The organism is Variovorax paradoxus (assembly GCF_040544635.1).
Taxonomy (GTDB): Bacteria; Pseudomonadota; Gammaproteobacteria; order Burkholderiales; family Burkholderiaceae_C; genus Variovorax; species Variovorax paradoxus_R.
In genome coordinates this window covers 1-110,631 of record NZ_JBEPKJ010000001.1, presented here as the reverse complement: position 1 = coordinate 110,631, position 110,631 = coordinate 1, and the positions used below count along the sequence as shown (strand labels likewise).

General features: G+C 66.8%; 106 protein-coding genes (1 of these 106 only partly in view). 58 read left to right on the top strand and 48 right to left on the bottom strand.

Annotated elements, in window-relative coordinates:
- Window positions 1-1,337: the 3' portion of a membrane-bound PQQ-dependent dehydrogenase, glucose/quinate/shikimate family gene (locus tag ABIC94_RS00530; RefSeq protein WP_354370591.1), read on the top strand. The gene continues 1,153 nt to the left of window position 1, outside the view; only the last 1,337 of its 2,490 coding nucleotides appear in the window; the start codon falls outside the window, past its left edge; the stop codon is at window positions 1,335-1,337.
- A 12-nt stretch (window positions 1,338-1,349) separates the two neighbouring features.
- Here the strand turns inward: ABIC94_RS00530 and ABIC94_RS00525 are convergent, their stop codons facing one another.
- Window positions 1,350-2,642 carry a helix-turn-helix domain-containing protein gene (locus tag ABIC94_RS00525; RefSeq protein WP_354370589.1) on the bottom strand — a complete coding sequence of 431 codons (1,293 nt, stop codon included), beginning with the start codon at window positions 2,640-2,642 and terminating at the stop codon, window positions 1,350-1,352.
- 151 nt (window positions 2,643-2,793) lie between these two features.
- Here ABIC94_RS00525 and ABIC94_RS00520 point away from each other — a divergent pair, with 151 nt between their 5' ends.
- On the top strand, window positions 2,794-4,911 hold the full coding sequence (locus ABIC94_RS00520) for a PQQ-dependent dehydrogenase, methanol/ethanol family (protein WP_354370588.1): 2,118 nt from the start codon (window positions 2,794-2,796) through the stop codon (window positions 4,909-4,911).
- Window positions 4,912-4,922: 11 nt separating this feature from the next.
- Here the strand turns inward: ABIC94_RS00520 and ABIC94_RS00515 are convergent, their stop codons facing one another.
- From ABIC94_RS00515 to ABIC94_RS00505, 3 genes are all read right to left on the bottom strand, one after another.
- Window positions 4,923-7,340 carry a hypothetical protein gene (locus tag ABIC94_RS00515; protein ID WP_354370587.1) on the bottom strand — a complete coding sequence of 806 codons (2,418 nt, stop codon included), beginning with the start codon at window positions 7,338-7,340 and terminating at the stop codon, window positions 4,923-4,925.
- Window positions 7,337-8,110 carry a hypothetical protein gene (locus tag ABIC94_RS00510; RefSeq protein WP_354370585.1) on the bottom strand — a complete coding sequence of 258 codons (774 nt, stop codon included), beginning with the start codon at window positions 8,108-8,110 and terminating at the stop codon, window positions 7,337-7,339. The genes ABIC94_RS00515 and ABIC94_RS00510 overlap by 4 nt, the downstream gene beginning before the upstream one ends.
- Window positions 8,111-8,217: 107 nt before the next feature.
- Window positions 8,218-9,195 (bottom strand): tripartite tricarboxylate transporter substrate-binding protein, encoded by a 978-nt coding sequence (locus ABIC94_RS00505; RefSeq protein ID WP_354370583.1) that lies wholly within the window; start codon window positions 9,193-9,195, stop codon window positions 8,218-8,220.
- Window positions 9,196-9,398: 203 nt separating this feature from the next.
- Here ABIC94_RS00505 and ABIC94_RS00500 point away from each other — a divergent pair, with 203 nt between their 5' ends.
- Together ABIC94_RS00500 and ABIC94_RS00495 are read left to right on the top strand one after the other, a co-directional pair.
- Entirely contained in the window at window positions 9,399-10,583 is a 1,185-nt protein-coding gene (locus ABIC94_RS00500) for a M48 family metalloprotease (protein WP_354370581.1), read from the top strand.
- A 191-nt stretch (window positions 10,584-10,774) separates the two neighbouring features.
- Window positions 10,775-11,344, top strand: coding sequence for a type 1 glutamine amidotransferase domain-containing protein (locus tag ABIC94_RS00495; RefSeq protein ID WP_354370579.1), 570 nt, complete (start codon window positions 10,775-10,777; stop codon window positions 11,342-11,344).
- 24 nt (window positions 11,345-11,368) lie between these two features.
- Here the strand turns inward: ABIC94_RS00495 and ABIC94_RS00490 are convergent, their stop codons facing one another.
- The gene (locus ABIC94_RS00490) at window positions 11,369-12,538 is read right to left on the bottom strand and encodes a citrate synthase (protein WP_354370577.1); all 1,170 of its coding nucleotides are present in this window, start codon (window positions 12,536-12,538) and stop codon (window positions 11,369-11,371) included.
- Window positions 12,539-12,622: 84 nt separating this feature from the next.
- Here ABIC94_RS00490 and ABIC94_RS00485 point away from each other — a divergent pair, with 84 nt between their 5' ends.
- Together ABIC94_RS00485 and ABIC94_RS00480 are read left to right on the top strand one after the other, a co-directional pair.
- Window positions 12,623-13,738, top strand: a complete 1,116-nt coding sequence (locus tag ABIC94_RS00485) for a citrate synthase/methylcitrate synthase (protein ID WP_354370575.1) — start codon at window positions 12,623-12,625, stop codon at window positions 13,736-13,738.
- 122 nt (window positions 13,739-13,860) lie between these two features.
- Window positions 13,861-14,886, top strand: coding sequence for a hypothetical protein (locus ABIC94_RS00480; protein ID WP_354370573.1), 1,026 nt, complete (start codon window positions 13,861-13,863; stop codon window positions 14,884-14,886).
- On the opposite strand, the gene ABIC94_RS00475 is transcribed toward ABIC94_RS00480, so the two are convergent.
- The 7 genes from ABIC94_RS00475 to ABIC94_RS00445 form a co-directional block, all read right to left on the bottom strand.
- Window positions 14,877-16,124, bottom strand: coding sequence for a phenylacetate--CoA ligase family protein (locus tag ABIC94_RS00475; protein WP_354371394.1), 1,248 nt, complete (start codon window positions 16,122-16,124; stop codon window positions 14,877-14,879). The two genes, ABIC94_RS00480 and ABIC94_RS00475, sit on opposite strands and share 10 nt — an antisense overlap.
- Window positions 16,125-16,293: 169 nt before the next feature.
- On the bottom strand, window positions 16,294-17,106 hold the full coding sequence (locus tag ABIC94_RS00470) for an ABC transporter ATP-binding protein (RefSeq protein ID WP_354370572.1): 813 nt from the start codon (window positions 17,104-17,106) through the stop codon (window positions 16,294-16,296).
- A gap of 36 nt (window positions 17,107-17,142) precedes the next feature.
- Window positions 17,143-18,468 carry an ABC transporter substrate-binding protein gene (locus ABIC94_RS00465; RefSeq protein WP_354370570.1) on the bottom strand — a complete coding sequence of 442 codons (1,326 nt, stop codon included), beginning with the start codon at window positions 18,466-18,468 and terminating at the stop codon, window positions 17,143-17,145.
- Window positions 18,469-18,523: 55 nt separating this feature from the next.
- Window positions 18,524-19,600, bottom strand: coding sequence for a branched-chain amino acid ABC transporter permease (locus tag ABIC94_RS00460; RefSeq protein ID WP_354370568.1), 1,077 nt, complete (start codon window positions 19,598-19,600; stop codon window positions 18,524-18,526).
- A 2-nt stretch (window positions 19,601-19,602) separates the two neighbouring features.
- Complete coding sequence (locus ABIC94_RS00455) at window positions 19,603-20,532, bottom strand: branched-chain amino acid ABC transporter permease (RefSeq protein WP_354370567.1); 930 nt, start codon at window positions 20,530-20,532, stop codon at window positions 19,603-19,605.
- Complete coding sequence (locus tag ABIC94_RS00450; RefSeq protein WP_354370565.1) at window positions 20,532-21,317, bottom strand: ABC transporter ATP-binding protein; 786 nt, start codon at window positions 21,315-21,317, stop codon at window positions 20,532-20,534. The genes ABIC94_RS00455 and ABIC94_RS00450 overlap by 1 nt, the downstream gene beginning before the upstream one ends.
- Window positions 21,314-23,269, bottom strand: coding sequence for an AMP-dependent synthetase/ligase (locus tag ABIC94_RS00445; protein WP_354370564.1), 1,956 nt, complete (start codon window positions 23,267-23,269; stop codon window positions 21,314-21,316). The genes ABIC94_RS00450 and ABIC94_RS00445 overlap by 4 nt, the downstream gene beginning before the upstream one ends.
- A gap of 84 nt (window positions 23,270-23,353) precedes the next feature.
- On the opposite strand from ABIC94_RS00445, the gene ABIC94_RS00440 reads away from it, so the two are divergent.
- The 4 genes from ABIC94_RS00440 to ABIC94_RS00425 all read left to right on the top strand — a co-directional run bounded on the left by ABIC94_RS00440 (window position 23,354) and on the right by ABIC94_RS00425 (window position 25,701).
- On the top strand, window positions 23,354-24,124 hold the full coding sequence (locus tag ABIC94_RS00440) for a Crp/Fnr family transcriptional regulator (protein WP_354370563.1): 771 nt from the start codon (window positions 23,354-23,356) through the stop codon (window positions 24,122-24,124).
- Window positions 24,121-24,591 (top strand): hypothetical protein, encoded by a 471-nt coding sequence (locus ABIC94_RS00435; RefSeq protein WP_354370562.1) that lies wholly within the window; start codon window positions 24,121-24,123, stop codon window positions 24,589-24,591. The genes ABIC94_RS00440 and ABIC94_RS00435 overlap by 4 nt, the downstream gene beginning before the upstream one ends.
- Before the next feature lie 70 nt (window positions 24,592-24,661).
- The gene (locus ABIC94_RS00430) at window positions 24,662-25,426 is read left to right on the top strand and encodes an SDR family NAD(P)-dependent oxidoreductase (protein ID WP_354370560.1); all 765 of its coding nucleotides are present in this window, start codon (window positions 24,662-24,664) and stop codon (window positions 25,424-25,426) included.
- A 17-nt stretch (window positions 25,427-25,443) separates the two neighbouring features.
- Window positions 25,444-25,701 carry a hypothetical protein gene (locus ABIC94_RS00425; protein ID WP_055802363.1) on the top strand — a complete coding sequence of 86 codons (258 nt, stop codon included), beginning with the start codon at window positions 25,444-25,446 and terminating at the stop codon, window positions 25,699-25,701.
- Window positions 25,702-25,708: 7 nt separating this feature from the next.
- Here ABIC94_RS00425 and ABIC94_RS00420 read toward each other — a convergent pair whose 3' ends face one another.
- Entirely contained in the window at window positions 25,709-26,752 is a 1,044-nt protein-coding gene (locus ABIC94_RS00420; protein WP_354370558.1) for an MBL fold metallo-hydrolase, read from the bottom strand.
- 61 nt (window positions 26,753-26,813) lie between these two features.
- Complete coding sequence (locus tag ABIC94_RS00415; RefSeq protein ID WP_354370557.1) at window positions 26,814-27,806, bottom strand: tripartite tricarboxylate transporter substrate binding protein; 993 nt, start codon at window positions 27,804-27,806, stop codon at window positions 26,814-26,816.
- Between the two features lie 199 nt (window positions 27,807-28,005).
- Between ABIC94_RS00415 and ABIC94_RS00410 the strand changes: the two genes are divergently transcribed.
- Complete coding sequence (locus tag ABIC94_RS00410; RefSeq protein ID WP_354370556.1) at window positions 28,006-28,383, top strand: VOC family protein; 378 nt, start codon at window positions 28,006-28,008, stop codon at window positions 28,381-28,383.
- 30 nt (window positions 28,384-28,413) lie between these two features.
- On the opposite strand, the gene ABIC94_RS00405 is transcribed toward ABIC94_RS00410, so the two are convergent.
- Complete coding sequence (locus ABIC94_RS00405; RefSeq protein ID WP_307577355.1) at window positions 28,414-28,995, bottom strand: superoxide dismutase; 582 nt, start codon at window positions 28,993-28,995, stop codon at window positions 28,414-28,416.
- Window positions 28,996-29,032: 37 nt separating this feature from the next.
- On the bottom strand, window positions 29,033-29,701 hold the full coding sequence (locus tag ABIC94_RS00400; protein ID WP_354370554.1) for a helix-turn-helix transcriptional regulator: 669 nt from the start codon (window positions 29,699-29,701) through the stop codon (window positions 29,033-29,035).
- A gap of 182 nt (window positions 29,702-29,883) precedes the next feature.
- On the opposite strand from ABIC94_RS00400, the gene ABIC94_RS00395 reads away from it, so the two are divergent.
- The 8 genes from ABIC94_RS00395 to kdpE are packed head-to-tail and all read left to right on the top strand — an operon-like array spanning window position 29,884 to window position 38,110.
- On the top strand, window positions 29,884-30,006 hold the full coding sequence (locus tag ABIC94_RS00395; protein ID WP_354370552.1) for a hypothetical protein: 123 nt from the start codon (window positions 29,884-29,886) through the stop codon (window positions 30,004-30,006).
- Window positions 30,003-30,101 carry a K(+)-transporting ATPase subunit F gene (gene kdpF / locus ABIC94_RS00390; protein ID WP_041943086.1) on the top strand — a complete coding sequence of 33 codons (99 nt, stop codon included), beginning with the start codon at window positions 30,003-30,005 and terminating at the stop codon, window positions 30,099-30,101. The genes ABIC94_RS00395 and kdpF overlap by 4 nt, the downstream gene beginning before the upstream one ends.
- 1 nt (window position 30,102) lies before the next feature.
- Complete coding sequence (gene kdpA / locus ABIC94_RS00385; protein ID WP_354370551.1) at window positions 30,103-31,833, top strand: potassium-transporting ATPase subunit KdpA; 1,731 nt, start codon at window positions 30,103-30,105, stop codon at window positions 31,831-31,833.
- A gap of 11 nt (window positions 31,834-31,844) precedes the next feature.
- Complete coding sequence (kdpB, locus tag ABIC94_RS00380; RefSeq protein ID WP_354370549.1) at window positions 31,845-33,944, top strand: potassium-transporting ATPase subunit KdpB; 2,100 nt, start codon at window positions 31,845-31,847, stop codon at window positions 33,942-33,944.
- Window positions 33,945-33,957: 13 nt separating this feature from the next.
- Window positions 33,958-34,530 carry a potassium-transporting ATPase subunit KdpC gene (kdpC, locus tag ABIC94_RS00375; RefSeq protein WP_354370547.1) on the top strand — a complete coding sequence of 191 codons (573 nt, stop codon included), beginning with the start codon at window positions 33,958-33,960 and terminating at the stop codon, window positions 34,528-34,530.
- Window positions 34,520-34,651, top strand: a complete 132-nt coding sequence (locus ABIC94_RS00370) for a hypothetical protein (protein WP_354370546.1) — start codon at window positions 34,520-34,522, stop codon at window positions 34,649-34,651. Before kdpC ends, ABIC94_RS00370 begins: the two co-directional genes overlap by 11 nt.
- A gap of 17 nt (window positions 34,652-34,668) precedes the next feature.
- Window positions 34,669-37,413, top strand: coding sequence for a DUF4118 domain-containing protein (locus ABIC94_RS00365; RefSeq protein WP_354370544.1), 2,745 nt, complete (start codon window positions 34,669-34,671; stop codon window positions 37,411-37,413).
- A 4-nt stretch (window positions 37,414-37,417) separates the two neighbouring features.
- Window positions 37,418-38,110, top strand: a complete 693-nt coding sequence (gene kdpE, locus ABIC94_RS00360; RefSeq protein WP_354370543.1) for a two-component system response regulator KdpE — start codon at window positions 37,418-37,420, stop codon at window positions 38,108-38,110.
- Between the two features lie 177 nt (window positions 38,111-38,287).
- Here the strand turns inward: kdpE and ABIC94_RS00355 are convergent, their stop codons facing one another.
- The 4 genes from ABIC94_RS00355 to ABIC94_RS00340 all read right to left on the bottom strand — a co-directional run bounded on the left by ABIC94_RS00355 (window position 38,288) and on the right by ABIC94_RS00340 (window position 41,708).
- Entirely contained in the window at window positions 38,288-39,418 is a 1,131-nt protein-coding gene (locus ABIC94_RS00355) for a zinc-binding dehydrogenase (protein ID WP_354370542.1), read from the bottom strand.
- A gap of 90 nt (window positions 39,419-39,508) precedes the next feature.
- Complete coding sequence (locus ABIC94_RS00350) at window positions 39,509-40,069, bottom strand: dual specificity protein phosphatase family protein (protein WP_354370541.1); 561 nt, start codon at window positions 40,067-40,069, stop codon at window positions 39,509-39,511.
- 2 nt (window positions 40,070-40,071) lie between these two features.
- Window positions 40,072-40,572, bottom strand: coding sequence for a hypothetical protein (locus tag ABIC94_RS00345; protein ID WP_354370540.1), 501 nt, complete (start codon window positions 40,570-40,572; stop codon window positions 40,072-40,074).
- A complete protein-coding gene (locus ABIC94_RS00340) occupies window positions 40,569-41,708 on the bottom strand; it encodes an MGDG synthase family glycosyltransferase (protein ID WP_354370538.1) in 1,140 nt (379 codons plus the stop codon). Before ABIC94_RS00340 ends, ABIC94_RS00345 begins: the two co-directional genes overlap by 4 nt.
- Before the next feature lie 146 nt (window positions 41,709-41,854).
- On the opposite strand from ABIC94_RS00340, the gene ABIC94_RS00335 reads away from it, so the two are divergent.
- The 5 genes from ABIC94_RS00335 (at window position 41,855) to ABIC94_RS00315 (ending at window position 46,493) form a co-directional block, all read left to right on the top strand.
- Window positions 41,855-42,679, top strand: coding sequence for a pseudouridine synthase (locus tag ABIC94_RS00335; RefSeq protein ID WP_354370536.1), 825 nt, complete (start codon window positions 41,855-41,857; stop codon window positions 42,677-42,679).
- Window positions 42,680-42,692: 13 nt separating this feature from the next.
- Window positions 42,693-43,793: a winged helix DNA-binding domain-containing protein gene (locus ABIC94_RS00330; RefSeq protein WP_354370535.1), complete on the top strand. Its 1,101-nt coding sequence runs from the start codon at window positions 42,693-42,695 to the stop codon at window positions 43,791-43,793.
- A gap of 121 nt (window positions 43,794-43,914) precedes the next feature.
- Window positions 43,915-44,571, top strand: coding sequence for a response regulator transcription factor (locus ABIC94_RS00325; RefSeq protein WP_354370533.1), 657 nt, complete (start codon window positions 43,915-43,917; stop codon window positions 44,569-44,571).
- Between the two features lie 61 nt (window positions 44,572-44,632).
- The gene (locus tag ABIC94_RS00320) at window positions 44,633-46,036 is read left to right on the top strand and encodes a sensor histidine kinase (protein WP_354370532.1); all 1,404 of its coding nucleotides are present in this window, start codon (window positions 44,633-44,635) and stop codon (window positions 46,034-46,036) included.
- Between the two features lie 118 nt (window positions 46,037-46,154).
- Complete coding sequence (locus ABIC94_RS00315) at window positions 46,155-46,493, top strand: hypothetical protein (protein ID WP_354370531.1); 339 nt, start codon at window positions 46,155-46,157, stop codon at window positions 46,491-46,493.
- A gap of 7 nt (window positions 46,494-46,500) precedes the next feature.
- On the opposite strand, the gene aqpZ is transcribed toward ABIC94_RS00315, so the two are convergent.
- Together aqpZ and ABIC94_RS00305 are read right to left on the bottom strand one after the other, a co-directional pair.
- Window positions 46,501-47,205: an aquaporin Z gene (aqpZ, locus tag ABIC94_RS00310; RefSeq protein ID WP_354370529.1), complete on the bottom strand. Its 705-nt coding sequence runs from the start codon at window positions 47,203-47,205 to the stop codon at window positions 46,501-46,503.
- A gap of 176 nt (window positions 47,206-47,381) precedes the next feature.
- On the bottom strand, window positions 47,382-48,392 hold the full coding sequence (locus tag ABIC94_RS00305) for a zinc-dependent alcohol dehydrogenase family protein (RefSeq protein WP_354370527.1): 1,011 nt from the start codon (window positions 48,390-48,392) through the stop codon (window positions 47,382-47,384).
- A gap of 100 nt (window positions 48,393-48,492) precedes the next feature.
- On the opposite strand from ABIC94_RS00305, the gene ABIC94_RS00300 reads away from it, so the two are divergent.
- The 5 genes from ABIC94_RS00300 (at window position 48,493) to ABIC94_RS00280 (ending at window position 54,246) form a co-directional block, all read left to right on the top strand.
- Window positions 48,493-49,410 carry a LysR family transcriptional regulator gene (locus ABIC94_RS00300; RefSeq protein WP_354370526.1) on the top strand — a complete coding sequence of 306 codons (918 nt, stop codon included), beginning with the start codon at window positions 48,493-48,495 and terminating at the stop codon, window positions 49,408-49,410.
- Window positions 49,411-49,469: 59 nt separating this feature from the next.
- Entirely contained in the window at window positions 49,470-50,510 is a 1,041-nt protein-coding gene (locus ABIC94_RS00295; protein WP_354370525.1) for an ABC transporter substrate-binding protein, read from the top strand.
- 147 nt (window positions 50,511-50,657) lie between these two features.
- A complete protein-coding gene (htpG, locus tag ABIC94_RS00290; protein ID WP_354370524.1) occupies window positions 50,658-52,703 on the top strand; it encodes a molecular chaperone HtpG in 2,046 nt (681 codons plus the stop codon).
- A complete protein-coding gene (locus ABIC94_RS00285) occupies window positions 52,700-53,266 on the top strand; it encodes a hypothetical protein (RefSeq protein WP_354370523.1) in 567 nt (188 codons plus the stop codon). The genes htpG and ABIC94_RS00285 overlap by 4 nt, the downstream gene beginning before the upstream one ends.
- A gap of 68 nt (window positions 53,267-53,334) precedes the next feature.
- Window positions 53,335-54,246: a LysR family transcriptional regulator gene (locus ABIC94_RS00280; RefSeq protein ID WP_354370522.1), complete on the top strand. Its 912-nt coding sequence runs from the start codon at window positions 53,335-53,337 to the stop codon at window positions 54,244-54,246.
- 43 nt (window positions 54,247-54,289) lie between these two features.
- On the opposite strand, the gene ABIC94_RS00275 is transcribed toward ABIC94_RS00280, so the two are convergent.
- The 7 genes from ABIC94_RS00275 to ABIC94_RS00245 form a co-directional block, all read right to left on the bottom strand.
- The gene (locus ABIC94_RS00275; RefSeq protein WP_354370520.1) at window positions 54,290-55,324 is read right to left on the bottom strand and encodes a serine/threonine protein kinase; all 1,035 of its coding nucleotides are present in this window, start codon (window positions 55,322-55,324) and stop codon (window positions 54,290-54,292) included.
- A 33-nt stretch (window positions 55,325-55,357) separates the two neighbouring features.
- Window positions 55,358-56,473 (bottom strand): DUF2855 family protein, encoded by a 1,116-nt coding sequence (locus tag ABIC94_RS00270; RefSeq protein ID WP_354370518.1) that lies wholly within the window; start codon window positions 56,471-56,473, stop codon window positions 55,358-55,360.
- Between the two features lie 178 nt (window positions 56,474-56,651).
- A complete protein-coding gene (locus ABIC94_RS00265) occupies window positions 56,652-57,077 on the bottom strand; it encodes an organic hydroperoxide resistance protein (RefSeq protein WP_126750043.1) in 426 nt (141 codons plus the stop codon).
- A gap of 96 nt (window positions 57,078-57,173) precedes the next feature.
- Entirely contained in the window at window positions 57,174-57,629 is a 456-nt protein-coding gene (locus tag ABIC94_RS00260) for a MarR family winged helix-turn-helix transcriptional regulator (protein WP_354370517.1), read from the bottom strand.
- Window positions 57,630-58,016: 387 nt separating this feature from the next.
- The gene (locus ABIC94_RS00255; RefSeq protein ID WP_354370516.1) at window positions 58,017-58,859 is read right to left on the bottom strand and encodes an ABC transporter permease; all 843 of its coding nucleotides are present in this window, start codon (window positions 58,857-58,859) and stop codon (window positions 58,017-58,019) included.
- Window positions 58,860-58,862: 3 nt separating this feature from the next.
- Window positions 58,863-59,843, bottom strand: coding sequence for an ATP-binding cassette domain-containing protein (locus tag ABIC94_RS00250; protein ID WP_436317905.1), 981 nt, complete (start codon window positions 59,841-59,843; stop codon window positions 58,863-58,865).
- Between the two features lie 48 nt (window positions 59,844-59,891).
- Entirely contained in the window at window positions 59,892-60,782 is an 891-nt protein-coding gene (locus tag ABIC94_RS00245) for a LysR family transcriptional regulator (protein WP_354370514.1), read from the bottom strand.
- Between the two features lie 113 nt (window positions 60,783-60,895).
- On the opposite strand from ABIC94_RS00245, the gene ABIC94_RS00240 reads away from it, so the two are divergent.
- Window positions 60,896-61,561, top strand: coding sequence for a glutathione S-transferase family protein (locus ABIC94_RS00240; RefSeq protein ID WP_354370512.1), 666 nt, complete (start codon window positions 60,896-60,898; stop codon window positions 61,559-61,561).
- A complete protein-coding gene (locus ABIC94_RS00235; RefSeq protein WP_354370510.1) occupies window positions 61,558-62,544 on the top strand; it encodes a pyridoxamine 5'-phosphate oxidase family protein in 987 nt (328 codons plus the stop codon). The genes ABIC94_RS00240 and ABIC94_RS00235 overlap by 4 nt, the downstream gene beginning before the upstream one ends.
- Window positions 62,545-62,557: 13 nt before the next feature.
- Here the strand turns inward: ABIC94_RS00235 and ABIC94_RS00230 are convergent, their stop codons facing one another.
- Window positions 62,558-63,733, bottom strand: coding sequence for a cytochrome P450 (locus ABIC94_RS00230; protein WP_354370508.1), 1,176 nt, complete (start codon window positions 63,731-63,733; stop codon window positions 62,558-62,560).
- 83 nt (window positions 63,734-63,816) lie between these two features.
- Here ABIC94_RS00230 and ABIC94_RS00225 point away from each other — a divergent pair, with 83 nt between their 5' ends.
- Window positions 63,817-64,545 carry an ArsR/SmtB family transcription factor gene (locus ABIC94_RS00225; RefSeq protein WP_354370506.1) on the top strand — a complete coding sequence of 243 codons (729 nt, stop codon included), beginning with the start codon at window positions 63,817-63,819 and terminating at the stop codon, window positions 64,543-64,545.
- A gap of 9 nt (window positions 64,546-64,554) precedes the next feature.
- Here ABIC94_RS00225 and ABIC94_RS00220 read toward each other — a convergent pair whose 3' ends face one another.
- From ABIC94_RS00220 to ABIC94_RS00205, 4 genes are all read right to left on the bottom strand, one after another.
- Window positions 64,555-65,565, bottom strand: a complete 1,011-nt coding sequence (locus ABIC94_RS00220; protein ID WP_354370505.1) for a Bug family tripartite tricarboxylate transporter substrate binding protein — start codon at window positions 65,563-65,565, stop codon at window positions 64,555-64,557.
- A 99-nt stretch (window positions 65,566-65,664) separates the two neighbouring features.
- On the bottom strand, window positions 65,665-67,182 hold the full coding sequence (locus tag ABIC94_RS00215; RefSeq protein WP_354370504.1) for an AMP nucleosidase: 1,518 nt from the start codon (window positions 67,180-67,182) through the stop codon (window positions 65,665-65,667).
- A gap of 31 nt (window positions 67,183-67,213) precedes the next feature.
- On the bottom strand, window positions 67,214-68,113 hold the full coding sequence (locus ABIC94_RS00210) for a hypothetical protein (protein WP_354370503.1): 900 nt from the start codon (window positions 68,111-68,113) through the stop codon (window positions 67,214-67,216).
- A gap of 19 nt (window positions 68,114-68,132) precedes the next feature.
- Window positions 68,133-69,164 carry a hypothetical protein gene (locus ABIC94_RS00205; RefSeq protein WP_354370502.1) on the bottom strand — a complete coding sequence of 344 codons (1,032 nt, stop codon included), beginning with the start codon at window positions 69,162-69,164 and terminating at the stop codon, window positions 68,133-68,135.
- A gap of 111 nt (window positions 69,165-69,275) precedes the next feature.
- On the opposite strand from ABIC94_RS00205, the gene ABIC94_RS00200 reads away from it, so the two are divergent.
- Window positions 69,276-70,193 (top strand): ketopantoate reductase family protein, encoded by a 918-nt coding sequence (locus ABIC94_RS00200; protein WP_354370500.1) that lies wholly within the window; start codon window positions 69,276-69,278, stop codon window positions 70,191-70,193.
- On the opposite strand, the gene gorA is transcribed toward ABIC94_RS00200, so the two are convergent.
- Together gorA and ABIC94_RS00190 are read right to left on the bottom strand one after the other, a co-directional pair.
- On the bottom strand, window positions 70,190-71,548 hold the full coding sequence (gene gorA / locus ABIC94_RS00195) for a glutathione-disulfide reductase (RefSeq protein ID WP_354370499.1): 1,359 nt from the start codon (window positions 71,546-71,548) through the stop codon (window positions 70,190-70,192). The genes ABIC94_RS00200 and gorA overlap by 4 nt on opposite strands.
- A gap of 97 nt (window positions 71,549-71,645) precedes the next feature.
- A complete protein-coding gene (locus tag ABIC94_RS00190; protein WP_354370498.1) occupies window positions 71,646-73,625 on the bottom strand; it encodes a DUF6600 domain-containing protein in 1,980 nt (659 codons plus the stop codon).
- A 138-nt stretch (window positions 73,626-73,763) separates the two neighbouring features.
- On the opposite strand from ABIC94_RS00190, the gene ABIC94_RS00185 reads away from it, so the two are divergent.
- On the top strand, window positions 73,764-75,836 hold the full coding sequence (locus ABIC94_RS00185; RefSeq protein WP_354370497.1) for a PEP/pyruvate-binding domain-containing protein: 2,073 nt from the start codon (window positions 73,764-73,766) through the stop codon (window positions 75,834-75,836).
- A gap of 19 nt (window positions 75,837-75,855) precedes the next feature.
- Here the strand turns inward: ABIC94_RS00185 and ABIC94_RS00180 are convergent, their stop codons facing one another.
- The 3 genes from ABIC94_RS00180 to ABIC94_RS00170 all read right to left on the bottom strand — a co-directional run bounded on the left by ABIC94_RS00180 (window position 75,856) and on the right by ABIC94_RS00170 (window position 79,695).
- Complete coding sequence (locus ABIC94_RS00180; RefSeq protein ID WP_354370495.1) at window positions 75,856-77,856, bottom strand: TRAP transporter large permease; 2,001 nt, start codon at window positions 77,854-77,856, stop codon at window positions 75,856-75,858.
- Window positions 77,853-78,473 carry a TRAP transporter small permease subunit gene (locus ABIC94_RS00175; protein WP_354370493.1) on the bottom strand — a complete coding sequence of 207 codons (621 nt, stop codon included), beginning with the start codon at window positions 78,471-78,473 and terminating at the stop codon, window positions 77,853-77,855. Before ABIC94_RS00175 ends, ABIC94_RS00180 begins: the two co-directional genes overlap by 4 nt.
- A gap of 106 nt (window positions 78,474-78,579) precedes the next feature.
- The gene (locus ABIC94_RS00170; protein ID WP_354370492.1) at window positions 78,580-79,695 is read right to left on the bottom strand and encodes a TRAP transporter substrate-binding protein; all 1,116 of its coding nucleotides are present in this window, start codon (window positions 79,693-79,695) and stop codon (window positions 78,580-78,582) included.
- A gap of 217 nt (window positions 79,696-79,912) precedes the next feature.
- On the opposite strand from ABIC94_RS00170, the gene ABIC94_RS00165 reads away from it, so the two are divergent.
- A complete protein-coding gene (locus ABIC94_RS00165) occupies window positions 79,913-80,326 on the top strand; it encodes a rhodanese-like domain-containing protein (RefSeq protein ID WP_354370491.1) in 414 nt (137 codons plus the stop codon).
- Window positions 80,327-80,502: 176 nt separating this feature from the next.
- Here the strand turns inward: ABIC94_RS00165 and lysM are convergent, their stop codons facing one another.
- Entirely contained in the window at window positions 80,503-80,964 is a 462-nt protein-coding gene (gene lysM, locus ABIC94_RS00160; protein ID WP_354370489.1) for a peptidoglycan-binding protein LysM, read from the bottom strand.
- A gap of 126 nt (window positions 80,965-81,090) precedes the next feature.
- Between lysM and ABIC94_RS00155 the strand changes: the two genes are divergently transcribed.
- On the top strand, window positions 81,091-81,867 hold the full coding sequence (locus ABIC94_RS00155) for a type III pantothenate kinase (RefSeq protein WP_354370488.1): 777 nt from the start codon (window positions 81,091-81,093) through the stop codon (window positions 81,865-81,867).
- 15 nt (window positions 81,868-81,882) lie between these two features.
- Here the strand turns inward: ABIC94_RS00155 and ABIC94_RS00150 are convergent, their stop codons facing one another.
- The 3 genes from ABIC94_RS00150 to ABIC94_RS00140 are packed head-to-tail and all read right to left on the bottom strand — an operon-like array spanning window position 81,883 to window position 84,946.
- Complete coding sequence (locus ABIC94_RS00150; RefSeq protein WP_354370486.1) at window positions 81,883-83,208, bottom strand: serine hydrolase domain-containing protein; 1,326 nt, start codon at window positions 83,206-83,208, stop codon at window positions 81,883-81,885.
- A 30-nt stretch (window positions 83,209-83,238) separates the two neighbouring features.
- Window positions 83,239-84,063, bottom strand: a complete 825-nt coding sequence (locus ABIC94_RS00145; protein ID WP_354370484.1) for a crotonase/enoyl-CoA hydratase family protein — start codon at window positions 84,061-84,063, stop codon at window positions 83,239-83,241.
- Between the two features lie 34 nt (window positions 84,064-84,097).
- Window positions 84,098-84,946 (bottom strand): 3-hydroxybutyryl-CoA dehydrogenase, encoded by an 849-nt coding sequence (locus ABIC94_RS00140; protein ID WP_354370483.1) that lies wholly within the window; start codon window positions 84,944-84,946, stop codon window positions 84,098-84,100.
- Between the two features lie 186 nt (window positions 84,947-85,132).
- On the opposite strand from ABIC94_RS00140, the gene purT reads away from it, so the two are divergent.
- The 10 genes from purT (at window position 85,133) to ABIC94_RS00090 (ending at window position 95,996) form a co-directional block, all read left to right on the top strand.
- Entirely contained in the window at window positions 85,133-86,335 is a 1,203-nt protein-coding gene (purT, locus tag ABIC94_RS00135) for a formate-dependent phosphoribosylglycinamide formyltransferase (protein ID WP_354370481.1), read from the top strand.
- 121 nt (window positions 86,336-86,456) lie between these two features.
- Window positions 86,457-87,401 (top strand): alpha/beta hydrolase, encoded by a 945-nt coding sequence (locus ABIC94_RS00130; RefSeq protein WP_354370479.1) that lies wholly within the window; start codon window positions 86,457-86,459, stop codon window positions 87,399-87,401.
- Window positions 87,402-87,511: 110 nt separating this feature from the next.
- Window positions 87,512-88,339 carry a helix-turn-helix transcriptional regulator gene (locus ABIC94_RS00125; protein ID WP_354370477.1) on the top strand — a complete coding sequence of 276 codons (828 nt, stop codon included), beginning with the start codon at window positions 87,512-87,514 and terminating at the stop codon, window positions 88,337-88,339.
- A 24-nt stretch (window positions 88,340-88,363) separates the two neighbouring features.
- Window positions 88,364-89,239: a branched-chain amino acid ABC transporter permease gene (locus tag ABIC94_RS00120; RefSeq protein WP_354370476.1), complete on the top strand. Its 876-nt coding sequence runs from the start codon at window positions 88,364-88,366 to the stop codon at window positions 89,237-89,239.
- Window positions 89,240-89,245: 6 nt separating this feature from the next.
- Entirely contained in the window at window positions 89,246-90,322 is a 1,077-nt protein-coding gene (locus ABIC94_RS00115) for a branched-chain amino acid ABC transporter permease (protein WP_354370475.1), read from the top strand.
- Window positions 90,319-91,137: an ABC transporter ATP-binding protein gene (locus ABIC94_RS00110; RefSeq protein WP_354370474.1), complete on the top strand. Its 819-nt coding sequence runs from the start codon at window positions 90,319-90,321 to the stop codon at window positions 91,135-91,137. Before ABIC94_RS00115 ends, ABIC94_RS00110 begins: the two co-directional genes overlap by 4 nt.
- Window positions 91,138-91,600: 463 nt before the next feature.
- Complete coding sequence (locus tag ABIC94_RS00105; RefSeq protein WP_258502731.1) at window positions 91,601-92,374, top strand: ABC transporter ATP-binding protein; 774 nt, start codon at window positions 91,601-91,603, stop codon at window positions 92,372-92,374.
- Window positions 92,375-92,379: 5 nt separating this feature from the next.
- Complete coding sequence (locus ABIC94_RS00100; RefSeq protein ID WP_354370473.1) at window positions 92,380-94,260, top strand: AMP-dependent synthetase/ligase; 1,881 nt, start codon at window positions 92,380-92,382, stop codon at window positions 94,258-94,260.
- Between the two features lie 45 nt (window positions 94,261-94,305).
- Window positions 94,306-95,469 (top strand): ABC transporter substrate-binding protein, encoded by a 1,164-nt coding sequence (locus ABIC94_RS00095; RefSeq protein WP_354370472.1) that lies wholly within the window; start codon window positions 94,306-94,308, stop codon window positions 95,467-95,469.
- 65 nt (window positions 95,470-95,534) lie between these two features.
- Complete coding sequence (locus tag ABIC94_RS00090; RefSeq protein WP_354370471.1) at window positions 95,535-95,996, top strand: EVE domain-containing protein; 462 nt, start codon at window positions 95,535-95,537, stop codon at window positions 95,994-95,996.
- 5 nt (window positions 95,997-96,001) lie between these two features.
- On the opposite strand, the gene ABIC94_RS00085 is transcribed toward ABIC94_RS00090, so the two are convergent.
- On the bottom strand, window positions 96,002-96,655 hold the full coding sequence (locus ABIC94_RS00085) for a MarC family protein (protein WP_354370470.1): 654 nt from the start codon (window positions 96,653-96,655) through the stop codon (window positions 96,002-96,004).
- A 60-nt stretch (window positions 96,656-96,715) separates the two neighbouring features.
- Window positions 96,716-97,462: an SDR family oxidoreductase gene (locus tag ABIC94_RS00080; RefSeq protein WP_354370469.1), complete on the bottom strand. Its 747-nt coding sequence runs from the start codon at window positions 97,460-97,462 to the stop codon at window positions 96,716-96,718.
- Between the two features lie 136 nt (window positions 97,463-97,598).
- Here ABIC94_RS00080 and ABIC94_RS00075 point away from each other — a divergent pair, with 136 nt between their 5' ends.
- Window positions 97,599-98,204, top strand: a complete 606-nt coding sequence (locus ABIC94_RS00075) for a 2-hydroxychromene-2-carboxylate isomerase (protein ID WP_354370467.1) — start codon at window positions 97,599-97,601, stop codon at window positions 98,202-98,204.
- A 66-nt stretch (window positions 98,205-98,270) separates the two neighbouring features.
- Window positions 98,271-98,954, top strand: a complete 684-nt coding sequence (locus ABIC94_RS00070; protein ID WP_354370466.1) for a dienelactone hydrolase family protein — start codon at window positions 98,271-98,273, stop codon at window positions 98,952-98,954.
- Window positions 98,955-98,996: 42 nt separating this feature from the next.
- Here ABIC94_RS00070 and ABIC94_RS00065 read toward each other — a convergent pair whose 3' ends face one another.
- Window positions 98,997-99,905, bottom strand: a complete 909-nt coding sequence (locus tag ABIC94_RS00065; protein WP_354370464.1) for a LysR family transcriptional regulator — start codon at window positions 99,903-99,905, stop codon at window positions 98,997-98,999.
- Window positions 99,906-100,131: 226 nt separating this feature from the next.
- Here ABIC94_RS00065 and ABIC94_RS00060 point away from each other — a divergent pair, with 226 nt between their 5' ends.
- Window positions 100,132-100,500 (top strand): DUF4148 domain-containing protein, encoded by a 369-nt coding sequence (locus ABIC94_RS00060; protein WP_354370462.1) that lies wholly within the window; start codon window positions 100,132-100,134, stop codon window positions 100,498-100,500.
- 82 nt (window positions 100,501-100,582) lie between these two features.
- On the opposite strand, the gene ABIC94_RS00055 is transcribed toward ABIC94_RS00060, so the two are convergent.
- Together ABIC94_RS00055 and hemB are read right to left on the bottom strand one after the other, a co-directional pair.
- The gene (locus ABIC94_RS00055) at window positions 100,583-101,743 is read right to left on the bottom strand and encodes a magnesium transporter CorA family protein (protein WP_354370460.1); all 1,161 of its coding nucleotides are present in this window, start codon (window positions 101,741-101,743) and stop codon (window positions 100,583-100,585) included.
- Between the two features lie 68 nt (window positions 101,744-101,811).
- Entirely contained in the window at window positions 101,812-102,828 is a 1,017-nt protein-coding gene (gene hemB, locus ABIC94_RS00050; RefSeq protein ID WP_354370458.1) for a porphobilinogen synthase, read from the bottom strand.
- A 341-nt stretch (window positions 102,829-103,169) separates the two neighbouring features.
- On the opposite strand from hemB, the gene ABIC94_RS00045 reads away from it, so the two are divergent.
- The 9 genes from ABIC94_RS00045 to ABIC94_RS00005 all read left to right on the top strand — a co-directional run.
- Complete coding sequence (locus ABIC94_RS00045) at window positions 103,170-103,598, top strand: CopD family protein (protein WP_354370457.1); 429 nt, start codon at window positions 103,170-103,172, stop codon at window positions 103,596-103,598.
- 14 nt (window positions 103,599-103,612) lie between these two features.
- Window positions 103,613-104,728: a VanZ family protein gene (locus ABIC94_RS00040; protein WP_354370456.1), complete on the top strand. Its 1,116-nt coding sequence runs from the start codon at window positions 103,613-103,615 to the stop codon at window positions 104,726-104,728.
- Window positions 104,729-104,759: 31 nt separating this feature from the next.
- On the top strand, window positions 104,760-105,113 hold the full coding sequence (locus tag ABIC94_RS00035; RefSeq protein WP_354370455.1) for a (2Fe-2S) ferredoxin domain-containing protein: 354 nt from the start codon (window positions 104,760-104,762) through the stop codon (window positions 105,111-105,113).
- 72 nt (window positions 105,114-105,185) lie between these two features.
- A complete protein-coding gene (locus tag ABIC94_RS00030; RefSeq protein ID WP_354370454.1) occupies window positions 105,186-105,818 on the top strand; it encodes an alpha/beta hydrolase in 633 nt (210 codons plus the stop codon).
- Between the two features lie 41 nt (window positions 105,819-105,859).
- Window positions 105,860-107,029 carry a D-alanyl-D-alanine carboxypeptidase family protein gene (locus ABIC94_RS00025; protein ID WP_354370453.1) on the top strand — a complete coding sequence of 390 codons (1,170 nt, stop codon included), beginning with the start codon at window positions 105,860-105,862 and terminating at the stop codon, window positions 107,027-107,029.
- Window positions 107,030-107,202: 173 nt separating this feature from the next.
- Window positions 107,203-107,580, top strand: coding sequence for a 30S ribosomal protein S12 (gene rpsL / locus ABIC94_RS00020; RefSeq protein WP_013543948.1), 378 nt, complete (start codon window positions 107,203-107,205; stop codon window positions 107,578-107,580).
- A 150-nt stretch (window positions 107,581-107,730) separates the two neighbouring features.
- Window positions 107,731-108,204: a 30S ribosomal protein S7 gene (gene rpsG, locus ABIC94_RS00015; RefSeq protein WP_013543947.1), complete on the top strand. Its 474-nt coding sequence runs from the start codon at window positions 107,731-107,733 to the stop codon at window positions 108,202-108,204.
- A gap of 96 nt (window positions 108,205-108,300) precedes the next feature.
- Window positions 108,301-110,400 carry an elongation factor G gene (fusA, locus tag ABIC94_RS00010; RefSeq protein ID WP_354370452.1) on the top strand — a complete coding sequence of 700 codons (2,100 nt, stop codon included), beginning with the start codon at window positions 108,301-108,303 and terminating at the stop codon, window positions 110,398-110,400.
- Between the two features lie 141 nt (window positions 110,401-110,541).
- A partial coding sequence (locus tag ABIC94_RS00005) for a GTP-binding protein (RefSeq protein WP_038111923.1) occupies window positions 110,542-110,631 on the top strand: 90 nt, incomplete at its 3' end.

Sequence of the window (110,631 nt, the reverse complement as noted above, 5' to 3'; positions counted from 1 at the left end):
TCATCGTCGGCGGCACGGTGCTGGACAACGTCTCGACCAAGGAGACCTCGGGCGTGATCCGCGCCTTCGACATCGACACCGGCGCGCTGGTGTGGAACTGGGACTCGGGCAACCCGGAGGAAACAGCGCCCATCGCGGCCGACCGCACGTACACGGCGAACTCGCCGAACAGCTGGTCGATCTCCAGCGTCGACGAAGCGCTGGGCATGGTCTACGTGCCCACCGGCAACCAGCCGCCCGACCAGTGGGGCGGAAAGCGCACCGAAGGGGCCGAGCGCTACTCGTCCTCGGTGGTGGCGCTCGACCTTGCCACCGGCCGCGTGCGCTGGAGTTTCCAGACCGTGCACCACGACCTGTGGGACTACGACGTGCCCTCGCAACCCAGCCTTGTCGACCTGCGCATTGGCAACGAAACGGTGCCCGCGCTGGTGCAGCCCACCAAGCAGGGCGAGCTGTTCGTGCTCGACCGCCGCGACGGCAAGCCCGTCACCAAGGTTCACGAGCGGCCCGCGCCGCAGGGCGCAGCCGAAGGCGACCACACCTCGCTGACGCAGCCCGTGTCGGAGCTGTCTTTCGATCCGCCCCCGCTCACGCCGGCCGACATGTGGGGCGGCACCGTGTTCGACCAGCTGGCCTGCCGCATCGCGTTTCACCGGCTGCGCTATGAAGGCCGCTACACACCGCCGTCGACCGAAGGCTCGCTGATCTACCCGGGCAACTTCGGGGTCTTCAACTGGGGCGGTATCGCGGTCGATCCCGAGCGGCAGCTGGCCTTCACCACGCCGGCCTCGCTGGCCTTCGTGTCCAAGCTCATTCCGCGCAAGGACGACACCTCGCTTTACGTGCAGGGCAAGAGCCGCCCCAACGACAGCCTGCCCGCGCTCAACGAGAACTTCGGCGCGCCGTTCGCGGTGCAGCTCAGCGCCTTCACTTCGGTGTTGGGCCTGCCGTGCCAGGCGCCGCCCTGGGGCCACGTGGCGGGGGCCGACCTGCGTACCGGCAGGGTGGTGTGGAAGCACAAGAACGGCACGGTGCGCGACAGCTCCCCGTTGCCGCTGCCTTTTGCCATGGGCGTGCCCAGCCTCGGCGGCCCAGTCATGACTGCCGGCGGCGTGGCCTTTCTTTCAGGCACGCTCGACTACTACATGCGCGCCTACGACGTTGCCAACGGCAAGGAGCTCTGGCGCAGCCGGCTGCCGGCAGGCGGGCAGGCCACGCCGATGACTTACAGCGGCAGCGACGGGCGCCAGTACGTGGTGGTGGCCGCGGGCGGCCATGGCTCGCTCGGCACGCGCACGGGCGACCATGTCATCGCCTACGCGCTGCCAAAGCGCTGAGCCGCTGAGCGGTCAGTCCGGCGCGGGCGGTGAGCCGTTGCTGTTGTCTTCTTCGCGCCAGCCGCGCAGCCGCCGGTACAGCGTGCCGCGCGACACGCCCAGCTGCCGGGCGGCCTGCGACACGTTGCCGCCTTGCGCCGCGAGCGTTTCCTCGATCAGCTTGCGGCTGTGCTCGCGCAGGGTTTCGCCGTGCGGCGTTTCCGCTTGCATGGAGCCGGAGGCGGCCGGTTCCATGCGGGCGACTGCCGCGGCCGGCTCCAGCGCCGTTGCAGGCTCGATGGGCAGCACCGTCCCGGGCTCGCCCGGTATCGGTATCGCCACCGCATGCCTGAAGTCCGCGCCGTCCGCTGCTTTGAGCCGCGCCTGCACCCAAACCCCGAGGCCGCTCGCCAGGCGCAGCGGCTGCGCGGCTTCGCGCCGTCCCAGCCGCAGCAGGCTCGCCAGATCGTGGCCCAGCATCGATTCGACATCGCGCTCGCAAGCGTCTTCGGGCAAGCGGCCGATCAGCCGCGCACCGGCGCCGTTGAGCCAGGCGACGGTGCCGTCGGGCGCCACGCCGGCCAGCGCTTCCATGGGCGTGCCCAGCAAGGTGGGGCTGGCCTGGAAGCGCAGGATCAGGTGGTCGCGCGACTGCGCCTGCAGCAGCCGGTTCTCGATCGTCGTGGCGTAGAGCGCCACCATCGAGGCTGCATCGAAACCGAAGCGCCGCGCTTCCATCGTGATGTCGAGCACGCCGGCGAGCCGGCCCGCCACGTCGCGGATGGGGGCCGCGGCGCATTGCATCTGCGAGAGCACGTCGAAGTAGTGCTCCGCCCCGTCGACAGTGCAGGCCTGCCCGGTGGTCGCCACGATGCCCGGCGCCGTGGTGCCGACGATGCGCTCTGAAATGTTCACGCCCACGCGCGCGGTCTTGCGCAGCACGGGCTGGTGCGCCCCGGCCGGCTGCTGCGTGACATGCACCACCACGCCTTCGCCGTCCGTCAGGATCACGCGGCAATCGGTGCCCGCGAGCGCGCTTTCCATGCTCGCGAGTTCCTGCCGCGCCACCTCGAGCAGCTCGCGGTTGCGTGCCAGCGTGGCGTGCAGCCGGCTCGGCGTGACCGCATCGAAAGGCACGATGCGCTGCCGGTCGCTGTGGTTTCGGGTGCAGCGCAGCCACGACTGGATCACCGCTTCGCCGACCAGGCCCGAAGGCCGCACGCCCTCCTCGAAGAACTGCTGCCGCGCGAGCGCCACCCGCTGCGCCGGCGTACTGGAAAAGAGTTGGCGCGGCGCGCTGGCCGTGCCCGGCCTTTCGAAAGCCATGCTGTTCGCTGCTCCTCGAAATCGGGAAATCGGAGGGGATTGCTGACCCCTTCGAATGTGTTCCGCAATGGAACAGCACCGGACTGGGGAAATCCCGAAGGTGAACGCGAGGGCGGCGCAAACGATCCTTGCGACACAAAGGAGACTCACGATGACAAAGATCCACTCCGGGCTGCTGATGCTCGCCGGCGCATGGCTGTGCCTGGGCGCGTCGACGGCCGCGGCGCAGGGCTCCGCCAGCGCGCAGGAACGCGCCGGTGCAGCCGTCAAGCGGGTGAACGGCAGCTTCATTCGCGCCAACACGGCCCAGAAGACGCCCGACTGGCCGAGCTACGGCCTCGACTACGCCGAGACGCGCTTCAGCAAGCTCGACCACGTGAACGCCGGCAACGTGAAGCAGCTGGGCCTGGTGTGGTCCTACAACCTGGAGTCCACGCGCGGCGTGGAAGCCACGCCGCTGGTGGTCGACGGCGTCATGTACGTCACGGCTTCATGGAGCGTGGTGCATGCCATCGACACGCGCACCGGGCAGAAGCTCTGGAGCTTCGATCCGCAGGTCGACAAATCGAAAGGCTTCAGGGGCTGCTGCGACGTGGTGAACCGCGGCGTGGCGCTGCACGAGGGCAAGGTCTACGTGGCGGCCTACGACGGCCGCCTGATCGCGCTCGACGCGGCCACGGGCAAGATGGTCTGGGAGAAGAACACCATCGAGGGGCAGAAGGGCAGCTACACCATCACCGGCGCCCCGCGCGTCTTCAAGGGCAAGGTCATCATCGGCAACGGTGGGGCCGAGTACGGCGTGCGCGGCTACGTCACGGCCTATGACGCCAGCACCGGCGAACAGAAGTGGCGCTGGTTCGTGGTGCCGGGCGATCCCAGCAAGCCCTTCGAGGACGAATCGATGGCGCGCGCCGCCAAGACCTGGGACCCGAGCGGCAAATACTGGGAGGCGGGCGGCGGCGGCACCGCATGGGACAGCTTCGCGTTCGACCCCGAGCTCAACCTGATGTACGTGGGCACCGGCAACGGCTCGCCCTGGGCGCACAGCAAGCGCAGCCCCAAGGGCGGCGACAACCTCTACCTCGGCTCGGTGGTGGCGCTCGACCCCGACACCGGCAAGTACGTGTGGCACTACCAGGAGACGCCCGGCGACAACTGGGACTACACCTCCACGCAGTCGATGATCCTCGCCGACGTCAAGCTGGGCGGCAAGGCGCGCAAGGTGCTGTTGCACGCACCGAAGAACGGCTTCTTCTTTGTCATCGACCGCACCAGCGGCAAGTTCATCTCCGCGAAGAATTTCGTCGACGTGAACTGGGCCACCGGCTACGACAAGAACGGCCGGCCCATCGAGATTGCCGCCGCGCGCCAGAACGAGAAGCCCGGCGACAGCATTCCCGGCCCCTTCGGCGCGCACAACTGGCACCCGATGTCGTTCAACCCGCAGACGGGCCTGGCCTACCTGCCCGCGCAGAACGTGCCGCTCAACCTCATGGACGACAAGGACTGGAAGTTCGACCAGAACGCGCCGGGCCGTCCGCATGCGGCCCTGGGCTGGAACACCGGCATGTTCGCCAACGCCGAGCCGCCCAAGAGCAAACCCTTCGGCCGCCTCGTCGCCTGGGACCCGGTGGCGCAGAAGGAGGCCTGGCGCGTGGACTACGCCTCGCCGTGGAACGGCGGCACGCTCACCACTGCGGGCAACCTCGTGTTCCAGGGCACGGCGGACGGCCGCCTGGTGGCCTACAACGCGAAGACCGGCGAGAAGCTCTGGGAAACGCCCACCGGCACCGGCGTGGTCGCGGCGCCTGCCACCTACATGGTCGACGGCAAGCAGTACGTGTCGGTCGCGGTGGGCTGGGGCGGCGTCTACGGTCTCGCACAGCGCGCCACCGAACGGCAGGGGCCGGGCACCGTGTACACCTTCGCGGTCGGCGGCACGGCCAAGATGCCGGAGTTCGTGCAGTACCGCATGGACAAGCTGGTGCAAGGCGTGAAGTACGACCCCGCCAAGGTCCAGGCCGGCACCATGCTGTACGTGAGCAACTGCGTGTTCTGCCACGGCGTGCCGGGCGTGGACCGCGGCGGCAACATTCCGAACCTCGGCTACATGGATGCGGCGTACATCGAGAACCTCGACAAGTTCATCCTCAAGGGCCCGGCCATGGCGCGCGGCATGCCCGACTTCACGGGCAAGCTTTCAACCGACGACATCGAGAGCATCAAGGCCTTCATCCAGGGCACGGCGGACGCGATCCGGCCGAAGTAGGAGCGGGTGCCTCAGCGGCCGCCGTACCAGTAGGACGTGCTGGCCGCCCAACCTGACTGGGGATAGCTGGCGTGCAGGGCTTGCAAGCCTTTGCGCGACCAGTCGCCCACGGTCTTGTCCTGGCAGGTGTAGCGGGCCATCTTCACCGCGACCGAGAGCGCCTGCGGTACCAGCGGATCGTTGCGGCTGCGCTGCATGAGCGCCAGGCTTTCCTGCGTGAAGTAGACCGAGTCGGGCGGCATGGCGCGCAGCTTCTCGACCAGCCTGGCCTGCCGCGCGCGTTCGTCCTGCGGCAGGAACGACGGCGATTCGAAGTTCGCTGCGCTGGGGGCCTCCGCGTCGAGCGGGCGGCACCACTTGCCGTAGCTGTTGACCGCAGGACTTCCGACATCGTCCGGCGCGCGCCCGGGCAACAGGGGCGTAGGCCGCACGCTCCAGCCGGAGCCGGGCCAGTGCGGAGAGGCCAGTACTTCGGTGGTGCTGGCCATGCGCTCCAGCAGCAGCCTTCGCCATGCGGCGGCATCGGTGCCCGGCAGCGCGGCCGAGCGGCGCAGGCCGGCGATCGGGTCGGCGCCCTTCGCGGGGGCCGGCGGCGCCGATGCAATGCGCTGGCCGGCCGCGCGGCGCGCCAGCGCGTAGTCCCCCGCCAGCACGGCCCGCGTCCACGCGGTTTCCAGGAGCGCGTCGCGCAGGGCCGGCGAAAGACCGGGGTCGGCGGCCAGGCGCAGCCACATCGGCAGCGGCGCGCGCGTGTTGAGAAAGCGAATCACGTCGTCGTCGAAAGCCGTGGCCAGCGCCGGTCGCCCTGCCTGCGGCGCGGCGGTGGACTTGGCCTCCAGTGCTTCGGGGTCGCGGCGCGCGACCACCGGGCGAATGGCCAGGCGCCGCCATTCCTCTTCCGACGCGGCCGTGGGCAGCAGCAACGCCTTCACGAGGTTCTGCCCCGAGAGGCTGTGCGCGATGAGCGGCGAATCGGCCGCGCCGGCGATGACTGCGCGGGCCTCCTGGTAGCGGCCCTGTGCGAACAAGCGCTGGGCGCGAAGCTGGGTGGCGGCGAAGCGCGCGGGATGGTTTTCGGGCACCGCCGACAGCGCGGCTTGCAGTTCGGACTCGCGGCTGTCGCCGGCCTTGGCCGGCACCAGGCTCGCGGCGGCCATCAGCCAAGCCAGATCGCGGGTGCGCTGGTACTTGTCCCAGCTCAGGGTTTCGCGCCACTTGCCGGGCGGCGTGCCGCTGCCGCCGGGGCCTTCGAAGTTACGCACCGCGCTGAGCCATTGCACGAGATCGGAGCCGTGCGCGGGCCCGACATATGAGCAGCCTGTGATTGCGCAGTTGCGGAACTCGTGGTTCAACAGCAGCAGCTTGGCAGCGGCCACGTCGGGCGGGCCCATGGTCGCAAGGCTGTCCGCCAGGCGCTGCACGCGTGTGCCGGGCGTGAGATAGCGGATGCGCAGCGCTTCGGCGAGGCGGTGCACCGACGGATGCAGTGCCTGCAAGCGCGGATTCTTCAGCAGCGGCTGCGCGATGGCGTCGACTTCCCGGGTGAGCGCGGCCTGCTGTTTCAGTGCCTCGGCGGTTTCCTTGCCCGGGTCGTCGCGGTCCGAATAGGAGGGCTCGCCGCCCGGATGGCGGCGCGCCAGCACGCGCAGTCGCATATAGGCCGAGAGGTCGCGCCAGCCGCTGGTCTTGCCGGCCGCGATTTCCGCGAATGCCGTGTCGGCGCCGTCGAGGTCGCCCGCGTAGAAGCGCTGCGCGGCCATCTGGTAAGCGTTGTCGGCCTTGAGCCATGGGGGCGCGTCGGACGGCAGTGCGGAGGCGGTGGTCGCGGCGTTGCCGTCGCAGGTGCCGAAGACGGCGTCCTGCGTCCGCAGCCAGTGCAGCACATGGTGGGGCGTGGTGGCCTTGTCGGCGGCCGCGCGTGCCATGCGCTGGGCCAGTGTCTTCGCGGCATGGCGGAAGGCATCGCCGTAGAAGCAGTTCGGGCCGGCCTGCAGGCTCTCGGCATTCCACTGCGGCGCCTGTTGCGACGATGCGGCGGCATCCGGGGCTGCAATCGGATGCCCCAGCTTGGCGTAGGCGCCGCTGCGCGCCTGCCGCCATTCGGTCCAGGCCTTGTCGGTCTCGTCCATGCCGGCGTCTTCGCGCGGCAGCTTCTCGAGCAGGTCGGAAAACGCGCTCACCGCCTCGGGCGGAAAGGGTTGGCCGTGCAGCCGCCAGTACCAGAGCACCTGGTAGGGCACGAGGTAGTCGGTGTAGTAGCCCGCGGGACGCTCGACGAACTCGCGCACCGGTTGATCGGGCCGGGTCGTCGCGAAGAACAGGTCCTCGGGCTCATAGCCGCCGCTGGCGTGCGCCGCCGCGGCACCGAGCAGGCCGGCCAGCGCGAGCAGCTTCAAGCCGCCGCGCATTGCGTGGGTAGAAAAAATCATCCTGGCGTGTTCCTCGTTGCCCTGGTTCCGGTGCCGTCGATCCGTTCGAAGTCTTCGCTCTTCCATGTGCCGGCGTGGAACACGTAGCGCCGGCGCAATCCTTCGAGCGTGGGCCAGTCTTCGCCGAGCAGCAGGCCCGCCGTGCCGCGGCAGGCCGGCACGGCGGCCGAGCCGGTTGCAGCGAGCCGCTGGCGGATGCGCGCGGATTCCGCGCCCATTCGAAAGTACATCGGCACCACCTCGTCGATCAGGCCGGCGGGCAGCCAGGGGTCGCCCATGCACCACGAGGCGAGCGCCGTGGCCGAGAGCCGCACGTTGCCGCGCAGCGGCTGCAGGCGCTGCAGCAGCGCGACGTAGGCGCCGCGCTGGCTGCGGCGGGCCTCGAAGTCGAGCTGCACCCAGCCCGAGCGGTTGTGCTTCACGGCATGTTCGATGGCAGCGGCAATGGCGGCCTGCTGCGCCTCGTTGACCGGCGAAGGCGCGAGATTGTCGAACGCGACGTGGACCACGGGAATGACGGTCACGCGCGGCGCGATGCGCAGGGGCCACTGGCGCCAGGTCGTGCGGCTCTGTTCGCCGCTCAGCCGCACGGTGGCATGCAGGTAGGCCACGCCGACACCCTCCGGCAGCGCACTGAAGCGCTGGGGCCGGTCCCACATCCAGAGCAGCGTCTGCGGCTGCACGGACTGCATCGGCTGCGGGAGGGCCGCGCCGCCATGCGTCGACAGTGCAAGAAGAACCAGCACCGGCAGCGTGCCGTGAAAACGCATGGGAAATGGGCGCAAGGCCGGAAGAAAAGTCCGGCCAGCATAACGAAAAAGCCGCCTGGCCCGGACGGGCTCAGGCGGCCTTGCGGCTGCTTTTTCTCGGGTTCGGATCAGTCGGCGTACACGCCGGCGGCCTTGATGATCGGGCCCCACTTGGCGATTTCAGCCGAGACGAACTTCTTGTGCTCGGCCGGCTCGATACGCTTGTCGGTGGTGATCACCGCGCCAAGGCCTTCCTGGCGCTTGATGAAGCCCGGGTCCTTCATGGCGGCCTTGATGGCTTCGTTGAGCTTCTTCACCACCGGCGCCGGCGTGCCCTTGGGCGCGTACACGCCGTGCCAGATGGTGACTTCGAAGTCCTTCAGGCCCGATTCGGCGAGCGTGGGCAGGTCTTTCAGGACCGCCGGCGTGCTCAGGCGCTTGGACGTGGTCACGGCATAGGCCTTGACCTTCTTGGCTTCGATCTGCGACGTGGTGTTGGTGGTCTGGTCGCACAGAAGGTCGATCTGGCCGCCCAGTAGGTCGGCGATGGCCGGCGCGGTGCCCTTGTAGGGAACCGGCGTCATCTCGGTCTTGAGCGCGCTCTGGAACAGCAGGCCGCACAGGTGCGAGGCAGCACCCAGGCCGGCGTTGCCGAGGTTGATCTTGCCCTTGTTGGCCTCGATCCAGCTCGTCAGTTCCTTGTAGTTGTTGGCCGGCAGGCCCGGCTTGCCGATGAGCGTCATCGGCACTTCATTGACCATGCCGAGGTATTCGAAGTCGTTCTCGACGTTGAACGGCAGCTTGCGGTACAGCGCTGGCATGGTCGACATGGCAATGTGGTTCAGCAGCAGCGTATGGCCGTCCGGTGCGGCGCGGGCCACCTTGGCGGTGCCGATGGAGCTGCCGGCGCCGGCGGTGTTGTCCACCACGATGGTCGCGCCGAGGGTCTTCTGCAGGGATTCGGCCAGGTCGCGGGCCACCCGGTCGGTCGGGCCGCCGGCGGTGAACGGCACCACGATGGTGACGGTCTTGCCTGCGGGGAAATCCTGGGCGTGGACGCCGACGGCGGCAGCGGCAAGCGCCGTGAGTGCAAGCAGTTTCTTCATGGTGTCTCCGGAGACGGTGAAATTGAAAATGGCCGCGATCATAAGGGCTGACCGCCACCTGACATCTAGCGAATAGCCCTTAGGGCGGTCCCGAAATACGCCCTTTCCTGGGGCATGATGCGCGCTCGCATACCGCGCCTGAGGGGGCGCGAAAAATAACCACAACACTGCAGGCCCCAAGGCCGCATCGAGGAGGAATTTCAATGGATCCCTGGGTTTATCCGCGCGAGCGCTGGCTCGGCAACATCACGCTCGGGCTCGGCCTTCTGGTCTGGGCGCTTCTGGTGCTCGGCACTTTCGGCATCGCGCTCATCTACGTGCTGCTCGGCTTCATCGGCTATGTGTTCGCGCAGTCGGCCGTCATTGCCTGGATCAAGGGCACGGCCGTGAAGCTTTCGCCCACCCAGTTGCCCGAACTGCATGCACGCTTCCAGGCCTGCTGCGGCTATCTCGGCATCGAGGAGCCGCCCGAGGCCTACCTGCTGCACGGCGACGGCATCTTCAATGCCTTTGCCACGCGCTTCTTCGGCCGCAATTTCGTCGTGCTGCTGTCCGACGTGGTCGACGCCATGGAAGCGCAGCCCGACGGCATCAACTTCTACATCGGCCACGAGCTCGGCCACATCCGCCGCGGCCACCTCACGGGCCACATCTGGCGCGCTCCGGTGCTCTGGATCCCGCTGCTCGGCGCCGCCTATTCGCGGGCCCAGGAATACACCTGCGACCTGCACGGCGCCGCCTGCTGCGAGCAGGCCGACTCCCCGCCCCGCGCGCTCGTGGCACTGGCCGCCGGCGCGCAGCAATGGCGCAACGTCGATCTGCAGCGCTACGCCAACCAGTCGGCCGGCAACAGCGGCTTCTGGGCCTCGTTCCATGAACTGATCGCCGGCTACCCGTGGCTCACCAAGCGCGTGGCACGCGCCATCGACCCGGCCGCGAAACTGCCGAGCCGCAATCCGCTGGCCTACGTGCTCGCGATCTTCGTGCCCTACACCGGCCGTGCCGGCGGCGGCGCCCTGGCGTTGCTGGTGGTGGTGGCCGTTATCGGCGTACTGGCCGCGGTGGCTCTTCCGGCCTACAAGGACTACCAGTCGCGCGCGGCCGTGTCGCAGGCCTGGTCGGAAGCCGCGCCGGTGCGCGAAGCGGTCGGCAACTACTACAAGGAGAAGGAAGAGATTCCCGATTCCCTGGAGGCCGCGGGCGCGCCCCAGATCCTGCCCAACGGCGCGGTGGTGAAGCTCGACGCCTCCACCATGGTGGTGGAGGTGGAGACGGGCAAGGGCACGCTGCTCATGGAGCCTTCGGCCACCGAAGACGGAGTTGCCTGGAACTGCGTGGCCGGCGAAGACCTGACGGAAAAAGCCCTGCCGGTCTCCTGCCGGAAATAGCGGCGGCACCCGAGCCCACAGCCCGCCCGTGCGGGCCTGGGTGCTCGGCAGGTAAAGCGTCGTAAAAGAAGGTTGCCGGCCGTCGACCTGTCCGACAGCCGGACCCGGCGCACGCCGATGCGTGCCGCCTGCATGGGCCCTAGGGTGAAGTTTCATTGCCATTGCAAATCACCCCAAGGAGTACTTCAACCATGCCCATCACCTCATCTTCGCTGGACGGAATGAACGTCGCCATCCTCGTGTCGGACGGCTTCGAGCAAGCCGAGATGACCGAGCCGCGCAAGGCGCTCGAAAGCGCCGGCGCGCAGACGCACATCGTTTCGCCGCTCGACGGCAGCGTGCGCGGCTGGAAGCACCTGGACCCGGCCGACACCTTCGAAGTCGACGTGCCGCTGAAAAACGCCAACGCCGATGACTTCGATGCATTGCTGTTGCCCGGCGGTGTCGTCAACCCCGATGCGCTGCGCATCAACCAGAAGGCCGTGGCCTTTGTGCGCGCTTTCGTCGAATCGGGCAAGCCCATTGCCGCGATCTGCCATGGCCCGTGGACGCTTATCAACGCCGATGGCGCCAAGGGCCGGAAGATGACGTCGTGGCCTTCGCTGCGCGCCGACCTGCAGAACGCCGGCGCGAAGTGGCTCGACCAGGAAGTGGTGGTCGATCGCAACCTGGTGACCAGCCGCAAACCCGATGACCTGCCCGCGTTCAACCGCGAGATGACGAAGCTGTTCGAGCTTGCGTACGAAGACGCCATTCATTGAGGCGGATCCGACCCCGGCCAGGGTTCAGCGCGTGAGCTCCGGGCCCGAGTAGCGCGCACGCGGCCGTATCAGCTGCCCCGTGGCCTGCTGCTCGAGCACGTGGGCCGTCCAGCCGACCGTGCGCGCCAGCGCGAAAAGCATCAGCGGCGCATCGGCTGGCAGCTTGTGAACGGCAGCCAGCGCCACCAATGCGAAGTCGATGTTCACCGCTTCGCCCAGCAGCCGTTCGCCGGCGGCGCGCAAGGCCGCGAATGCGGGCGGAAGTTCGATACCCGCAAGCAGCGCTGCACAGCGTGCATCGCCGTGCGGATAGAGCGGATGGCCGAAAGCCGCGAGCGGGCGGTCGTGCGCGAGCCACTCGCGCACCGCGGCTTCGCTGCCCGATGCGGCGGCGCGGCGCACCAAGGCCCCAACCGCCGCCGCGGCACCGCCGTGCAATGGGCCTGTGAGCGTCGAGAGGCCCGTGAGCAGGCACGCCGCCACCGAAGCGCCGGTCGATGCCGTCACGCGCGCCGCGAAGGTCGATGCGTTGAGCTCGTGGTCGGCCATCAGCACCAGTGCGCGGCGCAATGCGTCGGCCGCGCGCGGCCGTCGCCACGCCGCGGCAAGCCGCGCGTGCAAGGGCAAGACGGTGGAAGAAGAAGACGGGCTGAGCAATGCATCGGCCAGCGTGCCGATGGCTTCCGCTGCCTCAGCCTGCAGCACCGCGCGTGAACGGCCGCGCGAAGGCGGATCGACCGCGGCCCGCGCCGCGAGTGCGAGCAAGCCTGCCTGCAGCGGCGTTGCTTGCCCGGCCGCGTGCATCGGCGCGGCGGCGGTGCACGCAAAGCGCGGCGGTGCGCTCTCCCACAGCAGTCCCGCCACGTCTTCCAGCGTCGCATGCTCCGCGAGCAGGCGGGCGTCCTGCCCGCGGTACCAGAGCCGTCCCTCGGCCACCGTGGACACGGCGGACGCCAGCACCGGCTCGCCCCATTGAATGGCTTCGCTTGCCACCGCCTCGCTGCTGCGCCGCCCGCGCGTGCGCGCGGCGATGCGCTGCACGTCGTCGCGGTGGTAGAGGCTGCGGCGCGGGTCCGCCGCATCGGGCTTGGCGCGGATGCGGCCGCGGCTCACGCTCGCGTAGAGCGTTTGCGGCCGCACTCGCATCAGTTCGAGCGCTTCGGCAGCGGGCAACCAGAGAGATGGCTTCGTCATGTTGATGCAATAAATCAAGATTGACGTCAATGTTAGTGCCGACAGAATGAATGTCATCTCATCAAGCACCCAGGAGTACAAGGAATGAACGACGATGACGGCCTCGAAGGCGTGGTGGCTGCGCACACGGTGTTGTCCGAGGTGGACGGCGCCGCCGGCCGGTTGGTGATTCGCGGCCACGAGCTCGATGAAATTGCGCAGCACTGGCGCTACGAAGATGCGGTGGCGCTGCTGTTCCAGGGCTTCTTCGACACGCTGCCGAATGCGGCCGGCCTGCGCGCTGCACTGGGCCGTGCACGCCGCGAGGCCTTCGAGCGCCTGCCGCCTGGCGGCGATGCCCTGCTGCGCAAGCTGCCGCCCATCGAAGCGGTTCGCGCCTTGCTGGCGCGCCTGGCCGATGGCGACGACCTGGCCACCGCGCTGCGCCTGGTGGCGGCGCCCGCGGTCTATACGGCGGCAGTGATGCGTTGGCGGCTGGGCGTGCAGGCTCTCGCACCCGACGAGACGCTGCCGCAGGCCGCCGACATGCTTCGCATGCTGCACGGCCGCACGCCCACCGAAGCGCAGGTTGCCGCGCTGGACACCTACCTGGTCACCGTGTGCGACCACGGCCTGAATGCATCGACCTTTGCCGCGCGCGTCGTGGCCTCGACGGGCGCGGGCCTGGCGTCGGCCGTGCTGGCCGGCATCAGCGCGCTCAAGGGCCCGCTGCATGGCGGCGCGCCCGGCCCGGTGCTCGATGCGCTCGATGCCATCGGAACCGCGGCCAATGCGCGTGTGTGGCTCGAAGGGGCCGTCGCCAGCGGCCAGCGGCTGATGGGTTTCGGCCACCGCATCTACCGCGTGCGCGATCCGCGCGCCGATGCGCTCAAGGGGGCGCTCGGCCGGTTGAGCGCCGAGGGCAGCGTCAATACCGCGCGCTTCGAATTGGCCGAAGCCGCGGAGCGGGCCGCGCTCGCCATCCTGCGCGAGAAGAAGCCCGGCCGCGCGCTGGAAACCAATGTGGAGTTCTATACCGCGCTGCTGCTCGAAGCCCTGGGCTTCGGCCGCGAGAGCTTCACCTGCGTGTTTGCCGCCGGCCGCGTGAGCGGATGGGTCGCGCATGCGCGCGAGCAGGTGAAGAGGGGGCGGCTGATCCGGCCGCAATCGGTGTATGTGGGGCCTGCGCCCGAAATGGCCGAAGCTGCGCTCACGCACTGAACGCAGCCGCATCGCCCGGTCTTCGGATCGCCGCCGCATTCCGGTACGCTCGCCGCTTTGGCATCGCCCCGCACCACGCGTGCCGGGCGGTGGAGCCAGCAAGGCGAAAGTATTCCCATCTCATGACGGCATCCCCTTCGTTCGAGCGCGCGCAGCGCCTGCCCAGACATTTCGCATGGATCGCGGTGGCGGTCGATGTGGTGCTGTTCGTTGCGAGCATGACGGTGCAGCTGCTGCCTTCCACGGCGCACAGCGAGCAGATGCGCGGCGTGTACGCGCAGCCGGGCGTATGGGTTCCGCTGCTGTCCCGTGTCCTCACGGTGTGGCTGCTGGCTGCCACGCTGGCGTGGTGCCATGCGCGCAAGGCGCTCGACGAGCGCGGCGCGCCCCGCATCGCGCAGCTTCGCAGCCCTGGCAGCCGCTTTGCCGCCGTGTACCTTGCGGCGATGGTCGTCAACATTCTTGCATTGACGCCGCTGTTCTACCAGGCGCAGGTGCTCTTCATGCCGGGCGGCCCGCTGCACGAGCGCGTCGACACGTACGGCCTGCGCGCGCTCATGGCCACGTCGATGCTGGTTCAGTCGCTCATCCAGGTGCTCGTCCTCGTCGCGAGCGTGTGGCTTGCAGCCCGGTTCGCGCTGCGCGAGCGCGGTACCGCATCCGCGGATGCAGTGCCCGGCGCGACCGACGCCGGCGCGGGCATGGCGCGGCCTCGCGGTGCGGTGGCACTCGTGGTCGCCGCGATGTTCGTCTCGCTGCAGATGTGGATCGGCAATGTCGCGAGCGGCTGGGTCGACACCGCGAGGGATACGGGCGTGGTGCCGCTTCTTCTGGGCTGGTTCGTGGTGCCGCTGGGGGTCTATGCGCTGGCGTTCTGGGGCGGGTGGCTCGGCGCTGCGCCGGGGCTCACGCAAGCGCGTCCCTTCCGGGCCGTGGCGGCCTCGGTGTCGGCCTTCGTGCTGCTGCAGGCGGTCTGCGTCGTCGTTGCGATCGGCGGGCTGCTGTGGATTGCGAGCGCGAGCGTTTCGGGCAGCAGCAGCTACGACCGCGTCGTGGCGCTCGCCGTCGTGATGGCGGCGATCTACCTCGTGCTGCTGGTGGTGCTGGTGCGCGCGATCACGCGCCGGTTCTACCGCCGCTACTTGTAGCTGCGCGCGTCCTCGATCACCTTGCCGTCGTTCGGCAATGTGCCCGGCGCCACCAGTTCGATGGTGCCGCGCAGCTTGGTTACTTCGCGCACCGCATCGGCAACGCGCGCATCGAGCCCGGCGGGTGCGCCGGCGCACTCGAGCCTGAAGGTCATCTGGTCGTCGCCCATCTCGCCCGACACCACGAGGCGCGCGCGCACGATCTCCGGAAAACGCCGCGCGATTTCCGCCACCTGCGAGGGGTGCACAAACATGCCGCGCACCTTGGTGGTCTGGTCGGCGCGGCCGAGCCAGCCCTTGATGCGCTTGTTGGTGCGGCCGCTGGGGCAGGTGCCCGCCAGCACGGCCGAGAGATCGCCGGTGCCGAAGCGCACCAGCGGATAGTCGGAGTTGAAGGTGGTCACCACGATCTCGCCCACCTCGCCGTCGGGCACGGGGTCTCCGGTGCCGGGGCGCACGATTTCCACCAGCACGCCTTCATCGATCACCAAGCCTTCGCGCGCGCTGGTTTCGTAGGCGATGAGGCCCAGGTCGGCAGTGGCATAGCACTGCGTGCCCTTCACGCCATGCGCGGCAATCCAGTCGTGCAGGCTGGGTGGAAAGGCTTCGCCGGAAACGAGGGCCTTGGTGAGCGAGGGGAGTTTCAGGTCTTTTTCTTCGGCTTTCTCCAGCAAGATTTTCAGGAAGCTCGGTGTTCCCGCATAGCCTTCGGGCTTGAGGTCGACCATGGCTTCGAGTTGCTGCTCGGTCTGGCCGGTGCCGCCCGCGAACACGGTGCAACCCATGGCGCGCGCGCCGCTCTCCATGATGGAGCCGGCCGGCGTCATGTGGTAGCTGAAGCTGTTGTGAATGAGTTCGCCGGGACGAAAGCCGGCCGCATGCAGCGCGCGTGCCGTGCGCCAGTAGTCGCGGGCTTCGCCTTCGGGTTCGTAGATGGTGCCGGGGCTTGCGAACACGCGCGGCATGCGGGTGCCGCGGCCGATGGTGGAGAAGCCGCCGAAGGGGTCGTCGGTGCGGCGTTGTTTCTGCAGCTCGAGCAGCTCGGTCTTGCGCGTGACGGGCAGCTTGGCGAGTGCTTCGCGGGTCGTGATGTCGGCGGGTTTCACACCGTCGAGGATCTTTGCAAATGCGGGCGCGGCGGTCTGCGCTTGCGCAATCTGCTTCGGCAGTGCGGCCAGCAGGTCGCGTTCGCGTTCGGCGGGGTCACGGATTTCGAGCTTGTCGTAGTGGTCGGTCATGTCCGTACCCTTCATCTTTCAATTCTGTTTTTCCATTGCGCTGGCACGTGGGCACAGTGCAATGCGGGAGCCTTCAGGGCGGGTGCAAAGGCCACCGGGTACTCCCCTCCGCGAATGTCCCCCGTCGGCGTGAGCGGGCCTCGAACAACGGCAACGGCACACCAACGTTTCAAGCCAGCCACCTCTTGCGCCGCTTGTAGCTCTTCACATCGCGAAAACTCTTTCGGTCCGCGCCGCCGACGCCGAGGTAGAACTCCTTCACGTCCTCGTTCTCGCGCAGGCTCTTGGCCTCGCCGTCCATCACGATGCGGCCGTTCTCCAGGATGTAGCCGTAGTCGGCATAGCGCAGCGCCATGTTGGTGTTCTGCTCTGCCAGCAGAAAGGTCACGCGTTCCTTGGTGTTGAGGTCTTTCACGATCTCGAACACCTCCTCGACGATCTGCGGCGCGAGGCCCATCGAGGGCTCGTCGAGCAGCACCATGTTCGGGTTGGCCATCAGCGCGCGGCCGATGGCGCACATCTGCTGCTCGCCGCCCGAGGTGTAGGCCGCCTGCGATGTGCGCCGCGTCTTCAGCCGCGGGAAGTACGCATACACCTTCTCCAGCGTCTCGGCGATTGCCGCCTTGCCGTCCTTGCGCGTGTAGGCGCCGGTCATCAGGTTCTCTTCGATGGTCAGGTGCGCGAAGCAATGCCGGCCTTCCATCACCTGGATCAGCCCGCGCTTGACCAATTCGGAAGGCGACAGCGCCTCGATGCGTTCGCCGCGCAGCTCGATGCTGCCCTTGGTCACCGCGCCGCGCTCGCCCGCGAGCAGGTTGCTCACGGCGCGCAGCGTGGTTGTCTTGCCGGCACCGTTGCCACCCAGCAGCGCCACGATGCCGCCCTCGGGCACCACGAGCGAGACGCCCTTGAGCACGAGGATCACGTGGTTGTAGATGACCTCGATGCCGTTGACGTTGAGAACGATGCTGGGTGAACTCATGGTGCTTCCAGGAACTGGCGAAGACGGTAGGTGGGCCTAGCTCTGGCAATCGGCGGGCGTGCGCGCCGTGAGCTTCTTCTCGGCCGCGTACTTGGCGGCGGTCGACTTCACGAGCGGCTTGATGATCTGCTCGTCGGCCTGCAGCCAGTCGGACGTGAACTTCCATGCCTTGCCGTCCCAGGTGTGGATGCGCGCCCAGGCCGCACCCATGTGGTCGGTGCACGAGGTGCTGATCGGGCGCATCACGCCGGCAAAACCCAGGCCGTCGAGCTTGGCTTGTGTGAGGCTGAGGTTCTCCAGCCCCCAGCGCACCTGTTCGCCCGTCATGACCTTGCCTTTGCCGAAGCGTTCCTGCGCAGAGCGGATGCCCTCCACGCCGAGCATCGCGCTCATGGCGCCGCGCATGTAGAGCACCTGCCCCACTTCTTCCTTCGGGCCCGTGCCCTGGTTCTTGTCGTGCAGCATCGAGACCACGTCCTTCGCGAGCTTCGATTGCGGCTCGGCGCCGTGCTGCATGGTCACGGCGTTGTAGCCCTTGGCACCGTCGCCCACGTCCTTCACGTCGGGTTCTGCGCCGGCCCACCACACGCCGTACATCTTTTCGCGGGCGAAGCCGGTGGCCTGTGCTTCCTTGAGTGCGGTCGAATTCATCACGCCCCAGCCCCACAGCAGCACGAAGTCGGGCCGTGCCTGGCGCACCTGCAGCCAGGTGGCCTTCTGCTCGACGCCGGGCGCCGTCACCGGCAGCAGCTGCAGGTCGAAGCCGTGCATCTTCGCGCGCTCCTGCAGCAGCGGGATCGGCTCCTTGCCATATGGGCTGTCGTGATAGATCAGGGCAATTTTCTTGCCCTTGAGCTTGTCGAGCCCGCCTTCCTTCAGGGCAATGGCCTGGATGATCGCGTCGGCCGCCACCCAGTAGGTGCCGGCGATCGGGAAGTTCCACTTGAACACCGTGCCGTCGGCGCTTTCGCTGCGGCCGTAGCCCACGGTCACCACGGGAATCTTGTCGACCGGGGCCTTCTCGGTGATGGCGAAGGTGGCGCCGGTGGACAGCGGCTGCACCAGGGAGGCGCCGCCGTTCTTGCCCTTCAGGCGCTCGTAGCATTCCACGCTGCGGGCCGTGTCGTAGCCGGTTTCGCATTCCTCGAAGGAGAGCTTCACGCCGTTGATGCCGCCGCGCGCGTTCACCAGCTTGAGATAGTCGACATAGCCGTTGGCCCAGGGCGTTCCGTTCGGCGCGTAGGCGCCGGTGCGGTACGACAGCACGGGAATGAACTGCTCCTTGGCCTGCGCGAACGCAGGGGCCGCGCCCGCCAGCGCAGATACGGTGGCCACGGCAAGTGCGAGTGATTTCAGCTTCATGGTTGTCTCCTGGTTTTGTATGGGAAAGTCACGCTCGAAAAAAGCATTGCTGTCTTCAATGAGGGAAGGGCCACAGGCGCAGCTTCTGCTTGCCCGTCGACCACAGCTTGGCCAGCCCGTGCGGCTCGACGATCAGGAACCACACGATAAGGCCGCCGAAGATCATCAGCTCCGCATGCGCGATGCCGACGGTCGAGATCTGCGCGCCGAACCAGCCGGCAATGACCGGCAGCGTCTGGTTCAGAACGATCGGCAGCACGGTGATGAAGGCCGCACCGAAGAAGGCCCCCGTGATCGAGCCGAGCCCGCCGATGATCACCATGAAGAGCAGCCGGAACGACTGGTCGACCGAGAACGCCGCCGGTTCCCAGGCGCCGAGGTAGACAAAGGCCCACAGCGCGCCGGCCACGCCGATGATGAACGAGCTGACCGCGAAGGCGCTGAGCTTGGCGTACATCGGACGGATGCCGATCACCGCGGCCGCCACGTCCATGTCGCGGATGGCCATCCATTCGCGGCCGATGGCGCCGCGCACCAGGTTCTTGGTCAGCACAGCGATCACCACCAGCATCGCGAGGCAGAACAGGTACTTGCTCGCGGCGCTTTCGATGGGCCAGCCGAAGACCTGCAGGTTCGACACCGACACCGAGCCCGAGGGCGTGTCGAGCGTGAACCACTTGATGCGCAGGAACATCCAGTCGCTGAAGAACTGCGCGGCCAGCGTGGCCACTGCGAGGTAGAGGCCCTTGACGCGCAGGCTGGGCAGTCCGAACAGAATGCCGAACAGCGTCGCGCACAGGCCGCCCAGAATCAGCGCGGGAATCAGCGGCAGCCCCGGGAAGCGCACGAAGAAGTTGTAGGCCCCGTAGGCGCCCACCGCCATGAAGGCGCCCGAGCCCAGCGAGATCTGCCCGCAATAGCCCACCAGCACGTTCACGCCGAGCGCCGCCAGCGAGATGATCACGAAGGGAATCAAGATCGCCCGCATCAGGTAGTCGCTGGCCAGCAAGGGCACGACGGCGAACGCGAAGATCAGCACCAGGCCGATCGCCACGCGGTCCTGCAAGATGGGGAAGACCTGCTGGTCGGCGCGGTAGCTGGTCTTGAACTGCCCGTTTTCTCTGTAGAACATGTTCAGACCCGATCAATTATTTTTTCGCCAAACAGCCCCTGCGGCCGGAACAGCAGGAACACCAGTGCCAGCACATAGGCGAACCAGATCTCGATGCCGCCGCCCACGTACGGGCCCAGGTACACCTCCGACAGCTTCTCGCCCACGCCGATGATCAGCCCGCCGATGATGGCGCCCGGCACCGAAGTAAGGCCCCCGAGAATCACCACCGGCAGCGCACGCAGCGCCACCGTGGTGAGCGAGAACTGCACGCCCAGCTTGCTGCCCCAGATCATTCCGGCCACCAGCGCCACCACGCCGGCCACGCACCACACGATGACCCAGATGCGCGTGAGCGGAATGCCGATCGACTGCGCGGCCTGGTGGTCGTCGGCCACCGCGCGCAGCGCGCGCCCGGTGCCGGTCTTCTGGAAGAACAGCGAGAGCAGCGCCACCAGCGCGGCCGCAATCGCGGCGGCGTACAGGTCTTCCTTGTTGATCAGGATGCCGCCCTCGAACACCGAGCCGAGCAGGAAGATCGGGTCCTTCGGCATGCCGATGTCGATCTTGTAGATGTTGCTGCCGAACAGGGTCTGGCCCGCGCCGTCGAGGAAGTAGGCAATGCCTAGCGTGGCCATCAGCAGCGTCGCGCCTTCCTGGTTGACCAGGTGGCGCAGCACCAGCCGCTCGATCAGCCATGCCACCGCGAACATCACCAGGCCCGCCACGACAAAGGCCGCGCCGTTGGCGAACCAGCGGTTGTCGATGCCGGTCCACATGGGGATCCATTCGGCGAAGCGCGCCATGGCGAGCGCCGCGAACAGCACCATCGCGCCCTGCGCGAAATTGAACACGCCCGAGGCTTTGAAGATCAGCACGAAGCCGAGCGCCACCAGCGAATACAGCATGCCCACCATGAGGCCGCCGAAGAGGGTTTCGAGAAAGAAGGCCATCAGTGTTCGACCCCAAGGTAGGCGCGGATCACGTTCTCGTTGCTGCGCACTTCGCCCGGCGTGCCGTCGCCGATCTTCTTGCCGTAGTCGAGCACCACCACGCGGTCCGAGATGTCCATGACCACGCCCATGTCGTGCTCGATCAGCACGATGGTGCTGCCGAATTCGTCGTTCACGTCGAGGATGAAGCGGCTCATGTCCTGCTTCTCTTCCACGTTCATGCCGGCCATCGGCTCGTCGAGCAGCAGCACCTGCGGCTCCATCGCGAGCGCGCGGCCCAGGTCGACGCGTTTCTGCAGGCCGTAGGGAAGCTGGCCCACCGGCGTCTTGCGATGCGCCTGGATCTCCAGGAAATCGATGATCTGTTCGACGAACTCGCGGTGCTTCGTTTCCTCGCGTTCCGCCGCGCCCCAGCGGATCGCCTGCTGGAAGAGGTTCGACTTCATGCGCAGGTTGCGCCCCGTCATGATGTTGTCGAGCACGCTCATGCCCTTGAAGAGCGCGAGGTTCTGGAAGGTGCGCGCCACGCCCATTTCGGCCACCTGGCGCGAGTTCATGTGCTTGAAGGTCTGGCCGCGGAAGGTGATGGAGCCCTGCTGCGGCCAGTACACGCCGTTGATGCAGTTCAGCATCGAGCTCTTGCCCGCACCGTTGGGGCCGATGATGGCCCGCACCTCGTGCTCGCGCACGTCGAAGCTGATGTCGGTGAGCGCCTTCACGCCGCCGAAGCTCAAGGAGATGTTCTGCACGTCGAGGATGACGTCGCCGATTTTTCTGTTGCTCATGCCGCCGCCTTCACGATGGGGAAGGTCCTGGCCTCGACGATCTTCAGCGTGGCATTCACCACGCCGGTGCGCCCGTCCTCGAACTTGACCTGGGTCTCGATGTACTGCTCGGTCTTGCCGCCGTAGAGCGCATCGACCAGCACTGCGTACTTCTCGGCGATGAAGCCGCGCCGCACCTTGCGTGTGCGCGTCAGCTCGTCGTCGTCGGGGTCGAGCTCTTTATGCAGCACCAGGAAGCGCGCAATCTGCGTCTCGCCCATGCCGTCTTCGCTCGCGAGGTCGGCATTGACCTTGCCGATGCATTCGGCAATGAGTTCCAGCACCTCGGGCTTTCCGGCCAGGTCGACATAGCCGCCGTAGGCCAGGCCGCGCCGTTCGGCCCAGTTGCCCACCGCCTCGAAGTCGATGTTGATGGCCGCGCAGACCTCGCCCCGCCCGTTGCCGAAGCACACGGCTTCCTTGATCTGCGGGAAGAACTTGAGCTTGTTCTCGATGTAGTTGGGCGCAAAGATCGCACCGCTCACGAGCCGGCCCACGTCCTTCGCGCGGTCGATGATGCGCAGGTGGCCTTCGCTGTCGAGCACGCCCGCGTCGCCGGTGTGGAAGTAGCCGTCGGCATCGAGCACCTCGGCCGTGGCATCGGGCCGCTTGTAGTACTCCTTGAGCACCGACACGCCGCGCACCAGCACCTCGCCGTCCTCCGCGATCTTCAGTTCGATGCCCGGCGCCGCGGTGCCCACGGTCTGCAGCTTGACCTTGCCGTCCTGCTGCAGGCACACGTAGGCGCAGGTTTCGGTCTGGCCGTAGAACTGCTTCAGGTTCACGCCGATGGAGCGGTAGAAGCGGAACAGGTCGGGCCCGATGGCCGCACCGGCCGTGTAGGCCACGCGGATGCGGCTCATGCCCAGCACGTTGCGCAGCGGTCCGTAGATCAGCAGGTTGCCCAGGCCGTACATCAGCCGGTCGCCCGCGCTCACCGGGGCGCCGTTGAGGATGTCGGCCCCCACGCGCTGCGCGAGCGCCATGAACTTTGCATAGAGCCAGCGCTTGGGCGCGGCTGCGTCTTCCATGCGGATCGACACGGCGGTGAGCAAGCCTTCGAAGGTGCGCGGCGGGCCGAAGTAATAGCTCGGACCGATCTCGCGCATGTCGTTCATCACCGTCTCGCTCGACTCGGGGCAGTTGAGCGTGAAGCCGCCCACCAGCCATTGCGCCACCGAGAACAGGTGGTCGCCCACCCACGCCATCGGCAGGTAGCTCATGATGTTGTCGCCGGGGCCGAGCTTGTCGGTCTCCACGCCGCCGCGGCCCGCCGCGATGAAGCTCGCGTGCGTCTGGCACACGCCCTTGGGGCGGCCGGTGGTGCCCGAGGTGTAGAGGATCACGCCGACATCGGTTGCTTCGCCGCTCGCCACCGCGCGGTCGTAGTAGCCGACGTTCGTCTTGTCGAATTCGCGGCCCAGTTCGCGCAGCTGCTCGTAGCTCATGAGCCCGGGCTGGTCGTAGTGGCGCAGGCCCTTGGGGTCGTCGTAGATGATGTGGCGGATGCCGTGCTGCTGGTCCTTCTGCAGTTCGCGGCACTCGAGCAGCTTGTCGACCTGCTCCTGGTCTTCGACGATCACGAACTCGATGCTCGCGTCCTGCAGCATGAAGACCATCTCGCCGGCCACCGCATCCTGGTAGAGCGGCACCGGCACGCCGCGCAGGCTCTGCGCCGCGACCACCGCCATGTACAGGTGCGGCCGGTTGGCGCCCACGATGGCCAGGTTGTCGAAGGCCTTGAAGCCGAGGCTCGCGAGGCCGCAAGCCGCCTCGCGCACCTCTTGCGCCACGGCGCTCCAGGTCCAGGTTTGCCAGATGCCGAGATCTTTCTCGCGCACGGCGGGCGACTCGGGCTGGGCCTGGGCGTGCGCGAGCAGCAGACGGGGGAAGGTAGGGGCGGTGGTTTGCACAGTGGGCGGATCGTAGGCCCCACTTTGACGCTGGGTTGTCGTTCCAACGACAATCCTAGGGACACTACTCCCCGGAGTTTCCCGATGCCTCACGGCGATTCACACCACAGCGTGCTCGGCGGTTCGATCAAGGACCGCGCGCGCTCCGCCACCGCCGCCGAGCTCGACGGCATTCCCTGGCTGCTCACGCTCACGCCGGCCGAGCGCCGCCGCGCCGAAGCCGCGGTGGTGGTCGGCGAAGCCGAGGTCGGCGACCTGGTCTGCCGCGTCGGCCGCTCGCCCACCTACTGGTTCGGCGTGGTCGAGGGCCTGCTCAAGATGAGCAACGACAACGCCGACGGCGGCTCGGTCACTTACGCCGGCATACCGCCCGGCGGCTGGTTCGGCGAAGGCACGGTGATGAAGCGCGAGCCCTACCGCTACAACATCCAGGCGCTGCGGCGCAGCGTGGTGGCGGGGCTGCCGATCGAGAGCTTTCACTGGCTGCTGGACCATTCCATCGGCTTCAACCGCTTCGTGATGAACCAGCTCAACGAGCGGCTCGGCCAGTTCATTGCGGCACTGGAAATCGACCGGCTCAACAACCCCGACGCGCGCGTGGCGCGCAACCTGGTGTCGCTGTTCAACCCGGTGCTGTACCCCGGCGTGGGCGAAGTCCTGCGCATCACGCAGCAGGAGCTGGCCTACCTGGTCGGCCTTTCGCGCCAGCGCGTGAACGAGGCGCTCAACGGCCTGTCGGCGCAAGGGTTGATCCGCGTGGAGTACGGTGGGCTGCGCGTGCTCGACCTGCCGGGACTGCGCGCGACCGCGATGTCGAACAAGAAGAACGCCTCACGGGAAACGGAAACCTCATGACCCTCAAAGACCAGATCCAGATCGTTCCCGCGAACGCGGAAGCGGCTTTCGTTCCGCCGCCCGAGGCGCCCAAGGCAAAGACCGAAGCGGCCGGGCCGACACTCGAAGAAGCCATCGAGCGCAACGAGGCGCTCACCGAGAAGATCGACGCCCTCAACGCCGTGTTGGCCAAGCCGCTCAGCGAGATTCTTGCCGACCGCGAGAAGGCCGACGAGGCCGCCCTGGCGTGGGACCGCTTCGGCGCCATGTGGATGCTCTCGCAGCGCGCCATGCGGCGCGTGGCGCTCGACCTTGCGGCGCAACTCGGCGTGAGCGAGGAAGAAGTCGTGGCACGCGCAATGACCCATGCGAACGCGGTGCTCAACGGCGCGGACGAGGTCGACCTCGGCGGCACCATCGCGCCGGCGCAGTTGCAGCACATCGCGCGCCACCGGGCCTTCCTGCGCAAGCAGTTCCGCGCGGGCTGAGCGCGCTGCGCATGATGTATTCCCCACCACCCCTTACTCTCCCTGCCTTCGCTTCAGAAAGACTTTTTCGATGACCGCTTCCCACCTCACTCTGATCACCGGCGCGTCGCGCGGACTGGGCCGTGCCATGGCCCAGCAGCTGCTGCAGGCCGGCCACACGGTGCTCGGCATTTCGCGCAGGCAAGATCCGCAGCTGGCCGAGCTGGCAAAGAAAGCCGGCGCCGAACTCATCCAGTGGGAGCAGGACCTGTCCGACCCCGGCTCCGCATCGGCCCGCGTGTCGGCATGGCTCGCGTCGCTCGACGGCCAGCGCTTCGACAGCGTGACCCTGATCAACAACGCAGGCACCGTGGGCAACCCCGCGCCGCTGGCGAGTGCCGTCGGGGCCCAACTGTCGCAGGCCCTGCGCATCGGCCTGGAGGCGCCGATGCTGCTGACCGCCGCCTTCCTCGGCGCCACCCGCGAATGGCGCGGCGCGCGCAAGGTGCTGAACATTTCGTCGGGCCTGGGCCGCAACGCCATGGGCAGCCAGGCGCCTTATTGCGCGGCCAAGGCCGGCATGGACCACTTCTCGCGCGCCGTGGCGCTCGAGGAGGCCGCGGCACCGAACGGCGCGCGCATCGTCTCGCTCGCCCCCGGCGTGATCGACACCGACATGCAGGTGCAGCTGCGCGGCGCATCGGCCGAGAATTTTCCGGACCGCACGCGCTTCGAAAAGCTGAAGAACGACGGCATGCTCGACAGCCCCGAAATTGCCGCGGCCAAGGTGCTCAAGTACCTGGCGCGCGCGGATTTCGGCAGCAACCCCGTGGCCGACGTGCGCGACCCCGCCTGAACACGAGCACAACGAACATGGCCACCGCAAAGTCGATCGACACCAGCGACTACAAGCTCTTTCCTTCACCGAGGAACGTGCACCGCGTCATCTTCGAGCATCAGGTCTTCGTGCCGTACCCGTACGCGCTGATCGTGATGGAAGAGTTCTACTTCAAGGGCCGCTACAGCCTGTTCGCCGCCTGCCGCCTCAGCGACGGGAAGATGGGGCAGGTGGCGACCTTCGAGCTGGCATCGGACGTGGACATCTTCAACAAGAAGTTCACGCCGGACTGAGTTCGGCCTACTGCAGCAAGAACCGGTCGCGCTGCGCCTCTGCGCACCCGCCCATCACCGCCAGCGCCCGCTCCACCGTCGGCGTGCCGAGCACAAAGGGGTTCGTTGCCGGAGCAGGCTGCTGCCGCAGCGCGGCGAGCTTGGCCTGCGAGCCGTCGATGTTCGAGTGGTTCGACAGCAGTACGTCGATGCGCTGGGTCTGGACGATGGCGCCCATACGCTGCGTGGCGCCGATGTAGCTGTCGAGCCGCGGCACGTCCTTGCCGAAATTGAAACCCGTGCCGCCCCAGAGCATGGCGCGGTGTTTCTGGCCGTTCGAAGTGACGTCGAACACCGGAGAGATCGTGCCCATGGTGTGGCCCGGCGTGAGGTACAGCGTCACGCTGGTGTCGCCGAGCGTGACGCGGTCGCCGTCCTTCGCGGAAATATCGCCCGCGCCGCGTTTGGGGGGCGCGCCCCAGATCGGCGTCGCAAACTCGAGCTTGGTCTCGGTCATGGTCCAGTCGGCCTCGCTCATCACCACGCGCGCACGGTACTTCTCTGCAAGGTAGGGCGCACCGCCGTAGTGGTCGCCATGGCCGTGCGTGACGATCACGTACTTGATCTGCGCCGGGTCGAGGCCGAGCTTGCGCATGCCGCCTTCGATGAGCGCCGCGGCCTCGGCCTGGGTGTTGAGCGCATCGATGAGGATGATGCCGTCAGAGGTCTTGATCGCCCAGGCGCTGACCCAGTCGGCGCCCACGAAGTACAGGTTGTCGAACGCCTGGCCGGGCGGCGGTGCGGGCCTGGCGATGAATGCCGCAAGGCCCTTGTCCAGCTCGGCCTGGGGCGGCCGCGCCGCGGGAGCTGGTTTGCAGAGGGTCAGCAACGCCGTCAGGTCGGAACGAGCGGCGCGGGTGGCGCCCGCCACATGTGCGGCCACGGTGGCTTCCGATGGCGCCTGTTGCTGCGGTGTCCGCGCGCAGCCCTGCGCCAGGACGATGGCAACCGCTGCCAGGGCTGCTGTCTTCAGCGGAAAGGCTTGTCCGGAATTCTTGCGCTGTGTTGCCATCGCTGTCTCCGTGCCGTCGATGCGGCCTGTGGTGGAGACGCCATTCTGCGACGGCGCGTGCTTATTCGATGGTCGCGCCCGAGGCTTGCACGATGCCCTTCCACTTCTCGTAGTCGGTCTTCAGCAGCGTCTCGAACTGCTCGGGCGTCATGGCCTGCGGCTCGGCGCCCTGGGCAATGATGGCGGCCTTCATCTCCGGCGTGGCCAGCAGCTTGTTGACTTCGGTATTCAGCGTGGCGATCACGTCCTTCGGCGTCTTGGCGGGCACGAAGAGGCCGTACCAGGTGGACACGTCGAAGCCCTTGTAGCCGAGCTCGGCCACGGTGGGCGTGTCGGGCAGCGAGGTGCTGCGCTTGGCCGAGGTCACGGCCAGCGGGCGCAGCTTGCCCGCCTTGATCTGCGCCAGCGCCGAAGGCACCGACGACACCATCAGGTCGACGTTGCCCGCGAGCACGTCCATCATGGCCGCGTTGGAACCCTTGTAGGGCACGTGGCGCATCTTGATCTGGGCGGCGCCGTTGAAGATTTCGCCGGCCAGGTGAATGGTGGTGCCGTTGCCGGGCGAGCCGTAGGTGACGGTGTCGGGCGCTGCGCGCGCGGCGGTGACCACGTCGTTCAGCGTCTTGAACTTCGAGTTGGCCTGCGTGACGATCACCACCGGCGTGTAGGCCACGTGGGCGACGGCGGTGAGGTCTTTCACCGGGTTGTAGCTCAGGTTCTTGTAGAGCCAGGGCGCAACGACCATGTTGTCCTTCTGGCCCATCACGATGTCGTAGCCCGTGGGTGCGGCGCGCGCGGCCTCGGCGATGCCGATGGTGCCGCCGGCGCCGCCGCGGTTGTCGGGCACCACGGTCCAGTGGTTGGTTTCGGTGAGTTTCTGGGCGACCAGGCGCGCCAGGATGTCGGTGCCGCCGCCGGGCGGGAAGGGCACGACCATGCGAATGGGCTTGGCGGGGTAGGTCTGCGCCTGCGCGGCAGCGGTGGCGAACGTGAGGGAAAGGGCCAGGGGAAGTGCCAGCGCAAGGGCCAGCGAGCGGGGGAGTTTGCGGATCATGGGTTTTGTCTCTGTATCGGGGGACGAATCGAGGGGCAGATTTTCAGGCCTCGTCGGAGCACTGCACCAAGGGTGCAGTGTGCCGGAACCCGGGCTGTGCGGTTTTCTTCGTTCGAGATGGGCCCCGTATCGGGTAGCGGCGGCTTGACATGCCCACTGCGGCGCAGAAGATGGGTGTCTATCCACACAGGAGACAGCCATGCTCGGAAATATCAATGCTGTGGCCAACCTCGCGGTCAAAGACCTTGCCGCAGGCCGCCGCTTCTACGAAGACACGCTGGGCCTGACGCCGGCCGACACGGATTGCGAGGGCATGATCGCCTACCGCAGCGGTAACACCCGTATCAATGTCTACGAGTCCTCATTCGCCGGCACCAATCAGGCCACGGCCGTGACCTGGGCGGTCGGGAACGACATCGAGCGGCTCGTGGCGGCGCTCAAGGCCAAGGGCGTGCGCTTCGAGCACTACGACATGCCCAACACAACGCTCGCGGGCGACGTCCACATCATGGACAAGATGAAGGTCGCCTGGTTCAAGGACCCGGACGGCAACATCCTCAACCTGGTCAATGAGTGAGGATGCCGCCGGCGGGAACTTCGGCTGGCGTCAGCCGAAGTTCTTGGCCGCGAAGTCCCAGTTCACCAGCTTGGCCAGGAAGGTCTCGACGAACTTCGGGCGCAGGTTGCGGTAGTCGATGTAGTAGGCGTGCTCCCAGACGTCCACCGTCAGCACCGGGGTGTCCCCGGTGGTCAGCGGCGTGCCCGCGGCGCCCATGTTCACGATGTCCACCGAGCCGTCGGCCTTCTTCACCAGCCAGGTCCAGCCCGAGCCGAAGTTGCCCACGGCCGACTTCACGAACGCTTCCTTGAAGGCGTCGTAGCTGCCCCACTTGGCATCGATGGCCTTGGCCAGCGCGCCACTGGGTGCACCGCCGCCCTGGGGCTTCATGCAGTTCCAGAAGAAGGTGTGGTTCCAGATCTGGGCGGCGTTGTTGTAGATGCCGCCGCTGGACTTCTTGACGATGTCTTCGAGGGGCATCGATTCGAACTCGGTGCCCTTTTGCAGGTTGTTGAGGTTCACCACGTAGGCATTGTGGTGCTTGCCGTAGTGGTACTCGAGGGTTTCCTTCGAGTACTCGGGTGCCAGCGCGTCGAGGGCGTACGGCAGGGGTGGGAGGGTGTGTTCCATGGTGGGTTTTTCCTTTCGGGTTTTGAAAACAATGAAATCAAGGCGCGTTCTTGGGGCTCACCTGGTAGGCGCAGCGCCGCGCGCCCGCAAGCACATGCTCGACGCGGCTCACGCTCGCGTCGGGTCCGAGCACTTCTTCGAAGAGCTGTAGTTCGCTGCGGCAAAAGCCGGTGCAGGCCTGCGCCGCGGTGCAGATCGGGCAGTGGTTCTCGATGAAGAGAAAACCGTCGCCCTCGGGCCGGAACTCGGCCATGTAGCCCTCGCGGCTGCGGATGTCGGCCAGCCGTTCGAGCTTCGTCTTCAGGCTGCGCGCACCCTGCATCGCCTCGCGATAGTTGGCGCGCATGTTTTCCTCGCGCACGCCGATGAGCTGGTCCATGCCCTTCTCGCCGAACACGGTGATCACGGCGCTGATCATCTGCACCGTCATCTCGGCATGCGTGTCGGGAAAGCGCGCGTGCCCGGTGCCGGTCAGCCGCCATATCTGCGTCGGCCTGCCGCGGCCCGCCGGCCGGCTCTCGGCGTCGACCAGTCCCTCGGACTGCAGCTTGACCATCTGCTGGCGCACCGCCTCCACCGTGACGTCGAGCACCTTGGCAATGTCGGGAATGCCGAGCGCGCCGCGCGTCTTCAGCGTGGACAGGATGCGGTCTGCCGGCTGGTGCGGCATCCAGGCGGGCTTCAGGTCGAGGGGGCGGGTGGTCATCCTTTTCTTTATTTCAAAGAAATAACTTTGATTATTAAATGACAGCGAAGGTGCTGTCGAGGGCTTTGATAAAGAGGGGGGCGTCTTTACGGTTTCTTTATGCGGTCCCGCCGACTCTGTTCCCTGTTTTTACGCACGCCTGCCGAGACTCAAGGCCTTGTGTTTCGCTGCAGGAGCAATGAATGGATTTCGTCTGGATGGGCGCCTTGCTGGCGCTGTGGGCCGCGGTGGCGGCCATGGTGGTCGGGCTGAACCGGCTCGACGCACCGAACCCGTCAAGAGCACCCGGGGGAGACGCATCGTGATCAGCCTTGAAGCTCTCTACGGCTTCGGCGCATTGATTGCCGTCGTCCTGTTCGCGTACCTGGTGTTCGCGCTGATCTGCGCCGAGGAGTTCTGAAATGACCGCCTCCGCCTGGTCCTTGCTGGCCTTCTTCCTCATTGCGCTTGTGCTGCTGGCATGGCCGGTCGGCAAGTTTCTTGCCGCGTTGTGCAACGAGCGCGTGCCGCGCTGGATGCAGCGCATCGAAGCGCCGCTCTACAAGCTCGCGGGCACGAAGCCCGAGCAGTCGATGCACTGGCTGGGCTATGCGCTCGCGCTGCTCGCCTTCAATGCCGTTGGCGCGCTCTTTCTCTATGCGCTGCAGCGCCTGCAGGGCTGGCTGCCGCTCAACCCCGCCGGCATGGGGGCGGTGTCGCCCGACTCGGCCTTCAACACCTCGGTGAGCTTCGTCTCCAACACCAACTGGCAAGGCTATGCCGGTGAGTCGACGATGAGCTATCTCACGCAGATGCTCGGGCTCACGGTGCAGAACTTCTTCTCCGCCGCCACGGGCATTGCCGTGGCCTTCGCGCTCGTGCGCGGCTTTGCGCGCCGGGGCGACGGCAAGAGCCGCGGGCTGGTCGGCAACTTCTGGGCCGACATCACGCGCATCACGTTGTGGCTGCTGGTGCCGTTGTCGTTCGTGCTTGCGGTGGTCTTTGCGGGGCAGGGCGTGATCCAGAACTTCGACGCCTACAAGACCGTGCAAACGGTCGAGGCCGCCGCGAGCCCGCAGACACAGACGCTTGCCATGGGCCCTGTCGCTTCGCAGGAGGCCATCAAGATGATCGGCACCAACGGCGGCGGCTTCTTCAACGCCAACTCGGCGCATCCGTACGAAAACCCGACCGCCCTCAGCAACCTGCTGCAGATGATCGCGATTTTCCTGATTCCGGCGGGCCTGTGCTTCGCCTTCGGCCGCGTGGTCGGCGACATGCGGCAAGGGTGGGCCGTGCTTGCGGCAATGACGGTGATGTTCGTCATTGCCGTGGTGGCCATCATCCCCGCCGAGCACGCCGGCAATCCGCTGCTCGGTTCGCTGGGCATCGACCAGGCGGCGAGCGCGCTGCAAAGCGGCGGCAACATGGAAGGCAAGGAAGTGCGCTTCGGCATCGACGCGTCGGCGCTCTTCGCCGCCATTACCACCGCCGCCTCGTGCGGCGCGGTGAATGCCATGCACGACTCGTTCACCCCCATCGGCGGCATGGTGCCCATGGTGCTGATGCAGTTGGGCGAGGTGGTGTTCGGCGGCGTCGGCAGCGGCCTCTACGGCATGCTGATTTTCGCGATGCTCGCGGTGTTCATCGCGGGCCTGATGATCGGCCGCACGCCCGAGTACCTCGGCAAGAAGATCGAGGTGCGCGAGATGAAGCTGATTTCCATCGCCATTTTGGTCACGCCCATCCTGGTGCTGGCCGGCACCGCGGTGGCGGTGATCGCGGGCGCCGGCAAGGCCGGCATCGCGAACCCGGGTGCGCATGGGTTTTCTGAAATTCTCTATGCGCTGAGCTCGGCCGCCAACAACAACGGCAGCGCCTTCGCGGGCCTGTCGGCCAACACGCCGTTCTACAACGGCCTGCTGGGTCTTGCCATGTGGCTGGGCCGCTTCGCGATGATCGTTCCGGTGCTGGCCATTGCCGGCTCGCTGGCCGCGAAGAAGCGCCTGCCGGTCACCGGCGGCACGCTGCCCACGCACGGGCCGCTGTTCGTCTCGCTGCTGATCGGCACCGTGCTGCTGGTCGGCCTGCTCAACTATGTGCCGGCATTGGCTCTCGGGCCCGTCGTCGAACACCTCGTGCTCTGGAAGTGAGGGCGCGCACCATGACTGCCCATACAAAAACCTCTCTCTCGCTGCTCGACGCGGCGCTGGTCAAGCCCGCGCTGTGGGGCGCCTTCGCCAAGCTGGACCCGCGCACGCAGTGGCGCAACCCGGTGATGTTCATCGTGTACATCGGGAGCATCCTCACGACGCTGCTCTGGGTGCATTCGCTGAGCTTTCCGGGCGACACCGGCATGAAGCCCGCCTTTGTGCTGGCCATCACGGTGTGGCTGTGGTTCACCGTGCTGTTCGCGAACTTTGCCGAAGCCCTGGCCGAGGGCCGCAGCAAGGCGCAGGCCGCCTCGCTGCGCGGCCTGCGCAAGGACACCTGGGCCAAGAAGCTCAAGGAGCCCCACCACGGCGCGGCATTCCTGCCGGAGCAGGCGCCCAACCTGCGCAAGGGCGACGTGGTGCTGGTCGAGACCGGCGACGTCATTCCGCTCGACGGCGAAGTGATCGAAGGCGTGGCCTCGGTCGACGAGAGTGCCATCACCGGCGAATCGGCCCCCGTGGTGCGCGAATCGGGCGGCGACTTCTCCGCCGTGACCGGCGGCACCCGCGTGCTGTCCGACTGGTTGGTGGTGCGCATCTCGGTCAACCCCGGCGAGTCGTTCCTCGACCGCATGATCGGCATGGTCGAGGCGGCCAAGCGGCACAAGACGCCCAACGAAATCGCGCTCACCATCCTGCTGGTTGCGTTGACCCTCGTGTTCCTGATGGTCACCGTCACGCTGCTGCCGTTCTCGGTGTTCAGCGTGGAGGCCGCGGGTGCGGGCACTGTGGTGTCGCTCACCGCGCTGGTGGCGCTGCTCGTGTGCCTGATTCCCACCACCATCGGCGGCCTGCTTTCGGCCGTGGGCGTGGCCGGCATGAGCCGCATGATGCAGGCCAACGTCATCGCCACCTCGGGCCGCGCCGTGGAAGCGGCCGGCGACGTCGATGTGCTGCTGCTCGACAAGACCGGCACCATCACGCACGGCAATCGCCAGGCGAGTGCCTTCCTGCCTGCGCCCGGCGTGCCGAAGGGCCGCCTCGCACGCGCCGCCATGCTCGCATCGCTGGCCGACGAGACGCCTGAAGGCCGCAGCATCGTCGAACTGGCACGCCGCGATGGCCTGGAGGCCGCATCTGTCGACGGTGCGCGCTTCGTTCCCTTCACTGCGCAGACCCGCATGAGCGGCGTCGACATGCCGGCCGCGCCGAACAGCCTCGACACCGACGCGGTGCTGCTGCGCAAGGGCGCGGTCGATGCGATTCGCCGGCATGTCGAATCGCTGGGCGGCAGCGTGCCGGCCGAGGTGCTGCGCGCGTCCGAGGAAACGGCGCGCCGCGGCAGCACGCCGCTGGCCGTGGCCGAGGGCAACCGCGTGCTCGGCGTGGTCGAGCTCAAGGACATCGTCAAGACCGGCATCAAGGAGCGTTTTGCCGAGTTGCGCCGCATGGGCATCAAGACCGTGATGATCACCGGCGACAACAAGCTCACCGCCGCGGCCATCGCGGCCGAGGCCGGCGTCGACGACTTCCTGGCCGAAGCTACGCCCGAGGACAAGCTGGCGCTGATCCGCAAGTACCAGTCCGAAGGCCGGCTCGTCGCGATGACCGGCGACGGCACCAACGATGCGCCCGCACTCGCCCAGGCCGACGTGGCCGTGGCCATGGGCAGCGGCACGCAGGCCGCGAAGGAGGCCGGCAACATGGTCGACCTGGATTCGAACCCGACCAAGCTGCTCGAAGTGGTGGAAACCGGCAAGGCGCTGCTCATGACGCGCGGCTCGCTCACCACCTTCTCGATTGCGAACGACGTGGCGAAGTACTTCGCGATCATTCCGGCGATTTTTGTCTCGACCTATCCACAGCTCGGCGCGCTCAACGTGATGCAGCTCGCGAGCCCGTCGTCGGCCATTTTGTCGGCGGTGATCTTCAATGCGCTGGTCATCGTGTTCCTGATTCCGCTGGCGCTCAAGGGCGTGCGCTACCGGCCGGTGGGCGCGGCCGCGCTGCTGCGCCGCAACCTGGCCATCTATGGCCTGGGTGGTCTGCTCGTTCCCTTCATCGGCATCAAGCTGATCGACTGGCTGCTCGTGGCCGTCCATCTTGTTTGAGGAGAAATTCACCATGAACAACAACATCTTTCGCCCTGCGCTCGTGCTCTTCGCGCTGCTGAGCGTGCTCACCGGCCTGATCTATCCGATGGCCGTCACCGGCGCCGCGAAGGCGATCTTTCCGTCGCAGGCGGCCGGCAGCCTGATCGTGCGCAACGGCGCCACCGTGGGCTCCAGGCTCATCGGCCAGAACTTCAGCGACCCGAAGCATTTCTGGGGCCGTCCGTCCGCCACCGCGCCGCAGCCCTACAACGCGAGTGCTTCGGGCGGCTCGAACCTCGGTCCGCTCAATCCGGCGCTGGCCGACGCGGTCAAGATCCGTATCGAAGCCCTTCGCGCCGCGGACCCGGGAAACAGCGCGCCGGTGCCGGTCGACCTGGTCACGGCCTCGGCCAGCGGGCTCGACCCCGACATCAGCCCTGCCGCCGCCCGGTACCAAGCCGCACGCGTCGCGCGGGTGCGTGGCGTGCCCGTCGAACAAGTGAATGCGTTGATTGCCGGCAACACGCAGGCGCCGCTCTGGGGCTTTCTGGGCGAGCCGCGCGTCAACGTGCTGGCGCTGAATCTTGCGCTCGATGGTCACTGATCTTTTCCACGTGCTGCTGGCGCTCGCGGCACTCTTCGTGCCGCTGATCTTTGCCTGGTGGGTGCTCTCGCGCACCGCGCGGCGGCACGCCAAGCGCCGCAAGGGAGGCCCCATGCGCTAATCTGCGCGGTCACCGCCATGCTCGACGCCCGCCCCGACCCCGACGCCCTGCTTGCGCAACTGCGCAACGACGAGGCGCGCGCGCAGCGCGGCAAGCTGCGCATCTATTTCGGCGCCAGCGCGGGCGTGGGCAAGACCTGGGCCATGCTCAGTGCCGCGCAACGCGAGCGCGCGGCGGGGCGCGACGTGCTCATCGGCGTGGTCGAAACGCATGGCCGCAGCGAAACCGCCGCGCTGCTCGCGGGGCTCGATACGCTGCCCCTGCGCGAGCTGGACTACCGCGGCCGTACGCTGGCCGAGTTCGACCTTGACGCGGCGCTGGCGCGCAAGCCCGCCGTGCTGCTGGTCGACGAACTGGCCCACACCAATGCGCCCGGCTCCCGCCATGCCAAGCGCTGGCAGGATGTGCAGGAACTGCTGGCTGCGGGCATCGAGGTGTGGTCGGCCCTCAACGTGCAGCATCTCGAGAGCCTCAACGGCACGGTGGGCGCCATCACCGGCGTGCGCGTGCATGAGACGGTTCCCGACACCGTGCTCGACGAGGCTGACGAGGTGGTGCTGGTCGACGTCACGCCCGATGAGCTCACCGCGCGGCTCGCGGCCGGCAAGGTGTACCTGCCCCAGCAGGCCGAGCGCGCCGCGCAGAATTTCTTTCGCAAGGGCAACCTGATTGCGCTGCGCGAAATTGCGCTGCGGCGCACGGCCGAGCATGTGGAAGACGATGTGCGCGGCTGGCGGGTCGAGCAATCTGGCGCCGCCGGCAACGGACAAGGCAGCGCGCTGCAGGCCTGGAACACCTCGGGCGCCATCCTCGCTTGCGTGGGGCCGCACGAGGGCGCGGCGCAGACCGTGCGCACCGCGGCGCGTCTTGCGAGCCAGCTCAATGTGCGCTGGCATGCGGCCTATGTCGAGACGCCGCGGCTGCAACGGCTCGCCGCCCAGGAGCGCGACCGCATCCTTGCGGTGCTCAAGCTGGCCGAGGAACTCGGCGCCGCCACTGCGGTGCTCACGGGCTCCGACGTGGCGGAGCAACTGGCCGAACAGGCGCGCCGGCTCAACTGCGCCACGCTGGTGCTGGGACGGTCGCAGCTTGTCATCGGCTGGCGCCGCTGGTGGCCCGCGCGCCCGGTGCCGCTGCCGCGCGCGCTGGCGCAACGCGCGCCCGCGCTCGACATCCTGGAAGTCGGCCATGCCGACAGTTCGCGGCGCCTGTCGCGCGCACCCATCAACGGCCTGCGCGCCGACGAGGGCGACCACGAAAAAGCACCTGTCCATTGGCCCGGCTACGCCTGGGCAACGGCCACCAGCGTGGCGCTCACCCTGCTTTGCACACCCCTGGCCGGCGTGCTCGAACTCGCGAACATCGTGATGCTGTTCCTGCTGGGCGTGGTCGGCGTCGCAATGCGCTTCGGCCGCGGGCCCTCGGCGCTCGCGGCGCTGCTCAACGTCGCGGCCTTCGACTATTTCTTCGTGCCGCCGCAGCTTTCGTTCGCGGTGAGCGACGTGCAGTACGTGCTGACCTTCGCAATCATGCTCGGCGTCGGCCTGCTGGTGGGGCAACTCACGGCCGGCCTGCGCTTCGCGGCCGGCGTGTCGACCAGCCGGGAGCGGCGCGCGCGCTCGCTGTTCGAGCTCACGCGCGAACTCTCGGCGGCACTGGAGAGTACGCAGGTCGTCGCGCTGGGCGCTGCCGCGGTGCAGGGCCACTTCGGCGGCCATGCGCTGGTGCTGGTGACCGATACGAACGACCAGCTCGTGTTCCCCAAGACTCCGCCCGAGGGCTTCGATGCGCAAGTGGCCGACTGGGCCTTCCGACATGGCCAGCCAGCCGGCCTGGCCACTGCCACGCTCGCGGCGCAGACTTGGCACTACGTGCCGCTGCAGGCACCGATGCGCGTGCGCGGCGTGCTCGCGCTCTCACCGGCGCAGCCGCGCTGGCTGCTGATTCCGGAACAGGCTCAGCAGCTCGACACGCTGGCGCGGCAAATCGCGATCGCGCTGGAGCGCGTGCACTACGTCGAAGTGGCGCAGCAGGCCGTGGTCGAAATGGAGTCGGAGCGTTTGCGAAATGCCCTGCTCGGCGCAATATCGCACGACGTACGCACGCCGCTCACCGCATTGATCGCTCTGGCCGAATCGCTACAGACCCTGCCGCCTGAAGAACACGGCAACGCGGCGCGCGCCATCGTCGCGCAGGCGCATGAGCTGCATGCGCTGGTCAACAACCTGCTGGACATGGCGCGGCTCGAAAGCGGCATCGCGGGCGGCGCGGTGAACCTGCGGCGCGACTGGCAATCGGTCGAGGAGGTCGTGGGTTCGTCGATCCGCGCGGCGCGCACGTCGTTGGGCGACACCGTCGTGCAGACCGCGCTCGCTGCGGACCTGCCGCTGGTCGAATTCGATGCGGTGCTGATCGAGCGCGTGCTCGTCAACCTGCTGGAGAACGCGACCAAATACGGCGCGCCGCCCATCGTCGTGGGCGCGCGTGCCGAGCCTGGCACGCTGGTGCTTACGGTGCGCGACCACGGCCCCGGCCTGCCTGCCGCGTTGCTGGGCCGGGAGCAGAAGCTGTTCGACAAGTTCACGCGCGGAGAGGCTGAATCGGCCACGCCGGGCGTCGGGTTGGGCCTTGCGATCTGCCGCGCGGTGGTGAGTGCGCATGGCGGCGAGATCACGGCGGCCAATGCGCAGGGCGGCGGTGCAGAATTCGCCGTCACCCTGCCACGCCGCGAGCCGCCCGAACCGGCCGAAGCCCAACTCTGAAGCCATGCCATCTCCCACCGCCATCGTGATCGAGGACGAGCCTCAGATTCGCCGCTTCGTGCGCGGCGCATTGGAGGCCGAAGGCTGGGTGGTGCACGAGGCCGGCACGCTGCGGGATGGCCTTGCGGCAGCCGGCACGCGCCAGCCCGATCTGCTGGTGCTCGACCTCGGCCTGCCTGATGGCGACGGCGTGTCGTTGATTCGCGATGTGCGGGGCTGGTCGGCCGTGCCGATCATCGTGCTGTCCGCGCGCAGCGACGAGGCCGACAAGATCGCCGCGCTCGATGCCGGCGCCGATGACTACCTGACCAAGCCCTTCGGCACCGGCGAGCTGCTGGCGCGCGTGCGCGCCAATCTGCGCCGCCCGCGCGCAGCCAACGGCGACGATACGGCGGAAGCGCTGTTCCGTTTCGGAGAGGTCGAGCTGGACCGCGCCGCGCGCATCGTGCGCCGCGCTGGCGCCGAGGTGCACCTGACGCCGACCGAATACCGGCTGCTCTGCGTGCTGGTCGCCAACGCCGGCCGCGTGCTCACGCAACGCCAGTTGCTGCGCGAAGTGTGGGGCCCGTCGCACACGGACCAGAGCCATTACCTGCGCATCTACATGGGGCATCTGCGGCAGAAGCTCGAGGCCGATCCGGCGCAGCCGCGGCATCTGTTGACGGAGACTGCGGTGGGGTATCGGTTGGTGGTTTAGCTGGTGGGGGCCGCGCTTTGTCGAAGGCACAGTGCCCTCACCCCAGCCCTCTCCCAGAGGGAGAGGGAGCAATACTCAACCCAGATGCCTCGTCGCCCCGTCTTGTTCCCTCTCCCTCCGGGAGAGGGTTAGGGTGAGGGCCGCGGCATTCACGCCACCGCCGACCGCAAGAAGAGATCAGGCAGCGATGCCCTTGTTCGGATTCAGCAAGAACTTCTCCCCCGTCGCCTGCTTCCCGTACACCCCAATGGCATCCAGCTGCAGCGCCTCGAGAAGAGAGACTTCCCGCGTGTAGTGGCTCGCAAACGTCGTCTTCAATTCAGCGACGACCCGCGCCCGCAACCGCTGCGTGCCTTCATTCCCGAGCTTCTGCAAAAACGGGAACAGCAGCCACCCGCCCATGCCCCACGCCATGCCGAAGTTGCGCACGAACTCCGTCGGCGAGCGGTCGAGGCCGCCGTAGATGTAGACCTGCTTGTGTGTGGTCGAACCGTAGCGGCTGTATTCCTTGGCGGTGCGGTTCAGCGCCGCCTCCATGCAGCCGAGGATCTGCCCCGCGAGCTTGCCGCCGCCGGTGGCGTCGAAGGCCAGCGTGGCACCGGTCTCGACCAGGGCCTGCGTCAGGTCTTCAAGAAAGGTGGGCGACGTCGCGTTGCACACATACTTTGCACCGATGCCGCGCAAGAGCGCTTCCTGCTCGGGCTTGCGCACGATGTTGACCAGGTCGATGCCGTCCTTCTGGCAGATCTTGTTGAGCATCTGGCCCAGGTTGGATGCGGCGGCCGTGTGCACCAGCGCCTTGTGGCCTTCCATTCGCATGGTCTCGACCATGCTCAGCGAGGTCAGCGGGTTGACAAAGCAAGAGGCGCCATCGGCCGGGGTGGCGTCCGCAGGCAGTTCCAGGCACTGTGCAGCGGCGAGGCAGCGGTACTGCGAGTACATCGCCCCGCCGATGGCCGCCACGGTCTTGCCGAGCAGCGCCTGCGCGGCCGGCGACGAACCGGCCTTGACCACCACGCCCGCGCCTTCGTTGCCGACCGGCATCGATTGGTCGAGACGCCCCGCCATGGCGGGCATGCCGCGCTCGGGCACCGTGGCCGTCACGATGGGGCGCTCCGGCGTGCCGGAGAGCTTGGCGGTGCTCATGTCGGCGGCGCCGAACAGCAGGCCAAGGTCCGACGGATTCATTGGCGACGCCTCGATGCGCACGATCACTTCATCGGCCTTGGGCTCGGGCATCGGCTCGTCGTGCAGCGAGAGTTCGAGTTCGCCGTTCGAGCGGACGAGGGAGCGGAGTTGGAGTGCCATGGGAGAGGCCCCTGTGAAAGGTGGTTCGGAGATGGCCATCGGCCACGGGGCGGCCAGTATAGGAGCGAGGTACGAAAGCTGCTGGCGCCTTCAGGACACCACGGGAATCACCGGCGCATGGTCCAGCGTGTGGCGCATCTTCTCTGGATCGAGCCGGTCGATGTAGCGCGGAATGTTGCGCCACAGCGTGTGGTAGCCATAGCCCCCGCGCAGCATCTCGAGCCGCGCGCTTTCCTTGTCCCAGCCCTGCACCGCCATGCGGTAGACCGCCGCGACCACGCCCGTGCGGTCGGCACCGTGCATGCAGTGGATCAGCACCGGGCCCTGCTTTTCGGCGTCGCGAATGGCCACCAGCGCGCGCAGCACCTTGGCGTCGTCGATCGACCAGGTGTTGATCGGCACGCGCACCAGGCGGATGCCGCTGCCCGCAAACACCTTCCTGTCGTCGTTGAAGGAACGCAGGCTCACGATGGTGCGGATGCCGAGCGCCTTCAGCGCCGCCACGTTCGCGGTGCGCGGCTGCGCGCTGCGATACAGCGTGGGCGTGATGCGATGCAGGTTCTCGACCCCGAGCGTGTCGAGCGCATCGGCCCAGTGCCCGGGGCGCGGCACGGCGTGCGCCGCGGCATTGCTGTTTCTGCGTTTGCTCATGCTCATTTCGCGCGCCGCCAGTGCCGGGTCACCAGGATCAGCAGGGCCACCGCCAGGCCGCCCCAATAGTCGACCGGCGCGCCCCAGATCCAGTGCTTGTGCCAGAACGCGTCGGCCGGATTGAAGCGGTCCCAGCCGAAGGCCGGGTTGATGATGAACCACAGGAAGTCTTCGCAGACCCAGAACACGATCAACCCCGCAACGGCCAGGCCCGCGTCGCGCCACGTCCAGCGGCCGTTGAAGGCCAGCGGCGCAAAGAACACCAGCGCCATGAAGGTGAAGACCCAGGCGTGATAGCCCGTCATCGCGCGCCCGCCCCAGAAGATGTCGAGCCAGACGTTGTTCTCGATGCGCCACGTGGGCAGCGACGTGGCCCAGCCGGCGCCGCCTTCGATCTGGATTTCGGCATTCGCGAAAAAGAAAGCCATCACCACCACCCAGGCCAGGTAGCCGATGGTGCGGGCCACGCCCGCCATGTCCCTTTTCTCGGTGGCGCCGGTCATGCCGCTTCGCCCAACACGCGCTGCAGCACCGCGGCCGCCGCACGCGGCTTGCCGAGTGCACGGCTGCGCCGGGCCATGTCCGCCAGCTTGGCGGGGTCGGCCATCAGGCGCGCCACCTTGTAGTCGAGGCCGATCGCGTCGTAGGCGAGCCAAGCCGCGCCTTCCTCCATGAGGAAGCCGGCGTTGTGCTCTTCCTGCCCCGGAATCGGCGAGATCAGCAGCATCGGCTTGCCGAGCGCCAGGCATTCCGACACCGTGAGCCCGCCGGGCTTGGTTACCACCAGGTCGGCCGCGGCCATGAGCTTGTGCATCTCGTTCGTGAAGCCGATGGCCACCACGCGGCCGGGGTGGCGGGCGGCCACCGCCTGGAGCCTGACGTGCGCCTCGGCATTGCGGCCCGCCACGGCTATGACCTGAAAGCCGCTGTCGCCGCCGAGCGAAAGCACGCGCTCGACCATGCTCGGCAAGTCGCCGACGCCCGCGCCGCCCGAGGCCATCAGCAGCACGGGCCGCGCCGGGTCGAGGCCCAGTTCCGCTGCGCAGGCATTGCGCGCGAGGGCCGGTGCATCGGGTTCGGAGAAAGCCGGCATCACCGGAATGCCCGTCACGTGGATGCGCTCCGCCGGGATGCCGCGCGCCCGCAGCCTGAAGGCCACTTCTTCCGTCGCGGCCAGGTAGCCTGCCATGCCCGGCACCAGCCACATGTTGTGCAGGTCGTAGTCGGTGATCTGCAGCCACACCGGATAGTCGATGCGGCCGCGGTTGCGTTCGCGCATCAGCAGCTCGGCCGGCAGAAAGTGGGTGCAGATGACGGCGTCGGGCTTTTCGCGGCGTATTTCGCGCACCAGGGCACCGGTGCTCAGTCGCTCGATGCCGCGGCGCAGCCGCTGCGAAGGCGCATGGTGCGGCGTGGCGTCGGCGCGCTGGTGCAGGTAAGACCAGAGTTCGGGCGCGCGGTTCACGAGCTGGATGTACCAGTCGGTGTACACCTTGCGGAAACCGCCGGCCACATGGACCATGGCATCGATATGGACTGCCGTGTGCGGCGGGGTCGACTGGACGGCGGTTTGCAGGGCTTGCGCTGCGCGCACATGGCCGTTGCCGGCGCTCACACTGAGGATCAGGATTTTTTTCATTCGGGTCCGGGGCCGTCGGCGGGCCATTGGCGCGCATTATCGCCATGCAGTACGACACATTCCGCAGACCCCGGGGCATGGGGGAAAATGCCCCTGCGCACCGACCCACCGGGCGTGACCCGCCCCCAACCGACCGCGCCCACCGCATGACTGACGCTCCTCTCGCACCGATTCGCCTCAACAAACGCATGGCCGAGCTCGGCCTCTGCTCGCGCCGCGAGGCCGATGAGTGGATCGCCAACGGCTGGGTGAAGGTGAACGGCAAGCCGGCCGAAATGGGCGTGAAGGTCACGCCGTCCGACCGCATCGAGGTCGACAAGGCCGCCAAGGGCCAGCAGGCGAACCAGGTCACCATCCTGATCAACAAGCCCATCGGCTACGTGAGCGCGCAAGCCGAAGACGGGCACGAGCCGGCGGTGACGCTCTTCACGCCGCAGAACCGCTGGGCCGAAGACAACGCGCGCTTCTTCTTCAACCCCCAGCAACTGCGCGGCCTTGCGCCGTGCGGCCGGCTCGACATCGACTCCATCGGCCTCCTGGTGATGACGCAGGACGGCCGCATCGCGCGCCAGCTGATCGGCGAAGACTCGGTGATGGAGAAGGAGTACCTGGTGCGCGTGGCGTATCACGGCCTGGGCCAGCCCGCGCCTACCGGGCAGCTGGTGCGCATGGACGACGACGATCCCGTCACCACGAATGTGCAGGCGGTCTTTCCGCCGGCGATGCTCGCCAAGCTGCGCCACGGCCTGAGCCTGGACGGCCAGCCGCTCAAGCCGGCGCGGGTCGAATGGCAGAACCCCGAGCAGCTGCGTTTCGTGCTCACCGAAGGCAAGAAGCGCCAGATCCGCCGCATGTGCGAGCTGGTCGGCCTGAAGGTGGTGGGCCTGAAGCGCGTGCGCATCGGCAAGGTGATGCTCGGCAACCTGCCCGTCGGGCAGTGGCGCTACCTCGGTCCGCACGAGAAGTTCTGAGGAGTCTTCGCCGATGGCCGTGGTGCTGAGCCAACGCGCGTTGAACCGGGCCACGCTGGCGCGGCAGATGCTGCTGGAGCGGCGCAAGGCGACAGTCACGCAGGCCATCGAAAAGCTGGCGGGGTTGCAGGCGCAGGCACCGAACCCGCCCTACATCGGCCTGTGGAGCCGGCTCGAGGGCTTTCGCCGCGAGCAGTTGACCGAAGCCCTGAAGAAGCGCCGCGTCGTGCGCATGTCGACGATGCGCGCGACCCTGCACCTGATGGCCGCAACGGATGCGCTGGCCTGGCGGCCGCTGCTCGAGCCCGTGCATCAGCGGGGATTGCAGGGCAGCAGCCACGCACGGGCGCTCGAAGGCATCGACCGCGCGGCGGTGGTGCAGGCGGGACGGGCGTTGCTGCGCGAAGGCCCGCTCACCAGTTCCGAACTCGGCCAGGCGCTCGCGGTGGGCTGGAAAGACCGCGCGCCCGCCTCGCTCGCCGCGCTCATCCGCAACAACGTGCCGCTGGTGCACCTGCCGCCCGCGGGCAGCTGGAACTCGCACGCGAGCGCACGGCTGCAGCCCATCGAGCACTGGCTCGGCGAATCCGATGCCGCGGCCGCCACGCAGGACGACTTGCTGCTGCGCTACCTGGCGGCCTTCGGCCCCGCCACGCTCGCCGATGCGGGTGCGTGGTCGGGCCTCACGGGCTGGAAGGCCGTGGCCGAGTGCCTGCGGCCGCAGCTGCGCGTGTTCACCGGCGAGCGGGGCCAGGAGCTGTTCGACCTGCCCCGCGCGCCACGCCCCGACCCCGACACGCCCGCGCCGCCGCGCCTCGTCGCCGAATGGGACAACCTGCTGCTCTCGCATGCCGACCGCAGCCGCGTGATGAGCGAGGCGCACCGCGCCCGGGTGTTCACCGTCAACGGCATCGTGCGCGGCACGGTGCTGCTCGACGGTTTCGTCGCGGGCGTCTGGAAGATCGAGCGCGCGAAGAACACGGCCGCCGTGGTGCTGGAGCCCTTTGCCCGCTGGTCGAAGGCCGACCGGCTCAGCGTGCAGGAAGAGGCCATGCGCCTGCTGGCCTTTGCATCGGACGGCGAGGGCGAGCGGCACGACGTCCGCGTGCTGTGACCCTTGCGCCCGCACGGCGGCTAAGCCCCGCCTAAGACTTTGCCTATACGCTGCGCCGCGGCGCAGGGCACTATCGATCATCCCGATCGCGTGCTACCTTGCGGCCCAAGGAGTCGCCGCAATGCGCGTGCTTTTGGTGGAAGACGACGAAATGATCGGGCGCAGCCTGAAGCAGGCGCTCGAGGGCGCGGGTTGGTCCGCTGACTGGGTGCGCGACGGCGAACTGGCGCAAAGCGCGCTCGGCGATGGCGGCTACACCTGCGTGCTGCTCGACCTGGGCCTGCCCCGCCAGGACGGCACCGAGGTGTTGCGGCGCGCGCGCGAACGCGGCGATGCCACACCGGTGCTGGTGCTCACCGCACGCGACGGGCTCGACGACCGCATCCACAGCCTCGACCTCGGCGCCGACGACTATCTGCTCAAGCCTTTCGAATTCCGCGAGCTGCTCGCGCGCATGCGGGCCGTGGTGCGCCGGCGCGACGGCGCCGCGCATTCGCTGATCGGCGGCAGCACGATGCAGCTTGACCTCACCACGCGCGAGGTGGTGGTCGGCGGCGCGCGCGAGGCGCTCACGGCGCGAGAATTTGCGCTGCTGCACGCACTGCTGGAGCGGCCCGGCGCCATCCTCTCGCGCGAGCAGCTCGAGAACCGCATCTACGGCTGGGGAGAGGAAGTGACGAGCAACGCCGTCGACGTGCTGATCCATGGCATGCGCCGCAAGCTCGGCGCCGAATCGATCCGCAACGTGCGCGGGTTGGGATGGCGCGTCGTCGCATGAGCGCTGCGCCGGGCCGCCCCAAGCAAGCTCGCGCCGGAGTGCAAAGCACGGAGGTACTCCGATGACCGCAATGCCGAGCCGCTGGTGGCGCCCGCGCTCGCTGCGCACGCAGCTGCTGTTCTGGCTCGTCACGCTGCACCTGGTGGCGGCGGCGCTCACGGCGTGGTTCACCTTCGTGGCGTATGGCGACCTGGTGCACAACGCGCTCGACGAGCAGATGCGGCTCGTGGCCGATTCCCATGCGGGCACCGATCCGCCCCGCGCTCCGCGCCCGCTCGACGGCGAAGCCGCCTTTGCACGCGGCGCCTTCGTGGTGCAGATATGGAGCGCCGATGGCCGCACGCTGCTTGCGAGTTCGTGGCCGCCGCTGGCCGTGGTGCCCTTGCAACCGCGGCCAGGTTTCAGCGATGCGAGCACCGGCGCGCACACGCATTCACGCTGGCGCGTGTTCACCGCCGAACCCGGACCGCGCGCCGACCAGCCGCGCGTGCAGGTCTTGCAGAACGAAGACTACCGGCGGCGCCGCGCGCTGCGGCGCGCACTGCTCGAAGGCCTGCCCATCGCGCTGCTGCTGCCGCTGGCCTTGCTGATCCTGTGGCTCATCGTGTCGGCGGCCTCCCGCTCGCTGCGCGCGGTGGCGCGCGACGTGGCCTCGCAGGACGAGCGCAGCCCTACCGATCTGTCGCTGGCGCATGTGCCCGACGAGATCGCGCCGCTGGTCCAGGCCTTCAACCAGCTGCTGTCGCGCGTGCGCAATGCCTTCGCTACGCAGCGCCGCTTCGTGCAGGACGCAGCCCACGAACTGCGCACGCCCATGGCCGCCATCGGCCTGCAGATCGAGAACCTGCGCGCCCACGTGCCCGCGGGCGAGGCCACCGAGCGCTTCAACCAGCTCGAAGCCGGCGTCACGCGCGCGCAGCACCTGATCGAGCAGTTGCTGAGCCTCTCGCGGCAAGACGCGCCGGGGCGTCCCATGCCGGGCGAACCGGTCGACATCGAGACCCTGTTGCGCGAAAGCGTGAGCCAGCTGATGGTGCTGGCCGACGCACGGCGCGTGGACATCGGCTTCGAAGGATCGATTGCGCCCGTGGTGCGGGCACCGGCCGCAGAGCTGCGCAGCGTGTTCGACAACCTGATCGACAACGCGCTGCGCTATGCGCCCGAAGGCGGCGTGGTCGACGTGCGGCTGCATGAGGTTGGCGGCCATGCGGTGGTCGACGTGCTCGACAACGGGCCGGGTATTCCGGCGGCGTCGATCGGCCGCGTGTTCGACCGCTTCTTTCGCGTGCCGGGCGCCCCGGCCGGCGGCAGCGGGCTCGGGCTGGCCATTGCGCGCACTGCGGCCGAGCGGCACGGCCTGCGCATCGAGTTGCGCAACCGCGATGAAGAAGAAGGAGGAGGTGGTTCGGGACTGATGGCGCGGGTGCACCTTCCGACGGTGTCGACGCCGCTCATTCCAGGCTAATTTCTTGCTCATGGCCAACTCAGCGCGGCTGCCTAGAGTGCATCCAGGCCCTGCCACGCGCAGTTCGCGCGGCGGCACACGGCCGGAGACAACAACCCGCCATTCAGGAGCACACACCATGCGCACTTCCTTCAAGCTTCTTGCCCTTGGTTCTTTTGCCGCGTTCGCGGCGCTGGGTGCCGTCCATGCGTCGGCCGAGACGACCGACGGCTCGGACTACCATCCGTTGCAGATGAATTCGCCAGAGAACCCCGACGTGCAGGTGGGCGCGATGGCTGCCGCACGGCCCAGCGGCACCGAGTCCATCGGCCAGTCGACCAGCGCGCCGGCGATGAACTCGACCATCTCGGTGTCCGATGTGCAGGCCGGCGCCTATGCGGCGTCGCATGCGACCGGAACCGAGTCGATCGGGCAATCGACCTCGCTGCCGCTGGTGCAGTCGGCCAGCGGCAGCTGACCGGGGGTCAGTCGTCGTTGTTGCTGAGCAGCGCGCGGTAAATGACCGCGCCGATGATGGCGCCCGCAATAGGGGCGACCCAGAACAGCCACAGTTCCGACACCGCGTAAGACGGGCCGAACAGCGCCGGGCCCGTGCTGCGCGCCGGGTTGACCGAGGTGTTGGTCACCGGAATGGAGATCAGGTGAATCAGCGTGAGGCACAGGCCGATGGCCAGGCCCGCGAAACCGCCGGCTGCGCGCTTGGCGGTGGAGCCGAGGATCACGATCAGGAACACGGCGGTCATCACCACTTCGCACACCAGCGCGGCCGTCATGCCGTACTTGCCGGGCGAGTGTTCGCCGAAGCCGTTGGTGGCAAAGCCGCCGATGTCGGCGCCGGGCTTGCCGGTGGCAATCAGGTAGAGCACGCCGGCCGCCGCAATGGCACCCAGCACTTGCGCAACGATGTAGCCCGCGAGTTGCGAAGCCTTGAAGCGGCCCGCGGCCGCAAGGCCGATCGATACGGCAGGGTTGAAGTGACCGCCCGAGATGGGACCGAGTGCATAAGCGCCGGTCACCACCGTGAGGCCGAACGCCAGCGAGACGCCCAGAAAGCCGATGCCAAGACCCGGAAAGGCCGCGGCCAGAACAGCGCTACCGCAGCCGCCGAGCGTGAGCCAAAAAGTACCTATGAACTCGGCCGACCACTTTTTGTAGGTGCTATGTTCCATGTTGTTCCATCCTGAAGTTGAGAGAAAAAAATGCGTGGCCTGGGCCATGGCGCGGGCGGATTCTAGGAATGGAAACAACAAGCGTCACGCATGTTGTTGCATCTATCGGAACCTGTTCACAAATCAGCGATCTTTTGTTTCTGACACGCGCTGTGCAACAAGCCAATGAGGCTCTTTCAGAGCGTGACGACGATCTTGCCGAAGGCGCCGCGCGCGAGGTGGTCGAGCGCATCGGGCAATGCATCGAACGCGTAGCGCGCCGCAATCACGGGCTTGAGCGCGTTCACATCGACGGCACGCACCAGGTCTTCGAGCGCGCGGCGATGGCCCACGCCAATGCCCTGCACCGTGACGCGGCCGAGCACCATGGCATAGAACGAAGCGCTCAGCGTCTCGCCGCCGAGCATGCCGATGATCGATACGCGTCCGCCTTGTGACACCGCTTGCAGCGAACGATCGAGGTTCGGCCCGCTCGAGAGTTCGAGCACGTGGTCGGCGCCGCGGCCCTGCGTGAGGCGTCGCACTTCGGCGGGCCAGTCGCTGTCGCGCATCAGCACGTGGGAGGCGCCGAGTGCAAGCGTCTGCGCCCGCTTGTCTTCGCTGCCCGAGATCACGATGGCGCGCGCGCCATGCAGCCGCGCGATCTGCAAACCGAACAGCGCCACGCCGCCCGTGCCGTGGATCAGCACGGTCTGGCCGGGCCGCAGCGCGCCGGTCTCGGCCAGTGCGAACCATGCGGTGAGGCCGGCGCAGGGGAGCGTGCTGGCTTCGGCGAAGTCCAGCGTGGCCGGCCCTGCCACAGCCCAGGCCGCATCGAGAACAACGTGCGAAGCCAGCATGCCCGGTCCGGGCCCGCCGGCCAGCGCGGCGTCGGCCGTCCACTGGCCGTCGATCCAGCCGCCCCAGAAGGTGTTGACCACGCGGTCGCCAATGGCAAACCGCCGCACGTCCGTGCCCGCGGCCACCACGGTGCCGGCCATGTCGGAGGCGGGCGTGAAAGGCATGTCGAACTTCATCCCCATGCCGTCGCGCACCATCAGGAGGTCGCGGTAGTTGAGCGACACCGCACCCACCCGCACGAGGATCTGGCCCGGCCCGGGCGTGGGGAGCGGCCGCTCGACCTGTTCGAGGTGCTCGTTGCCAAAAGAAGAGAGTTGCCAGCGGCGAAGCGCTTGAGGTTCCTGCATGAAAAGACTCCACATAAAACACAGAGCTGTTCATGCTATTGGCGAGTTGATCTATCCAGTGGTGGATAATTTTCCACTCCATGGCGCCTGAAAATCTCCAATGAGTCAACGTCTCCAAGGCATAGAAGAATTTGTCGCGGCGGTGGAGGCCGGCAGCTTCGCGCTCGCGGCGCAGCGGCTGCACGTCACGCGCTCGGCGGTGGCCAAGAGCATTGCGCGGCTCGAGGCGCGGCTGGGCACGCGGCTCTTTCTGCGCACCACGCGCAGCCAGAGCCTCACCGAAGAAGGCCACGGCTATTACGAGCGCTGCCGCCGCGCGCTGGGCGAACTCGACGCCGCCGAAGCCATGACTGATGCCGCGCGCTGCACCGCGACAGGGGTGGTGCGCCTCAGCATGCCCGCGATGCTCGGGCGCCTGAAGGTCGGACCACTGCTGCTCGCGCTCGCGCGCCGGCATCCGGGGCTTTCGCTGGAGCTTTCCTTCAACGACCGGCGCGTGGATCTGGTCGAAGAGGGCCTCGACCTCGCCATCCGCAGCGGCGGGCTGCCCGACACCGCCGACCTGGTCGCCCGGCCGGTCGGCGTGCAGTGGATGGTGCTGTGCGCCGCGCCCGCCTATCTGGCGGCGCACGAGCGGCCGGCAAGCGTGGCCGAGCTGGCCGCTTCGTCGTCGCACGAGGCGGTGTTCTATGCCCGCGACGGGCAGATCTCGCCCTGGCGCTTTCACGATGCCGAAGGCCGGCTTGTCGAGGTGGTGCTGCCTTCGCGGCTGCGCTGCGACAGTGCCGAGGTGCTGCTCGAAGCCGCCATTGGCGGCATGGGCCTGTCGCGGCTGCCGGCCTGGCTTGCCGCCGAAGCATTGGCGTCCGGCACGCTGGTGCGGGTGTTCGAGGAGCCGCGGCCTTTCGGCTTCGAGCTCAACGTCATCCGTCACAAAAGCCGCTACCTGCCGCACAAGACCCGGGTGGTGATCGACTGGCTCGCGGAGCATCTGCCGCCGCTCCTGGCAGCCCGTTGAGCGGCTTTGCCCGCTATCCTGCGGCTTTGTTGCCATTCCATTCATTTGCCGGAGAACGCATGCGCCCTTTTGCCATCAGGAACGTCGCGACCCTTGCCGCATGCGCGGGTTTCCTGGCTTTGTTTACGACGGGCGCTGCGGCGCAGGGCACGGTGAACGCGCTCTGCAGCACCGACGCGGGCTGGTGCGAGGCGGCCGCCGCGGCCTTCACGCGCGAGACGGGCATCAAAGTGCAGCAGGCGCACAAGGGCACCGGAGAAATCGGCGCGCAGCTGCGCGCCGAAGCGGCCAACCCCAAGACCGACATCTGGTGGGGCGGCACGGGCGACCCGTTCCTGCAGGCGGCTGAACAGGGCTTGCTCGAGCCCTACCGGCCGGCCTACATCAACGACCTGCACGACTGGGCGGTGCGCCAGTACGCCATGTCGCAGAACATGGTGGGCGGCTTCTACACCAGCGCCATCGGCTTCGGCTTCAACACCGACCTGCTCAAGAAAAAGAAGCTGGGCGAGCCCAAGTGCTGGGCCGACCTGGTCAAGCCCGAGTACAGGGGCGAGATCGAAATTTCGCACCCGGCCTCGAGCGGCACGGCCTACACGATCATCGCGGGCCTGGTGCAGCAAATGGGTGAGGACGCGGCCTTCGACTACCTCAAGAAGCTGCACCGCAACGTGACCAGCTACACCCGCAGCGGCCAGGCGCAGGCGCCCAACGTGGCCAAGGGCGAAGTGGCCATCGGCGTGAGTTTCATCTTCGGTTTCGAGCGCTGGCGGTATGACAAATTTCCGGTGAAAACCGCCGCGCCCTGCGAAGGTACGGGCTACGAGGTAGGCGGCATCGCGCTGGTCAAGGGCGCGCGCAACAAGGAGAATGCAAAGCGCTACTACGACTGGCTCATGAGCCCGGTGGGCCAGGCGATCGGCGGGCAGGCCGGCAGCCTGCAGTCGCCAGCCAACAAGACCTTCAAGCCAGACCCGCGCATTCCATCGATGAGCGACGTGAAGCTCATCAAGTACGACTTCGAGAAATACGGCAAGGCCGCCGAGCGAAAGCGGCTGATCGACCGCTGGACCCGAGAAGTGGAATCCCAAGCCAGATAAAGCCCGTCCGGGGCTTCATGCCGCCGCAAGAAACGAGGCCTATTGTTTTTCGGGGCGCAAGCCCCAACTCGCAGAGTTGGCGAGTCGGGCGTGCGGTCAATGCCGCCCGGCTTAGAATTTTTTGGTTTCGATATTTCTTCTTTCTCCATGGCTGATTCTTCCAATACGAAACTACCGTTCCAGGCTGAAGTCGCGCAACTGCTGCATCTCGTCACGCATGCGCTGTACTCCAACAAGGAAATCTTCCTGCGCGAGCTGATCTCGAACGCATCGGACGCCTGCGACAAGCTGCGCTTCGAGGCCATCGACCACCCCGAGCTGTATGAAGACCAGCCCAACCTGGACGTGCGCCTTTCCTTCGACAAGGCCGCGCGCACCCTCACCATCACCGACAAGGGCATCGGCCTGTCGCGCCAGGAAGCCATCGACAACCTCGGCACCATCGCGAAAAGTGGTACCAAGGACTTCATGAGCAAGCTCAGCGGCGACCAGAAGGCCGACGCGCAACTCATCGGCCAGTTCGGCGTGGGCTTCTACTCGGGCTTCATCGTGGCCGACAAGATCACGGTCGAGTCGCGCCGCGCCGGCCTGCCGGCCGAGCAGGGCGTGCGCTGGACGAGCGGCGGCGCGGGCGACTTCGAAGTGGCCGACATCACGCGCGCCGAACGCGGCACCAGCATCACGCTGCACTTGCGCGACGACGCCGACGAATACCTCAACGCCTGGAAGCTCAAGCAGATCGTCGGCAAGTATTCCGACCACATCTCGCTGCCCATCCTCATGGAAAAAGAGGAATGGAAGGACGGCGAGAACGACCAGCCCGGCGACATGGTGAAGACCGGCGAATGGGAAACGGTCAACAAGGCCAACGCGCTCTGGAGCCGTCCCAAGAAGGACATCACGCCCGAACAGTACGAAGAGTTCTACAAGGCCGTGAGCCACGACTACGAGGCGCCGCTCGCCTGGAGCCACAACCGCGTGGAGGGCAGCACCGAGTACACGCAGCTGCTCTACATCCCGTCCAAGGCGCCGTTCGACTTGTGGAACCGCGACAAGAGCGCGGGCGTCAAGCTCTATGTGAAGCGCGTCTTCATCATGGACGACGCCGAGGCGCTGCTGCCCAGCTACCTGCGCTTCGTGAAGGGCGTGATCGACTCTTCCGACCTGCCGCTCAATGTGAGCCGCGAACTGCTGCAGGAAAGCCGCGATGTGAAGGCCATTCGCGAGGGCAGCACCAAGCGCGTGCTCTCCATGCTCGAAGACCTGGCGAAAAAGCAGAAGACCGCGCCCGAAAGCGCCGAAGGCAAGATCGACGTGGGCTCCGGCGAATCGGTGCCCGCACCCGACCCGACCGAGGGCACGGCCGATGTGACCGACGTGGTCGACAAGAAAGCCACGCCGGCCGCCGAGGCAGCCGCCGAATACGCCGACGAATCGGGCAAGTACGCCAAGTTCTACGCCGAGTTCGGCGCCGTGCTGAAAGAAGGCCTGGGCGAGGACATGGGCAACCGCGACCGCATCGCCAAGCTGCTGCGCTTTGCCTCCACCACGAGCGATGCGCTGAGCGTGAGCTTCGCCGACTACAAGGCGCGCATGAAGGAAGGCCAGGACGCGATTTACTACATCACGGCCGACACGCTCGCCGCCGCCAAGAACAGCCCGCAGCTCGAGGTCTTCAAGAAGAAGGGCATCGAGGTGCTGCTCATGACCGACCGCGTCGACGAGTGGGCGCTCAACTACCTCACCGAGTTCGACGGCACGCCGCTGCAGAGCGTGGCCAAGGGCGCGGTCGATCTCGGCAAGCTGCAGGACGAGGCCGAGAAGAAGGCCGCCGAGGAAGCCGCCGAATCGTTCAAGCCGCTGCTCGAGAAGCTCAAGGCGGCGCTCAAGGACAAGGCCGAGGACGTGCGCGTGACCACGCGCCTGGTCGACTCGCCCGCCTGCCTGGTGGTGCAGGACGGCGGCATGAGCACGCAGCTCGCGCGCATGCTCAAGCAGGCCGGCCAGCCCGCGCCCGACCTCAAGCCCGTGCTCGAAGTGAACGCCGAGCATGCGCTGGTGAAGAAGCTCGAAGGCTCGGCGCATTTCGACGACCTTGCCAACATCCTGTTCGACCAGGCGCTCCTGGCCGAAGGCGGCCTGCCGGCCGACCCCGCGGCCTACGTGAGGCGCGTGAACGCGCTGCTGGTGTGAACGCCCGGCCGCGCATCGTGCTTCGTGCAGCAGCCGCCGTTCCGGCGGTGCTGCTGCTGGTTCTGATGAGCGGCTGTTCGCACTACCGCATCGGCATTCCGCTGGTGCCCGGGCTCTCGCTCGGCCTGGGTGCCTCGAAGGACGGCAATTTTTCGGTCGGCCTGAACACCGGCTGGGGTCCGCTCGGCGCGGGCGTGGCGGTCAACAACGGCGGCTTGGTGGCCGGCTCCGTCGGCCTGGGTGTGGGCGTCGGGGTCGGGCCGGTCGGCACCGGTGTAGGCGTCAGCAAGAGCGTGGTGCTGCACGATCCCAATGCCGGGAAAGAGGTGCCTGTCGTACCTGTGGCGCCAATTGCGGCCGCCGCGCCCGCCACACCGGTGGCGGCATCCGCTGCACCGGTCACGATCACCAAGGGCGGCATGACCAAGCCGGTCACCGCCGCCTCCGCACCACTGGCGCCACCGCAGCAGCCTTCTGCGGTGCGCGTCTCCTACCGCCAGCCTGCCGCAGCCGCTGTTCCGGCCGGCGGCATCGGCACGCCCGGCAATCCCGTCGCGCCCTGACTGCCGCTCGGGGTCGTGTGGCGCGAAGTCGCCATCGGTTGGCTGAATAACTGAACGGAGATCGGTTCTTGGAACTCAAGCAATGGCGGTGCTTCGTCACGCTCGCGGAGATCGGCAACATCCGTCGCGCCGCGTCTCTGCTCGCGGTCTCTCAGCCTGCGCTCAGCGTGCGCATCCAGCGGCTCGAAGAAGATCTTGGCTTCGCACTTTTCGATCGCCAGGCGCGCGGCGTTCGTCTCACGGAACAGGGCGCTCGCCTGCTGCCGCACGCCAGGCGCCTGCTGTCGCGCGCCGCGGAAACCGACGAAGCCGCGCGCGCCATCGGGCGCGGCGCCTTCGACCGGCTCGAGATCGGCGTCACGCCCATCGCGGCGCTGTCGTTCTTTCCCGATGCGATGCGCGCCTTTTCGGCCGCCCATCCGGGCGTGGTGCTGGCGCTCACCGAAGGCCTGTCGGACGAACTCGAAGAAGCCGTGGCGCATCGCAGGCTCGACTTGGCGGTGGTGCATCCGCCGTCTTCACGCGACGACCTCGTTGTGCGCGAGGTGGCCCGCGACCGCTTCGTGGCCGTGGTGCCGGCCGCCCATCCGCTCGCGGGCGCCGAGCGCATTGCGGCGGCGGACCTGCGCCAGCAGACGCTGGTCGGCGTCCGGCGAGACATCGGGCCGGTGGTGTTCGACCGCATCGCCGCCTACCTTGCGCGCGCCGGCGTCACCACGCAGGTCAACCAGTGCGCAAGCTCGTCGATCTCGCTCGTGGGGTTGGTGGCGGCCGGTGCGGGCATCGGGCTGGTGGTGGAGTCGCTGGCCTGCATTGCGCGGTCGGACATCCGCTTCGTGCCGCTGTCCGACGACCCGCCGAGCCTCGGCTATGCGATGTGCCATCGGCCCGACCTGCCGGGTGAGTTGCAGGGCGCCTTCATTCACGCCTTCAATGCGCCGAAGTCGGCGGCTGCCGGCGCGTGGCCGGGCCTCTTGTGAGCGTGTGAGCGTGTGAGCGCGCGACTCCCGCCGCCGGCGAGGCTCAGGCGTAGAGCGGCTCCTCGGCCATCTGCTCGCACTGCTCCTGCAGCACGAGGATCTGGCCCTTCCAGTAGTCGCTGGAGCCGAACCACGGAAAGTTGATCGGGAAGATCGGGTCTTCCCAGCGCCGCGCGAGCCAGGCGCTGTAGTGGATGAGCCGCAGCGTGCGCAGCGGCTCGATCAGCGCGAGTTCGCGGCGGTCGAATTCGCGGAACTGCTCGTAGCCGTCGAGCAGGCCCGAAAGCTGCGCGGTGCGCTGCGCGCGCTCGCCCGACAGCAGCATCCACAAATCCTGCACCGCGAAGCCGGTGCGCGCATCGTCCAGGTCGACGAAATGCGGGCCGCCGCCGGGGCGGTCGGTGGGGGTCCACAAGATGTTGCCGGGGTGCACGTCGCCGTGGAGGCGCAGCTTGCGCGGCTTGAAATCGGAGGCCGGAGCGTTCACCGCCAGCGCCGTGGCGGCAATCATGTCCAGCGCCTCGTTGCAGGCCTTTTCCCAGTCGCGCTGCACATCGAGCGGCACCTTGTCGTTGCCGAGCAGCCAGTCGCGCGAGGCAATGCCGAAGGTCTGCAGATCGAGTGCGGGCCGGGCTTCGAAAGGCTTCGCGCTGCCCACGGTGTGGATGCGCGCGAGAAACCGGCCGACCCATTCGAGCACTTCGAAATCGTCGAGCTCGGGCGCGCGGCCGCCGCGGTACGGGCTCACGCTGAAGGCAAAGCCGCCGTGGTGGTGCAGCGTGGTGCCGTCGAAGGCCAGCGGTGCCACGGCGGGCACCTCGGCCGCCGCCAGTTCGAGCGAGAAGCCGTGCTCTTCCAGAATCTCGGCCTCGCTCCATCGTTCGGGACGGTAGAACTTGACGACGACCGCACTGCGGTCCTCCAAAAACACCTGGTAGACGCGGTTCTCGTACGAGTTCAGGCCGGTGAGCCGACCGTCGCCGTGCAGGCCGAGCGTTGCGAGCGCGTCGAGCACCACGTCGGGCGTGAGGCTCTCGTAGGGATGGGTATTCGCGGGCGCAGCGGGGGAAAGGGTCATGCAGCGATTGTCGCTACACCGGCCCTCGCGGCGTCACAAGCCGCCCGGTTGTTTGTAAAGCGAAAGGATATGGCCGATGCGCGGGTCGCCCTTGCCGGCCAGCACCTGCGCGTAGGCGGCCTGCACGGCCTCGCCGCCGTGGTGATGCTCGGCGCGCAGCCAGGGCTTGTTCGCATCGGTCGCCGTGGCGAGAAAGCTGCGCCAGGCGGCCACCATGCGCCGGCCGAATTCGTCGGCGCCCCATTCGCCGGTGCGCTTCTTGATCTGCGCCGGCGCGAAGAACAGCGTGGCGCGCGGGCCCGGCAGGTCTTTGCCCGCTCCCTTGGACGCGAGCTGCTCGACGTGCGTGCCGCCGATCGAGCAGTTGTACTTGAGGTTCGCGAAGCGCGCGTGAATGGCGTTGCGCAGGTCGCCATTGCCCGCGAAATCCACGTACACGCAGGGCGTTTCGGCCGCGATGCTGTCGAGCGCGTCGTAGGTCACCACACGGTCGTAGCAGCCCAGGCTTTCGCAGAAGGCTACGTTGGCGGGCGAGGTCAGGCCGATTACCTCGATGCCTTCGCGCTGATGCAGCTGAAAAGCGGTGCCGTAGGCCGTCTTGCTCGATGCGCTCGACAGCAGCATGGTATTGGCGCCGAAGAAGTCGTTGTCCGCCATGAAGTCGTCGATCAGCCACGAGGTGATGAACAGCGGGCGCAACAGCGCCTGGACGTCTTCCGTGTCCGGTGTGTAGAGCGGGTCTGCATTGCAGCGGAAGTACTGGTTGTAGACCGCGGGCAATGCCGCACGGTGCGCGGCGCCGTCGGTGAAGCGGGCGGGCGAAAGACGGTCGGGGCTCAGCACCGCGCTCGACGCCATGGGCCAATAGCCGTAGAGCCGTTCGCCTACCGCCACGCCCGGGTGCAGCGACTGCACCACGCTCGCGAAGCCCCATACCGGAATGCTGCCCCAGCCTTCTTCTCCCGAGGGAAAGAACTGCCAGTAGCTCATCGCATCGCCGAAAGCGGCGTAGGTGATGTTGTTGGAAGTGAGCGCAAAGCTGTCGATGCGAACGCGCACCTGGCCGTCAGCCAGCGGCTGGTCGGTGGCGGTGTGCAGTCGCGCGGCGGCGAGCTCGTCTTTGCGGATCAGGAGGCTGGTGGTGCTCATGGTGTCGATCTCCACGTGGGTGTGATTTGCGGTGAGGCGTGCAGCCACATTAGCCAAGCTTGATGAAAGGCGCTATCTCGCAGCGCGTTCCGGCGTCACCCGTGAGACATGCACGGGCATGAAAAAAGCGCCCCGGCTTGTGGCCGGAGCGCTCTTTTTTACAGCACCAAGCGCGAGATCAGGCGATCGTCAGCTCGACGTCGATGTTGCCGCGGGTGGCGTTCGAGTACGGGCAGACCTGGTGAGCCGTGTCGACCAGCTTCTGCTTCTGTTCGGCGTCCAGGCCGGGCAGCGTGATGGCGAGTTGCACCGAGATGCCGTAAGCAGCGCCGCCGTTCGTCGGGCCGAGGGAAACCTTCGAGTCGATGGCCACGTCTTCAGGCACCTTCACGCCGATCTTCGGGCCGACGGCCTTCATCGCGCCGATGAAGCAGGCGGCGTAACCGACCGCGAACAGCTGCTCGGGGTTGGTGCCGGGCTTGCCCGAACCGGGCGAGCTCAGCTTGACGTCGATGGCGCCGTCGCTGGACTTGCCTGCGCCGTCGCGGCCGCCGACGGTGTGGGCTTCAGCGGTGTAGAGAACCTTGTCGAGCTTGGTGGTCATGGTGATTCCTTTGATGATGATGGAGGAGGGGAGGTGAAAGAGCTTCTCTCTCTTTTATCGATCGAAGCGGGGGAGAAACCGGTATGTCTGTGCCTGTCAGGCCGCCTTCTTGATGCGGTCGCGCAGCGTTTGGATCTGCTGGGTGAGCGAAATCAGTTCGGACACCGAACATTGGGCGGCAGCCATCAGGCATTCGGGCACATGGGCTGCGCGGGTCTTGAGCTTGCGGCCGGCGGCGGTCAGGGTGATGTGCACGCGGCGTTCGTCGGCCACATCACGCACCCGGGCCACATGGCCGTTGGCTTCGAGCCGCTTGAGCAGCGGCGTGAGCGTGCCGGAATCGAGCGACAGGCGTTCGCCGAGCTCGGAGACCGTGGGGCCGTCTTGCTCCCAGAGGGCGAGCATCACGAGGTATTGGGGATAGGTGAGCTGCAGCTTTTCCAGCACCGGCTTGTAGAGCCGGGTCATGGCCAACGAGGCGGAATAGACGGCGAAGCAGAGCTGGTTGTCCAGCTTGAGCATTTCGTCGACGGGGGCGGTGGTGGAGCGCATGGGTTGAATTGTAGCGAGCAATTGAATTGTGTGCAATGTAATTGTTTTGGGTTCGTTTGGGGTTTGCTTCCCGAGGCCGGGTCTCGCCCCGGCGGGCGACCTACTTTTCTTTGCTTCGCCAAAGAAACGTAGGCAAAAGAAAGGCGACCCCACTGTCTGCGACCCCTGCGCTGCGCTACGGGGCAACCTGCGGTGCTCGCGTTTCGCGGGGTCCGCAGAACTCGCTTCGCTCAAACAGCTGCGGCCCTGATCCGCGAAACCCTCCGCTCCTCGGCGCATACAGAGGGGCTTGGAAACCGAACGGGCCTTTGCTTCGCTCGGCCACCAAGCCACCGCGGCGCTGCGCAACCCCGTTGGGATTGAGGCCCGGCCCCGGAACCAAAACAATCACCCCCCGAACCGCTTACGCGTCAGCGCCAGCGCAATCCAGAACGCCACAACCGCATACACCGCCAGCACCGCCCCATGCAGCCACCAGTTCGCCGGCCACTGGTCCATGAAGAGCGGCCGCACCAGCGCCACCGCATTGGTCAGCGGCAGCCACGCGGCCACCGCCTTCACCGCCGAGGGCAGTTGTTCGAGCGGAAAGAACACGCCGCTCAGGAACATCATCGGCGTCATGAACAGCGTGAAGTAGTAGGTGAAGAAGTCGTAGCTCTTCGCCAGTGCGTTGAAGATCAGTGCGATGGACGAGAAGGTGATGCCCGCGCCGATCAACACCATCCACGCGACGACCAGCTTGGGGCTGTGGCTGATGCCCAGCCCGAGCATCACGAACAGGATGGCGGTCACCGTGAAGATCGACTTGAAGGCTGCCCACAGCATTTCCGCCAGCACGATGTCGTCGAGCCCGACGGGCGCATTCATGATGCCGTCCCAGGTCTTCTGCACCTGCATGCGCGAGAACGCCGAGTACAGCGCCTCGAAGCTCGCGGCGTTCATCGCGCTCATGCAGATCGAGCCGCTCGCCAGGAACAGGATGTAGGGCACCTTCACGCCATCCACCGATACCTGCCCCACCAGCGCTCCCATGCCGTAGCCGAAAGCCACGAGCCAGATCAGCGGCTCGGCGATGTTGCCGATGAGGCTCGGTATCGCGAGCTTTCGCCACACGAGCAGGTTGCGCAGGAAAACCGGCCACCAGCGCAGCGAAAGCTCGGGCGCGCGCCATGCCGAACGCGATGGCGCCGGGGTACCGGGTGCAGTTGATGTTGTCGTCGTGGTGTTCATCGATCAGCCCTCTTCGCGAATCTTCCGGCCCGTGAGCTTGAGAAAAAGATCTTCGAGATTGGCGGGCCGGTGAAAGGTGCGCAGGCGCCCATGATGCGCCAGCGCATCGAGCAGCCGCCGCGCGTCCTGCGTGTAGAAGAACACGGTCTCTCCGCTCACCTCCACGCGTGCCGCCATGGCCTTGAGCTCGGGCGACTCGGCCAGCGAGAGCGCACCGTTGCCATACACCTCGACCACGTTGGGCTCCAAGTGCTCGGCAATCAGGTCGCGCGGCCGTCCCTCGGCGATCTTTCGGCCATGGTCGAGCACCAGCAGGCGGGAGCACAGGCGCTCGGCCTCGTCCATGAAGTGCGTGGTCAGCAGGATCGACTTGCCCTGCTGCAGCAGCACCTGCAGCCGCTCCCACATCAGGTGCCGAGCTTGCGGATCGAGCCCGGTGGTCGGCTCGTCGAGCAGCAGCAGCTTGGGGTCGTTCACCAGCGATCGCGCCAGCGAAAGACGCCGCCGCATGCCGCCCGACAGTTCGCCCGGCTTCGCATCGGCCTTGTGAGAAAGCGCGGCGAACTCCAGCAGCTGCGGTACGCGCTCGCGCACCTGCGCCTTGCTGAAACCGAAGTAGCGGCCGTACACCACGAGGTTCTCGGCGCAGCTGAAATCGGGGTCGAGCGTGTCGAACTGCGAGACCACGCCGAGCTGCGCCTTGATGGCCAGCGCATCGCGCGGCATCTGCAAACCCAGCGCCGAGATCTCGCCGCCGTCGGGCGCGGTCAGGCCCAGGCACATGCGGATGGTGGTGGTCTTGCCCGCGCCGTTCGGGCCGATCACGCCGAGGCACTCGCCGGGTGCGATCTCGAACGACAGGTCGTCGACAACCGTGGTGCCGCCATAGCGCTTGAGAAGGTGGCTGGCGTGAAAAAGGGGAGTGGGAGTGGAGGAGGATTGCACGCGGCCATTCTGGCCCAGGCGCATGAAATCTGCCGGCATCGCTTCAACCGATGGACAAGCCCTGCGCATTGGGAGCAGCCCGGCGCGCTACATCCGCAAGCCGCTGAACTCGGTCTTCATCCAGTCGATGAAAGCCCGCGTGCGGGCCGGCAGCAGGCGCGCGCTCGGGTAGATCACGCTCACCGGCCGCGGCGGCGGTTCGTAGTCTTCGAGCACCAGTTTCAATCGCCCTTGCGCCACGTAGGGCAGCACCTGGTAAGAGAAGAAGGTGCCAAAGCCCATGCCGGCGGCGCAAGCTTCGATGGCGGGTGCGAGGTGGTTGAATTCGAGGCGGTTGCTCGGCGTCACGCTCAGGGTCTTGCCGCCCTTGTAGAACTTCCACTGCGCCGGCGCGTCGATACGGCCGCGCACGCAGGGGGCGCCGGCGAGGTCGCGCGGATGCCGCGGCGTGCCGTGGCGTGCGAGGTAGCCGGGGCTCGCCGCCACCACGCGCCGGATGGTGCCGAGCGCCTGCGCCACGAGCGACGAATCTTCCAGCGGGCTGATGCGTATGCCGACATCGATGTTCTCCTCCAGCAGGTTCACCGTGCGGTCGTACAGCAGCACGCTGCAGCGCACCTTGTCGTAGCGCTGCATGAAGCGCGTGATGGCGGGCGCCACGTACATGTGGCCGAAGAGCACGGGAGCGGTGATGGTGAGCAGGCCTGCAGGCTCGTGCGCTTCGGCCCGGAGCGCGAGGTCCGCGGCATCGGCCGCGAGCAGCACTTCGCGCGCGCTGGGCAGGTAGTGGCGGCCTTCCTCGGTGAGCGAGAGGCGGCGCGTGGTGCGATGAAAAAGGCGCACGCCCAGGTGCGCCTCCAGCGCGGCCAGCGAGCGCACCACCGCGGGCAACGAACTGCCCAGCGATTCGGCGGCGCGGGTCAGGCTGCCCTGCTCGGCAATCTGCACGAAGGTCTGCATGGCTTTGAAACGGTCCATGGCGCGATTATTAAACCGAAAAACGCAGCAGTGAAATCCTTCAATGGCTATTCCTTCATTTCTCGGAATAGAAAAGAATGCATGCATCCCACCGCCATTCGAGAGGAATTCCAATGAACGAAAGCGCCGCCGACAACCGCCGTCCCGCCCAGCCCATCAAGCTCTATGGCACGCCGATTTCGGGCCACGTGCACCGCGTGCGGCTCTTTCTCTCGATGCTCGATCTCCCTGTCGAAGTCATCGATCTCGACCTTCGCCAGAAGGCCACGCGCACGCCGGAATTCCTCGCGCGCAATCCCTTCGGCCAAGTTCCAGTGATCGAGGACGGCGAAATCACGCTGGCCGATTCGAATGCGATCCTGGTGTATCTGAACGAGCGCTATGCGGCCGATCCGGCGCGATGGATGCCGCGCGATCCGGTCGGCGCTGCGCGCGTGCAGCGCTGGTTTTCCGTGGCCGCGGGTCCGTTGGCCTACGGCCCGGCGGCGGCCCGCGTCATGGCGCTGTTCGGCCTGCCCGTGGACCCGACCGAAACGGTGTCGCGCTCTCACCTGTTGCTGTCGGTCATGGAAACGCACCTGCAGCGCGAGGCTTTTCTGGCAGGCCCGTCGGCCACGCTGGCGGACCTTTCGAACTATGCCTATGTGGCGCATGCCCCCGAAGGCAGCGTGTCGCTCGAGCCGTATCCGCAGCTGCGCGGCTGGCTCGAACGCATCGAGGCGCTGCCCGGCTTCGTGCCCATGGTTCGTACGCCCATCGGGCTTGCGGCGGCCGCATGATCGCCGCGCCGTTCCACGCTGGCGAACGCGCGCTGCAGACGCTGGCGGGTTCGCGCGAAGTCATGGCCGCGGCCGGCTCGCGCGTGATTCGCGACTTCATGCCCGACCAGCATCGCGACTTCTTCGCGCAACTGCCGTTCCTCATCGTCGGCAGCCTGGATGCGGAACTGCAACCCTGGGCCAGCGTGCTGGCGGCGCCGCCCGGTTTTGCGTACGCGCCGGATGCGACGCACTTGCGCATCGACGCACTGCCGATGCTGGACGATCCGCTGGCCGGCCAACTGCTGCAGGGCGCATCGCTCGGCCTGCTCGGCATCGAGCCGCACACGCGGCGGCGCAACCGCATGAACGGCAGGGTCGAGGCGCTCGACGCCGGCGGCTTCACGGTCGGGGTACAGCAAAGCTTCGGCAATTGCCCCAAGTACATCCAGGCGCGTGAACCGTTGTTTGCGCAGCGCCATGACGCAGCGCCCGCGCAGCGGCTCGACAGTCTCGACGCCGCGGCACGCGCGCTCATCGGTCGCGCCGACACCTTCTTCATCGCCTCGGCGTATCCGCAGCATGCGGCGGCCGGCGACGAAGCCGATCCGGCGGCGCAGGGTGTCGACGTTTCGCACCGCGGAGGATTACCGGGCTTCATCCGGGTCGATGAAGACGGCGTGCTCACCGTGCCTGACTTTGTCGGCAACCGCTTCTTCAATACGCTGGGCAACCTCTCGGTTCATCCGCGCGCGGGGTTGTTGTTCATCGATTTCGAAAGCGGCGAACTGCTGCACCTGACGGTCAGCGCGGAAATCATCTGGGACGGCCCCGAGGTGGCTGCTTTCGAAGGTGCCGAACGCCTGCTGCGCCTTCGTGTCGAGCAGGTGCTGCGCCGTCCGGGCGCCCTGCCGTTGCGCTGGGGTGGCGCGGAACTGTCGCCGCACCTGGCGCGCACGGGACGCTGGACGAGCGCGGAGCCAGCCGCCGGCGTGCTGCCGTGAAGGCAACGGGTCTTCAATCGAAGACGGGAATGCGCGCGTTGGCCGAAGGCCGGTAGTACCAGCCGCGCTTCCGCAGCGCATCGAAGTCGAGCCCGCGCGCGAGCAGCGCCTCGAGCCCTGCAGCCGCAAGCGTGCAGGCCAGCGCCTGGCCCGGGCAGGCGTGCACCCCATGCCCGAAGCCGAGCATGCGCCGCTGCGCGCGAACCAGCGTGAAGCGGTCGGGGTCGGCGTTGAATGCGGGGTCGCGGTTGGCCGAAGCCAGCACCAGCAGCACCGCATCGCCCGCGGCCAGCGGCACGCCCGCGATGGTGACGGCCTCTGCCGCGAAGCGCCGCGTGTTCTGCACCGAAGGATCGTGCCGCGCCGTTTCCTGCACGATGGCATGAAGCCCGTCCCGCGTACGTGCGGCCTCGCGCAACCGGGGCCCGCGCACCAGGGCGGCAACACTGTTGCCCAACAGGCCGGCTGTCGCATCGCAGGTCTGCGACAGCAGCCCGACCAGGTTGGCGAGCAAGGCACGCGAACGCGATGCATCCGCCGCGCTTTCTGCAAGCACGGCCGCGAGCAGTGTTCCGTTCCGCGGAGGTGTGCCTGCGGCCAGCAGCAATTCGAAGCGCGTCATCAGCGCGTCGGCTGCGCTGCTGGCGCGCTGCAATTGCGCCTCGGTCGACAGCGGCGACAGGCACGCGACGAAGTCACGCATCCACAGGTCGACCTGCGGCAACGCCTCGGGCCCAAAGCCGAGCATGTGAGCCACCGCCTGGATGGGCATCGCAAACAAGGTGTCCGACAGCGATTGCTCCTCGGGCACTTGCTGTGCGACCTGCAGCGCGGCCGAATGCGCTGCACCCAGATCCAGCCCGGCCAGCGCACGCTGCAGTGCCGGCTTGTGCGCGGCGTGCGCCGGGCCGTCATTCATTCGCACCAGGTGGCCGAACACCTCGCCGGCCGGACTGCCGGCGATGGCGCGCGGCACCGGTTCGGCAGCAGGCCGCACCCTCAACGCGCCATGCGCGAGCAGCAGCGGCTCGATGACCTCGGCACGGCTTGCGACCCAGAGGCGAAGCTTTTCGTTCCAGGCGAGCGGCGGGCCCGCGCGCAGGGTTTCATAGAAGGGATACGGGTCGGCATGCGTCACGGCCGCGACCGGATCGGCGGGTGTGTCTGAAGAAGAGAGGCTTGAATTCATGCCGCGCAGTGTGCAATTGCAGCCGACGGCACACTTCGCCCGCGAACGAAGTGTCGGATGCAGCGGCGCTTTACGATGAGGCCATGAGCACGACTTTTCCAGCCACGTCCGAAGCCGCATCCCGAACCACATCCCCGAGCGCGGATTTCCAGCTGGCCCGCCTGGCCGGCGCCATTGCAGAGCCCGCGCGCGCACGCATGCTGAGTTGCCTGATGGACGGCCACGCGCGCACCGCAACCGAACTGGCCGCCGTGGCCGAAGTCGCCGCATCCACTGCGAGTGCGCATCTCGCGCGCCTGAAGAACGAGCGGCTGGTCGAACTTCTGGTGCAAGGCAAGCACCGCTATTTCCGCCTGGCCGACGACAACGTGGCCGCGGCGCTCGAAAGCCTCATGGTCGTGGCGGGCGCACCGCGCGCCGCGGCGTTCGAGCCGAGCACGCCGAACCGGCTGCGCACCGCGCGCACCTGCTACGACCACATGGCCGGCACGGCAGGCGTCGCGCTGCACGACCGGTTGCATGCGCAGGGCTGGCTCAGCGGCCTGCAAAGCGGCTCGTACGAGCTCACGCGCGAAGGCGCGGTGGCGCTGGAGAGCCTGGGTGTCGAGATCGATGCGGTGCGCCGGTCGCGCCGGCGCTTTGCCTGCGCCTGCCTCGACTGGAGCGAGCGCCGCCCGCACCTGGGCGGCGCGCTCGGTGCGGCGTGGCTTCAGTTGTCGTTGCGCCGCGGCTGGGTGCGCCAGGCGCTCGACAGCCGGGAACTGGCGCTCACGCCCAAGGCGCTGCGCGAGCTGCCGGAGCTCTTTGCCTGAAGCGCGGTATCAGGCCTTCAGCTTGAGCAAATAGATCATCGGCCCGGCCATGGCCAGGTCCAGCTCGAGGAAGCTCTCGAAGTCCTTGCCGGCCATCCAGAACGAATCCCAGTTGTTGCGCTTGATGGTCTTGTTCCAGACGTCGGCGGTGGTGGCGCGGTGCACGGCTTCGAGCAGCACGGCCTTGCGGTCGGGCGGCACCTTCTTGCCGGTGAGCACGCCGCGCCAGTTGGCCAGGTCGGCGTCCACGCCCTGCTCGCGCACCGACGGAATGCCGAGAAACGGCCGCCTCGACGACACGCCGATGGCGCGCAGCTTGCCGCTTGCCAGGCCCTCGCTGAATTCGCTGTAGCCCGAGATGCCCGCCACCGCCTTGCCTGTGACGAGCGCCTCGACCACCTGTGCGCCGCCCGGATACGGCTGGTAGACCAGGCCCGCGGTGTTGCCGGCCACGCGAGCCAGCATGCCGGCGTACATGTGGTCCACACCGCCCGCCGAACCGCCGGCGATGATGGTCTTGGCCGCGTCTGCGCGCAGTTGGGCGATCAGGTCCTTCGGCGTCTTGATGGGGGAGTCGGCCTTGACCGCCACCACTTCGTAGTCGCTGGTGAGGCGCGCCACGGGCGCGACCTGCGCCATGGTGACGGCCGGCTTCTGCAGCGCCACCGCACCGACCATGACCATGCCGCTCATCAGCAGGGTGTCGGAATCGGCATCGTATTTCTCGACGTACTTGGCCAGGCCGATGGTGCCGCCCTTGCCGCCGATGTTTTCGTAAACCACCTCGCCCGCCGCGCCCGAGGCGAGCAGTGCAGCGCCGAGCGCGCGGCCGGTCTGGTCCCAGCCGCCGCCTTCGTTGGCCGGAATGACGATGCGCAGCTTCGCGATGAGCTGCGGCTCGGCGGCGCCCGCCGAGCGGGGCCACAGCGCGGCGTGGCCGGCGCCCGCGACGGCGGCTGCGCCGGCCATCCATGCGCTGAAGTTGCGGCGAGAAAGGCTCGCGGGCGACGAACTAGGCATTTCGTTTCCATTTGTTGGCATAAGTAACCAATCATGTCCGCGAAATGAGTCTGTCAACTACCTGTCGAGGTAGGTAAAAACCCTAATGAGTGTTAAATATTACTGAAAAGCGACCTCCGCGAAGCTTCGGAGCTTGCGGCTGTGCAGCCGGGTCGACCCCTGTTCGCGAAGGATGTCGATGGCCCGCATGCCGATGCGAAGGTGCTGTTCCACCCGCTCACGGTAGAAGTGGTTGGCCATGCCCGGCAGCTTGATCTCGCCGTGCAGCGGCTTGTCGCTCACGCACAACAGCGTGCCGTAGGGCACCCGGAAACGGAAGCCGTTGGCCGCGATGGTGGCGCTTTCCATGTCCAGCGCCACCGCGCGGCTCTGGCTGAAGCGGCGCTGCGGCTGGTTGCCCGGCAGCAGCTCCCAGTTGCGGTTGTCGGTGCTCGCCACCGTGCCGGTGCGCATGATCTTCTTCAGGTCGGGGCCTGTGTAGCGCGTGACGTCGGCCACCGCTTTCTCCAGCGCGAGCTGGATTTCCGACAGCGCCGGAATCGGCACCCACAGCGGCAGTTCCTCGTCGAGCACGTGGTCCTCGCGCACATAGGCGTGGGCCAGCACGTAGTCGCCGAGCTGCTGCGCATTGCGCAGGCCCGCGCAGTGGCCCAGCATCATCCAGGCATGGGGGCGCAGCACGGCGATGTGGTCGGTAATGGTCTTGGCATTGGCCGGGCCGACGCCGATGTTCACCATGCTGATGCCGCTGCAGTCTTCGCGCACCAGGTGGTAGCCGGGCATCTGCGGCAGCCGCGGCGGCGCGGTGCCCTGGGTACCGTCGAGCAGGGCGCCAAAGTTGGTGCTCGCACCCGCGGGCAGGCCGCGCCGACGCGTGATCACATTGCCGGGCTCGATGAAGGCGATGTACTCGCTCTTCTCGTCGGCCATGGCCTCGTGGCCCAGGCGCACGAACTCGTCGATGTAGAACTGGTAGTTCGTGAACAGCACGAAATTCTGGAACCACTCGGGCGCAGTGCCGGTGTAGTGCCGCAGGCGGTGCAGCGAATAGTCCACCCGCGCCGCCGTGAAGAGCGACAGCGGCTGCGCCTCGCCGGCCTGCGCTTCGTAAGTGCCGTTGGCAATGCCGTCGTCCATCACGCCCAGGTCGGGCAGGTCGAACACGTCGCGCATCAGGGCGCGCCGCTCGTCGCTCATCGTGCCTTCGATGTGGTCGTTTTCGGCGAAAGAGAAATGGATCGGAATCGGCTGCGTGCTGGTGCCGACTTCGATCTCGACCTGGTGGTTTTCAAGCAGCAGCCGGAACTGGTCGAGGTAGTAGCGCGAGAAAAGATCGGGCCGCGTCAGCGTGGTTTCGTAGCGGCCCGGTCCCGCGACGAAGCCGTAGCTCAGGCCGGCATTGGCTGGCGGCGTGTGGCGCGACACGGTGTGGGTGTGCACCCGCACGAAGGGATAGCAGGCGCGCACCCGTCCGGGCAATGCCTCGCCGGCGACGAAGCGCAGCATCGATTCCCTCAGGTGTGCAAGGCCGCCCTGGTAGATGGACTTGACCTGGTCCAGCGCCGCGGCGGCGTCGTGGAAGCGGGCGGGAGCAACGAAAGTGGGCATGTGGGGCATGACGGCATTGTGCAATGCCGCCGCGACCCCATCAGTGGATGTCGCCGCGCAGGTATTCGCGCAGCAGCGAGCCTGCCATGGCCGGCTCACGCTGCAATATCAGCTGCATCTTGCGCAGCACCATGTCGCAATACATGGCCGGATGCGCCTCGCGCCACTGGATGTCCTTGGTGCGGGCGGCGTCGTCGCCGAACTCTCCCTTCATCTGCTCCATCACCAGCCGGTATTCGGTCTGGAGCGCCTGCAGTTCGATGCGCGGGTCTTTGCGGGTACCGTCGTTGCGCATGCCTGTCGAGGCGGAGGCATAGATATCCGCCACCGCCTTCATGAAGGCGGCGTTGCTCTCCTCGCTCAGCACCGGTTCCGAAAGCGGCTGCGGCGTGCCCGCAAGCGGGTGCAGCGTGCGAACGCACTTCTGCGGATCGGCCGCCTTCATCTGCTGCAGCACGTCGCCCATGACATGGGCCCACATCACGGCTGTGGCCTGGTCGGCAAAACCCAGCCGCTCGCGAGCCAGCGCCGCGAACAAGGGGCGAATGCGCACGAAGGCGTCCGCGACGCGCGCTCCGCTTGCAACTTCCTTTGCCAGCGCCGCCTGCACCTTGACCGTATCGCTCGGTGAGTATTTTTCGATCGCTTCATAGGCGACGTTTGCGTGCAGCTGTTCCTGGAGCTTGACCTCGGGGTTGATGCGCGACTGGATCGACGGCAACCGGCTGATGCCCCAGGTCGCGGCCGCGAAGATGGCAAGGAACAACAGGAATTGCCGCACCAGGCTACCGTCCTCGGGCGCCTGATTGCGGTTGGAGACGCCCACGACAACGCCGGCAATCACCGCGCACACGGGCAACAGCAGCATCACGACGGCGTAGCTCAGCCACAGGCCGGCCTGCTGGCCGGGAGGAATTGCGAACATGCTGTTGCCGTTCATCGAGGGTCTCCGGTTTTCTTCACGAGGCCTTGGCGCCGAGCAGGCCCACACGCCAGCCGGCGTCACGCAGCAACCGGTTGGTCCTGGCGCTCAGGTAGAGCAGGGCGATCAGGTTCACCAGCGGCACGAAGGCCAGCACCATGAAAAGGATCTTCCCCGAGGTGCCCTGGCCCAGCCCCGAGCAGATGCGCACGATGCCGAACAGGCTCACCACCGCCACCGCGATGTACAGCGCCGAGGCGATCAGCGGCGGAATCGATCCCTCCCGCGCCGCGGCCGAGAGCATGAAGTTCGCGATCAGGCAGTAGATGAGCATCTTCTGGCCGCCGGCAACGAGCGCGAGAGACTCTTCCTGCTCGTCGTAGAGGGTGTCGTCGGCTTCGTGGGAGGCCTGGCGGCTGGACGATCTGTCGGATGGCCTGTGCGGGCTTCCTGCCGTGGACGTGGCCGCGGGCGCCGCTGCGGGCAGGGCGCCCAACACTTCCCAGCCGCCCGTGTTGAAGATGTACAGAAAGCTCGACACCCGGTGCTCGCCCGCCGCGTCGTGCAGGCGGGAGGCCATGCGCGCGAGTTCTTCCGTCGCGGCGCTGTCGCCGGCATCCGCGAAGAACAGGCTGCCGCGCCGGGGGATGGCCGCGACCACGCCCTTGGGAAAAGTCTGCAGTTGGGTGCGCCAGAAACCGCGGTCCAGCAGGTAGCTGGCATCGGTGTCCGCATCGCCGCGGCCGGTGAACTGATAAACGCCCAGGCCGAACAGCCCCTGCTTGGGCGCGCCGCGCGCGCGGCGCGTGTTCACGGTGACCTGCGTCATCGCGAGCTGGGGCGTCAGGTTCAGGCGTTCCAGGTCGGCCTGCTTGGCGACGGCATTGGTGCCGTCGGACGCGGTGAACATGAAGCGCAGCTGCATGTCGCCCAGGTAGTCGTAGACAGCCGGCGGGTTGTCGCCGTCGATGGCCGGCGCGCCGAGTTGCTCGGTGCGCGGCCCGCTCGCCTTGCCGCGCTGGAATGCGACCGAAAGGTTTTCGCGCAGACGAAGGGCGGAAACGCTCATGACAGGAACCTTGAACGGAAGGGATAGGGGAATTGCAGGCCGCGCATTGTGCCCGGCTTCGTACCGATTAACCTCGGGCGATCTCCGTGGACAAGCTCGAAAGGTGAAGCAATGAAGGTCGCAGTCATGGGCGCCGGCGCAGTCGGTTGCTACTACGGCGCCATGCTGGCGCGCGCAGGCCACGAGGTGGTGCTGATCGGCCGGCCGTCGCATGTGGAGGCCGTCCGCGCGAACGGGTTGCGGCTGGAGACGAAGGCTTTCGATGCGCATGTGAGGCTCGATGCAAGCGCCGAGGCGAGCGCGGTGCAGGGCGCCGGCCTGGTGCTGTTCTGCGTGAAGTCCACCGACACCGAATCGGCTGCGGCGCAGATCAAGCCGCACCTTTCGCCCGACGCGCTGGTGCTCACGCTGCAGAACGGCGTCGACAACGACGAGCGCGTGCGCTCGGTGCTGCCGTCCAACGACGTGGCCGCCGCCGTGGTCTACGTGGCCACCGAGATGGCCGGACCGGGCCATGTGAAGCACCACGGCCGCGGCGAACTGGTGATTGCGCCTTCGCGCACCAGCGAGCAGGTGGCGCAGCATCTCGCCGCCGCCGGCGTGCCCACGCAAATTTCCGACAACGTGCGCGGCTCGCTCTGGGCCAAGCTGGTTCTGAACTGCGCCTACAACGCGCTGTCGGCCATCACGCAGCTGCCCTACGGCGAGCTGGTGAAGGGCCAGGGCGTGGCCGATGTCATTCGCGACGTGGTCGCCGAATGCCTCGCCGTCGCGAAGGCCGAAGGCGTCGTCATACCCGGCGACACCGACGCCGCCGTGCGCGGCATCGCGCAGTCGATGCCTTCGCAGTACTCATCGACCGCGCAGGACCTTGCACGCGGCAAGCCGAGCGAAATCGATCACCTGAACGGCCTCGTCGTGCGGCGCGGCGAGGCGCTCGGCGTGGCCACGCCCGCCAACTGCGTGCTGTTCGTTCTGGTGAAGCTGCTCGAAGGCAAGCAGCAGCAGAAGAAGAACGCCGGCGTCTAGCCTGGCATCGGTTCGCGCATCGTCACGAACTCTTCCGCCGCCGTCGGGTGGATGCCCACGGTGCTGTCGAACAGCGCCTTGGTGGCGCCCGCGCGCATGGCCACCGCAAAGCCCTGCACGATCTCGCCCGCATCGGCGCCCACCATGTGCAGGCCGACCACGCGGTCGGTCGCCTTCTGCACCACCAGCTTCATGAAGGTGCGCTCAGTGCGGCCGGAGAGCGTATGGCGCAGCGACTTGAACTCGCTCGAAAACACCGCGACCTCGCCGAACCTGGCGCGCGCATCGATCTCGGTGTAGCCGCAGGTGCCGATGTTCGGGTGCGTGAAAACCGCCGTCGGAATGTATTCATAGTCGAGCGAGCGCTGGCCCTTGCCGAACAGCGCATCGACCACCACCATGGCCTCGGCCAGCGCCACTGGCGTGAGCTGCACGCGGGTGGAGACGTCGCCCACCGCGTAGATCGAAGGCACCGAACTGCGGTAGTTCGCATCGACGGCAATCGCGCCGCGTTCGTCGAGCGCCACACCCGCGGCCTCGAGGCCCAGCCCCTGCGTGTTGGGCACGCGGCCGGTGGCAAAGAGCACCGTGTCGGCCTCGATCTGCTGGCCGCGTGCCAGCGTGACGACGAGTCCGTGCGGCCCGCGCGCGACGGAAGTGGCTTCGATGTTGAGCCGCACTTCGACGCCCGCCTTGCCCATTTCGTTCGCGACGAACTGCCGCACGTCGTCGTCGAAACCGGTGAGCAGGTGCGCGCGGCGATGCAGCTGCGTTACCTTGGAACCCAGGCCGTTGAAGATCGACGCGAACTCGCAGGCGATGTAGCCGCCGCCCACCACCAGCAGGCGTTTCGGAAAGGGCTCGAGGTCGAACATCGCGTCCGAGGTTGCGATGTGCTCGCGTCCCGGAATCTCCGGCACGAAAGGCGTGCCCCCGGTGGCAACGAGCAGATGGCGCGCGGTGTGGCGCTTGCCGTCGACTTCCACGGTGTGGGCATCCACCAACTGCGCCCAGCCCGCGATCAGCTGCACGCCTGAATTTTTCAACAGCGAGGCGTACACGCCGTTGAGCCGTGCGATTTCCTTCGCGCGCTGCGTCTTGAGGTAGGCCCAGTCGAACTGCGGTGCCTCCGGCAGCTTCCAGCCGTAGCCCGCGGCTTCCTCGAAGGATTCGGCATAGCCGGCCGCGTAGCTGTAGAGCTTCTTCGGAATGCAGCCCACGTTCACGCAGGTGCCTCCGAGCTCTGCCGCTTCGGCCAGGCCTACGCGCGCGCCTTGCTGCGCCGCCATGCGCGCGGCGCGAACGCCGCCGCTGCCGCCGCCGATGACGAAAAGGTCGAAGTCGAATGTGCGCATGAGAAAGATGCTCCTTGCCGGCGACTTTAGCCGCCGGCAAGGCGCATGGCTTCCCGCGGGTCTTGCGCGCTGCGATGCGCAGCCGCGCGCTTGGCGTTCAACGCTGCGAGTCCGGGGAGCCCATCAACCGGCGCCGTTCGTCGCTTCCGCCGCGCTGCCCGGGCGGAGGTTGGGGCTGAGGCTGAGGTTGGGCTTGCTGGGGTGGCGGAGCGAAGCCGCGTTGCTGCTGCATCGCCCGCACCTGTGCCTCCTGGGCCTGGCGCATCGCGTTCTGTTGCGCCTGCTGCTGGGCCAGGGCCTGTTGCTGCATTTGCGCGGCGCGCTGTTGCGTCTCCTGCTGCTGGCGAATCATCTGTTGCTGGGCGAGTGCCTGCTGTGCCGCGCGTTGTTGCTGTTGCTGCACTTGCTGCTGCTGGGCTTGCGCCTGGGCGGCGCGCTGCTGCATTTCCTGCTGTTGCCGCAGGGCTTGTTGCTGCTGCTGGAGCTGAACCTGTTGTTGCTGCTGTTGCTGTTGCCACTGGTTCTGGGTGGCGCGCTGCTGCCACTCCTGCTGCTGGCGCAAGCCCTGCTGCCGCTGCCATTCCATTTGCTGCTGCTGTTGTTGCTGGGCCGCCTGCCCTTGCGCCGCGCGCTGCTGCATCGCCTGGACTTGCTGGGCTTGCTGCATCTGCTGGACTTGCCGCGCCTGCTCGAATTGAAACTCCTGCTGCTGGCGTGCCCGCAGCTGCGGCGGCGGCTGCATCGCGGCCGGCCGGCCGAAGCCGCCGCCGAAGCCGTGCATCGGAATGCCCGGCGCAGGCGCAACCGGCACGTGTGCAAAACGGTCGTCCGGCAAACGCACGAGGTCGCGCCGGCCGAAGGAGCCGCGGCCGAAGCGATCGGCCGGCACCACGGTCACGGCGCCCGGCATCCGCTGGTTGGCATAGAAGTCGTTGCGCAGCTCGGCCTGCCGGTTCCGGTAAGCCGCCATGCGGTTGACCCGATCGAGGTAGCGCGGGCTCGCGCTGTAGCCGGGCCGCCATTGTTCGCCGGGCGCCAGGGGGAACCAGCCCACGCCGCTGCGGCCGTTGCCGATCTGCAAGGTGGCATTCACGCCGCCGCTGCCGCCTACGAAGCCGACCAGCGCGGGCGAATAGACGGGGCGCGCGGTGGGCTGCCCCGGCACCCAGGCCCAGCGCGGGCCCACGCGGGCCCAGCGGCCATAGTGGAAAGGCGCGAAGCCCCAAGGCGCGGCATCGACCCAGGTCAGGCCCCAGGGCGCGATGTTCACCCACTGGCCGTCCCGGTACGGCGCCCACTCGGCGTCCACGTTGCGCGGAAACCAGACGGCGCCGTAAGAGGGGTCGTTTTGCCAGTCGCCGTAGTTGTCGAGTTGCTGGTAGCCGACCACTTCGCGCGACACGTAGCGCGCGGAAACCGATTGGTCCTCGATGCGGTTGCGCTCGGCCACCCATGCGTCGAAGCTGCCGTTCTGCGCCGGGGCACCGTTCACCGCGGCAAGGTCGCGGCCGGACACGGTGAGTTGCTGGCGGGCGCCGAGCGATTGCGATTCGCCGTTCTCGCCGTGGAGCGTGGCGCGGCCCGAAGCCACGGCGATCCAGGTGGTGCCGGCGGCCGGGTCGGCCGCAATGCGGTATTCGCCGGGTGCGTCGATCACCACGGCGAGGTTGCCGGTGTCGACCTCGACGCGCTGGCCTGCAAGGTCGTCGCGCACACGCAATTGCAGGTTGCCCTGGTTCGCCGTGATGCGCACGGTGTCGTCGTCGAGCTCGGAGAATTCGACGTGCGTCTGCCCGTCCATCCGCAATGCGGCCGAGCCGATGTGGACTTCGGCGCGCGCGTTGCGGTCGGTCCAGAGCCGGTCGCCGGTGGTGATGGGGCGGTTGGGCTGCGCGTCGTACCAGCTGTCTTCGCCGGCCGGCGCGAAGCTCACCGTGCCTTGCTGCAGGTTGAGGCGCGCCACGCGGCCCGGCGGGTCTTGCTGTGCGCTGGCCGCCGCGCCGAGGCACAGCAGCGCGAGGCCGAGCAGCCATTGGTGCAGCGGCCGGTGAAGAATGGAAAAGGCGGGGCGGTTCATGATTTGTCTCTGGTTCGCGGGGCCGGACGAAAGCGATGGATATGTAACGCGCGAGAATCCGCTGCCGCTGTCAGCGCATGCCCTCTGCTTGGTGAAGTGCACGCACATTCGGCAACCGCTTGTAATGAGGGACTCTGCATGAAAAACGACAACAACCCCGGTGCATTGAACGAAGTGCGCTACCGAAACAATAGCAAATCGTGCTGGGTCGCAGCGCTCGCGTTCGGCGCGACGGGCTTCATTGCGACCCCGGCCGAGGCCCAGCTTGCGCGCAAGCCCTCCTACTACCAGCAGCAAAACAACCAGGCCGCGCCCGAGGGCGGTACCGCGCACGCGCAGCCCGCCGCGCGGCCGGCGGCGCCCGCGTCGCTTCCCGTGCTGCGCAGCCGGGGCGACTTCGACGCCCTGGCGCGCGTGTACGACGCCGGCACGCCGATGCAGCTGGCCCACGTGCTCTTCGCCGTCGACCGCCAGGCCAGGCCGGTGCGCACCTACTACATCGACACGCCGCGCTTTCAGCTGCACGTGCGCTTCGTGCGCGATACGGGGCTTTCGCCGCGTGCCGGCAAGCGCGAAATCGACCGCAACTACCTCGCGGCGGACCGCCGCTTCCTGTTCGGCACGCTGAGCTGGCAGCAGAACATCGGCACCTTCACCTACGAATTCTGGGAGGGCGACCAGCTCACCCCGGCGCTGCTGCGGCAGGCCGATGCGCAGGTGAAGGCCAGCTTCTTCGCACCCGTGAAGTTCAAGACCAACTCCACCCTGCACGAGCGGGTGGCGAAGGAAGCGGGCGTCGACTTCGTGAGCCAGGAAGCGCTGATCCGCGAGCAGCCCTACATGCCGATGAACCTCGGCACGGCCACCGGCCGGGTGCGCATCGTGGACGAAGCCTCCGGGGCGAATGTGTTGAATGCGCTGTTGCCCGACGACATCGCCGTGCTGCGCCAGGTGCCGATCAGCCTGCCGCCCGTGGCCGGCGTGCTGACCGAGCGGCCTTCGACCGCGCTTTCGCACGTCAACCTGCTGGCCAAGGGCTGGGGCATTCCCAACGCCTATGTGCGCGACGCCGCGTCCGTGCTGCGCGAGCATGCGGGCCAATGGGTGGCGCTCAAGGTCGCGGCCTCGGGTTACCAGCTGCGCCGCCTCACGCCCGAGGAGATTGCGGCGCTGCCGCCGCGCAACGTGCGCACCGCGGCCATCGGCGCGGTGCCCGGCGGTGCGAAAGCCGCCAGGCCCGACCTGCGCGAAACCCGCCTGCTGCCGCTCGCGTCGCTGCGCGCGCGCAACAGCGCGCAGTGCGGCTCCAAGGCGGCGAATCTCGGCGCCGTGCTGGCCGCGCGCATTCCGCAGACCACGGTGCCCGACGGCTTCTGCATTCCCTTTGCGCATTACGACCGCTTCATGCGCGCGAACGGCCTTGCCGATCGCATCGCACGCATGCAGCAGCAGCCCGGCTTCGCGAGCGATCCGCAAGCCCGCCAGAAGGCGCTGGCGCAATTGCGCGACGAGATCGTGCAGTGGCCGGTCGATGCGGCCACCGCGGCGGGGTGGCGTGCCGCGTGGCAGTCGCAGCTGGGCGGCGGGGGCGTGTTCGTGCGCAGTTCGTCCAATTCGGAAGACCTGCCTGGCTTCAGCGGCGCGGGACTCTACACCACGGTGCCCAACGTGAAGACTGGCGATGCGCTCGAACTCGCGGTGAAAAGAGTGTGGGCCTCGGTCTTCAACCCCGAAGCCTGGGAGGCGCGCAGCGCCGCGGGCTTCGGTGCCGAGTCGGTGCTGATGGGCGTGTTCGTGCAGACCGCCATCGACTCGACCAACGCCGGCGTGATGATCACGCGCGACCCGTTCGACGCCGGCCATCCGCACGTGACCTACATCTCGGCCAAGCGCGGCATCGGCATTCGCGTGGTGGAGGGGCAGCGCGTGGCGGAGCAGGTGATGTACTCCAGCTGGTCGAAGGCCATCCAGGTGCTGAGCCGCTCGGCCGAAGAAACAGCCCTGCAGCTCGACAAGGACGGCGGCGTGAAGGAGGTGCCGGTGGAGGCCGGCCGCACCGTGCTGACGGACGAGCTGGTGCTGCGCCTCGCAGGCGTCGGCGCGGCCGTGAAGCGGGCGTTCGGCGGCGTCGACCAGGACATCGAATGGGCCACCGTGGGCGACCGCATCGTGCTGCTGCAGGCGCGCCCCTACGTGGAGCGGCGCCGCTGAGTCTTGTCGCTATCGGCTGCTACTTGTAGAGCAGCTGCGGCAGCCAGAGCCCGATCTGCGGCCAGATGTACAGCAGCACGATGGCCAGCACCTGGATGCCCATGAAAGGCAGCATGCCCAGGAAGATCTGGTTCAGCGTCACGTGCGGCGGGCTCACGCCCTTCAGGTAGAACGCCGCCATGGCCACCGGCGGCGAGAGAAATGCCGTTTGCAGGTTCATGGCAACCAGCAGGCCGAAGAACAGCGGATCGACGCCGAAGTTGTCGAGCAGCGGAATGAAGATCGGCATGAAGATCACGATGATCTCGGTCCACTCCAGCGGCCAGCCCAAGAGGAAGATGATGACCTGGCTCAACACCAGGAACTGCACCTTCGTGAGGTTCATGCCCAGCACCCACTCTTCCACCAGCGCCTGTCCGCCGAGCAGCGCGAACGCCGCCGAGAAGATGGCCGAGCCCACGAAGAGCCAGCACACCATGGCCGAGGTCTTGGCGGTGAGAAACACCGACTCCTTCAGCACCGTCAGGTTGAGCCGGCGGTAGGCCGCGGCCAGCAGCATGCCGCCGAGCGCGCCCATCGCGGCCGCCTCCGTGGGCGTTGCGAGGCCCATCACGATCGAGCCGAGCACCGAGAGAATCAGCAGCACCAGCGGGAAGAACGAGGCCAGCAGCATCTTGAAGATCTCGAGCCGCGCGAAGCTCAGGAACAGATAGAACAGCGTGACCATCGCGCCGAAGATGGCGAAGGTGACCCACCACCAGGTGGGCGCGGGGCGCACCGATGCGCCTTCTGCCGCGGGCGCGGCGGCGGCCGGGCTTGCCGCGGATGGTTGCGCCGCGGCGGGCGGGGCCGGCGCGGGGGATGCGCCCGGCGGTTCCGCGAGCGGGCCTGAAGAAGAAGGAGCGGGGGGCGAAGACGGTGCGGGCGCGTCTGCGGAAGGAGGCTCCTGCAGCCCGCCTTCCCGTGGCGGTTCCTGCAGTCCGCCGGTGGATGGCGGCTCCTGCAATCCGCCCGCACCTGCGCCCGCGCCTTCCGGCGTGCCGCTGCGCGTGGCGCCGATCTCTTCGATGTCGTAGCGCGCCTGCGCTTCGACGGTGGTCACGGCCTTGTAGCTGAAGCAGGCGAAAAGCAGAAAGATCAATCCCGGCATCGCGACAATGCCGAGCTGCCGTAGCACATGCGAAAACGGCACGTCCGCATTGCGCCGGCCCTTGAGCAGCCCGACCACCGCGTGCGCGGCGGGGCTGTCGGCCAGCCGCTGCGACATCGGCGGCAAAGGCACCACCCGCTCCGCCTGCGACAGCGGCGGCGCCCATTGCGGCTTGAGCCGCGCGACGATGATCACGTACACCACATAGAGCGACGCGAGCATCAACCCCGGGAAGAACGCGCCCGCATACAGCTGCACCACCGACACGCCCGCGGTCGCGCCATAGACGATCAGCAGCACCGAGGGCGGAATCAGGATGCCCAGGCAGCCCCCCGCCGTGATCGCGCCCGCGGCCAGCGGCACGCTGTAGCCTGCGCGCAGCATCGCCGGCAGTGCCAGCAGGCCCATCAGCGTGACCACCGCACCCACGATGCCCGTGGCGGTGGCAAAGATGGTGCAGGTGACCAGCGTGGCCACGGCCAGTGCGCCCGGCAGCCGCGCCAGCGCCAGGTGCAAGCTCTTGAACAGCGACTCGATGAGGTTCGCGCGCTCCACCAGGTAGCCCATGAAGACGAACAGCGGCACCGCAATGAGCACGTCGTTGGCCATGGTCTTGTAGGCGGCCTGCACCATCAGGTCGAGCGTGCGGTGCCAGTCGCGGTCGTAGGCCAGCCAGGTGAAGAGCATGCCCATGCCCATCAGCGTGAAAGCCGTGGGAAAGCCCAGCATGATGGCCACCACCACGAGCGAGAGCATCAGGAGGCCCAGGTGGCCGTTGGTGATGGTGTCGGCGCTCACGAGCACCGCGGCCGCGCCGATCACGATCAGCGCCATGAACGAGAGGCCGAACCAGAGTTCGCGGCGGATCATCGTGCGGTCTCCTTGGCAACCACCACGCGGTCGAGCGCGGCAATGTCTTCGTCCTTGACGTTGACCATCTCCTTGAGCTTCTCGACGTCGACCTCTTCCACGTCCTGCTCGCGCGAAGGCCACGCGCCGTCGCGGATGCACTGCACGCAGCGGATGATCTCGACCAGCCCTTGCAGCAATAGCGTGAAGCCGGCGAGCGGAATGATGAACTTGAACGGATACAGCGGCAGCGGCTCGGCCGAGAAGGTCTGCTCGCGGATGGCGAGCGATTCGCCCGCATAGATCCAGCCCGCCCAGGTCAGCGCGACGATGCCCGGCAGGAAGAAGACGATGTAGAGCACCAGGTCGACCAGCGCCTGCGTGCGGGGACGGAAGAAACCGTAGAGCACGTCGCCGCGCACGTGGCCGTTCTTCGAGAGCGTGTACGCGCCGGCGGTCATGAACATGGCGCCGTACAGCATGATCTGCGCGTCGAGCACCCATGCGTGCGGGTGGTTCAGCACATAGCGCGAAAACACCTCCCAGCTGATGAGCAGCGTGAGCAGCAGTGCGCACCATGCGAAGGTCTTGCCGATCCATGTCGAGAAACGATCGACGGCCAACAGGAAAGATTGCATCGAAAAGAACTCCTCGCTGCGGCCGGCGCAGCACGGACGGACAGACGGACGGACAAAGCATGAAAAGAGGGCACCCGCCGGGTGCCCTCGCGTCACCGGATCGGTCTCAGGACTTCTTGGCCTGCGAACCGAAATAGTGGTTGTAGGCCATCTTGAAATCGACCGTGTAGTCGTTGTGCCACTGGCCGGCACGTTCCGCAAACGCTTTCTGCGAGTCGAGCACCTTCTTGAACATCGGGTTCTCGGTGGCCTTCTTGGCAATGGTCTTGTCCCACGAGGCAAGCTGCGCGCGCAGGATGGCGTCAGGCGTCTTGTAGAACTTGATGCCGGCTTTCTTGAGCTCGATGTAGTCCTGCGAATTGCGCTGGATGGCCTTCCAGCTCATGTCGGCGCTGGACGCCTGCACCGCGTAGTCGATGATCGACTTGAGTTCCGCCGGCAGCGCCGCGAGCTTGCCCTTGTTGAACAGGATCTCGAACTGCTCGCCCGACTGGTGAAAGCTCTGCAGCATGCAGTTCTTGGCCACGTCGGGAAAGCCCAGCACGCGGTCGCTCGAGGCATTGTTGAACTCCGCCGCGTCGATGAGGCCGCGGTCCAGCGCCGGCACGATCTCTCCGCCCGGCAGCGGGTTCACGGCCGTGCCCATGTCGGTGAACACGTCGACCGCCAGGCCCACGGTGCGGAACTTCAGGCCTTTCATGTCTTCCACGCGCGCCACCGGCTTCTTGAACCAGCCCAGCGGCTGCGTGGGCATGGGGCCGTAGAGGTAAGACACCACGTCCAGGTTCAGGCTCTTGTAGATTTCCTCGATCAGCGCCTTGCCGCCGCCGTAGTTGTGCCAGGCCAGCACCATGTTGGCGTCCATGCCGTAGCCGGGGCCCGAGCCCCAGAGCGCGAGCGCCGAGTTCTTGCCGTACCAGTAGGCCACCACGCCGTGGCCGCCGTCGAGCGTGCCCTTGGCGACCGCATCGAGCAGCTGGAAGGCGGGCACCACGGAGCCCGCCGGCAGCACTTCGATCTTCAGGCGGTTGCCCGCCATGTCATTGACCTTCTTTGCGAAGTCTTGTGCGTATTCATGGAAGATGTCCTTGGCCGGCCAGGTGCTCTGGAAGCGCAGCGAAGTGGTCTGGGCCATGCTGACCATGGGCGCCGACATGGCGCCCGCGGCCACTGCCGCACCCTTGAGAAGGCTGCGGCGGCGGGGTGATTTGCTCTCTGTCATGTTGTCTCTCTCCATACAAGTTGACCGAAAAACCCTGCCCGCCTTCTTGGCGCTATGTTCGGCAGGCCCAACACGCATCTTTGGCGCGCGGGAATATGCGACAAACAGGGTTTTCACGAACTGGTGAAAAATTCCACCATCCGGCGGGGCTCAGGGGCAGCGTAAAGAGGCTCTTTCCCTGGGGAAGTAACCCTGTCCGTCGAAAGGACGAAAAGACATGACCGAACTCATTAGGGAAAAAGGCTATGCGGGGGACGTGACGCCCGAGCAGGCCGCACAGTGGATGGCGAGCGGCGAGGCCGTATTGGTCGACGTGCGCAGCGATGCCGAGCGCGAATGGGTCGGCTACGTACCCGGCGCCGTGCCGCTGGCCTGGAAGCAGTGGCCGGGCATGACGCTCAACCCGGCCTTCGACGGCGGCATTCAAGCCGCGGGCGAGGACGGCAAGAAGAAACTGGTGCTGCTGTGCCGCAGCGGCGTGCGCTCCATCGCTGCCGCCAGGCGCGCCACCGAGCTGGGCCTGGAGGCCTACAACATCCTCGAGGGCTTCGAAGGCAATCCGGACGACAACGGGCACCGCGGTGTGCTTGGCGGCTGGCGCAAGCGCGGGTTGCCCTGGAAGCAGAACTAGGATTCGGGGGGTGGGTTCGAGGATTCAGTTCAGGGCGGCGCCCCCGCCGACGAGGGACATTCGCGGAGGGGGAGTACCCGGTGGCCTTTGCACATGCCCTGAACAAAAGCGCCCTAAAAAACAAAAGGCCCACCGTTTCCAGTAGGCCTTTCGTTGCGGTTGGCGAGAGGATCAGCTCACAGAGCCGGAATGCGCAGCTTCTGACCCGGATAGATCTTGTCCGGATGGCTCAGCATCGGCTTGTTCGCTTCGAAGATCGCGTTGTACTTGTTGGCGTCGCCGTAGTACTTCTTCGAGATGGCCGAGAGCGTGTCGCCCTTCACCACGTCGTGGTACTGCGCGGGCGCTGCCGCCGGTGCAACCAGGTTGTTGTCGACGCTCGTCACATTGGCGACGTTACCCGCGGCAAGCCCGGCTTTTTCGCTCGCTTCCTGCGAAGGTGCCTGGCCGGCCAGCGTGACGACGCCCGTTGCGGCCGCGTAAGTCACTTCCAAGCCCGTGAGTCCGAGATTTTGCGTCTCGATGTAGGTCTTGATGGCAGCCGCAGCCTTGGTGTTCGCGTCCGGCTCGGCAGCCTGGGCCGACGAACCGCCGAACAGCTTTTCTCCTGCTTCCTTGATGAAACTCAGCAAACCCATGGGGTACTCCTTCTGCCGTGGTGATTGGGAATCGCGACTGTAACGGCGGCACGTGACCGCAGCGCGTAGTCCCGCGCCGCAAGTGCAAGCGACGGTAAGCGGCATAAAGTCGCAATAATCCCGCCCATGGCATCCCCCTTCCTCGCGATCGACATCGGCAACACCCGCCTCAAATGGGCTCTCTACGATGCCGCGCATCCGGGGGCCGCGCTACAGGCGCACGGTGCCGAGTTTCTGGACCACATCGAACGGCTCGCCGAAGGCCCGTGGGCCGACCTGCCCGCGCCCGGCGCCATGCTCGGCTGCGTGGTGGCCGGCGACGCGGTGCGCCGCCGGGCCGAGGAGCAGATCGAAGAGCGCTTCGAATGCGCGCCGCGCTGGGTCGTGGCGAGCGCGGCCGAGGCCGGCATCGTCAACGGCTACGACCATCCGACGCGGCTGGGCGCCGACCGCTGGGTGGCGATGATCGGCGCGCGCCACCGCATGCTGGCCACGGGGCCCGCACGGCCGATGGTGGTGGTGATGATCGGCACGGCCGTCACGGTGGAGGCCATCGACGCCGGCGGCAAGTTCCTTGGCGGGTTGATCCTGCCGGGCCACGGCATCATGCTGCGCGCGCTGGAGTCGGGCACGGCCGGGCTGCACGTGCCCACCGGCGAGGTGCGCGAATTTCCCACCAACACCAGCGACGCGCTCACCAGCGGCGGCACCTATGCCATTGCGGGTGCGGTCGAGCGCATGGTGCAGCACGTGCGCTCGCACTGCGGCGCCGAGCCGGCCTGCTACATGACCGGCGGCGCGGGCTGGAAGATGGCGCCCGTCATGAACGGGGATTTCGAACTGGTCGAAAGCCTCATCATGGACGGCCTGCTCGTCATTGCCCGCGAGCGGGACGGCGGCTGAGCTTTTTTAAAGACCTCAGGGCCGCATCAGCGCTTCGGCTACCGCCTGGAATGCAGGCAGCGTGAGCGGGTCGTTCCCCGCATTGGCCGCCACCGGGTGCGCGGCGTAGCGCACGATCACCATCTCGGCCTTCGGGTCGACGTAGATGCTCTGCCCGTGGATGCCGCGCGCCATGTAGGCGCCGTGCGGATTATTCGTGACCCACCACATGTTGCGGTATGACCAGCCCGGCAGCAGCGCGTAGCCGGCCTTCGCGAACCTGGCCGCATCGCCGCCGCGCTGGATGTCTTCGACCACGGCTTTCGGAATGGCCTGCTGCCCGTTGGTCGCGCGGCCGCCGTTGCGCATGGTCTCGCCGAAGCGCGCCAGGTCGCGCAGCACGGTGTTGAGCCCGCCGCCGCCCGATTCGGTGCCGATGCGGTCGACCATGAAGTAGGCGTCCTGCTCGGCACCGATGCGGCGCCAGATCTTCTCGCTCAGCAGGTCGGCGAGCGGCTGGTTGCTGACGCGGCGCAGGATCCAGGCGAGCACTTCGGCGTTCACCGTCTTGTAGGCAAAGGCGGCATCGTGCGCGCCTTCCTTCTGCAGCGTGGCGAGGAATTCGTAGAACGACTTCGGGCCCGTGTAGTTCGGGCCCTGGGTCAGCATGCCGCCGGCGCGCGCATAGTCCCAGACCTCGGCCTTCGGGTCGGCGTAGTTCTCGGAATAGCGCACGCCGATGGTCATGTCCATCACCTGGCGCACCGTGGCGTCGCCGTACGCCGTGTCCTTGAGCTCGGGCAGGTACTTGGTCACCGGTGCCGACGGGTCGAGCTTGCCTTCATCCGCGAGGATGGCCGCCAGCGTGCCGACGAAGGACTTGGTGACCGACATCGCGATGTGGGGCCGCTCGGGCGTGAGCGCGCCGAAGTATTTTTCGTAGACCACGCGGCCGCGGTGCAGCACCAGGATGCCGTCGGTGTAGGTGCGCGGGATCATCTGCGCGAAGGTCACCGTTTCTTCGCTACCCAGAGGCTTGAACGCGACGGACTCGATGTCGCTGCGCGGCGCCGCCGGCAACGGGCTGGCCGCGCCGCTGCCGCGCCACACGTTGGCAGTGGGCACCGTTTCGCGCACATGCGAAAAGCTCCAGCGCGTGCGCGGAAACACGCCGCCCACCGGGTTGTCGAACGTAATCAGCTTGTCGGGCGGGGGCGGAAAGCCCTTCATCCAGCCCAGGGCCTCGACCGAGGTGGCCGCGGGGTCGGGAGGCGCTGCGGGCGGGGACGTCTGGGCGTTCGAGGTGTTCACGGCGATCAGTGTGAAGGTGGCGGCAAGCGCCGTGCGTTTGAAAAAGGACATGGGTTTACAAGGCTCCGGTGGCATTCATCATCAACGACCGCTGAAACGCGCGGGACGGCGCTCGACGAACGAGCGCACGCCTTCGGCCGCGTCTTCGCTGTTCGACAGGCGCTGCTGCGTTTCGATGAATTCCGACACGGCGGCGAGCGGCCCCTGCTCGACAGCCTTGATCACATTGAGCCGGGTGGCCACCACCGCCAGCGGCGCCTGCGCCGCGATGCGCTGCGCAATGGCCAGCGCCGCGTCGAGCTCCTGGCCGGCGGGCACCACCTTCTGCACGAAGTTGAGGCGATAAGCCTCGGCGCTGTCGAACTCGTCGGCCGTGAGCAGGTGCAGCATGGCATTGCCCACGCCCGCCCGCTCGGCCATGCGGAGCGTGGCGCCGCCCGTGGCCATGATGCCGCGCTGCACTTCCATCTGCGAGAAGCGGCAGTTGTCGGCCGCCACCACGATGTCGGCGCCCAGCATCAGCTCGATGCCGACCGTGAAGCAGATGCCCTTTACCGCCACCATCATCGGCTTGGTGCGGCGGCGGTAGCCGGGCAGGCCGAAGTCGTGCGGCTCCACCAGGCCCGGCGGAACCGCCTTCTCGCCGCGCTTCATGTATTCGGTGACCGCAGGCAGGTCGAGCCCGGCCGTGAAGTGGTCGCCGAAGGCATGCAGCACGCCCACGCGCAGGTCCGGGTCGTCGTCCAGCCGGGTGTAGGCCTCGGCCAACTGCCTGAACATCGGCGGCGTCCAGCCGTTGCGCTTGGCGGGGCGGTTGATGCCGATCAGCAGCACGTGGTCGATCACCTGGGTGTCGATGCAGCCTTCTGCGGGCGGGGTGGTTGGGGTGATGGGCGTGGCGGTCATGGCGTTTGTCTCCTTTATTGTTCTTGCCGGGCGCTCAGTACGTGTACACGCCGCGTCCCGTCTTGCGGCCCAGCTGGCCGGCCGCGACCATTTCCTTCAGCAGCGGGCAGGGGCGGTACTTGGAATCGCCGAACTGCTCGAGATAGACCTCCATCACGGCCAGGCACACGTCCAGGCCGATCATGTCGGCCAGCGCCAGCGGGCCGATGGGCTGGTTGCACCCGAGCTTCATGCCGGCATCTATGTCTTCCGCCGTGGCAATGCCTTCGGACAGCACGAAGAAGGCCTCGTTGATCATCGGCACCAGGACGCGGTTGACCACGAAGCCCGGCGCGTTCTTCACCGTGATGGGCGACTTGCCCAGCTTCTCGGCCAGCGCCTTCACGGCGTCGTGCGTGGCGTCGCTGGTGAGGTAGCCGCGGATCAGCTCCACCAGCGCCATCATCGGCACCGGGTTGAAAAAATGCATGCCGATGAAGCGGTCGGGGCGCGAGGTGGCGGCCGCGAGCTGGGTGATGGAGATCGACGAGGTGTTCGAGGCAATGATCACCTCGGGCGCCAGCAGTTCGTCGACCTGCTTCAGGATCTTGAGCTTGAGCGCGTGGTTCTCGGTGGCCGCCTCGATCACCAGTTGCGCGCTCTTCAGGTCGTCATAGTTGGTCGAGCCCTTGATCAGCGCGAGCGCCGCGGTCTTCTGCTCGGCCGTGAGCTTTTCTTTCTTGATCAGGCGGTCGAGGCTGCCCGAGACAGTGGCCAGGCCCTTGTCGACCGCCGCCTGGGCGACATCGATCATCACCACATTGACGCCCGACACCGCGCAGGCTTGCGCGATGCCATTGCCCATCGTTCCGGCGCCGATGATGCCGACGGTCTGAATCGTCATGAGAAAACTCCTTGAATAAAAGCAAAACTGGATAAGGGGCGGGTGGCGCGAAAGCCGCCACCGCTGCAGGAGATCGATTGTGAAGCAGCCCCGCCGAGCCGCTGTTGCCGCGAGTGACACGGCCGCCGCCGGGTGGCTTACAGTGCGGCGATCGCTTTTTTCCCTTTCTCTTTTTCGACTCCGACCATGACCACCCTCGGCACCCCTCTTTCCCCTTCCGCCACCCGCGTGATGCTGCTCGGCTCCGGCGAGCTCGGCAAGGAGGTGCTGATCGCCCTGCAGCGCCTCGGTGTTGAAACCATCGCGGTCGACCGCTACGAGAACGCGCCCGGCCAGCAGGTGGCGCACCATGCGCGCACCATCACCATGAGCGACCCCGAGCAGCTCAAGGCGCTGATCGAGGCCGAGAAACCGCAGCTCGTGGTGCCGGAAATCGAGGCCATCGCCACGCCGATGCTCCAGCAGCTCGAAGACGCCGGCGTGGTGCGCGTGATACCCACGGCCCGCGCCGCCCGCCTCACGATGGATCGCGAAGGCATCCGCCGCCTGGCCGCCGAGACGCTGGGCGTGCCGACCAGCCCCTACAAGTTCTGCGACTCGCTGGCCGAGCTGCAGGCGGCCATCGACGCCGGCATTGGGTACCCCTGCATCGTCAAGCCCGTGATGAGCAGCTCGGGCAAGGGCCAGAGCAAGATCGACGGCCCCGCCGACGTGCAGAAGGCCTGGGACTACGCCATGGCCGGTGGCCGCGTGAGCCATGGCCGGGTGATCGTCGAGGGCTTCATCGATTTCGACTACGAGATCACGCTGCTCACCGTGCGCGCCAGGGACGCGGCGGGCGCGGTGCAGACGCAGTTCTGCGAGCCCATCGGCCACGTGCAGGTCAGCGGCGACTATGTGGAGAGCTGGCAGCCGCACCCCATGGCGCCGGCCGCGCTGCAGAAGGCGCAGCAGATCGCGCAGGCTGTCACGTCGGACCTCGGTGGCCAGGGCCTCTTCGGCGTGGAGCTGTTCGTGAAGGGCGACGAGGTCTGGTTCAGCGAAGTGAGCCCGCGTCCGCACGACACCGGCATGGTCACCATGGCCACGCAATGGCAGAACGAGTTCGAGCTGCATGCGCGCGCCATCCTGGGCCTGCCGGTCGACACCTCGCTCAAGAGCCCCGGTGCCAGCGCCGTGATCTACGGCGGCGTCGACGCCACCGGGATTGCGTTCGACGGCGTGGCCGAGGCGCTGCAGGTGCCCGGCAGCGACATTCGCCTGTTCGGCAAGCCCGAGAGCTTCGCCAAGCGCCGCATGGGCGTGGCGCTGGTGCATGCGGCCGACACCGACACAGCCCGCGAGCTGGCCAAGGAAGCCGCCTCGCGCGTGAAGCCGCGCAAGGCCTGAGGAACGGCGCCAACCCCGGCACAGCCGGCTTTACAGCCAGTTTTCGCAAGCCGCGCCGGGAGCGTGCGGGCATCGTGCGGAGGAGATCGGGCGAACACCGGCCCGACCCACCGGAGACACCATGCTGCACCCCCAGGCCCGCGCCTTGCTCGACTTCATCGAGGCGCGCGGTATCCCGCCGACCCACACGCTTTCGCCGGCCGAGGCGCGCGCGTTCTATCGCGACCGGCGCGCCGCCACCCAACCCGAAGCCCCGCAGGTCGCCGAGGTTCGCGAGCTGAAGGCCGACGGGCCGCACGGCGCCATCCCGGTGCGCCTCTATCGCCCGCTGGGTGCCGCGGCCGATGCGGCGTTGCCGGTGCTCGTGTACTTCCACGGCGGCGGCTGGGTCATCGGCGACCTCGACACGCATGACGTGCTGTGCCGCTCGCTCGCCAACGGTGCGGGCTGCGCGGTCGCGTCGATCGACTACCGCATGGGACCGGAGCACCGCTTTCCGGCCGCCGTGGACGACGTGCTGGCGGCCACCCGCTGGGTGCGCCGCGAGGCCGTCTCGCTCGGCCTTGATGCAGGCCGGCTTGCGGTGGGCGGCGACAGCGCGGGCGGCAACCTTGCGGCGGTGGCGGCCATTGCCGCGCGCGATGCCGGCGACCTGCCCATCGCCTTCCAGCTGCTGATCTATCCCGCCACCGACATGCGCCGCGGCCATCCCTCGCACCAGGCCAACGGCCAGGGCTACCTGCTGACCAGCGACACGATGACGTACTTCCACGATCACTACATCGACGACGCCCGCCACGACCTCGACTGGCGCGCGTCGCCGTTGCTGCACACGGATCTGTCGGGCCTGCCGCCCGCGCTGGTGCTCACCGCCGGCTACGACCCGCTGCGCGACGAAGGCATGGCCTACGCCGAGGCGCTGACGGCCGCCGGCAACCGCGCCGCATACGTCTGCTTCGAGCGCCAGATCCATGGCTTCATCACCATGGGCAAGGTGCTTGACGAGGCCGGCACGGCCATCGCGCTGTGCACCGCCGAACTTCGCCGCGCGCTTGCGTTGGCCTAGGGAAAGTCCCCGCGCAAATGAACGCCGCGCCGCCGGCCCTCGCCGCTACGATCCAGCCAACACAATGCCGGTCCTTGGCCAACGGCGGCCCGATGCAGGAGACAGACACCATGCAGCGAACGAAGACGGCGCCGCCCGCAAGCGGCGGCGCGCAGAGCGGGGAGCGCCTGATGTGGCTCACGCACCAGCGGGTGTTCTACGCGGGGCTGCTCGGCGCGGCGGCCGAACGCACGATGGGCGGGCACGGCGTGTACGTGTCGCCAGCGGGTGCACCGCCCATCCGCCTGCGCATCGGCGGTGGCGCCTGGCAGACGGGCGAACTGCTGGTGGTGCCGCCGCAGGTGCCGCACCGGGTGGAAAGCGCGCACCCGCTCATCTTCAACCTGCTGATCGAATCGGAATCGGTCGATCCCGCGCGCCTGCCGGGCTTTCTGCAGCATTGCGGGCCGGTCGATGCGCCGGCGTTCGTGCAGCGCATGCGCGATGCGCACGCGCACCTGCTCGCAGCCTCGGGCCGCCAGAGTTTCGACGGTTTCGACTTCGACCGCCTGTTCTTCGGCGAGGCGCTGGCCCCTCGGGCAATCGACGCGCGCATCCGCAAGGTTATCGACGCCATCAACACCGACCCGGCCGCACCCACCTCCGCCGAAGATTGCGCGGCCTCGGTGCACCTGTCTTTCTCGCGCTTCCTGCATCTGTTCAAGCAGGAAACCGGCATGGCGTTTCGCGCCTTCCGGGCCTGGAAGCGCGCGCGCAGCCTGCTGCGCTACGTGCGCCAGGCCAGCACGCTGACCGACATCGCGCTGGACACCGGCTACCCCGATTCGACGCACTTCAGCCATTCGATCCGCCAGGTCTACGGCCTCAAACCGAGCGACATCCTGGCCGGCTCGCGCCGCCTGGCGCTGCACGACGCGGCCGGCGGCTTCAGGCACTAGCCACCATAGAAAGACAGGGGCCGCATGCAGATTCTCCAGCTCCTTCTGTCAGGCATTGCACAGGGCTGCATCTATGGCTTGATCGCGCTGGGGTTCGTGCTGATCTACAAGGCGACCGAAACCGTGAGCTTCGCGCAGGGCGACCTGATGATGCTCGGCGCCTTTGGTGCATTTGCCGGCATGTCGCTGTTCGGCCTGCCGTTCTGGCTTGCGGCCATCCTCGCGGTGGTGGCGATGGCGGCCTTCGGCGTGCTGCTCGAGCTGGTGGTGATCCGCCCGATCCTCGGGCAGCCGCAGTTCTCCATCGTGATGCTGACCATCGGCATTGCGTATGTGGCGCGCGGCCTCATCACCATGGTGCCGGGCATCGGCACCGACACCCACACGCTGGCCGTGCCCTACAAGGACCAGATCTGGAAGCTGGGCGGGCTGGTGGTCAACCTCGAGCAATTGGCCATCATCATTGCGACGGCCATCCTCTGCGGCCTGCTGTTCGCGATGTTCCGCTACAGCAAGCTCGGCATCGCCATGCAGGCCTCTTCGCAGAACCAGCTCGCGGCCTACTACATGGGCATTCCGGTGAAGCGGCTCAACGGGCTGGTGTGGGGGCTGGCCGCTGCCGTCGCCGCGATTGCCGGCATGCTGCTCGCGCCCATCACCTTCGTGCACGCGAACATGGGCTTCATCGGGCTCAAGGCTTTTCCGGCTGCGGTGGTGGGCGGGTTCGGCAGCCTGCCGGGCGCGATCGTCGGCGGGCTGGTGATCGGCATCGTCGAATCGTTTGCCGGGTTCTACCTGCCCGACGGCTTCAAGGACACGGCACCGTACATCGTGGTGCTCCTGATGCTCATGATCAAGCCCAACGGTCTGTTCGGCGAAAAGCTGCGCAAGAAGGTCTAACCCGGTATGCGCTTCATCTTCAAGACCAGCTACGACCAGGACATCCGCCTTGCGCGGCACGGCGGCCACGTGTTCTGGTACGGCCTGCTCGTTGCTTTCCTCGTCGTTGCGCCGTGGGCGATCGACGAGTACTGGCTCGCGCAGCTGACCTTCGTGCTGATCTACGGCATCGTCGGGCTGGGGTTGATGCTGCTCGCCGGCTTCACGGGGCAGTTCTCCATCGGCCATGCGGCGTTCCTCGGGGCGGGCGCGTACACGCAAGGCGTGCTGACCAACATGGGTGTGCCCTTTCCGATTGCGCTGCTCGCGGCCGCGGCGCTTTCGGCGGCGGTGGGCGTGGTGGTGGCCTTGCCGGCACTGCGGGTGAAGGGCATCTACCTCGGCATCGCGACGCTGTCGTTCGGCTTCATCGTCGAGGAGGTGTTCGCGCGCTGGGAGAGCGTGACGGGCGGCAACGCGGGGCTGCATGTCAAGTCGCCCCAGCTCTTCGGCTGGTCGCTCGGGTCTGGCAACGGCTTCTACTTTCTGTGCCTGGTGGTGGCGGTGCTCAGCACGCTGGGCATCCTGAACCTGCTGCGCTCGCCGACCGGGCGCGCCTTCGTTGCCATTCGCGATTCGGAAATCTCGGCGCAGAGCATGGGCATTCACCTGGCGCGCTACAAGACGATGTCGTTCGCGATCTCGGCCGCGCTCGCGGGTCTGGGCGGCGCGCTGTATGCGCACAAGCTCAGCTTCATCTCGCCGGACCAGTTCAACATCCTGCAATCGATCGACCTGTTGCTGATGGTGGTGATCGGCGGGCTGGGCTCGGTGCATGGCGCGTTCCTGGGCGCGATCTTCCTGATTGCGATGCCGCAGCTGATCTCGATGGGCAAGGACTGGCTGCCGGCCGTTGTCGGCCAGGCGCCGGGGCTGCAGGGGCTGGTGTACGGCGTGGTGCTGATCGCCTTCGTGTTGTTCGAACCGCTGGGCCTTTACGGTCGCTGGCTCAAGATCCGCACCTGGCTGCAGCTCTTTCCGTTCTACCGCCGGGGCTTGTTCAAGCGGCAGAAGTCGTTCACCAAATCGGACCGGTTGAGATGAGCGGCGACATCCTTCTCTCCGCCAAGGACCTGAGCGTGCGCTTCGGCGGTGTGCTTGCGGTCAACAAGGTGAGCTTCGACGTGCGGCGCGGCGAGGTGTTCACACTGATCGGCCCGAATGGCGCGGGCAAGACGACGGTGTTCAACCTGATCAGCCGCATCTACACGCCGACCATGGGCGAGATCACATGGCATGGCGAGGCCTCGGGGCCGCTGGCGCTGACGCAGCAGGCACCGCACGCGATTGCCGCGCTCGGCATTGCGCGTACGTTCCAGAACATCGAGCTCTTCGAGCACGCGACGGTCCTGCACAACCTGCTGATCGGCCGCCACACGCACCGGCAAACAGGTTTCTGGAGCGAGATATTCTTTACGCCGGCCACGCGGCGTGCCGAGATTCAGGCGCGCGAGAAGGCGGAGCAGGTGATCGAGTTGCTCGACCTGCAGCATCACCGCGATTCGATGGTGGCTGGCCTGCCTTATGGCGTTCGCAAGGTGGTGGAGCTGGCGCGTGCGCTGTGCACCGAGCCGAAGCTGCTGTTGCTCGACGAGCCTTCTTCAGGGCTCAACGTGGAAGAGACAGCCGACATGGCGTTCTGGATTCAGGACATTCAGCATGAGCTGGGTGTGTCCGTGTTGATGGTCGAGCACGACATGTCGCTGGTGTCGAAGGTGTCGGACCGCGTGCTGGCGATGAACATGGGCGAGGTGCTTGCGACCGGTACGCCGCGTGAGGTGCAGGCGGACGCGCGGGTCATCGAGGCCTATCTTGGGACTGTGGATGACGTGAGCAGTTTGAGGAGGGTGGCGGCATGAACGCCTTGTTCGCTGCTTCGTTGGAGACGCCCGGTATGCGGCACGGCGCGGTCGCCCCCACTACGCCGGCCCTTCGGGCTCCCTTCCGGTGCTCGCTTTCCGCGGGGTCTCGCCCAAACTCGCTTCGCTCACACAAGGGCGAGCCCTTATCCGCGGAAAGCTGCGCTCCTCAGCGGCGCAGAGGGGTCGCCCACCCCGCACCGCACACCGGGCTCGAGCGGAGGTGGAACCACCCTGAGCGTGCCCACGGCGTTGGGGCCCCTGCTCCGGGCGGGCCGTTGAGGCGCCGCCGAGCAGCGGAGCGACAGGCGGATCAGGGCTCGCAGCTGTTTGAGCGAAGCGAGTTCTGCGAGACCCCGCCTGTCGTGAGCAGCGCAGGGCAGCCCGAAGGGCCGGTGACGTCGGCCCGCATGGGGCAGGGGCCCCAACGCCGTTCCCCGCCCGTAGCAAACAGGGCAACACCATGACCGACGTCGTACTCCAGCTGCTCAACGTGGAAAGCGCCTATGGCCCCATCAAGGCCATAAGAGGCGTCAGCCTGAAAGTCAGGCAAGGCGAGATAGTGACCGTCCTGGGTTCGAACGGCGCAGGAAAAACAACCATCCTGAAAACGATCTCAGGAATCATCGACCCGAGAAAAGGCAGCATCGAATTCCAGGGCAAGGACATCACCGCCAAGGACCCGGCCCACATCGTGCAGCAGGGCCTGAGCCACGTGCCCGAAGGCCGCGAGGTGTTCCCGCTGCTCTCGGTGAAAGACAACCTCCTGATGGGCGCCTACACCCGCAAGGACCGTGACGGTGTGGCGCGGGACATGGAGAGCGTCTACACCTACTTTCCCATCCTGCGAGAGCGTGCCACGCAGGATGCCGGCCTGCTCTCGGGCGGCCAGCAGCAGATGCTCGCCATTTCGCGCGCCATCATGGCGGCGCCGCACCTCATCCTGCTCGATGAACCCAGCCTTGGCCTCAGCCCCAAGCTGACGAAGGAGATTTTCGAGATCGTCGTGCGCATCAACCGCGAGCGCGGCACCACCATTTTGCTGGTCGAACAGAACGCCAACATGGCGCTCAACGCCTCCGACCATGGCTACGTGCTCGAGAACGGCCGCATCGTCATGGAAGATACCTGCGAACGCCTGCGCGAGAAGGAAGACATCAAGGAGTTCTACCTCGGCGTGAAGGACGACGGCGTGCGCGGCGAGCGGCGCTGGAAGAAAAAGAAGACCTGGAGATGAGCGAGATGAGCACCCTTGCCTTGCGCGCTCCAGCCGGCCTCTGGGACTTGGCGCACCTGCAGCCGAAGCCCGGCATCGTCGTGCCCGGCGACACCATCCCCGCGGTGTTCTGGAAGGCCGTGGAACTGCGCGCCGACAAAGTGTGGATGCGGCAGAAAGAGTTCGGCATTTGGCGCGCCTGGACCTGGCGGCAAACCGCTGATGCGGTGCGCGAGATTGCGGGCGGCCTGCTGGCGCTCGGCTTTGGCCAAGGGGAGTGCGCATCGATCCTCGCCAACACCGTCATCGAATGGGTGCTGTGCGATGTTGCCGTGCTCAGCTGCGGCGGCGTGTCGAACGGCATCTACCCCACCGACGCGGCTTCGCAGGTGCACTATCTTTGCGAAGACTCCCGCACCACCGTGCTCTTCGTGGAAGACGACGAGCAGCTCGACAAGGCGCTCGAAGTGCGCGCCCAACTGCCCATGCTGCGCAAGGTCGTCGTGTTCGACATGGAGGGCCTGCGCGACCTCGACGACCCCGGCGTCATCAGCCTGGGCGCACTGCGCGCGCTGGGCCGGGAGTACCTGCAGGCGCATCCGCAGGCGCTGGAGCAGCGCATTGCCGCCTGCCGTCCCGAAGACCTGGCCATCCTCGTCTATACCTCGGGCACCACCGGCAAGCCCAAGGGCGCGATGCACAGCCACCGCGGGCTGGTGTACACCATGCGCGGCTACAACTCCCTGCTGGCGCAAGGCGAGGGCGACGAGCGCATGTGTTTTTTGCCGCTGTGCCACATCGCCGAGCGCATGGGCGGTGAGTATTTCGCGATGTACACCGGCTCGATTCTCAACTTCGTCGAGAACCCGGAGACGGTGCCCGAGAACGTGCGCGAGATTTCGCCCACCGTGTTCACCGCCGTGCCGCGCGTGTGGGAGAAGTTCTATTCGGGCGTGATGATCGCGCTGAAGGAAGCGAGCCGGCTGCAGCAGGCCGCCTACGGCTGGAGCATCGGCGTGGGCCAGCAGATTGCCGAGCGCGTGCTGCAGGGCCAGCCGGTGGGCGCGGGGCTGCGCCTCAAGTTCCGCGTGGCGCGGTGGCTGGCGCTCAACAACGTGCGCAAGCTCATCGGGATTCACCGTGCCCGGTTCCTCGTGACCGGCGCGGCGCCGATTTCGCCCGATCTCGTGCGCTGGTACCTGGCGCTGGGCGTGCCGATGCTGGAGGTATGGGGCATGACGGAATCGTGCGGCGCCTCCACGGGCGTGCCGCCGTCGCGGATCATGCCGGGCTCCATAGGCCCGGCCACCAGCTACAACGAGGTTCGCCTCGATCCGCAGACCGGCGAAATCCTGGTGCGCGGCCCCAATGTCTTCATGGGGTACCTCAACCTGCCGGAGAAAACCGCCGAAACCATCGACGCCGACGGCTGGCTGCATACCGGCGACGTCGGCACGGTCGACGCGGGAGGGTATTTCCGCATCACCGACCGCATGAAGGACATCATCATCACGGCAGGTGGAAAGAACATCACGCCGAGCGAGCTGGAGAACGAACTCAAGTTCAGCCCCTACATCACCGATGCGGTGGTGATCGGCGACAAGAAACCCTACCTGACGGTGATCGTGATGATCGATCAGGAGAACGTCGAGAAGTTTGCGCAGGACCATGATGTGCCGTTCAGCAACTACGAAAGCCTGACGCGTGCGCAAGAGGTGCTGGACCTGATCCAGGGCGAGATCGATCGCGTCAACGCGAAGTTTGCGCGGGTCGAGCAGATCAAGAAGTTCTTCCTGCTCGAGACGCAGTTGAGTGCCGAGGACGAAGAGCTCACGCCGACGATGAAGCTCAAGCGGAAATTGGTGCAGACCAAGTACGCCGAGCGCATCGAGGCGATGTATCGCTGACGGACATTGCCGAACCGTTTTTTGTCAACCCGAGGAGACAACCCCATGAAGCTCAAGACAGTGACGACTCTGGCCGTGCTGGGCCTGATCGCGACGTTCGCGTCCGCGCAGCAACAGGGCGTGAGCAAGGACGAGATCCGGATCGGCACGATCCAGGACTTGTCGGGGCCGCTCGCGGGCTTCGGCAAGCAGGCGCGCAACGGCATGCAGCTGCGCGTGGACGAACTCAACGAGCAGGGCAACATCAACGGCCGCAAGCTCAAGCTCTTCGTCGAGGACTCGGGCTACGACCCGAAGAAGGCCGTGCTCGCGGCGCAGAAGCTGGTCAACCAGGAAAAGATCTTCATCATGGCCGGCCACATCGGCACGGCGCAGAACATGGCGGCCATGCCGGTTCAGTTCGAGAAGAACATCGTCAACTTCATGCCCATTACCGCGGCGCGCGAAATGTACGACCCGCTGCACCGGCTCAAGTACTCGTTCGCGGCCACCTACTACGACCAGATCCGCCTCGCCCTGCCCAAGATGATCAAGGACAAGGGCGCGAAAAAGGTCTGCACCATCTACCAGGACGACGAGTTCGGCCTCGAAGTGCAGCGCGGCGCCGAGGCGGGGCTGAAGACTGCCGGCTTGGAACTGGCCGAGAAAACCTCGTTCAAGCGCGGCGCCACCGACTTCAGCTCGCAGGTCGCCAAAATGAAGGCCGCCAACTGCGACCTCGTGGTGCTCGGCACCATCATCCGCGAGACCATCGGCACCGTGGGCGAGTCGCGCAAGACCGGCTTCAACCCGACCTTCCTGGGCTCGAGCGCGGCCTATACCGACCTGATCCACAAGCTGGGCGGCAAGGCGATGGACGGCGTCTACGCCACCATGACGGTGCAGAACCCCTACACCGACGAGCAGTCGCAGCCGCTGCGCTTCTGGGCCAACAAGTACAAGACCAAGTTCAACGAAGATCCGACGGTGTTCTCGGTGTACGGCTACATCATCATCGATTCGTTCATCAAGGCGGCGCAGAAGGCCGGCCCGAATCTCTCGACCGACAGCTTCATCAAGGCCATGGACAGCATGACCTTCGAGCCCGACATGTTCGGCAGCGCGAAGAGCACCTATACCGCCACCAAGCGCCTGGGCAACGACCAGTCGCGCCTGTCGCAAATCAAGGACGGCAAGTGGGTCGTGGTGTCTGATTACGTGACGCCGTAAGCAGCGCTCGCCAGTACCGGGGAGGGCGGCTATATTCGCTCGCGAAACTCCCTCGCGAGATTGCCATGCCCCAGTACTGGTTGATGAAATCCGAGCCCGACGAGGTCTCGATCGACGATGCGCTCGCTGCGCCCAACGCCACCGTGGCGTGGACGGGCGTGCGCAACTATCAGGCACGCAACTTCATGCGCGACGGCATGAAGGTCGGCGACGGCGTGCTGTTCTATCACTCGAGCTGCCCGGAGCCGGGCATCGCGGGCATTGCGCGCGTGGCCTCGGGCATCAAGGCCGACCCGACGCAGTTCGACCCGAAGTCGCCGTACTACGACGCGGCCTCGAAGAAGGACGATCCGCGCTGGCTGCTGGTCGACGTGCAGGCCGTTCGCAAGACGCGGCTGCTGGCGTTGCCCGAGCTGCGCGCCAAGCCCGAACTGGCCGAGCTGATCGTGCTGCGCAAGGGCAACCGGCTGTCGATCACGCCGGTCGAGCCCGCGCACTGGCGAATCATCGAGAAGATGCTGGCCTGAATCGGTCAGCTCACGCGCTGGAGGATCGGGAACAGCTTGCCGAGGCCGTCGGCCATGACTTCGACCGCGAGCGCCGCGAGGATCAGGCCCATGAGCCGGGTCATGATGTTGATGCCCGTCTTGCCGAGCACGCGGGCAATCGGCTGCGCGAGCGAAAACGCCAGCGCGGTGGCCAGTGCCACCACCACGCCGTAGCCCACCAGCAACCCGAGCTCCCACAGGTGCTTCGTCTTGTCGGCGTAGATCACCACGGTGGAAATGGTGGCCGGCCCGGTGAGCAGCGGAATGGTGAGGGGCACCACCGCGATGGACGCGCCCATCGATGCTTTCACTTCGGTGGCGCGCAGTTCCTCGACGTTGGTCTTGCTCTCGGCCGGCTTTGCATTGAGCATCGACAGCGAGCTCATGAGCAGTAGCAGGCCGCCGCCCACCTGGAAACTGGCAATCGAAATTCCGAAGAACGCCAGCAGCTGCAACCCGATGAGCGCGCTGACCGCAATCACCACGAACGCGCTGAAGGCCGACATGCGCACGGTGTGCCGGCGCTGCGCATCGGAATACCCCTGCGTGTAGTGGATGAAGAAGGGCACGATGGCCAGCGGGTTGACGATGGCCACCAGCGTGACCAGCGGCTTGATCAGGTCCATCGAAGTGCTCATCGGACAGCCTCCGCGCTGCGCGCTGCGGTATTCGCCTTGGGAGCGGCCCTGCGGCTCATGCTACCTCCCCCCCGCCACGTCGAGCAGGGCCATGGTGGTGTAGCTGGCCTCGGCGGACAGCAGCCACAGGATGGCGCCGGCAATTTCCTCGGCAGTGCCGGTGCGCTGCATCGGCACGGTGGGCGCAAGCTCGAAGGCGCGGTCGGGCATGCCGCCGGAGGCGTGGATCTCGGTGTCGATCAGGCCCGGGCGCACCGCGTTGACGCGGATGCCCTCGGCGGCCACTTCCTTGGCCAGGCCGATGGTGAAGGTGTCGATGGCGCCCTTGCTCGCCGCGTAGTCGATGTACTGGCCGGGCGAGCCCAGCCGCGCGGCGGCGCTGGAGACATTGACGATGGCGCCGCCCGATCCGCCGTGCCGGGTGCTCATGCGCCGCACCGCTTCGCGCGCGCAGATGAAACTGCCGATCACGTTGACGCGGAACATGCGTTCCAGGCGCGCCACGCTCATTTCGTCGACACGGGCCTGCACGTCGACGACGCCCGCATTGTTGACCAGCGCCGTGAGGCGGCCGAGCTTGGCATCGACTTTCTCGAACATGGCAAGCACCTGGGCTTCGTCGCCCACGTCGGCCTGCACGGCCATGGCGGTGCCGCCGTCCGCGCGGATGGTGCGCACCACATCGTCGGCGGCGAGCGAGTTGCTGGCGTAGTTGACGGCCACCGCGTAGCCACGCCGTGCCGCCAGCAAGGCGGTTGCGGCGCCGATGCCGCGGCCGCCGCCCGTGATCAAGAGAACCTGGTCCAAATCCGACCTCCTGCACAAAAACTGCGTGTCAGTTAAAACCGTTGGCTTGGATTACATCATCGAGGGCGAGCGCCTGAGCCCCGCCCGGCCGCCCGAAGGGGCTTGCGCCGCAGCCCGTCAGGGCGGAGGTTAACGAATGAGCCATACGATCGACTATTACTTTGCGCCGCAAAGCCCCTGGACATATCTGGGACATGCCCGGTTCGCAGCCATTGCGGCCGCGGCCGGCGCCACGGTGCGTGTGCGGCCGGTGGACCTGGGCAGCGTCTTTCCGATCTCGGGCGGGCTCCCCCTCGGCAAGCGCGCGCCACAGCGCCAGGCCTACAGGCTGGTGGAACTGGCGCGCTTTTCGCGCCATCTCGATCTGCCGCTGAACCCGAAGCCGAAGTTCTTTCCGGTGGCGGGCGACGACGCGGCGCGTCTCATCATCGCGGTAGACCTGCACGATGGCACCGAGGCCGCCATGCGGGTGTGCGGCGCGGTATTTAAGGCGGTCTGGGTGCAGGAGCGGAATATTGGCGATCCCAAGGTGCTCGAAGCGCTGGTCGCAGAATGCAGCCTGCCGCCCAAGCGCATGGAGCAGTCGCTGAGCCAGACTGTGCAGGAGCGTTACGAGGCTTACACGCAGGAAGCGATCGACATCCAGGTGTTCGGCGCGCCCAGTTATGTAGTTGACGGCGAGATCTTCTGGGGCCAGGACCGGCTCGACTTTGTCGAACGCGCACTGCAGCAACGGCGCTAGCGCAGCTCGCTACTCATTCATTCATCCATCCACTCATTTATTCGCAATTCAAGGAGCATCACAACCATGGGTCAATTCATCGATCTCACCGCCAAGGACGGTTTCGTTTTTCCGGCCTACGTGGCCGAGCCCGCAGGCAAGCCGCGGGGCGCGGTGGTCGTGGTGCCGGAAATCTTCGGGGTCAACTCGCACATCCGCTCGGTGGCCGACGGTTATGCGGCGGACGGCTATCTGGCGGTGTCGCCTTCGACCTTCCATCGCGTAAAGCCCGGCGTCGAGCTCGGCTACAGCGACGAGGACATGAAGGCCGGTTTTGCCCTGAAGACCGCCGTCGAGGCGCTGCCCGCGCCCGGCGTGCTGCAGGACATCGAAGCCGCCATTGCCTATGCGTCCAAGGCCGGCAAGGTGGGCATCGTCGGTTTTTGCTGGGGCGGCCTGCTGGTCTGGCGCGCCGCCAGCCTGCTTCCGGGGCTCGCTGCCGCGGCGCCGTACTACGGCGGCGGCATGACCACGCCGGAAGAAACCGCGCGCCAGCCGAAGGTGCCGGTGCTGGCGCATTTCGGCAACCAGGACCACTGGATTCCGCTGGACACCATCGAGGCCTTCAAGAAGGCGCACCCCGAGGTGGAAGTGCATGTCTATGAATCGGGCCACGGCTTCAACTGCGACCAGCGCGGCTCGTACAACGCCGAGGCCGCCAAGCTGGCGCGTGCGCGCACGCTGGAGTTCTTTGCCAAGCACGTCGGCTGAGCGAGCCTGTGCCAAGCGAAGCCCGGCCCATGCCGGGCTTTCTTATTTTTTCTTTTGCGAGCCGGGCCCCTTGCCGACGCGGGTCTGGAGAAAGTCGAGCAAGGCGCGCAGGGCGGCGCTGTTGTGGCGCCGCTGCAGATAGGCGGCCGAGAGCCACATGTCCTTGCGCGCATAGCCTTGCAGCACCGGCACCAGTTCGCCGTGGTCGATGTGCGACTGCACGAGGATCGAGGGCAGGTAGATCACGCCGAAGCCGCGCATCGCGACCCGGATCAGCGGCGCGCCCTCGGTGCAGTCCATGCGGCTTTTTACCGATACGTCCAGCGGCTGGCCGCCGTCGTCGAAGCGCCAGACCGGCTGGGCGCCCAGCAGGGAATGCGTGAGCGCGTCGTGTCCCGCAAGGTCGCGCGGATGCTCGGGCTTGCCGTGCTTCTTCCAATAGACCGGCGAGGCGCAGACCACCATGTCCATGAGCATCAGCTTGCGCACGATCAGGTTGGCGTCCGCAACCGGGCCGCTGCGGATGTCGACGTCGATGCCTTCTTCCGCGAGGTCGACCGCGCGATTGGTCAGCTGCAGGCTGATGCTCACGTCCGGGTAATAGCGCATGAAGTCGGCCAGCAGATTCGGAAACTCGCCGTTGCCCATGCCGTGCGGGGCCGAAATGCGCAGGCGGCCGCCGGGCTGGCTCGCGCGTTCCTGCAATTCGGCCTGGGTGAGTTCCACCATCTCGAGCACCGGGGTGCTGCGCTCGAGCAGCAGCTGTCCGGCGTCGGTCAGGCTCACGGAGCGTGTGGAGCGGTTGAGAAGACGCACGCCGAAGCGCGTTTCGAGTTCGGCCACATACTTGCTGACGGTGGCTTTCGACATGTCGAGCTTTTTGGCCGCATGCGAGAAGCTGCCGTGCGAAGCAACCTCCCGGAAGGTTCTGATCAGATCGAGACTGTCCATGTCAAAGCGCCTATTGTTTCCGTTCCGGGAACGGCATGCGCCGATTTTCCAGCGAACCTGCTGAATCGAGTGCATGCCTTCGGGCTGTCATTGTTTCAATAGAGGAAACACGGTGTCTCTGTTCCACGTGTTTTGCAGAGGTCATTCAGCTGGAAACTCGCCGCACAGGTGAGCGAACGAGCGAGCCTGCTGGACGAACCATCCAACGAACACAAGGAACTGAAAAATGAAGACCTCGCACATCCTCGCCGCCGCTGCCCTGACCCTGATGGCCGTTACCGGCGCTCAAGCTGAAACCTACGAAGGCGTGAACACCGCCGTCTCGACCAAGAGCCGCGACGAAGTGAACGCCGAAGCCGTGCGCACCGCATCGGCTCCGAACCAGAACGTGACCCGCGGTTCGCGCGGCCCGGAAACGGTCGCCGTGTCGAAGGACCGCGCCCTCGTCGAAGCCGAAGCGATTCGCACCGCCTACGCTCCCGACCAGAACGTGACCGGCGGCTCGCGCGTCAACAGCAAGGTCATCTCGACGATGGCCCACCCGATGGACGCACGCGTCCAAGCCCAGCAAGGCTCGGGCGCAGTCGCCAAGTAAGTCCGGCGAAAACGCTGCCCTCGCGGGCAACAAAAAGGCCACGCAACAGCGTGGCCTTTTTTGTTTTGGGGGGCGGCGGAGTTCAGCGCGTGCGTGCCAGGTAGCGCTTGCGCCAGAACACCACGACCAGCATCAGCGCGATGATCAGCATCGCGCTCATCGCGATCCAGAACCCGTCCGCCTTGTGCACCAGCGGAATGAACTCGAAGTTCATGCCGAAGATGCCGGCGATGAGATTGAGCGGCAGGAAGATGGCCGTCAGCGCGGTGAGCACCCGCATGATGTCGTTGGCGCGGTGCCCCTGCACGCTGAAATGCATCTGCACCGCGGTTTCCGCGTTCTGCTCGAGCCGGTGCACGTGGTGCACCACGCGTTCGATGTGTTCGAGCACGTCGCGGCTGCGCACCATGATCAGTTCCCGCTCGCGTTGTTCTGTTTCGTTTTTGGGCGTGGGCAGCGTCTCCAGCGAATCGATCCAGTCCTGGATGGCGGCGCGCTGGTCTTCGCAGATTTCGTCCAGGTGGTGCAGCGACTGCCGGGCTTCCATCAGCGCGCCCCAATTGGTGAAGCGGCTGCGCGGATCGATCAGTTCGGTCTGCCAATGGTCGAGCTGGCGCGTGAGTTCGCGGCGCATGTCCAGATAGCCGTCGACGATCTGGTTGATGACGCGCAGCATCAGGTCGGCGGTGCCGGTGGGCACGCGGGCCGAGGTGGCGCGCACGTCGAGCGCCGGGGCGCCCTTGTCGTCCGGCGATCCGGCGGCGAGCAGGCGGGCGGCAAAGGCGTCGCGCACCGCGCCGTCTTCGGGGTGCACCGACAGCAGCACGCGGTCGAACAACGCAAAACCCACCGGACGGGTGTCGACCCGGCGCAGCACCGGAGGGCCGCGGCGCAACGGCGTGGGCAGGGGCGGCTCGCCGCCCGTGGTGCCTTTGCCGTTACCCAAGGCGGCTTGGCCGGGGCCGGTCGAGAGGCGGCGGAACACCAGCACGTCGTACTTCGAGGTGTAGTCGTAGTGCGAAGGCAACTGGTCGTTGAGCAGGTCCGCCACATGCAGGTCGACCAGCTGGGTGAGGCAAAGGGACTGCAGGATCTGCTGAACCTCCGCCAGCGACGAGCGAAACTCGTCCCTGGTGAGCGAAATCCAGAGATAGCCTTGCGCGGCGCAGGCCCCCGGCACCGTGAGCGGCGCCAACGCCGGATGCTCGCTGACCTGCGAGCGGCTGATTTCGAAGATGCGCATGGCCGGCCTTGTTGCTCTATTTTTAGGAAATCCCGATCGGCCCGCCCCGCAGGTCCGAAGGCGAAGTGCTATTGTTTTTGTAGCAAGCGTGCGGCGTCAAGTGCGAAGTAGGTGAGCACGCCATCGGCACCGGCGCGCTTGAACGCGAGCAGGCTCTCGAGCACCACCGCGTCGTGGTCGAGCCAGCCGTTCTGGGCGGCGGCCTTGAGCATCGCGTATTCGCCGCTCACCTGGTAGGCGAAAGTGGGCACGTGAAACTCGTCCTTCACGCGGCGCACGATGTCGAGGTACGGCATGCCGGGCTTGACCATCACCATGTCGGCGCCCTCGGCAATGTCGAGCGCCACCTCACGCAGCGCCTCGTCGCTGTTGCCCGGGTCCATCTGATAGACCTTCTTGTTGCTCTTGCCGAGCGTCGCGGCCGAGCCGACGGCATCGCGGAACGGGCCGTAGAAGGCGCTGGCGTACTTGGCGCTGTAGGCCATGATCCGGGTGTGAATGTCGCCGCGCGCCTCCAGGGCCGTACGAATGGCGCCGATGCGCCCGTCCATCATGTCGCTCGGCGCCACGATGTCGACGCCCGCCCGCGACTGTGTGAGCGCCTGCTTCACCAGGACTTCAATGGTGGCGTCGTTGATGATGTAGCCGGTGTCGTCGAGCAGGCCGTCCTGCCCGTGGCTGGTGTAGGGGTCGAGCGCCACGTCGGTCATGACGCCGAGCTCCGGAAAGCGCGCCTTGAGGGCGGCGACCACGCGGGGAATCAGCCCGTCGGGATTGAACGCCTCGTCCCCCGCGGGCGTCTTGAGGCTGGCGTCGATCACCGGAAAAAGCGCCATCACCGGAATGCCGGCTTCCACGCACTGCTCTGCCACCGGCAGCAGCAGGTCGAGGCTCAGGCGGTCCACGCCGGGCATCGAAGGCACGGCATCGCGCTTTTTTTCCCCTTCCTGCACGAACACCGGGTAGATGAGATCGTGCGCCGTCAATGCGTGCTCCCTGACCAGGTCGCGGGTGAAAGTATCGCGGCGCAAGCGGCGGGGCCGGCCGGCCGGGTACATGGCAAAGGAAGAGGAAGGGGGCGTCATAAGCGGAAAATTGTGCCTGAAGCGTTGGATTGCAGTACGGCCCGGTGCATAAGGTTGTCCGACAAGAATACAAATTAGTAGCCCGAAGGTTCTCTTTTTTTCTAGAAAAATGTCAAAGAAAGTGGGCGATTCGCTTGAAACCTTGTTTCGTCTTTGTTAAATTCTGAAGCGGGCGGCTTGCCGCTCCCCGCTTTTCCTCCCTGAGCGGGTGCCTTGATGTGTGACAGCAAAAGGGCTTCCCAGCCCGGCGTGAAGACGTCGGGCTTTTTTTTGCCTGCTGCGTGGTCAGCTTGGCGGGCAAAGGCCAGGAGATGGCGCAGTCGACCACTAAACTGCCTCCCATGCTCTGGGTCAAATCTCTTCACATCGTCTTCATTGCGAGCTGGTTCGCGGGGCTGTTCTATCTGCCGCGCATCTTCGTCAACCTGGCCATGGTGCCGCCCGAATCCGTTGCGGAGCGCGAGCGTCTGCTGCTGATGGCGCGCAAGCTGTTGCGCTTCACGACCTTTCTGGCCGTTCCGGCGCTGGGCTTCGGCCTTTGGCTCTGGCTGGGCTATGGCATCGGGCGCGGCCCCGGCAATGGCTGGATGCACGCCAAGCTGGCCCTGGTTCTCGTGGCCATCGGTTATCACCATGGCTGCGGTGTGCTGCTGCGCCGCTTCGTGGCGGGCGGCAACCGGCGCAACGACCGCTGGTACCGCTGGTTCAATGAACTGCCAGTCCTGCTGCTGCTCGGCATCGTGGTGCTGGTGGTCGTCAAGCCGTTCTGAGCCCGGTATCCACGGTGGAGACGAAGCACAAGTCCGCCGCACTGCCCCTTGCGCTCGCCTATGCGGCGTTGATCGTCTACGCCAGCCTGTATCCGTTCGCCGACTGGCGCGACCAGGGCATTGCGCCCTGGGCCTACCTTTCGGCGTCGTGGCCCAAGTACTGGACCGGCTTCGACTTCGCGGTCAATGTGGGGGGCTACGTTCCCTTTGGCTTCCTGTGCGCGCTGGCGGTGCTGCGCACGCGGCCGGACCCCAGCGGCTGGCGCGCCATGTTGCGTGCCACCCTGGCCGGCGCCGCGTTGGCCTTTGCCATGGAGACGCTGCAAAGCTATCTTCCGGCACGCATTCCTTCCAATGTGGATCTGGGCCTGAACACGTCCGGCGCGCTTCTGGGGGCGATGCTGGCGGCGGGGCTGGAGCGCCTCGGAGCGGTGGCGCACTGGAGCCGTACGCGTTCGCAGTGGTTTGTCGACGATTCGCGCGGCGCACTGGTGCTGCTGGCCCTGTGGCCCTTTGCTCTCCTGTTTCCGGCGGCGGTGACCTTCGGGCTCGGTCAGGTGTTCGAGCGGCTGGAAGTCGCAGTCTCGGAGTGGTTGCTCGACACACCCTTCATCGACTGGATGCCGCTGCGCCAATTCGAACTCGAACCGCTGGTGCCCGCCGCCGAATTGCTGTGCGTGATGCTCGGTGCACTGGTGCCGTGCCTGTTGGCTTTCCTGGTGACGCGCACGGTCGCCCGGCGTGCCGTGCTGTTGCCGCTCACGCTGCTGGCGGGCATCGGCGCCTCGGCGCTGTCGGCGGCGCTGAGCTATGGGCCCGAGCATGCATGGGCCTGGCTGGGCTTGCCGGCGCAGGTCGGCATTGCGACGGCTCTTTTTGCCGGCATGCTGCTGCTGGGCGCGCCGCGCCGGCTGTGCGCGGCCTTGCTGCTGGTGGGGCTCGTGATCCAGCTGAGCCTGTTGAACCAGGCGCCCGAGAGCGCTTATTTCGCGCAGACCCTGGCCACCTGGGAGCAGGGGCGCTTCATCCGCTTTCATGGCCTGGCGCAGTGGCTGGGCTGGCTCTGGCCTTTTGCGGTTCTTGCCTATGTGGTGGCCGCGCTCTCGCGGCGGAGCCAGGCGGTAGCCTGAAGCAAGCGGCGGGCGTCACTAAAATCCCCTGATGCCCAGTTCCACCCCTGCCGCTCCGCGCGGCTACTACGGTCGCCATATCTTCTTTTGCCTGAATGAGCGCAAGAACGGGGAAGACAGCTGCGCCCTGCACAACGCCCAGCAAGGCTTCGACCGTTGCAAGGCAAAGGTCAAGGAGGCAGGGCTGGCCGGGCCGGGCAAGGTGCGTGTCAACAAGGCGGGCTGCCTCGACCGTTGCGCCGGTGGCCCCGTGGCGGTGGTTTACCCCGAAGCGGTCTGGTACACCTTCGTCGATGCCGACGACATCGATGAGATTGTCGAGTCGCATCTGAAGAACGGCGAAGTCGTCGAGCGGCTCCTGCTGCCTCCGGATGTCGGCCGCTGAACTTTTTCGGAGATTCCAAGCTCGTACCGTGCGCTCGGCGCGTCGCGGTCGCGCAGTCCTATTTCTTGCACCATGAATTCCCAGACCGAAAAGATCCGTCTTCAAGGCGCCGCCGGCGTCATCGAGGTCCAGCGCGATCTGCCGGCCGATGCCTCGCGCGGCATTGCGGTCATCGCTCATCCGCATCCGCTGTTCGGCGGCACCATGGACAACAAGGTGGTGCAGACCTTGGCACGTGCCTTCGTCTCCTGCGGCTGGACCACGGTGCGCTTCAACTTCCGCGGCGTGGGTGCGAGCGAAGGCGTGCATGACGAAGGGCGCGGCGAGTGCGAGGACATGCTGAATGTCGTAAGCCAGCTCGCTCCCGAAGGGCCGGTGGCCATTGCCGGGTTTTCGTTCGGCGCCTTCGTGGCGAGTTGCGCAGCTGAAAAGCTCTGGGCTTCGCGCGACATTCGCCAGCTTGTGCTCGTTGGAGCGGCGGCTTCGCGGTTTTCCGTGGCTACGCTGCCGACCGAGGCGCACGAGCGCACACTGGTGATCCATGGCGAAGCCGACGACACGGTGCCGCTGGCGGCTGTCATGGACTGGGCGCGGCCGCAGTCACTTCCTGTCACGGTTGTCCCCGGGGGCGGCCATTTCTTTCACGGACAATTGCCGCTGCTCAAGAGTCTGGTCGTCCGCCACCTTCGCGCGGGCACCGCATGAAAGCCCTTCGGGCTTGTTTTCGTTCTCTCCCAATTTCTCCCATGAATCGTTTTTTTGACGCGTTTCGCGCGCTGGTGCTGACCGCCGCCGCATCGGTGTGCATGATTGCCGCGGCCCAGGTGCCGGCGCCGCCGGAAATTGCCGCGCGCAGCTACCTGCTGCTCGACGTCACCGCCAACCAGATCCTCGCGCAGAAGGACATCGACAGCCCGGTCGAGCCCGCCTCGCTCACCAAGCTGATGTCGGCCTACATCGTGTTCGACGCCCTGCGCGCCAAGAAGATCACCCTGAGCCAGACCTTTCCGGTCAGCCAGCGCGCCTGGAAGATGCCCGGATCGCGCATGTTCATCGACCCCAAGATGCAGGTGCCGGTGGAAGACCTGATCAAGGGGCTCATCGTGCAGTCGGGCAACGACGCCACGGTGGCGCTGGCCGAAGGCGTGGGCGGCACGGTGGAGCATTTCGTCGAACTCATGAATGCCCAGGCCAAGGCGCTGGGCATGAAGAACACGAGCTACAAGAACCCCGAGGGGCTGACCGCGCCCGGCCACACCACTACGGCGCGCGACCTGAGCATTCTTGCGACGCGCCTGGTGCGCGACTTCCCGGAAGAGGCCAAGTACTACGCCATCAAGAAGTACCGCTACCCCGGTACGCCGTCGACCAACGACACCAACCGCAACCTGTTGCTGTTTCGCGACCCGACCGTCGACGGCCTGAAGACCGGCCATACCGAAGCGGCCGGCTACTGCATGATCGCCACCGCCAAGCGCGATTTTCCGAACCTCGCCGGCGGCCGCCGCCTGCTGTCGATCGTGCTGGGCACCTCGGGCGAAACCGTGCGCGCCAACGAGTCGCAGAAGCTGCTGAACTGGGGTTACACGGCTTACGACGCCGTTCGCCTGTTCGAGGCCGGCCAGCCAGCCGCCACGCCGGCGGTCTGGAAAGGCAAGGCCAATACGCTCAAGCTGGGCCGCCCGGAAGCCATCGTGGTCGCGGTGCCGGCCGGGACCGCCAGCAAGATCAAGACCCAGGTGGCTCGCCCCGAGCCGCTGGTGGCGCCGTTCACCAAATACCAGCCCGTAGGCTCGCTCAAGGTAACCCTGGACGACCAGCCTTTGGCCGATGTGCCTCTGGTGGCGCTGGAAGCTGTCGAGCAGGCAGGTATTTTTGGCCGCGCCTGGGACGCCGTGCGGCTCTGGATCAAGTGATGCCAGCACATTGGAATTGCTGACGGCGGGAGCGACTGCTATACTCGTGGGCTTTTCGGAATTTTCCGAAGGGTTTCACGTTTTCGTTATTCCCGGCTTCCTTGCCTTGCGTCACGTCAAGGACAAGGGCGGTTCACAGCCAAAAGCCGGGTTGTTTTGGGACTTATTCATTCATGCCAACCATCAATCAACTGGTGCGTCAGGGTCGAACGGTCGAAAAGATCAATTCGAAGAGCCCTGCCATGCAGAACTCGCCGCAACGCCGCGGTGTCTGCACCCGCGTCTACACCACGACGCCAAAGAAGCCCAACTCGGCGCTTCGTAAAGTTGCCAAGGTCCGTCTGACCAATGGCTTCGAAGTCATTTCCTACATCGGCGGCGAAGGCCACAACCTGCAGGAACACAGCGTCGTGCTGGTTCGCGGCGGTCGTGTCAAGGACTTGCCCGGTGTTCGCTACCACATCGTGCGCGGTTCGCTCGACTTGCAAGGCGTGAAAGACCGCAAGCAGTCGCGCTCCAAGTACGGCGCGAAGCGTCCCAAGAAGGCTTAAGCCTTCCTGTCGTCAAAAAACAAACGGTGTTCGGTTGCCTTGGCGGGCACATCGAACGAAGTGACCCACTGTCGGGTCGAGTAAGTGAGAGTCCGGAATGGCTCTCGCGGTGCCGGAAGCGGTGCCAACTGAAGCAAAGAGGTTAGTAACATGCCACGTCGTCGCGAAGTCCCCAAACGTGAAATCCTGCCGGATCCCAAGTACGGCAATGTCGAACTGTCGAAATTCATGAACGTGATCATGGAAGGCGGCAAGAAGGCGATCGCCGAGCGCATCATTTACGGTGCACTCGACTTCATCGAAAAGAAGAACCCTGACAAGGACCCGCTCGAAGCTTTCACCGTTGCCATCAACAACGTGAAGCCGATGGTCGAAGTCAAGTCGCGCCGCGTCGGCGGTGCCAACTACCAGGTGCCAGTCGAAGTGCGCCCGGTGCGTCGTCTGGCGCTCTCGATGCGCTGGATCAAGGAAGCTGCTCGCAAGCGCGGCGAAAAGTCGATGGCCCTGCGTTTGGCCAACGAGCTGATGGAAGCCACGGAAGGCCGTGGCGGCGCCATGAAGAAGCGCGACGAAGTGCACCGCATGGCAGAAGCCAACCGCGCCTTCAGCCACTTCCGCTTCTAAAAATCAAACTTCGCTTGGGCGTTGGGTGTTGAGTGTCGGGCGACGTCGCCCGTGCTCAAGACCCAGCGCTCAACGCATTTAACCCGAAAGTAAATCATGTCCCGCAAGACCCCCATCGAGCGCTACCGCAACATCGGCATCTCCGCGCACATCGACGCCGGCAAGACCACGACGACCGAGCGCATCCTGTTCTACACCGGTGTGAACCACAAGATCGGTGAAGTGCACGATGGCGCCGCCACGATGGACTGGATGGAGCAAGAGCAAGAGCGCGGCATCACGATCACCTCGGCTGCCACCACCTGCTTCTGGAAGGGTATGGCCGGCAAGTTCGAAGAACACCGCATCAACATCATCGACACCCCCGGCCACGTGGACTTCACCATTGAAGTCGAGCGCTCGATGCGCGTGCTGGACGGCGCTGTCATGGTGTACGACGCGGTCGGCGGCGTGCAGCCCCAGTCCGAAACCGTCTGGCGCCAGGCCAACAAGTACAAGGTTCCGCGCCTTGCGTTCGTCAACAAGATGGACCGCACCGGCGCCGACTTCCTGCGCGTGCGCCAGATGATGGTCGACCGCCTGAAGGCCAACCCCGTCGTGATCCAGATCCCGATCGGTGCCGAAGAGCACTTCCAGGGCATCGTCGACCTCGTGAAGATGAAGGCAATCATCTGGGACGAAGACAAGGGCGTGACCTTCACCTACGGTGAAATCCCCGCGAACCTGACCGACGTCTGCAACGAATACCGTGAAAAGCTCGTCGAAGCCGCTGCCGAAGCGAGCGAAGAGCTGATGAACAAGTACCTCGAAGGCAATGAGCTGACCGAGGAAGAAATCAAGAAGGCCATCCGCCAGCGCACCATCGCCGGCGAAATCCAGCCGATGCTGTGCGGCTCGGCCTTCAAGAACAAGGGCGTGCAGGCCATGCTCGACGCCGTCATCGAATACATGCCGGCACCGACCGACATTCCGCCGGTCAACGGCCTCGACGAAGACGAAGCGCCTGTCACCCGCAAGGCTGACGACGGCGAGAAGTTCTCGGCCCTCGCGTTCAAGCTGATGACCGACCCGTTCGTTGGCCAGTTGACCTTCGTGCGCGTCTACTCGGGCGTGCTGACCAAGGGCGACAGCGTCTACAACCCGGTGCGCGGCAAGAAGGAGCGCATCGGCCGTATCGTGCAGATGCACGCCAACAACCGCGAAGAAGTCAACGAAATCCGCGCCGGCGACATCGCCGCGTGCGTGGGCCTGAAGGAAGTGACCACGGGCGAAACCCTGTGCGATCCCGCGGCCATCGTGACGCTCGAGCGCATGGTGTTCCCTGAGTCGGTGATCTCGCAGGCTGTCGAGCCCAAGACCAAGGCCGACCAGGAAAAGATGGGCATCGCGCTCCAGCGCCTTGCACAGGAAGACCCGTCGTTCCGCGTCAAGACCGACGAAGAATCGGGCCAGACCATCATTGCCGGCATGGGCGAACTGCACCTCGAAATCATCGTGGACCGCATGAAGCGCGAATTCGGCGTGGAGGCCAACGTGGGCAAGCCGCAAGTGGCCTACCGCGAAACGATCCGCAAGACCGTCGAAGATGCCGAAGGCAAGTTCGTTCGCCAGTCGGGCGGCAAGGGCCAGTACGGCCACGTCGTGCTCAAGCTCGAGCCGCAGGAAGCCGGCAAGGGCTTCGAGTTCGTCGACGCCATCAAGGGCGGTGTGGTTCCTCGCGAATACATCCCCGCAGTGGAAAAGGGCGTTGTCGAAGCGCTGACGCAAGGCGTGCTGGCGGGCTACCCCGTCGTCGACGTCAAGGTCACGCTGCACTTCGGTTCGTACCACGACGTGGACTCGAACGAAATGGCGTTCAAGATGGCCGCCATCTTCGGTTTCAAGGAAGGCGCCCGCAAGGCCAGCCCCGTGATTCTCGAGCCGATGATGGCCGTGGAAGTCGAAACGCCTGAAGACTACGCCGGCAACGTGATGGGCGACCTGTCCTCACGCCGCGGCATGGTGCAGGGCATGGACGACATGATCGGTGGCGGCAAGTCCATCAAGGCCGAAGTGCCGCTGTCGGAAATGTTCGGCTACTCGACCACGCTGCGTTCGATGTCGCAAGGCCGCGCCACGTACACGATGGAGTTCAAGCACTACGCTGAAGCTCCGCGCAACGTTGCCGAAGCCATCGTGGCTGCCCGCGCAAAGTAAGTTTTCAAGAATGCAGGGTCACGCAGTGCGTGGCTCTCTTTGTCTGCGATCCGGTGCCGCCACGTTCCCGTGCGAGGCGAACCAGCAATCGGGTGCAGACATAAAACCAATACACGGGAATGCTCTTTCAAGGATTGAAAAATGGCAAAAGGTAAATTCACCCGCACCAAGCCGCACGTGAACGTGGGCACGATCGGTCACGTTGACCACGGCAAGACCACGCTGACGGCG

Excerpts from the sequence above, each read along its gene's own strand:
- ABIC94_RS00230 (WP_354370508.1), bottom strand. The coding sequence starts at position 63,733 with ATGAATTCAAGCCTCTCTTCTTCAGACACACCCGCCGATCCGGTCGCG.
- ABIC94_RS00150 (WP_354370486.1), bottom strand. The coding sequence starts at position 83,208 with ATGTCCTTTTTCAAACGCACGGCGCTTGCCGCCACCTTCACACTGATC.
- ABIC94_RS00140 (WP_354370483.1), bottom strand. The coding sequence starts at position 84,946 with ATGACGATTCAGACCGTCGGCATCATCGGCGCCGGAACGATGGGCAAT.
- kdpE (WP_354370543.1), top strand. The coding sequence starts at position 37,418 with ATGCCATCTCCCACCGCCATCGTGATCGAGGACGAGCCTCAGATTCGC.
- ABIC94_RS00185 (WP_354370497.1), top strand. The coding sequence starts at position 73,764 with ATGAAAAACGACAACAACCCCGGTGCATTGAACGAAGTGCGCTACCGA.
- ABIC94_RS00090 (WP_354370471.1), top strand. The coding sequence starts at position 95,535 with ATGCCCCAGTACTGGTTGATGAAATCCGAGCCCGACGAGGTCTCGATC.
- ABIC94_RS00030 (WP_354370454.1), top strand. The coding sequence starts at position 105,186 with ATGAATTCCCAGACCGAAAAGATCCGTCTTCAAGGCGCCGCCGGCGTC.
- kdpB (WP_354370549.1), top strand. The coding sequence starts at position 31,845 with ATGACTGCCCATACAAAAACCTCTCTCTCGCTGCTCGACGCGGCGCTG.
- htpG (WP_354370524.1), top strand. The coding sequence starts at position 50,658 with ATGGCTGATTCTTCCAATACGAAACTACCGTTCCAGGCTGAAGTCGCG.
- ABIC94_RS00340 (WP_354370538.1), bottom strand. The coding sequence starts at position 41,708 with ATGAAAAAAATCCTGATCCTCAGTGTGAGCGCCGGCAACGGCCATGTG.
- ABIC94_RS00440 (WP_354370563.1), top strand. The coding sequence starts at position 23,354 with ATGCCTCACGGCGATTCACACCACAGCGTGCTCGGCGGTTCGATCAAG.
- ABIC94_RS00425 (WP_055802363.1), top strand. The coding sequence starts at position 25,444 with ATGGCCACCGCAAAGTCGATCGACACCAGCGACTACAAGCTCTTTCCT.
- ABIC94_RS00520 (WP_354370588.1), top strand. The coding sequence starts at position 2,794 with ATGACAAAGATCCACTCCGGGCTGCTGATGCTCGCCGGCGCATGGCTG.
- ABIC94_RS00320 (WP_354370532.1), top strand. The coding sequence starts at position 44,633 with ATGACCGCAATGCCGAGCCGCTGGTGGCGCCCGCGCTCGCTGCGCACG.
- ABIC94_RS00100 (WP_354370473.1), top strand. The coding sequence starts at position 92,380 with ATGAGCACCCTTGCCTTGCGCGCTCCAGCCGGCCTCTGGGACTTGGCG.
- ABIC94_RS00500 (WP_354370581.1), top strand. The coding sequence starts at position 9,399 with ATGGATCCCTGGGTTTATCCGCGCGAGCGCTGGCTCGGCAACATCACG.
- ABIC94_RS00410 (WP_354370556.1), top strand. The coding sequence starts at position 28,006 with ATGCTCGGAAATATCAATGCTGTGGCCAACCTCGCGGTCAAAGACCTT.
- ABIC94_RS00200 (WP_354370500.1), top strand. The coding sequence starts at position 69,276 with ATGAAGGTCGCAGTCATGGGCGCCGGCGCAGTCGGTTGCTACTACGGC.
- ABIC94_RS00485 (WP_354370575.1), top strand. The coding sequence starts at position 12,623 with ATGAACGACGATGACGGCCTCGAAGGCGTGGTGGCTGCGCACACGGTG.
- ABIC94_RS00295 (WP_354370525.1), top strand. The coding sequence starts at position 49,470 with ATGCGCCCTTTTGCCATCAGGAACGTCGCGACCCTTGCCGCATGCGCG.
- ABIC94_RS00460 (WP_354370568.1), bottom strand. The coding sequence starts at position 19,600 with ATGTTCTACAGAGAAAACGGGCAGTTCAAGACCAGCTACCGCGCCGAC.
- ABIC94_RS00465 (WP_354370570.1), bottom strand. The coding sequence starts at position 18,468 with ATGAAGCTGAAATCACTCGCACTTGCCGTGGCCACCGTATCTGCGCTG.
- ABIC94_RS00330 (WP_354370535.1), top strand. The coding sequence starts at position 42,693 with ATGGCCGTGGTGCTGAGCCAACGCGCGTTGAACCGGGCCACGCTGGCG.
- ABIC94_RS00270 (WP_354370518.1), bottom strand. The coding sequence starts at position 56,473 with ATGAGCACCACCAGCCTCCTGATCCGCAAAGACGAGCTCGCCGCCGCG.
- ABIC94_RS00045 (WP_354370457.1), top strand. The coding sequence starts at position 103,170 with ATGCTCTGGGTCAAATCTCTTCACATCGTCTTCATTGCGAGCTGGTTC.
- ABIC94_RS00510 (WP_354370585.1), bottom strand. The coding sequence starts at position 8,110 with ATGCGTTTTCACGGCACGCTGCCGGTGCTGGTTCTTCTTGCACTGTCG.
- ABIC94_RS00055 (WP_354370460.1), bottom strand. The coding sequence starts at position 101,743 with ATGCGCATCTTCGAAATCAGCCGCTCGCAGGTCAGCGAGCATCCGGCG.
- kdpC (WP_354370547.1), top strand. The coding sequence starts at position 33,958 with ATGAACAACAACATCTTTCGCCCTGCGCTCGTGCTCTTCGCGCTGCTG.
- rpsL (WP_013543948.1), top strand. The coding sequence starts at position 107,203 with ATGCCAACCATCAATCAACTGGTGCGTCAGGGTCGAACGGTCGAAAAG.
- ABIC94_RS00365 (WP_354370544.1), top strand. The coding sequence starts at position 34,669 with ATGCTCGACGCCCGCCCCGACCCCGACGCCCTGCTTGCGCAACTGCGC.
- ABIC94_RS00275 (WP_354370520.1), bottom strand. The coding sequence starts at position 55,324 with ATGACCCTTTCCCCCGCTGCGCCCGCGAATACCCATCCCTACGAGAGC.
- ABIC94_RS00165 (WP_354370491.1), top strand. The coding sequence starts at position 79,913 with ATGACCGAACTCATTAGGGAAAAAGGCTATGCGGGGGACGTGACGCCC.
- ABIC94_RS00405 (WP_307577355.1), bottom strand. The coding sequence starts at position 28,995 with ATGGAACACACCCTCCCACCCCTGCCGTACGCCCTCGACGCGCTGGCA.
- ABIC94_RS00480 (WP_354370573.1), top strand. The coding sequence starts at position 13,861 with ATGACGGCATCCCCTTCGTTCGAGCGCGCGCAGCGCCTGCCCAGACAT.
- ABIC94_RS00370 (WP_354370546.1), top strand. The coding sequence starts at position 34,520 with ATGGTCACTGATCTTTTCCACGTGCTGCTGGCGCTCGCGGCACTCTTC.
- ABIC94_RS00255 (WP_354370516.1), bottom strand. The coding sequence starts at position 58,859 with ATGAACACCACGACGACAACATCAACTGCACCCGGTACCCCGGCGCCA.
- gorA (WP_354370499.1), bottom strand. The coding sequence starts at position 71,548 with ATGCGCACATTCGACTTCGACCTTTTCGTCATCGGCGGCGGCAGCGGC.
- ABIC94_RS00170 (WP_354370492.1), bottom strand. The coding sequence starts at position 79,695 with ATGACAGAGAGCAAATCACCCCGCCGCCGCAGCCTTCTCAAGGGTGCG.
- ABIC94_RS00115 (WP_354370475.1), top strand. The coding sequence starts at position 89,246 with ATGCGCTTCATCTTCAAGACCAGCTACGACCAGGACATCCGCCTTGCG.
- ABIC94_RS00430 (WP_354370560.1), top strand. The coding sequence starts at position 24,662 with ATGACCGCTTCCCACCTCACTCTGATCACCGGCGCGTCGCGCGGACTG.
- ABIC94_RS00240 (WP_354370512.1), top strand. The coding sequence starts at position 60,896 with ATGAACGAAAGCGCCGCCGACAACCGCCGTCCCGCCCAGCCCATCAAG.
- ABIC94_RS00515 (WP_354370587.1), bottom strand. The coding sequence starts at position 7,340 with ATGATTTTTTCTACCCACGCAATGCGCGGCGGCTTGAAGCTGCTCGCG.
- ABIC94_RS00145 (WP_354370484.1), bottom strand. The coding sequence starts at position 84,063 with ATGACCGCCACGCCCATCACCCCAACCACCCCGCCCGCAGAAGGCTGC.
- ABIC94_RS00495 (WP_354370579.1), top strand. The coding sequence starts at position 10,775 with ATGCCCATCACCTCATCTTCGCTGGACGGAATGAACGTCGCCATCCTC.
- ABIC94_RS00415 (WP_354370557.1), bottom strand. The coding sequence starts at position 27,806 with ATGATCCGCAAACTCCCCCGCTCGCTGGCCCTTGCGCTGGCACTTCCC.
- ABIC94_RS00345 (WP_354370540.1), bottom strand. The coding sequence starts at position 40,572 with ATGACCGGCGCCACCGAGAAAAGGGACATGGCGGGCGTGGCCCGCACC.
- purT (WP_354370481.1), top strand. The coding sequence starts at position 85,133 with ATGACCACCCTCGGCACCCCTCTTTCCCCTTCCGCCACCCGCGTGATG.
- ABIC94_RS00435 (WP_354370562.1), top strand. The coding sequence starts at position 24,121 with ATGACCCTCAAAGACCAGATCCAGATCGTTCCCGCGAACGCGGAAGCG.
- ABIC94_RS00130 (WP_354370479.1), top strand. The coding sequence starts at position 86,457 with ATGCTGCACCCCCAGGCCCGCGCCTTGCTCGACTTCATCGAGGCGCGC.
- ABIC94_RS00155 (WP_354370488.1), top strand. The coding sequence starts at position 81,091 with ATGGCATCCCCCTTCCTCGCGATCGACATCGGCAACACCCGCCTCAAA.
- lysM (WP_354370489.1), bottom strand. The coding sequence starts at position 80,964 with ATGGGTTTGCTGAGTTTCATCAAGGAAGCAGGAGAAAAGCTGTTCGGC.
- ABIC94_RS00355 (WP_354370542.1), bottom strand. The coding sequence starts at position 39,418 with ATGGCACTCCAACTCCGCTCCCTCGTCCGCTCGAACGGCGAACTCGAA.
- ABIC94_RS00110 (WP_354370474.1), top strand. The coding sequence starts at position 90,319 with ATGAGCGGCGACATCCTTCTCTCCGCCAAGGACCTGAGCGTGCGCTTC.
- ABIC94_RS00105 (WP_258502731.1), top strand. The coding sequence starts at position 91,601 with ATGACCGACGTCGTACTCCAGCTGCTCAACGTGGAAAGCGCCTATGGC.
- ABIC94_RS00120 (WP_354370476.1), top strand. The coding sequence starts at position 88,364 with ATGCAGATTCTCCAGCTCCTTCTGTCAGGCATTGCACAGGGCTGCATC.
- ABIC94_RS00265 (WP_126750043.1), bottom strand. The coding sequence starts at position 57,077 with ATGACCACCAAGCTCGACAAGGTTCTCTACACCGCTGAAGCCCACACC.
- ABIC94_RS00455 (WP_354370567.1), bottom strand. The coding sequence starts at position 20,532 with ATGGCCTTCTTTCTCGAAACCCTCTTCGGCGGCCTCATGGTGGGCATG.
- ABIC94_RS00235 (WP_354370510.1), top strand. The coding sequence starts at position 61,558 with ATGATCGCCGCGCCGTTCCACGCTGGCGAACGCGCGCTGCAGACGCTG.
- ABIC94_RS00225 (WP_354370506.1), top strand. The coding sequence starts at position 63,817 with ATGAGCACGACTTTTCCAGCCACGTCCGAAGCCGCATCCCGAACCACA.
- ABIC94_RS00245 (WP_354370514.1), bottom strand. The coding sequence starts at position 60,782 with ATGGACCGTTTCAAAGCCATGCAGACCTTCGTGCAGATTGCCGAGCAG.
- ABIC94_RS00215 (WP_354370504.1), bottom strand. The coding sequence starts at position 67,182 with ATGCCCCACATGCCCACTTTCGTTGCTCCCGCCCGCTTCCACGACGCC.
- ABIC94_RS00220 (WP_354370505.1), bottom strand. The coding sequence starts at position 65,565 with ATGCCTAGTTCGTCGCCCGCGAGCCTTTCTCGCCGCAACTTCAGCGCA.
- ABIC94_RS00470 (WP_354370572.1), bottom strand. The coding sequence starts at position 17,106 with ATGAGTTCACCCAGCATCGTTCTCAACGTCAACGGCATCGAGGTCATC.
- ABIC94_RS00125 (WP_354370477.1), top strand. The coding sequence starts at position 87,512 with ATGCAGCGAACGAAGACGGCGCCGCCCGCAAGCGGCGGCGCGCAGAGC.
- ABIC94_RS00250 (WP_436317905.1), bottom strand. The coding sequence starts at position 59,843 with ATGCCGGCAGATTTCATGCGCCTGGGCCAGAATGGCCGCGTGCAATCC.
- ABIC94_RS00490 (WP_354370577.1), bottom strand. The coding sequence starts at position 12,538 with ATGACGAAGCCATCTCTCTGGTTGCCCGCTGCCGAAGCGCTCGAACTG.
- ABIC94_RS00205 (WP_354370502.1), bottom strand. The coding sequence starts at position 69,164 with ATGAGCGTTTCCGCCCTTCGTCTGCGCGAAAACCTTTCGGTCGCATTC.
- ABIC94_RS00210 (WP_354370503.1), bottom strand. The coding sequence starts at position 68,113 with ATGAACGGCAACAGCATGTTCGCAATTCCTCCCGGCCAGCAGGCCGGC.
- ABIC94_RS00305 (WP_354370527.1), bottom strand. The coding sequence starts at position 48,392 with ATGCAGGAACCTCAAGCGCTTCGCCGCTGGCAACTCTCTTCTTTTGGC.
- ABIC94_RS00175 (WP_354370493.1), bottom strand. The coding sequence starts at position 78,473 with ATGCAATCTTTCCTGTTGGCCGTCGATCGTTTCTCGACATGGATCGGC.
- ABIC94_RS00180 (WP_354370495.1), bottom strand. The coding sequence starts at position 77,856 with ATGATCCGCCGCGAACTCTGGTTCGGCCTCTCGTTCATGGCGCTGATC.
- ABIC94_RS00035 (WP_354370455.1), top strand. The coding sequence starts at position 104,760 with ATGCCCAGTTCCACCCCTGCCGCTCCGCGCGGCTACTACGGTCGCCAT.
- fusA (WP_354370452.1), top strand. The coding sequence starts at position 108,301 with ATGTCCCGCAAGACCCCCATCGAGCGCTACCGCAACATCGGCATCTCC.
- ABIC94_RS00190 (WP_354370498.1), bottom strand. The coding sequence starts at position 73,625 with ATGAACCGCCCCGCCTTTTCCATTCTTCACCGGCCGCTGCACCAATGG.
- ABIC94_RS00350 (WP_354370541.1), bottom strand. The coding sequence starts at position 40,069 with ATGAGCAAACGCAGAAACAGCAATGCCGCGGCGCACGCCGTGCCGCGC.
- ABIC94_RS00335 (WP_354370536.1), top strand. The coding sequence starts at position 41,855 with ATGACTGACGCTCCTCTCGCACCGATTCGCCTCAACAAACGCATGGCC.
- ABIC94_RS00095 (WP_354370472.1), top strand. The coding sequence starts at position 94,306 with ATGAAGCTCAAGACAGTGACGACTCTGGCCGTGCTGGGCCTGATCGCG.
- ABIC94_RS00085 (WP_354370470.1), bottom strand. The coding sequence starts at position 96,655 with ATGAGCACTTCGATGGACCTGATCAAGCCGCTGGTCACGCTGGTGGCC.
- hemB (WP_354370458.1), bottom strand. The coding sequence starts at position 102,828 with ATGACGCCCCCTTCCTCTTCCTTTGCCATGTACCCGGCCGGCCGGCCC.
- aqpZ (WP_354370529.1), bottom strand. The coding sequence starts at position 47,205 with ATGGAACATAGCACCTACAAAAAGTGGTCGGCCGAGTTCATAGGTACT.
- ABIC94_RS00065 (WP_354370464.1), bottom strand. The coding sequence starts at position 99,905 with ATGGACAGTCTCGATCTGATCAGAACCTTCCGGGAGGTTGCTTCGCAC.
- ABIC94_RS00070 (WP_354370466.1), top strand. The coding sequence starts at position 98,271 with ATGGGTCAATTCATCGATCTCACCGCCAAGGACGGTTTCGTTTTTCCG.
- ABIC94_RS00325 (WP_354370533.1), top strand. The coding sequence starts at position 43,915 with ATGCGCGTGCTTTTGGTGGAAGACGACGAAATGATCGGGCGCAGCCTG.
- ABIC94_RS00025 (WP_354370453.1), top strand. The coding sequence starts at position 105,860 with ATGAATCGTTTTTTTGACGCGTTTCGCGCGCTGGTGCTGACCGCCGCC.
- ABIC94_RS00260 (WP_354370517.1), bottom strand. The coding sequence starts at position 57,629 with ATGCGCTCCACCACCGCCCCCGTCGACGAAATGCTCAAGCTGGACAAC.
- ABIC94_RS00525 (WP_354370589.1), bottom strand. The coding sequence starts at position 2,642 with ATGGCTTTCGAAAGGCCGGGCACGGCCAGCGCGCCGCGCCAACTCTTT.
- ABIC94_RS00450 (WP_354370565.1), bottom strand. The coding sequence starts at position 21,317 with ATGAGCAACAGAAAAATCGGCGACGTCATCCTCGACGTGCAGAACATC.
- ABIC94_RS00505 (WP_354370583.1), bottom strand. The coding sequence starts at position 9,195 with ATGAAGAAACTGCTTGCACTCACGGCGCTTGCCGCTGCCGCCGTCGGC.
- ABIC94_RS00060 (WP_354370462.1), top strand. The coding sequence starts at position 100,132 with ATGAAGACCTCGCACATCCTCGCCGCCGCTGCCCTGACCCTGATGGCC.
- ABIC94_RS00300 (WP_354370526.1), top strand. The coding sequence starts at position 48,493 with ATGAGTCAACGTCTCCAAGGCATAGAAGAATTTGTCGCGGCGGTGGAG.
- ABIC94_RS00315 (WP_354370531.1), top strand. The coding sequence starts at position 46,155 with ATGCGCACTTCCTTCAAGCTTCTTGCCCTTGGTTCTTTTGCCGCGTTC.
- kdpA (WP_354370551.1), top strand. The coding sequence starts at position 30,103 with ATGACCGCCTCCGCCTGGTCCTTGCTGGCCTTCTTCCTCATTGCGCTT.
- ABIC94_RS00395 (WP_354370552.1), top strand. The coding sequence starts at position 29,884 with ATGGATTTCGTCTGGATGGGCGCCTTGCTGGCGCTGTGGGCCGCGGTG.
- rpsG (WP_013543947.1), top strand. The coding sequence starts at position 107,731 with ATGCCACGTCGTCGCGAAGTCCCCAAACGTGAAATCCTGCCGGATCCC.
- ABIC94_RS00475 (WP_354371394.1), bottom strand. The coding sequence starts at position 16,124 with ATGACCGACCACTACGACAAGCTCGAAATCCGTGACCCCGCCGAACGC.
- ABIC94_RS00400 (WP_354370554.1), bottom strand. The coding sequence starts at position 29,701 with ATGACCACCCGCCCCCTCGACCTGAAGCCCGCCTGGATGCCGCACCAG.
- ABIC94_RS00420 (WP_354370558.1), bottom strand. The coding sequence starts at position 26,752 with ATGGCAACACAGCGCAAGAATTCCGGACAAGCCTTTCCGCTGAAGACA.
- ABIC94_RS00075 (WP_354370467.1), top strand. The coding sequence starts at position 97,599 with ATGAGCCATACGATCGACTATTACTTTGCGCCGCAAAGCCCCTGGACA.